115 protein-coding genes, 3 tRNA genes and 5 pseudogenes are annotated in these 108674 nt (G+C 69.7%); 65 read left to right on the top strand and 58 right to left on the bottom strand.

Going from position 1 to position 108674, the window contains the following annotated elements:
* From VET29_RS28740 to VET29_RS28730, 3 genes are all read right to left on the bottom strand, one after another.
* Positions 1-336, bottom strand: a 336-nt coding sequence (locus VET29_RS28740) for a DUF7134 domain-containing protein (protein WP_324926077.1), incomplete at its 3' end; no start/stop codon positions are given.
* 14 nt (positions 337-350) lie between these two features.
* On the bottom strand, positions 351-929 hold the full coding sequence (locus VET29_RS28735) for a hypothetical protein (protein ID WP_324926075.1): 579 nt from the start codon (positions 927-929) through the stop codon (positions 351-353).
* A gap of 83 nt (positions 930-1012) precedes the next feature.
* Positions 1013-1402, bottom strand: coding sequence for a MerR family transcriptional regulator (locus VET29_RS28730; protein WP_324926073.1), 390 nt, complete (start codon positions 1400-1402; stop codon positions 1013-1015).
* A 28-nt stretch (positions 1403-1430) separates the two neighbouring features.
* Here VET29_RS28730 and VET29_RS28725 point away from each other — a divergent pair, with 28 nt between their 5' ends.
* Positions 1431-2057, top strand: coding sequence for a siderophore-interacting protein (locus VET29_RS28725; RefSeq protein ID WP_324926071.1), 627 nt, complete (start codon positions 1431-1433; stop codon positions 2055-2057).
* Here the strand turns inward: VET29_RS28725 and VET29_RS28720 are convergent.
* Positions 2054-2644, bottom strand: coding sequence for a TetR/AcrR family transcriptional regulator (locus VET29_RS28720; RefSeq protein WP_324926069.1), 591 nt, complete (start codon positions 2642-2644; stop codon positions 2054-2056). The genes VET29_RS28725 and VET29_RS28720 overlap by 4 nt on opposite strands.
* Positions 2645-2686: 42 nt before the next feature.
* Between VET29_RS28720 and VET29_RS28715 the strand changes: the two genes are divergently transcribed.
* The 3 genes from VET29_RS28715 (at position 2687) to VET29_RS28705 (ending at position 5998) form a co-directional block, all read left to right on the top strand.
* Positions 2687-3235: a GNAT family protein gene (locus tag VET29_RS28715; RefSeq protein WP_324926067.1), complete on the top strand. Its 549-nt coding sequence runs from the start codon at positions 2687-2689 to the stop codon at positions 3233-3235.
* A gap of 110 nt (positions 3236-3345) precedes the next feature.
* Complete coding sequence (locus tag VET29_RS28710) at positions 3346-4692, top strand: GH1 family beta-glucosidase (RefSeq protein WP_324926065.1); 1347 nt, start codon at positions 3346-3348, stop codon at positions 4690-4692.
* An 85-nt stretch (positions 4693-4777) separates the two neighbouring features.
* Entirely contained in the window at positions 4778-5998 is a 1221-nt protein-coding gene (locus VET29_RS28705) for an MFS transporter (protein WP_324926063.1), read from the top strand.
* A 119-nt stretch (positions 5999-6117) separates the two neighbouring features.
* Here the strand turns inward: VET29_RS28705 and VET29_RS28700 are convergent, their stop codons facing one another.
* The gene (locus VET29_RS28700; RefSeq protein ID WP_324926061.1) at positions 6118-6606 is read right to left on the bottom strand and encodes a carbonic anhydrase; all 489 of its coding nucleotides are present in this window, start codon (positions 6604-6606) and stop codon (positions 6118-6120) included.
* 174 nt (positions 6607-6780) lie between these two features.
* Between VET29_RS28700 and VET29_RS28695 the strand changes: the two genes are divergently transcribed.
* Positions 6781-7053 (top strand): GlsB/YeaQ/YmgE family stress response membrane protein, encoded by a 273-nt coding sequence (locus tag VET29_RS28695; protein ID WP_324926059.1) that lies wholly within the window; start codon positions 6781-6783, stop codon positions 7051-7053.
* A 98-nt stretch (positions 7054-7151) separates the two neighbouring features.
* Here the strand turns inward: VET29_RS28695 and VET29_RS28690 are convergent, their stop codons facing one another.
* A complete protein-coding gene (locus tag VET29_RS28690) occupies positions 7152-7385 on the bottom strand; it encodes a hypothetical protein (protein ID WP_324926057.1) in 234 nt (77 codons plus the stop codon).
* Between the two features lie 32 nt (positions 7386-7417).
* On the opposite strand from VET29_RS28690, the gene VET29_RS28685 reads away from it, so the two are divergent.
* Together VET29_RS28685 and VET29_RS28680 are read left to right on the top strand one after the other, a co-directional pair.
* Positions 7418-7954, top strand: a complete 537-nt coding sequence (locus VET29_RS28685; protein ID WP_324926055.1) for a hypothetical protein — start codon at positions 7418-7420, stop codon at positions 7952-7954.
* Between the two features lie 85 nt (positions 7955-8039).
* Positions 8040-8552 carry a hypothetical protein gene (locus VET29_RS28680; RefSeq protein ID WP_324926053.1) on the top strand — a complete coding sequence of 171 codons (513 nt, stop codon included), beginning with the start codon at positions 8040-8042 and terminating at the stop codon, positions 8550-8552.
* A gap of 7 nt (positions 8553-8559) precedes the next feature.
* On the opposite strand, the gene VET29_RS28675 is transcribed toward VET29_RS28680, so the two are convergent.
* Positions 8560-8952, bottom strand: coding sequence for a RidA family protein (locus VET29_RS28675; RefSeq protein WP_324926051.1), 393 nt, complete (start codon positions 8950-8952; stop codon positions 8560-8562).
* Between the two features lie 87 nt (positions 8953-9039).
* Here VET29_RS28675 and VET29_RS28670 point away from each other — a divergent pair, with 87 nt between their 5' ends.
* Together VET29_RS28670 and VET29_RS28665 are read left to right on the top strand one after the other, a co-directional pair.
* The gene (locus VET29_RS28670) at positions 9040-9318 is read left to right on the top strand and encodes a helix-turn-helix domain-containing protein (protein ID WP_324926050.1); all 279 of its coding nucleotides are present in this window, start codon (positions 9040-9042) and stop codon (positions 9316-9318) included.
* The gene (locus tag VET29_RS28665; RefSeq protein WP_324926048.1) at positions 9315-9701 is read left to right on the top strand and encodes a VOC family protein; all 387 of its coding nucleotides are present in this window, start codon (positions 9315-9317) and stop codon (positions 9699-9701) included. Before VET29_RS28670 ends, VET29_RS28665 begins: the two co-directional genes overlap by 4 nt.
* A gap of 197 nt (positions 9702-9898) precedes the next feature.
* Here VET29_RS28665 and VET29_RS28660 read toward each other — a convergent pair whose 3' ends face one another.
* From VET29_RS28660 to VET29_RS28640, 5 genes are all read right to left on the bottom strand, one after another.
* Positions 9899-11038 (bottom strand): aminotransferase class I/II-fold pyridoxal phosphate-dependent enzyme, encoded by a 1140-nt coding sequence (locus tag VET29_RS28660; protein ID WP_324926047.1) that lies wholly within the window; start codon positions 11036-11038, stop codon positions 9899-9901.
* A gap of 237 nt (positions 11039-11275) precedes the next feature.
* Positions 11276-12130 (bottom strand): LLM class flavin-dependent oxidoreductase, encoded by an 855-nt coding sequence (locus tag VET29_RS28655; RefSeq protein ID WP_324926045.1) that lies wholly within the window; start codon positions 12128-12130, stop codon positions 11276-11278.
* Between the two features lie 11 nt (positions 12131-12141).
* Positions 12142-12264, bottom strand: a complete 123-nt coding sequence (locus VET29_RS28650) for a hypothetical protein (RefSeq protein ID WP_324926043.1) — start codon at positions 12262-12264, stop codon at positions 12142-12144.
* A gap of 75 nt (positions 12265-12339) precedes the next feature.
* Entirely contained in the window at positions 12340-12981 is a 642-nt protein-coding gene (locus VET29_RS28645; RefSeq protein ID WP_324926041.1) for a response regulator transcription factor, read from the bottom strand.
* Positions 12978-14012 carry a sensor histidine kinase gene (locus VET29_RS28640; protein WP_324926039.1) on the bottom strand — a complete coding sequence of 345 codons (1035 nt, stop codon included), beginning with the start codon at positions 14010-14012 and terminating at the stop codon, positions 12978-12980. The genes VET29_RS28645 and VET29_RS28640 overlap by 4 nt, the downstream gene beginning before the upstream one ends.
* Positions 14013-14123: 111 nt before the next feature.
* Here VET29_RS28640 and VET29_RS28635 point away from each other — a divergent pair, with 111 nt between their 5' ends.
* Positions 14124-15176: an alpha/beta hydrolase gene (locus tag VET29_RS28635; RefSeq protein ID WP_324926038.1), complete on the top strand. Its 1053-nt coding sequence runs from the start codon at positions 14124-14126 to the stop codon at positions 15174-15176.
* Here VET29_RS28635 and VET29_RS28630 read toward each other — a convergent pair.
* The 3 genes from VET29_RS28630 to VET29_RS28620 all read right to left on the bottom strand — a co-directional run bounded on the left by VET29_RS28630 (position 15167) and on the right by VET29_RS28620 (position 19169).
* Positions 15167-17743 carry an ABC transporter permease gene (locus VET29_RS28630; RefSeq protein ID WP_324926083.1) on the bottom strand — a complete coding sequence of 859 codons (2577 nt, stop codon included), beginning with the start codon at positions 17741-17743 and terminating at the stop codon, positions 15167-15169. The two genes, VET29_RS28635 and VET29_RS28630, sit on opposite strands and share 10 nt — an antisense overlap.
* The gene (locus VET29_RS28625) at positions 17743-18501 is read right to left on the bottom strand and encodes an ABC transporter ATP-binding protein (protein ID WP_324926036.1); all 759 of its coding nucleotides are present in this window, start codon (positions 18499-18501) and stop codon (positions 17743-17745) included. The genes VET29_RS28630 and VET29_RS28625 overlap by 1 nt, the downstream gene beginning before the upstream one ends.
* Positions 18502-18707: 206 nt before the next feature.
* Positions 18708-19169 carry a DUF1707 domain-containing protein gene (locus VET29_RS28620; protein ID WP_324926034.1) on the bottom strand — a complete coding sequence of 154 codons (462 nt, stop codon included), beginning with the start codon at positions 19167-19169 and terminating at the stop codon, positions 18708-18710.
* 164 nt (positions 19170-19333) lie between these two features.
* Between VET29_RS28620 and VET29_RS28615 the strand changes: the two genes are divergently transcribed.
* Both VET29_RS28615 and VET29_RS28610 read left to right on the top strand, forming a co-directional pair.
* A complete protein-coding gene (locus VET29_RS28615) occupies positions 19334-20503 on the top strand; it encodes a sensor histidine kinase (protein ID WP_324926032.1) in 1170 nt (389 codons plus the stop codon).
* A complete protein-coding gene (locus VET29_RS28610) occupies positions 20500-21168 on the top strand; it encodes a response regulator transcription factor (RefSeq protein WP_324926030.1) in 669 nt (222 codons plus the stop codon). Before VET29_RS28615 ends, VET29_RS28610 begins: the two co-directional genes overlap by 4 nt.
* 86 nt (positions 21169-21254) lie before the next feature.
* On the opposite strand, the gene VET29_RS28605 is transcribed toward VET29_RS28610, so the two are convergent.
* A complete protein-coding gene (locus VET29_RS28605; protein WP_324926028.1) occupies positions 21255-21494 on the bottom strand; it encodes a hypothetical protein in 240 nt (79 codons plus the stop codon).
* 217 nt (positions 21495-21711) lie between these two features.
* On the opposite strand from VET29_RS28605, the pseudogene VET29_RS28600 reads away from it, so the two are divergent.
* From VET29_RS28600 to VET29_RS28595, 3 genes and pseudogenes are all read left to right on the top strand, one after another.
* Positions 21712-22344, top strand: a pseudogene (locus VET29_RS28600) (helix-turn-helix domain-containing protein); the annotation flags it as partial.
* A 17-nt stretch (positions 22345-22361) separates the two neighbouring features.
* On the top strand, positions 22362-22574 hold the full coding sequence (locus tag VET29_RS44180; RefSeq protein WP_414636639.1) for a Scr1 family TA system antitoxin-like transcriptional regulator: 213 nt from the start codon (positions 22362-22364) through the stop codon (positions 22572-22574).
* 146 nt (positions 22575-22720) lie between these two features.
* Positions 22721-22915 carry a DUF397 domain-containing protein gene (locus tag VET29_RS28595; protein ID WP_324926024.1) on the top strand — a complete coding sequence of 65 codons (195 nt, stop codon included), beginning with the start codon at positions 22721-22723 and terminating at the stop codon, positions 22913-22915.
* 12 nt (positions 22916-22927) lie between these two features.
* Here VET29_RS28595 and VET29_RS28590 read toward each other — a convergent pair whose 3' ends face one another.
* Positions 22928-23518 carry a phosphoribosylanthranilate isomerase gene (locus VET29_RS28590; protein ID WP_324926022.1) on the bottom strand — a complete coding sequence of 197 codons (591 nt, stop codon included), beginning with the start codon at positions 23516-23518 and terminating at the stop codon, positions 22928-22930.
* 60 nt (positions 23519-23578) lie between these two features.
* On the opposite strand from VET29_RS28590, the gene VET29_RS28585 reads away from it, so the two are divergent.
* Complete coding sequence (locus VET29_RS28585; RefSeq protein ID WP_324926020.1) at positions 23579-23731, top strand: hypothetical protein; 153 nt, start codon at positions 23579-23581, stop codon at positions 23729-23731.
* 262 nt (positions 23732-23993) lie between these two features.
* Here the strand turns inward: VET29_RS28585 and VET29_RS28580 are convergent, their stop codons facing one another.
* Together VET29_RS28580 and VET29_RS28575 are read right to left on the bottom strand one after the other, a co-directional pair.
* Positions 23994-24530, bottom strand: a complete 537-nt coding sequence (locus VET29_RS28580; RefSeq protein WP_324926018.1) for a ClpX C4-type zinc finger protein — start codon at positions 24528-24530, stop codon at positions 23994-23996.
* The gene (locus tag VET29_RS28575; protein WP_324926016.1) at positions 24527-25168 is read right to left on the bottom strand and encodes a hypothetical protein; all 642 of its coding nucleotides are present in this window, start codon (positions 25166-25168) and stop codon (positions 24527-24529) included. Before VET29_RS28575 ends, VET29_RS28580 begins: the two co-directional genes overlap by 4 nt.
* Before the next feature lie 276 nt (positions 25169-25444).
* Here VET29_RS28575 and VET29_RS28570 point away from each other — a divergent pair, with 276 nt between their 5' ends.
* Both VET29_RS28570 and VET29_RS28565 read left to right on the top strand, forming a co-directional pair.
* Positions 25445-26779 (top strand): hypothetical protein, encoded by a 1335-nt coding sequence (locus VET29_RS28570; RefSeq protein WP_324926014.1) that lies wholly within the window; start codon positions 25445-25447, stop codon positions 26777-26779.
* Positions 26776-27759, top strand: coding sequence for a transporter substrate-binding domain-containing protein (locus VET29_RS28565; protein WP_324926012.1), 984 nt, complete (start codon positions 26776-26778; stop codon positions 27757-27759). Before VET29_RS28570 ends, VET29_RS28565 begins: the two co-directional genes overlap by 4 nt.
* Before the next feature lie 337 nt (positions 27760-28096).
* Here VET29_RS28565 and VET29_RS44175 read toward each other — a convergent pair.
* Positions 28097-28444: pseudogene (locus tag VET29_RS44175) on the bottom strand (pentapeptide repeat-containing protein); the annotation flags it as partial.
* Between the two features lie 732 nt (positions 28445-29176).
* On the opposite strand from VET29_RS44175, the gene VET29_RS28560 reads away from it, so the two are divergent.
* Both VET29_RS28560 and VET29_RS28555 read left to right on the top strand, forming a co-directional pair.
* A complete protein-coding gene (locus tag VET29_RS28560) occupies positions 29177-31495 on the top strand; it encodes a serine/threonine-protein kinase (protein ID WP_324926010.1) in 2319 nt (772 codons plus the stop codon).
* Between the two features lie 779 nt (positions 31496-32274).
* Positions 32275-33144: an NADP-dependent oxidoreductase gene (locus VET29_RS28555; RefSeq protein ID WP_324926008.1), complete on the top strand. Its 870-nt coding sequence runs from the start codon at positions 32275-32277 to the stop codon at positions 33142-33144.
* Here the strand turns inward: VET29_RS28555 and VET29_RS28550 are convergent.
* Entirely contained in the window at positions 33130-34332 is a 1203-nt protein-coding gene (locus VET29_RS28550; protein WP_324926006.1) for a metallophosphoesterase, read from the bottom strand. The two genes, VET29_RS28555 and VET29_RS28550, sit on opposite strands and share 15 nt — an antisense overlap.
* A complete protein-coding gene (locus tag VET29_RS28545) occupies positions 34329-34877 on the bottom strand; it encodes a PaaI family thioesterase (RefSeq protein ID WP_324926005.1) in 549 nt (182 codons plus the stop codon). The genes VET29_RS28550 and VET29_RS28545 overlap by 4 nt, the downstream gene beginning before the upstream one ends.
* Before the next feature lie 95 nt (positions 34878-34972).
* Between VET29_RS28545 and VET29_RS28540 the strand changes: the two genes are divergently transcribed.
* Genes VET29_RS28540 through VET29_RS28520 form a run of 5 tightly spaced genes read left to right on the top strand, consistent with a single transcriptional unit; the run spans position 34973 to position 38115 of the window.
* Positions 34973-35431: a hypothetical protein gene (locus VET29_RS28540; protein WP_324926003.1), complete on the top strand. Its 459-nt coding sequence runs from the start codon at positions 34973-34975 to the stop codon at positions 35429-35431.
* A complete protein-coding gene (locus VET29_RS28535; protein WP_324926001.1) occupies positions 35428-36600 on the top strand; it encodes a PPE domain-containing protein in 1173 nt (390 codons plus the stop codon). Before VET29_RS28540 ends, VET29_RS28535 begins: the two co-directional genes overlap by 4 nt.
* A complete protein-coding gene (locus VET29_RS28530) occupies positions 36597-36872 on the top strand; it encodes a hypothetical protein (protein WP_324925999.1) in 276 nt (91 codons plus the stop codon). The genes VET29_RS28535 and VET29_RS28530 overlap by 4 nt, the downstream gene beginning before the upstream one ends.
* Positions 36869-37591 (top strand): hypothetical protein, encoded by a 723-nt coding sequence (locus tag VET29_RS28525; protein ID WP_324925997.1) that lies wholly within the window; start codon positions 36869-36871, stop codon positions 37589-37591. Before VET29_RS28530 ends, VET29_RS28525 begins: the two co-directional genes overlap by 4 nt.
* A complete protein-coding gene (locus tag VET29_RS28520) occupies positions 37588-38115 on the top strand; it encodes a hypothetical protein (RefSeq protein ID WP_324925995.1) in 528 nt (175 codons plus the stop codon). The genes VET29_RS28525 and VET29_RS28520 overlap by 4 nt, the downstream gene beginning before the upstream one ends.
* Here VET29_RS28520 and VET29_RS28515 read toward each other — a convergent pair.
* Together VET29_RS28515 and VET29_RS28510 are read right to left on the bottom strand one after the other, a co-directional pair.
* Positions 38061-38834: a helix-turn-helix transcriptional regulator gene (locus tag VET29_RS28515; RefSeq protein WP_324925993.1), complete on the bottom strand. Its 774-nt coding sequence runs from the start codon at positions 38832-38834 to the stop codon at positions 38061-38063. The two genes, VET29_RS28520 and VET29_RS28515, sit on opposite strands and share 55 nt — an antisense overlap.
* Before the next feature lie 42 nt (positions 38835-38876).
* The gene (locus tag VET29_RS28510) at positions 38877-40076 is read right to left on the bottom strand and encodes a L,D-transpeptidase (RefSeq protein ID WP_324925991.1); all 1200 of its coding nucleotides are present in this window, start codon (positions 40074-40076) and stop codon (positions 38877-38879) included.
* 353 nt (positions 40077-40429) lie between these two features.
* Between VET29_RS28510 and VET29_RS28505 the strand changes: the two genes are divergently transcribed.
* Positions 40430-40633, top strand: coding sequence for a cold-shock protein (locus VET29_RS28505; RefSeq protein WP_133905397.1), 204 nt, complete (start codon positions 40430-40432; stop codon positions 40631-40633).
* An 82-nt stretch (positions 40634-40715) separates the two neighbouring features.
* Here VET29_RS28505 and VET29_RS28500 read toward each other — a convergent pair whose 3' ends face one another.
* Both VET29_RS28500 and VET29_RS28495 read right to left on the bottom strand, forming a co-directional pair.
* The gene (locus VET29_RS28500; RefSeq protein WP_324925988.1) at positions 40716-41054 is read right to left on the bottom strand and encodes a hypothetical protein; all 339 of its coding nucleotides are present in this window, start codon (positions 41052-41054) and stop codon (positions 40716-40718) included.
* A 769-nt stretch (positions 41055-41823) separates the two neighbouring features.
* Positions 41824-42027, bottom strand: a complete 204-nt coding sequence (locus VET29_RS28495) for a hypothetical protein (protein WP_324925986.1) — start codon at positions 42025-42027, stop codon at positions 41824-41826.
* A gap of 227 nt (positions 42028-42254) precedes the next feature.
* Between VET29_RS28495 and VET29_RS28490 the strand changes: the two genes are divergently transcribed.
* From VET29_RS28490 to VET29_RS28480, 3 genes are all read left to right on the top strand, one after another.
* Positions 42255-42503, top strand: a complete 249-nt coding sequence (locus VET29_RS28490) for a hypothetical protein (RefSeq protein WP_324925984.1) — start codon at positions 42255-42257, stop codon at positions 42501-42503.
* 117 nt (positions 42504-42620) lie between these two features.
* Positions 42621-42693, top strand: a tRNA-Glu gene (locus VET29_RS28485).
* A gap of 116 nt (positions 42694-42809) precedes the next feature.
* Entirely contained in the window at positions 42810-43409 is a 600-nt protein-coding gene (locus tag VET29_RS28480; protein WP_324925982.1) for a hypothetical protein, read from the top strand.
* Here the strand turns inward: VET29_RS28480 and VET29_RS28475 are convergent.
* The 6 genes and pseudogenes from VET29_RS28475 to VET29_RS28460 form a co-directional block, all read right to left on the bottom strand.
* Positions 43406-44251: a class I SAM-dependent methyltransferase gene (locus VET29_RS28475; protein WP_324925980.1), complete on the bottom strand. Its 846-nt coding sequence runs from the start codon at positions 44249-44251 to the stop codon at positions 43406-43408. The genes VET29_RS28480 and VET29_RS28475 overlap by 4 nt on opposite strands.
* A 377-nt stretch (positions 44252-44628) precedes the next feature.
* Positions 44629-44757, bottom strand: coding sequence for a LuxR C-terminal-related transcriptional regulator (locus VET29_RS44170; protein ID WP_414636637.1), 129 nt, complete (start codon positions 44755-44757; stop codon positions 44629-44631).
* Positions 44758-44785: 28 nt separating this feature from the next.
* Positions 44786-45037: pseudogene (locus VET29_RS44165) on the bottom strand (cupin domain-containing protein); the annotation flags it as partial.
* Positions 45038-45042: 5 nt separating this feature from the next.
* A complete protein-coding gene (locus VET29_RS28470; RefSeq protein ID WP_324925978.1) occupies positions 45043-45456 on the bottom strand; it encodes a TIGR03618 family F420-dependent PPOX class oxidoreductase in 414 nt (137 codons plus the stop codon).
* 26 nt (positions 45457-45482) lie between these two features.
* Positions 45483-46649, bottom strand: coding sequence for an epoxide hydrolase (locus VET29_RS28465; RefSeq protein WP_324925976.1), 1167 nt, complete (start codon positions 46647-46649; stop codon positions 45483-45485).
* A 31-nt stretch (positions 46650-46680) separates the two neighbouring features.
* Entirely contained in the window at positions 46681-47274 is a 594-nt protein-coding gene (locus VET29_RS28460; protein WP_324925974.1) for a TetR/AcrR family transcriptional regulator, read from the bottom strand.
* A gap of 280 nt (positions 47275-47554) precedes the next feature.
* On the opposite strand from VET29_RS28460, the gene VET29_RS28455 reads away from it, so the two are divergent.
* The 15 genes from VET29_RS28455 (at position 47555) to VET29_RS28385 (ending at position 61332) form a co-directional block, all read left to right on the top strand.
* Positions 47555-47628: transfer RNA gene (locus VET29_RS28455), tRNA-Asp, on the top strand.
* A gap of 160 nt (positions 47629-47788) precedes the next feature.
* Positions 47789-47862: transfer RNA gene (locus VET29_RS28450), tRNA-Phe, on the top strand.
* 85 nt (positions 47863-47947) lie between these two features.
* Positions 47948-48931: a hypothetical protein gene (locus tag VET29_RS28445; protein WP_324925972.1), complete on the top strand. Its 984-nt coding sequence runs from the start codon at positions 47948-47950 to the stop codon at positions 48929-48931.
* A gap of 54 nt (positions 48932-48985) precedes the next feature.
* Entirely contained in the window at positions 48986-49402 is a 417-nt protein-coding gene (locus VET29_RS28440) for a PPOX class F420-dependent oxidoreductase (RefSeq protein WP_324925970.1), read from the top strand.
* Positions 49403-49641: 239 nt separating this feature from the next.
* Complete coding sequence (locus VET29_RS28435; RefSeq protein WP_414636635.1) at positions 49642-51135, top strand: sugar transferase; 1494 nt, start codon at positions 49642-49644, stop codon at positions 51133-51135.
* Positions 51136-52359, top strand: coding sequence for a class I SAM-dependent methyltransferase (locus VET29_RS28430; RefSeq protein ID WP_324925966.1), 1224 nt, complete (start codon positions 51136-51138; stop codon positions 52357-52359).
* On the top strand, positions 52356-53138 hold the full coding sequence (locus tag VET29_RS28425; RefSeq protein ID WP_324925964.1) for a glucose-1-phosphate cytidylyltransferase: 783 nt from the start codon (positions 52356-52358) through the stop codon (positions 53136-53138). The genes VET29_RS28430 and VET29_RS28425 overlap by 4 nt, the downstream gene beginning before the upstream one ends.
* 26 nt (positions 53139-53164) lie before the next feature.
* Entirely contained in the window at positions 53165-53782 is a 618-nt protein-coding gene (locus tag VET29_RS28420; RefSeq protein WP_414636634.1) for a PIG-L deacetylase family protein, read from the top strand.
* The gene (locus tag VET29_RS28415; protein WP_324925960.1) at positions 53779-54807 is read left to right on the top strand and encodes an NAD(P)-dependent oxidoreductase; all 1029 of its coding nucleotides are present in this window, start codon (positions 53779-53781) and stop codon (positions 54805-54807) included. The genes VET29_RS28420 and VET29_RS28415 overlap by 4 nt, the downstream gene beginning before the upstream one ends.
* Positions 54794-56071, top strand: a complete 1278-nt coding sequence (locus VET29_RS28410) for a DUF4910 domain-containing protein (RefSeq protein ID WP_414636632.1) — start codon at positions 54794-54796, stop codon at positions 56069-56071. Before VET29_RS28415 ends, VET29_RS28410 begins: the two co-directional genes overlap by 14 nt.
* Positions 56064-57365, top strand: coding sequence for a hypothetical protein (locus VET29_RS28405; RefSeq protein WP_324925956.1), 1302 nt, complete (start codon positions 56064-56066; stop codon positions 57363-57365). Before VET29_RS28410 ends, VET29_RS28405 begins: the two co-directional genes overlap by 8 nt.
* Entirely contained in the window at positions 57362-58321 is a 960-nt protein-coding gene (locus VET29_RS28400; protein WP_324925954.1) for a glycosyltransferase family 2 protein, read from the top strand. The genes VET29_RS28405 and VET29_RS28400 overlap by 4 nt, the downstream gene beginning before the upstream one ends.
* A complete protein-coding gene (locus tag VET29_RS28395; protein ID WP_324925952.1) occupies positions 58318-59487 on the top strand; it encodes a polysaccharide pyruvyl transferase family protein in 1170 nt (389 codons plus the stop codon). Before VET29_RS28400 ends, VET29_RS28395 begins: the two co-directional genes overlap by 4 nt.
* Positions 59484-60029, top strand: coding sequence for a dTDP-4-dehydrorhamnose 3,5-epimerase family protein (locus VET29_RS28390; RefSeq protein WP_324925950.1), 546 nt, complete (start codon positions 59484-59486; stop codon positions 60027-60029). Before VET29_RS28395 ends, VET29_RS28390 begins: the two co-directional genes overlap by 4 nt.
* 49 nt (positions 60030-60078) lie before the next feature.
* Positions 60079-61332, top strand: coding sequence for a glutamate-1-semialdehyde 2,1-aminomutase (locus VET29_RS28385; protein WP_324926081.1), 1254 nt, complete (start codon positions 60079-60081; stop codon positions 61330-61332).
* Here the strand turns inward: VET29_RS28385 and VET29_RS28380 are convergent.
* On the bottom strand, positions 61304-61957 hold the full coding sequence (locus VET29_RS28380; RefSeq protein WP_324925948.1) for a phosphatase PAP2 family protein: 654 nt from the start codon (positions 61955-61957) through the stop codon (positions 61304-61306). The two genes, VET29_RS28385 and VET29_RS28380, sit on opposite strands and share 29 nt — an antisense overlap.
* 102 nt (positions 61958-62059) lie before the next feature.
* Between VET29_RS28380 and VET29_RS28375 the strand changes: the two genes are divergently transcribed.
* The 3 genes from VET29_RS28375 to VET29_RS28365 are packed head-to-tail and all read left to right on the top strand — an operon-like array spanning position 62060 to position 63635.
* On the top strand, positions 62060-62311 hold the full coding sequence (locus VET29_RS28375; RefSeq protein WP_324925946.1) for a PqqD family protein: 252 nt from the start codon (positions 62060-62062) through the stop codon (positions 62309-62311).
* An 11-nt stretch (positions 62312-62322) separates the two neighbouring features.
* On the top strand, positions 62323-62733 hold the full coding sequence (locus VET29_RS28370; RefSeq protein ID WP_324925944.1) for a lasso peptide biosynthesis B2 protein: 411 nt from the start codon (positions 62323-62325) through the stop codon (positions 62731-62733).
* Positions 62730-63635 (top strand): hypothetical protein, encoded by a 906-nt coding sequence (locus VET29_RS28365; RefSeq protein WP_324925941.1) that lies wholly within the window; start codon positions 62730-62732, stop codon positions 63633-63635. The genes VET29_RS28370 and VET29_RS28365 overlap by 4 nt, the downstream gene beginning before the upstream one ends.
* Here VET29_RS28365 and VET29_RS28360 read toward each other — a convergent pair.
* Positions 63603-63968, bottom strand: coding sequence for a hypothetical protein (locus VET29_RS28360; protein WP_324925939.1), 366 nt, complete (start codon positions 63966-63968; stop codon positions 63603-63605). The two genes, VET29_RS28365 and VET29_RS28360, sit on opposite strands and share 33 nt — an antisense overlap.
* A gap of 12 nt (positions 63969-63980) precedes the next feature.
* Complete coding sequence (locus tag VET29_RS28355) at positions 63981-65711, bottom strand: ABC transporter ATP-binding protein (protein ID WP_324925937.1); 1731 nt, start codon at positions 65709-65711, stop codon at positions 63981-63983.
* 107 nt (positions 65712-65818) lie between these two features.
* Between VET29_RS28355 and VET29_RS28350 the strand changes: the two genes are divergently transcribed.
* The gene (locus tag VET29_RS28350) at positions 65819-65959 is read left to right on the top strand and encodes a hypothetical protein (RefSeq protein WP_324925935.1); all 141 of its coding nucleotides are present in this window, start codon (positions 65819-65821) and stop codon (positions 65957-65959) included.
* 57 nt (positions 65960-66016) lie between these two features.
* Positions 66017-67147 (top strand): asparagine synthase-related protein, encoded by a 1131-nt coding sequence (locus tag VET29_RS28345; protein ID WP_324925933.1) that lies wholly within the window; start codon positions 66017-66019, stop codon positions 67145-67147.
* A gap of 34 nt (positions 67148-67181) precedes the next feature.
* Here the strand turns inward: VET29_RS28345 and VET29_RS28340 are convergent, their stop codons facing one another.
* Genes VET29_RS28340 through VET29_RS28300 form a run of 9 tightly spaced genes read right to left on the bottom strand, consistent with a single transcriptional unit; the run spans position 67182 to position 81457 of the window.
* Positions 67182-68291, bottom strand: a complete 1110-nt coding sequence (locus VET29_RS28340; protein ID WP_324925931.1) for a nucleotidyltransferase family protein — start codon at positions 68289-68291, stop codon at positions 67182-67184.
* Positions 68269-69468 carry a glycosyltransferase gene (locus tag VET29_RS28335; protein ID WP_324926079.1) on the bottom strand — a complete coding sequence of 400 codons (1200 nt, stop codon included), beginning with the start codon at positions 69466-69468 and terminating at the stop codon, positions 68269-68271. Before VET29_RS28335 ends, VET29_RS28340 begins: the two co-directional genes overlap by 23 nt.
* An 8-nt stretch (positions 69469-69476) precedes the next feature.
* The gene (locus VET29_RS28330; RefSeq protein WP_324925929.1) at positions 69477-70682 is read right to left on the bottom strand and encodes an O-antigen ligase domain-containing protein; all 1206 of its coding nucleotides are present in this window, start codon (positions 70680-70682) and stop codon (positions 69477-69479) included.
* Positions 70683-70687: 5 nt separating this feature from the next.
* Positions 70688-72214 carry a right-handed parallel beta-helix repeat-containing protein gene (locus VET29_RS28325; RefSeq protein WP_324925927.1) on the bottom strand — a complete coding sequence of 509 codons (1527 nt, stop codon included), beginning with the start codon at positions 72212-72214 and terminating at the stop codon, positions 70688-70690.
* A 14-nt stretch (positions 72215-72228) separates the two neighbouring features.
* Positions 72229-74190, bottom strand: coding sequence for an alginate lyase family protein (locus tag VET29_RS28320; protein ID WP_324925925.1), 1962 nt, complete (start codon positions 74188-74190; stop codon positions 72229-72231).
* Positions 74187-76793 carry a bi-domain-containing oxidoreductase gene (locus VET29_RS28315; protein WP_324925923.1) on the bottom strand — a complete coding sequence of 869 codons (2607 nt, stop codon included), beginning with the start codon at positions 76791-76793 and terminating at the stop codon, positions 74187-74189. Before VET29_RS28315 ends, VET29_RS28320 begins: the two co-directional genes overlap by 4 nt.
* 12 nt (positions 76794-76805) lie before the next feature.
* Positions 76806-78698 (bottom strand): asparagine synthase (glutamine-hydrolyzing), encoded by a 1893-nt coding sequence (asnB, locus tag VET29_RS28310; RefSeq protein WP_324925921.1) that lies wholly within the window; start codon positions 78696-78698, stop codon positions 76806-76808.
* Between the two features lie 3 nt (positions 78699-78701).
* On the bottom strand, positions 78702-80237 hold the full coding sequence (locus VET29_RS28305; protein ID WP_324925919.1) for a Wzz/FepE/Etk N-terminal domain-containing protein: 1536 nt from the start codon (positions 80235-80237) through the stop codon (positions 78702-78704).
* Positions 80234-81457 (bottom strand): exopolysaccharide biosynthesis protein, encoded by a 1224-nt coding sequence (locus VET29_RS28300; RefSeq protein ID WP_324925917.1) that lies wholly within the window; start codon positions 81455-81457, stop codon positions 80234-80236. The genes VET29_RS28305 and VET29_RS28300 overlap by 4 nt, the downstream gene beginning before the upstream one ends.
* A 254-nt stretch (positions 81458-81711) precedes the next feature.
* On the opposite strand from VET29_RS28300, the gene VET29_RS28295 reads away from it, so the two are divergent.
* The 5 genes from VET29_RS28295 to VET29_RS28275 all read left to right on the top strand — a co-directional run bounded on the left by VET29_RS28295 (position 81712) and on the right by VET29_RS28275 (position 84607).
* Positions 81712-81993, top strand: a complete 282-nt coding sequence (locus VET29_RS28295) for a hypothetical protein (protein ID WP_324925915.1) — start codon at positions 81712-81714, stop codon at positions 81991-81993.
* Between the two features lie 107 nt (positions 81994-82100).
* On the top strand, positions 82101-82640 hold the full coding sequence (locus VET29_RS28290) for a DUF3558 domain-containing protein (RefSeq protein WP_324925913.1): 540 nt from the start codon (positions 82101-82103) through the stop codon (positions 82638-82640).
* A 110-nt stretch (positions 82641-82750) separates the two neighbouring features.
* Positions 82751-83152, top strand: coding sequence for a PE domain-containing protein (locus tag VET29_RS28285; RefSeq protein WP_324925911.1), 402 nt, complete (start codon positions 82751-82753; stop codon positions 83150-83152).
* Between the two features lie 37 nt (positions 83153-83189).
* Complete coding sequence (locus VET29_RS28280; protein ID WP_324925909.1) at positions 83190-83795, top strand: DUF3558 domain-containing protein; 606 nt, start codon at positions 83190-83192, stop codon at positions 83793-83795.
* Positions 83796-84052: 257 nt separating this feature from the next.
* A complete protein-coding gene (locus tag VET29_RS28275) occupies positions 84053-84607 on the top strand; it encodes a DUF3558 domain-containing protein (protein ID WP_324925907.1) in 555 nt (184 codons plus the stop codon).
* Between the two features lie 541 nt (positions 84608-85148).
* Here VET29_RS28275 and VET29_RS28270 read toward each other — a convergent pair.
* The 3 genes from VET29_RS28270 to VET29_RS28260 are packed head-to-tail and all read right to left on the bottom strand — an operon-like array spanning position 85149 to position 88256.
* A complete protein-coding gene (locus VET29_RS28270) occupies positions 85149-85724 on the bottom strand; it encodes a hypothetical protein (protein ID WP_324925905.1) in 576 nt (191 codons plus the stop codon).
* A 47-nt stretch (positions 85725-85771) separates the two neighbouring features.
* Positions 85772-86950 carry a glycosyltransferase family 4 protein gene (locus VET29_RS28265; RefSeq protein ID WP_324925903.1) on the bottom strand — a complete coding sequence of 393 codons (1179 nt, stop codon included), beginning with the start codon at positions 86948-86950 and terminating at the stop codon, positions 85772-85774.
* Positions 86940-88256, bottom strand: a complete 1317-nt coding sequence (locus VET29_RS28260) for a nucleotide sugar dehydrogenase (protein WP_324925901.1) — start codon at positions 88254-88256, stop codon at positions 86940-86942. Before VET29_RS28260 ends, VET29_RS28265 begins: the two co-directional genes overlap by 11 nt.
* A gap of 192 nt (positions 88257-88448) precedes the next feature.
* Here VET29_RS28260 and VET29_RS28255 point away from each other — a divergent pair, with 192 nt between their 5' ends.
* Positions 88449-89753 carry a UDP-glucose/GDP-mannose dehydrogenase family protein gene (locus VET29_RS28255; RefSeq protein WP_324925900.1) on the top strand — a complete coding sequence of 435 codons (1305 nt, stop codon included), beginning with the start codon at positions 88449-88451 and terminating at the stop codon, positions 89751-89753.
* A 22-nt stretch (positions 89754-89775) separates the two neighbouring features.
* On the opposite strand, the gene VET29_RS28250 is transcribed toward VET29_RS28255, so the two are convergent.
* Complete coding sequence (locus VET29_RS28250) at positions 89776-90309, bottom strand: Clp protease N-terminal domain-containing protein (RefSeq protein WP_324925898.1); 534 nt, start codon at positions 90307-90309, stop codon at positions 89776-89778.
* Positions 90309-90518, bottom strand: a complete 210-nt coding sequence (locus VET29_RS28245; RefSeq protein WP_324925896.1) for a helix-turn-helix domain-containing protein — start codon at positions 90516-90518, stop codon at positions 90309-90311. Before VET29_RS28245 ends, VET29_RS28250 begins: the two co-directional genes overlap by 1 nt.
* Before the next feature lie 62 nt (positions 90519-90580).
* Between VET29_RS28245 and VET29_RS28240 the strand changes: the two genes are divergently transcribed.
* Positions 90581-91405, top strand: coding sequence for a hypothetical protein (locus VET29_RS28240; RefSeq protein ID WP_324925894.1), 825 nt, complete (start codon positions 90581-90583; stop codon positions 91403-91405).
* 26 nt (positions 91406-91431) lie between these two features.
* Here VET29_RS28240 and VET29_RS28235 read toward each other — a convergent pair whose 3' ends face one another.
* Entirely contained in the window at positions 91432-92097 is a 666-nt protein-coding gene (locus tag VET29_RS28235) for a hypothetical protein (RefSeq protein WP_324925892.1), read from the bottom strand.
* A gap of 60 nt (positions 92098-92157) precedes the next feature.
* Between VET29_RS28235 and VET29_RS28230 the strand changes: the two genes are divergently transcribed.
* Positions 92158-93564 carry a PLP-dependent aminotransferase family protein gene (locus tag VET29_RS28230; RefSeq protein WP_324925890.1) on the top strand — a complete coding sequence of 469 codons (1407 nt, stop codon included), beginning with the start codon at positions 92158-92160 and terminating at the stop codon, positions 93562-93564.
* Between the two features lie 370 nt (positions 93565-93934).
* On the opposite strand, the gene VET29_RS28225 is transcribed toward VET29_RS28230, so the two are convergent.
* Entirely contained in the window at positions 93935-94708 is a 774-nt protein-coding gene (locus tag VET29_RS28225) for a hypothetical protein (protein ID WP_324925889.1), read from the bottom strand.
* Positions 94709-94970: 262 nt separating this feature from the next.
* On the opposite strand from VET29_RS28225, the gene VET29_RS28220 reads away from it, so the two are divergent.
* On the top strand, positions 94971-95495 hold the full coding sequence (locus tag VET29_RS28220) for a sigma-70 family RNA polymerase sigma factor (RefSeq protein ID WP_324925887.1): 525 nt from the start codon (positions 94971-94973) through the stop codon (positions 95493-95495).
* Positions 95492-95668 (top strand): hypothetical protein, encoded by a 177-nt coding sequence (locus tag VET29_RS28215; RefSeq protein WP_324925885.1) that lies wholly within the window; start codon positions 95492-95494, stop codon positions 95666-95668. Before VET29_RS28220 ends, VET29_RS28215 begins: the two co-directional genes overlap by 4 nt.
* 3 nt (positions 95669-95671) lie before the next feature.
* Here VET29_RS28215 and VET29_RS28210 read toward each other — a convergent pair whose 3' ends face one another.
* Positions 95672-96832 (bottom strand): pyridoxal phosphate-dependent aminotransferase, encoded by a 1161-nt coding sequence (locus tag VET29_RS28210; protein WP_324925883.1) that lies wholly within the window; start codon positions 96830-96832, stop codon positions 95672-95674.
* 38 nt (positions 96833-96870) lie between these two features.
* Between VET29_RS28210 and VET29_RS28205 the strand changes: the two genes are divergently transcribed.
* Positions 96871-98133, top strand: coding sequence for a DUF445 domain-containing protein (locus tag VET29_RS28205; RefSeq protein WP_324925881.1), 1263 nt, complete (start codon positions 96871-96873; stop codon positions 98131-98133).
* Here the strand turns inward: VET29_RS28205 and VET29_RS28200 are convergent.
* Complete coding sequence (locus tag VET29_RS28200) at positions 98098-98571, bottom strand: CGNR zinc finger domain-containing protein (protein ID WP_324925879.1); 474 nt, start codon at positions 98569-98571, stop codon at positions 98098-98100. The genes VET29_RS28205 and VET29_RS28200 overlap by 36 nt on opposite strands.
* A 98-nt stretch (positions 98572-98669) precedes the next feature.
* Between VET29_RS28200 and VET29_RS28195 the strand changes: the two genes are divergently transcribed.
* The 3 genes from VET29_RS28195 to VET29_RS28185 are packed head-to-tail and all read left to right on the top strand — an operon-like array spanning position 98670 to position 102235.
* Complete coding sequence (locus VET29_RS28195; protein ID WP_324925877.1) at positions 98670-99194, top strand: PadR family transcriptional regulator; 525 nt, start codon at positions 98670-98672, stop codon at positions 99192-99194.
* Between the two features lie 60 nt (positions 99195-99254).
* A complete protein-coding gene (locus tag VET29_RS28190) occupies positions 99255-99932 on the top strand; it encodes an ABC transporter ATP-binding protein (RefSeq protein WP_324925875.1) in 678 nt (225 codons plus the stop codon).
* Positions 99929-102235 carry an FtsX-like permease family protein gene (locus VET29_RS28185; RefSeq protein WP_324925873.1) on the top strand — a complete coding sequence of 769 codons (2307 nt, stop codon included), beginning with the start codon at positions 99929-99931 and terminating at the stop codon, positions 102233-102235. Before VET29_RS28190 ends, VET29_RS28185 begins: the two co-directional genes overlap by 4 nt.
* Before the next feature lie 235 nt (positions 102236-102470).
* Here the strand turns inward: VET29_RS28185 and VET29_RS28180 are convergent, their stop codons facing one another.
* The gene (locus tag VET29_RS28180; RefSeq protein ID WP_324925871.1) at positions 102471-102725 is read right to left on the bottom strand and encodes an SHOCT domain-containing protein; all 255 of its coding nucleotides are present in this window, start codon (positions 102723-102725) and stop codon (positions 102471-102473) included.
* A gap of 173 nt (positions 102726-102898) precedes the next feature.
* Between VET29_RS28180 and VET29_RS28175 the strand changes: the two are divergent.
* A pseudogene (locus tag VET29_RS28175) lies at positions 102899-103680 on the top strand (transposase family protein).
* Here VET29_RS28175 and VET29_RS28170 read toward each other — a convergent pair.
* The gene (locus tag VET29_RS28170; protein WP_324925869.1) at positions 103667-103789 is read right to left on the bottom strand and encodes a hypothetical protein; all 123 of its coding nucleotides are present in this window, start codon (positions 103787-103789) and stop codon (positions 103667-103669) included. The pseudogene VET29_RS28175 and the gene VET29_RS28170 sit on opposite strands and share 14 nt — an antisense overlap.
* A 261-nt stretch (positions 103790-104050) precedes the next feature.
* The gene (locus VET29_RS28165; protein ID WP_324925867.1) at positions 104051-104944 is read right to left on the bottom strand and encodes a PHB depolymerase family esterase; all 894 of its coding nucleotides are present in this window, start codon (positions 104942-104944) and stop codon (positions 104051-104053) included.
* Positions 104945-105100: 156 nt separating this feature from the next.
* Between VET29_RS28165 and VET29_RS28160 the strand changes: the two genes are divergently transcribed.
* On the top strand, positions 105101-106459 hold the full coding sequence (locus VET29_RS28160; RefSeq protein ID WP_324925865.1) for a tannase/feruloyl esterase family alpha/beta hydrolase: 1359 nt from the start codon (positions 105101-105103) through the stop codon (positions 106457-106459).
* Between the two features lie 28 nt (positions 106460-106487).
* Here the strand turns inward: VET29_RS28160 and VET29_RS28155 are convergent.
* Together VET29_RS28155 and VET29_RS28150 are read right to left on the bottom strand one after the other, a co-directional pair.
* Positions 106488-107495: pseudogene (locus VET29_RS28155) on the bottom strand (MFS transporter); the annotation flags it as partial.
* Between the two features lie 425 nt (positions 107496-107920).
* Positions 107921-108674: PucR family transcriptional regulator (locus VET29_RS28150; protein ID WP_324925862.1), on the bottom strand; the 754-nt coding region annotated here is incomplete at its 5' end.

Here is a 108674-nt window from a genome sequence, read left to right as displayed (position 1 = left end):
GCCGATGCCGACCACCAGCAGGGTCACCTGAATCCAGCGCGGCGACTCGACGGCGACGCTGTAGGCCACGATCAGCCCGCCGTACCAGATCGGCTGCGCCGGCACCGGGTCGGCGAGGTCGTACAGCGCGGTCGCGACCAGGCTCGTCACCAGCGCGACGACCGGCGCCTGCCGGCGCCACAGCACCGGGATGGCGGACCCCGCCACGCACACGTAACCCCATGGCTCCCAGGGCAGGCCGACATCGCTCGTGCGGGTGAGGAACGGCCACAGCTGCACCGCCACCACCAGCACGACCAGACCCGCGTCGACCAGCACCTGCCTTCGAGACCGCACGGCCCCATCCTCGCTCAGACGCGTGCCGGCACGGGGTCCGCGGGGATCCGCTTGCCGATGGACACGAACGAGACCAGCAGGGCGGCGGCGCCGATCGGGATGAGGTCCTTGTCGACGAGCGGCATGAGGAGGTCGATGAGGACCAGGACCGGGGTCCAGCCGGCGATCCGCCGCGTGACGGCCAGCTGCAGGACGAGCACGAACTGGCCCGCGTAGAAGAGGTAGGGGCCGACGTCGTAGATGGCGAGTGACACGAGGTGGTTCCTGTGCACGCTCCTGCTGATCTCGGCCATGCGTGCGTGGTCGTCGGCCAGGAGCCCGGTCACGATGTCCACCCCGAACTGCCCGATCAGGGCGAGTGCGCCGAGCGTCGCGACCACTCGGGTCACCGTGGCGAGCGTGTCCCGCCCGGCCAGTCGATGCAGGTGCCGGAAGACCAGCAGGAACATCACCATGGCGAGGATGAAGGCGAGGTGCCCGACGGTCCACGCCAGGCCGGGCCCGCGCTCGCCGTCGAACCCGTCGACGATCCGGATCAGCCCGTAGGCGAACACGAGGACGGGCGCGGCGATGAAGGGAAGTCGTACGTTCATGACCAGCAATCGTGGTTTTCCGCGCCACGAATGAGATCGCCGGCGAGAGCGATTTCCGGCCTCCGCCGCTCGGGGGAGCGACCCTAATGGGCCGGCGGGATGCGGGCGGCGATCTCCGCGCGGGCGTCCGGGCACTCGTCGACCGGCAGCGGGCACGCGATGGCGTGCTCGATCAGCTCCTTCGCCGCCTGGGCCTCCCTGATCCGCTGCTCCAGGTCGGCCAGGTGGCGGTGCAGCAACGCCTTGTCACCGCCGCTGACCAGGAACTTACGCACGTCCCGCAGGCTGACCCCGGCCTCCTTGCCCATCAGGATCAGGGCGATGCGGTACAGGTCCTCCTCGCCGTACCGGCGCTGGCCGCCGGCCGCCCTGGCGGGGGCGAGGAGGCCCATGCTCTCCCAGTGCCGCAACACATGCGTGGCCAGCCCGAACCGCCGGGCCAGGTCACCGATGGTCAGCTCGCTTGACTTCATGTGCACATTAACTGTCAGTCTGCCCGCCATGAGCAAACTCTTCCTGTCCGGCACGGTCGAGGCGGTCGAGGACGTCACCGCCCGGATGCGCCGGATCCGGCTCGCCGGCGTGCCCGACCTGCGCTGGACGCCGGGCCAGCACGTCCGCGTGCGGGTCGGCACCCTCACGCTGCGGACGTACTCGATCTGGGACTACGACGGCCACCTGGACCTGTGCGTGCTCGACCACGACACGGGCGGGCCCGGCGCGCGGTGGGCGCGGGAGGCCATGCCCGGGCAGCGGGTGTCGTTCACCAGGCCGGAAGGCCGGCTCGTGCCGCGGGAGGACGCGCCGTACCACGTGTTCGTCGGCGACGCGACCGCTTCGGTGCCGTTCGGCGCCATGCTGCGAGCCCTGCCCGAGAGCGTGCCGGTCCACTGCGTCATCGAGGCCGAGGACCGCCTGCCAATGCCCCGCGAGGTCATTTGGACGGACAACCTCCTCGACACCCTCCGCGCGCTCGACCTGCCGAGCGAGCCAGGCATCGCGTACGTCGCCGGTGAGGCCCGCGCCTGCCAGTCCGCCCGCGCCCACCTCGTCCGCGACCGCGGCTGGCCCCGCCGGTCGGTCGCCATCAAGCCCTTCTGGACACCGGGAAAACGCGGCATGGACTAGTTCGGCACCCGCCGCAGGCCGGCCAGGAAGTCGTCGAGCAGCGCGAGCTGGCGCGCGGCCGGCAGCCGGTCCGGGTCGAACAGGGCCTGGACCACCAGCCCGTGCGCGAAGGCCGCCGCCGCCACCGCGACGTCCTCCGGCTCGCCGGACAGCTCCCCGCGCTCCCGAGCCTCCGCGACGCAAGCCTGCAGCCGCCCCCGCCACCACTCGTACCGGGCCCGCTGCGCCTCCCGCAGCACGTCGTCGTCCAGTGCCGCGTCCCAGAAGCTCACCCACACCCGGCTCATCGCGACGTTCTCCGGCGTCACCGGCAGCACGTTCACCAGCGCGACCCGCAACGCCGCCAGCCCGGGCTCGTCCGCCCGCAGCCGGGGGCGGCCGGCCGACCGCTCCGCCGCGATCTCGTGCGCGTACCGGACCAGCTCGCGCTTGTTCCTGAAGTAGTGCGTGAGCAGGCCGGTCGACGCGCCCAGCTCGGTCGCCACCGCACGCATGGTCAGGCCGCCGAACCCGTGCGCGGCCAGCACGCGCCACACGGCCGCGGCGACGTCCGTGCGTCGTGCGTCGTGGTCACCCTTCGCCGGCATGCTGATAGGGTACATAACAAACGTTTGGCACGGAGGTCGACCATGCTGTCACTGCGGCTCACCGACGACGCGGAGCTTCGCGCCCTCGAACCGTGGCGGGCCGACGAGCTGTCCCAGCACCTCGCGGCCGCCCAGGAGTACCTGACGCCGTGGCTGCCGTGGGTCGAGGCCGCGGCCAGCCTCGACGGCGCCGCGAAGTTCCTCCAGCGCTACGCCGACGCGCAGGCCCGCGGCGAGGGCCGCGTCCTCGGCATCTGGGTCGACGGCAAGCTGTCCGGCGGCGTGCTGTTCCGCGTGTGGGAGAACGCGAGCGGCATGTGCGAGGTCGGCGTCTGGCTCGCGCCGGAGATGACCGGCCGGGGCCTGGTCACCAGGGCCGCCACCGCGATGATCGACTGGGCGGTGCGGGTCCGCGGCATGCACCGCGTCGAGTGGCGGTGCGTGGCGGCCAACGAGCCGAGCCGGCGGGTCGCGCAACGCCTCGGCATGAGGCTCGACGGCACGCTGCGCGAGTCGTTCCCGCTCCACGGCACCCGCCACGACGTCGAGGTGTGGTCGGTGCTCGCGTCCGAGTGGCCCGCGACGCGCTGACTCGCGGCCCTCGTGGTCGCCGCCGTGCCGGCTCAGGGGTTGACCAGAAGTGTGGACGCCCAGCAAGCTGTCTCGCGCTCCACCCCTACTTCCCGGCAAAAGGACAGGCGATGCCACTCCCCAAGTTTCCCGACGGGTTCCTCTGGGGTGTGTCCAGCTCCTCCTACCAGGTCGAGGGCGCGGTGGATGAGGACGGCCGCGGACCGTCCACATGGGACACCTTCAGCGCGCTGCCCGGCAAGGTCCTCGGTGGCGACACGGGCCGGACGGCGACCGACCACTACCACCGGTACCGCGAGGACGTCGCGCTCATGCGGGACCTCGGGGTCGACGTGTACCGGTTCTCCGTCGCCTGGCCGCGGGTGCTGCCCGACGGCGCCGGCGCCGTCAACAAGGCCGGCCTCGACTTCTACGACCGGCTCGTGGACGAGCTGTGCGCGGCCGGCATCGCGCCCGCGGTCACGCTCTTCCACTGGGACACCCCGCAGAAGATCGAGGACGACGGCGGCTGGCTGAACCGGGACACCGCCCACCGGTTCGCCGACTACGCGGCCATCGTCGGTGCGAAGCTGCACGACCGGGTCCGGATGTGGATGCCGCTCAACGAGCCCATGGTGCTCACCCTCTTCGGGTACGGCATCGGCGCGCACGCGCCGGGTAGGGAGCTCCTGTTCGAGGCGCTTCCCGTGGCGCACCATCAACTTCTCGGGCACGGCCTCGCGGTGCGGGCACTTCGTGCGGCGGGCGCGACCAACATCGGCATCGCCAACAACCACGTTCCTGTCTGGCCCGCGTCCGAGAGCCCCGCCGACCGCAGCGCCGCCACCCTCTACGACCGGATCGTGAACGACCTGTTCGCGGCGCCCATCCTCACCGGGCGCTACCCCACCGAGGAGCTCGCCTTCGCGATGCCGGGGCCCGTGGCCGAGGACCTCGAGACGATCTCCACCCCGCTCGACTGGTATGGCGTCAACTACTACGCGCCCAGCAAGGTCGCCGCGCCCGACGCGAACGGCACGCCCGCGCGGATCGACGGCGCCTCGCTGCCGGAGGGGCTGCCCTTCGACTTTCCCCTCATCGAGGGGTACCCCGTCACCGACTACGGCTGGCCCGTCGTGCCCGACGGCCTGTACGAGACGCTCACGACGCTCGCCGAGCGGTACGGGGACCGGCTGCCGCCGGTCTACATCACCGAGGGCGGCTGTTCCTACCACGACAAGGAGCACGACACCCGCCGCGTCGAGTTCCTCGACGGGCACCTGCGGGCACTGCACAGGGCCGTCACGGACGGCATCGACGTTCGCGGCTACTTCGTGTGGTCCATTGTGGACAACTTCGAGTGGGCGGTCGGCTACTCACAACGGTTCGGACTGGTGCACGTGGACTTCGATACGCTCGAACGCACGCCGAAGGACTCGTACCACTGGTACCGCGACATGATCAGGGCACAGCGGTGAGCGGAGCCCACGGAGCGAACCATCAGGAGACGTGCGACCGACGGCCGCTGTCTCGGAGCCCGCGAAGAGAGAGCGAGGTGTGGTCGTGACCGCGGAGACGATCGCCGAGCCGACCGTCCCGGTGCCGGCCCGCTGGACCGCCTTCATCTCACTGGCGAGCCTCGGACTGTTCACCGCGTTCTACGGCCCCATCCAGGTCCTGCTCGCCGTGCAGGCGAAGGCCCTCGCGCCGGACAGCAAGGAGATCGTGCTCGCCGTGGTCTCCGGCCTCGGCGCGGCGTTCTCGGCGGTCGCCAACCCGCTGTTCGGCGCGATCTCCGACCGGACGACGTGGCGGGCCGGCCGCCGGCGGCCGTGGATGGTCATCGGCGGGCTCGGCGGCGTGGCCAGCCTGGCCGTGCTGGCCGGCGCGCCGAACATCGCCGTGATGATCATCGGCTGGTGCGCGGCGCAGTTCACGCTGAACGCCATGCAGGCCGCGATGTTCGCGGCGGTGCCGGACCAGGTGCCGCACCGGCAGCGCGGCATGGTCGGCGGCTGGCTCGGCGTCGGCCAGACGCTCGGCATCGTGGTCGGCTCGCTGCTCGCGGCCGAGGCCGGCGGGATAGCCGCCGGGTACCTGGTGTGCGCGGGGTTCCTGGTCATCACGTCGATTCCGTTCCTGCTGACGCGCCGGGACACGGTGCTCGAGCCCACGGAACGCCCCCGGCTGTCGATCAGGGACTTCTGGATCAGCCCGCGCCGCTACCCCGACTTCGGCTGGGCCTGGCTGACCCGCTTCCTGCTGAACCTGAGCAACTCGATCGCGATCGTGTACCTGTTGTACTTCCTGCAGGACGTGGTCGGCTACGACGACCCGGAAGGCGGCGTTTTCATCCTGACCGCGGTCTACGCGGTGACCCTGCTGTCCACTGTGGTCACGACCGGCGTCTGGTCGGACCGCGCGTCGCGGCGGAAGGTCTTCGTGTGCTGGTCGGGCATCGTGATGTCCGCGGCCGCCCTGCTGCTGGGCTTCTGGCCGACGTGGACGGGCGCGCTCGTGTCGGCGGCCGTGCTGGGCCTGGGCTTCGGCGTGTACCTGTCGGTCGACTTCGCGCTGATGACCGAGGTCCTGCCCGCGGCCGGCGACCGCGGCAAGGACCTCGGCGTGATCAACATCGCGAACTCGCTTCCCCAGGTGATCGCCCCGGTGATCGCGGCCCCGATCGTCACCTACCTGGGCGGCTACCCGGTCCTGTACACGGTGTCCGCCATAGTGGGCGTGGCCGGCTCGGTCCTGGTCTTCCGAATCCGCTCCGTCGACTAAACCGCGAGTCCCGCGTTCAAACACCGCGAGTCCCGCGTTCAAACACCGCGAGTCCCGCGTTCACGCACACCGAGTCCCGCGTTCACGCACACCGAGTCGCGGATTCGTGCACCCCGGGGTCAGGCCACCTCGGTGAGCCTGCCCGTGGCCACGTCGAAGACGAAGCCACGGACCGAGTCCTTGCGCGGGATGAACGGGCTCGCCTGGACGCGGGCGATCGACTGGCGCACGTCCGCGTCGAGGTCACCGAAGGCCTCGGCCGCCCAGGACGGTTTGATGCCCGTCTCGTCCTGAATGGACTTCCTGAACTCGTCGTCGGTGAAGGTCAGCATGCCGCAGTCGGTGTGGTGGATGAGGATGATCTCCTCGGTGCCGAGCAGGCGCTGGCTGATGGCCAGCGACCGGATCTCGTCCTCGGTGACCACGCCGCCGGCGTTGCGGATCACGTGGGCCTCGCCCTCGTGCAGCCCCAGCGCGCCGTAGACGTTCAGCCGCGCGTCCATGCAGGCCACGACGGCGACGTGCTTGGCGGGCGGCAGGGGCAGCGGGCCGGAGAAGCTCGCCGCGTACTCGGCGTTGTTGGCGATCAGTTCGTCGGTGACGCTCATGTGGTTTCCCTTTCCGGCGGGAGCGGCCGTCCTCCATTCAGCCCCACGCCCCCGTGTCACGCAACGACGCCCACACCCTGAGACGCGTCTCAGGGTCGAACCAGGGTGATCTCCTGATCCCACCGGGGCCCGCGCGCACCAGACTTCTTCCCACGGGGAGAAAGGAAGCGGGTCATGGAGATCACCGGGCTCATCACGGCCATCGTGTTCGGCGCGATCATCGGCGGGTTGGGGCGAGCGATCGTGCCCGGCCGGCACCAGATGTCACTTCTGGTGACCATTCTGGTCGGCATCATCGCCGCCGTCGCTGGAACGGGGGTCGCCGAACTGATCGGTGTCGGGGACACCGACGGCATCGACTGGACCGAGTTGGCTCTACAGGTGATCTTCGCGGGGGGAGGGGTCTCCTTGCTGAGCGGGCTACGGCAGCGCAGCGACGCGAAGTAGGCACGCAACTTGGGAGATTTCGCCCGTGAGTGCCTCCCCTGCCTGGGTATAGTCCCGCCATCGGGGACGATCCAGGTGGGGGAGGCACATGCACGACTTCATCGACGCCGCGCTTTCCTTTTCCCGCCGCGGTTTTCAGCGTTCTGCTCGTGGTGGTCGTCAGCTACTGGCTGCTCGTCCTGATCGGCACCCTCGACGTCGAGCTGGGTGACCTCGACCTGGCCGACGGGCATCGGCCTTGGCGGCGTGCCCGCCACCATCTCCTTCTCGGTACTGACGGTCGTCGGCTGGTTCGTCAGCCTTGTGGGCACCCTCCTGCTCGACACCACCACTGTCCACAAGGGACCGCGCGGACCTGGCGCTGTTGATCCGTCTGGCCCGTGGCGAGGAGGTCCGGTCGGACCAGCTGTCGCACCCCTACGCGGCGGTGGAGCTGGACCAGATCACGTCGGTACTGCGCAAGCTGTTGCGGGTGCGGGAGGTCGTGTTGGCCAACAACCAGGCCTACATCGCCTCGGCGGCGCAGGCCGACTCGTCGCGCACCGAGCCGCCGTTCCTGTTGCAGGGCTCGTACCGCAACATGAACAAGCTGGCCGAACGCGTCGTCCCGGCGATGAACGAGCAGGAGCTGGAAGCCGCGATCGACGACCACTACCTCGGTGAGGCGCAGGCACTGACGACCGGCGTGGAGGCGAACCTGCTGAAGCCGGCCGAGCTTCGCGGCCGGCTCACGCCCGAGCAGGAGGAACGCTGGACGGTCGTCAAGGCCGCCTACCTCCGGGACGAGGCACTGGGCGATAGCGAGGAAGATCCGATGGTCCGTGCGGTGGGCGCGGTCGGCCTTCTGGCGGACCGTGTGGCGGCGGTGGAAGCCGCGATTACCCGGGCGAGCCGGCGGTAAGTGGTTCAGACCCCTTCGCCGGTTGTCAGAACAACTAGGATGACGGCGGATAAGGTAGGGGGCCAGTCGGTATCCGAGGTGAGTAATGCTGGGGGCGGGATTCGCCGACATCGGTCGGCCGGTCGTCGCGGTGCTCGTCATCGTGGTGGTGCTTGTGCTCGTCATCGCCGCGGTGGTGTTTCCCGCGCGGCTGGAGCGGGTTCTCACCCGTCTGACGTGGTGGCGCACGGAAACCGAACCCGCCGCCACGGCGGCGGGCCCGGGGGTGCTGTGGGTCGACGACCGGCCGGAGCACAATGCCCGGCTGCTCAACGGGTTGCGGGAGCAGGGCGTGCCCGTCGATGTGGCGCGCAGCACATCCGAGGCGGTCGAACGGCTCGGCGAACGGGTGTACACGATCATCGTCGCCGACATGAGCCGCGCGGACCACCCCGTCGACGAGCTGCGGCCGCTGGAACAGGCCAGCGGCACGATCCCGGTCGTGGTATTCAGCCGGTACGCCTCGACCTCCGACGCCTACCGCGAACGCGACGTGGCCGTGGTCTCGTCCGAGGCCGAGATCAGGGAGTGGCTGCGCTCGGTCGACCTGCTGCCGTAGGCGCGGCTCACGCCGTCACCGCGGCCACCGCGCTCACTTCCAGCAGCGCGCCTTGCACACCCAGCCCGGCCACGCGCGCGGCGACGACCGGCGGTGTCGCACCCGCCAGCTCGGCGGCCGCGACCGGGTAAGCCGCGTTGAGGTCGACCCCGTCGACGAGCAGGATCGTCACCATCACGAGGTCATGGACGGTCGCGCCCGCCGCGGCCAGCGCGATCTTCAGGTTCGTCATGACCTGCTTGGTCTGCGCGGCGGGGTCGTCGCCGCCGACCAGCGCACCGGTGCCGTCGACGGCGTTCTGGCCGCCGACGTAGATGGTCGTGGCCCCCGGCGGCACGACCGCGACGTGGGTGAAGGCAGGGGACTGGACGAGCCCGTCCGGGCGGAGCAGCTGAGTCATGCGGTACAGCATGCCGGCAATTGCGGACCATTTCTGTCCGTTGTCCCGGGTTGACAGGCAAGTGGATACTTGCATAACGTTCCGTGTGTGGGAGACGTCTTCAAGGCCTTGGCCGATCCCACGCGCCGCGTGATCCTCGACGAGTTGACCGACCGGGACGGCCAGACGCTGTTCGAGATCTGCGCGCGCCTGGCGACCAAGCACGGCCTTGGCTCGTCGCGGCAGGCGATCTCGCAGCACCTCGACGTGCTGGAGGACGCCGGTCTGGTCGAGATCCGCCGCGAGGGCCGGTACAAGTTCCACCACATCAACACGGCGCCGCTCGAACCGATCGTCGAGCGGTGGCTCAGGAAAGGTTCGGTATGAGGGTCAACCTGGCCAGCGTGATGGTCGACGACGAGGTGAAGGCGCTGCGGTTCTACACCGAGGTGCTGGGGTTCAAGGAGAAGACCAACGTCCCGCTGGGCGAGCACCGGTGGATCACCGTCGTGTCGCCGGAGAGCCCGGACGGCACCGAGCTGCTCCTCGAGCCCGACGAGCACCCGGCGGCCAAGCCGTTCAAGAAGGCACTGGTCGACGACGGCATCCCGGTCACGTCCTTCGCGGTCGACGACGTGCGGGCGGAGCACGAGCGGCTGCGTGGGCTCGGGGTGCGGTTCACCCAGGAGCCGACGGACATGGGCCCGGTGACCACGGCCGTGTTCGACGACACCTGCGGCAACCTCATCCAGATCGCCCAGCATTCCTAGTGTCCTGAGTTGGGAGTTGGTGTGCTTGTCGGCGGATCCAGGTTCCGCTGGCAAGGCGCCGGAAGGCCCTCGTACCGGGTCGTACTCGGGCCTTCCGGCAACGCCGCCAGCGGGAAGCCGGGCCGCCGAGAAGCGCGCCGAACTTCCGACTCAGGACACCAGTCGCACGCACGAGGACGACCCGTCCGGGCGTGGCCTCAGACCTTGTCGAGCGCCTGCGCGAAGTCGGCCAGCAGGTCCCCCGCGTCCTCGATGCCCACCGACAGGCGGATCAGGTCGTCCGTGATGCCGACCGCGGCCCGGTCCTCGGCGGACATCCCCGCGTGTGACGTCACGGCGGGGCGGGTGATCAGCGTCTCCACACCGCCGAGGCTCGGTGCCACGGCCGGCAGCGTCAGGGCCGCCAGCAGCGTCTCCGCCGCCTCGACGCCGCCGGTCAGCCGGAAGCTCAGCATCCCGCCGTACCCCGCCAGCAGGTCACGCGCGTGCCCGTGATCCGGATGATCCGGCAGCCCCGCGTAGTTGACCGCCGCGATCTTCGGGGAGCTCGCCAGGAACGCCGCCACGGCCAGTGCGTTCGAGTTCTGCTGCCGCACCCGCACACCCAGTGTCTTCAGGCTCCGCGCCAGCAGGAACCCGGCATGCGGGTCCAGGCTTCCGCCGTACAGGTTCAGCGTGTGGCGGACCTGCTCGACCAACGCGGACGACCCCGCCACCGAACCCGCGACCAGGTCCGAGTGCCCGTTCAGGTACTTCGTCGCGCTGTTGAACACGAGGTCGAAACCGGCCACCGCCGGCCGGAAGTTGACCGGCGACGCGAACGTGTTGTCCACGACGCTGACGATCCCGTTCGACCTGGCGAACTCCACGACCTCCCGCAGCCGCGCCACCCGCATCAGCGGGTTCGTGATCGTCTCCACCAACACCGCGCGGGTGTTGTCCCGCACGGCCCACGACGACGGGTCCTGCGGGTCGATCGTCGAGTACTCCCAGCCCAGCCGCTCGGCGTGGGCGGTGACGAAGTCGTGCGTGCCGCCGTACAGCACGTCGCTCACCAGCAGGTGGTCGCCCTTGCCGAGCAGCGTGTGCAGGATCGTGGTCACCGCGGCCATGCCGGACGACGTGGCGACCGCCGCCTCCGCGCCCTCCAGCGCCGCCAGCTTGTCGTGCAGGTACGTCTGCGTCGGCGTCGAGTTCAGCCGGTGGTACTTGATGTCGTGGTAGGACTCACCCGGCTCGCTGGTGAACACCGTCCCCTGGAAGATCGGGAAGACGACCGAGCCAGAAGGGCCGGGCACCCGCTCGCCGCCGTGCACCGCAAGAGTGTCGAAACGCATGCCTCGAGCTTACGTGCCGAACCGGTCGAGACGGGCTCGACGTTTCCCGGCCGGCGCCGGTGGTGGCCGGGCACCGCCACGCGGGCCAGGCGGCGACCGGTCCCGAAATGCCAAATCCGGCACACACGGGAACGGTGTCGTTTCCGTGTGTGCGAAATCCCGGACAGGAACGGGAATTCGCGGTATTCGAAGCCGCCTCCGGACCGGATGCGACAGGAGCCGAATTCCGGCGCGGTCCTAGCGGTGCAGCGTCTCCCGCAGTGCCGCCAACTGCCCGATGTCGTGGCTGCACGGTGAAAGCACGAGTTCGTCGCAACCGGCCGCGGCGAAACGCTCGATCGTCTCCCGTACCGCGGCGGCCCCGGCCGGCGTCGTGTCCCGCACCATCCGCGCGTACGGCGGTGCGAACGCGTAGTACTTCAGCAGGTACTCGTCCGCCAGGTCCCCGGCCGTGGCGCCCAGCGAGAAGTACGACAGCGCAACCACCCGCGGCTCGCCCGGGCGCCCGTGGTCCCGCCACGCCGAACGGAACTTCTCCGCGCGGGCACGGAACATGTCGACCCCGCCACCACCGGCGATCCACCCGTCGCCGATCCGGGCCGCGCGGTCGACGGCCGCCGCCGAGTGCCCGCCGAGCAGCACCTGGGGGCCACCAGCCGGTCCGATCGCACCGGCGAACCCGCGACGGGCGCCGCCCCAGATCTCCCTGGCCTCCTCGACCTGCCGGGTCAGCCGGCCACCGCGACCGGCCATCGCCACGCCGCTCGCGTTGAAGTCGTCCGGCCGCGAGCCGGCCGCGACGCCCACGGTCAGGCGTCCGCCGGACAGCTTCGAGATGGTCGAGACCTGCTTGGCGAACAACGCGACGTTCTTGTGCAGCGGGCCCAGCAACACGGAGGACAGCAGTTTCGCGCGGGTGGTCACCGCGGCGGCCGCGGCCAGAGTGGTCAGACTGTCATAACTGTCGTACACCAAACGTTCCAGTGTGGCCACACCAGAGAATCCGGATTGATCTACTTCCCGTGCCCAGTCGAGTACCGAGGATTGCGGCGTGTCCGGCACGGTGCTCGGTAATCCGATGCTGATCAGCATGTCTGTCCTCTTCAGGCCGGTGTGGCTTCGATGATGGCGAACGCTGTTCCCGTCGGGACGATGCGCTGGAGTTCGTACCCGGCCTGTGTGAACACGTCGGCGTACTCGTCCCCGGTGCGCAGGAAACCGGCCATCGTCGCATACATCATTATGTCGAAATGCCGGCGGAATTACGATGCCTCACGGCTTGCGAGCCCGCTCGGCCGGCTTCAGGAAAGCGTGCCGTTCTCCCAGGCCCAGGCGGCGATCTCGACCCGGTTGCGCAGGCCGAGCTTGGACTGGACGGCGGCCACGTGCGTCTTGACCGTGCTCACCGAGATGAACAGCTCGGCCGCGACCTCCCGGTTGGTCCGGCCCCGGGCGATGGCGCGGACGACCTCGCTCTCCCGCTCCGACAGGGGCCGCCCGCCACGCGCCTTCCGCACCGGCGCCAACCGCCGCAGCAACCGCACGGTGACCGACGGTGAGACCAGCGAGTCGCCGACGCTCGCCGCCCGTACGGCCTCGGCGAGCAGCGCGGGACCGGAGTCCTTCAACAGGAACCCCACTGCCCCGCAACGCAACGCCCCGTACACGTACTCGTCGAGGTCGAACGTCGTGACCACGACCACCCGCAGCGGGTCGGCGACCTCCGGACCGGCCAGCGCACGGGTGACCTCGATCCCGTCGAGGCCGGGCATCCGGATGTCCACAAGGCACACATCGGGCCGCAGCCGCCGCGCCAGTTCGACCGCCGACACCCCGTCCGCCGCCTCCGCGACCACCTCGATGTCCGGCTCGTCGGACAGCAGCAGCCGCAGCCCGCCACGCACCATGGCCTGGTCGTCGGCCACCAACACCCGGATCGTCATCGCAGCGGCAGCCTCGCTCGCACGGCCCAGCCGGCGCCGGTACACGGCCCCGCGGACAGCGTCCCGCCGAGCGCCTCCACCCGTTCCCGCATGCCCAACAGCCCATACCCGCCCCGGTGCGCCCGCACCGCGGGCCCGTCGTCGACCACCTCCACGGTGACCGACGACCCGTCCTGACCGACGTTGACCTCGACCGACCGCGCCCGCGGCGCGTGCCGGGCGACGTTGGTCAGCGACTCCTGGACGACCCGGTACACGGTGCTGGTCACCTCCGGCGCCCACACGGGCGATCCCTCGGGCAGCCGCAGCCGCACCGCCGGCCCGTCGAAACGGGAGACCAGCTCACCGAGCCGCTCCGGCGCGAGCGAAACCGTGTCGTCGGCGTCCCGCAGCAGCCCGACGACCCGGCGCATGGCCGTCAGCGCCGCCGACCCCGCGCCCTCGATCCCGGCGAGATGCTCGTCCAGCCGGGCGGGGTCCCCGCGGCGGACGACCCGAGCGGCCTGTGTCTGCAGCACGATGCCGGTCACGTGGTGGGCGACGACGTCGTGCAGCTCCCGCGCCAACTCGAGGCGTTCGTCCCGGCGGGCCTCCTCGGCGGCCACCCGGTTCCGCTCGTCGAGCAGCCGCAGTCCCAGCCCGGTGATGACGGCGCCGCACCAGGCCAGCGCGTTCAGCGTCGCGCCCCCCGGCGTCACGAACCAGCTCCCGGCGACCACCGCCAGCCCACCGCCCGCGACCCGGACCGCGGGCCCGGCGCGGATCGCGGAGCCGACGAGCACCGCGAGTCCCAGAGCCATCGCCGGACCGGGCTCGCCGGGCAGGTGCGCGACCCCGGCCACCACCACCGCGACGGCCGCGGCCACCAGCCCGACCCACACGCGTCGCAGCAGGGCCAGCACGCAGACCACCAGCCCCGCGCCGCACCCGAACACCCAGTACGTGCCGCCCCAGCTGGACTCGATCGCGTACGCCTGGACCGCCAGCGCAGCGGCGAACCCGGCAGCGGCCAGCCGATCCCCCACGTCCACGCCGGCCAGACTACGAACCCGTACCCCGTCCCGGGGATCGGCCAAAAGTACGGTCGCGACCGTACTTCGTGCCGATGCGGCCCCCGGACGGCAGCCAACACGATGACCGGCATGAAACTCCTGCTGGTCGCGGCACTGCTCGCCATGGCGACCCCCGCGGCCGCCGACCCCGGGCCGTACCTGCCGACGCCGACCGGTCGACATCCGGTCGGCACCACGTCCCTCCACCTCACCGACGAGTCACGCCAGGACCCCTGGGTCCCCTCGGGCCCGCGCGAACTCATGGTCTCCCTGTGGTTCCCGGCGAAGCCGCGGGGCACGCACCGGGCGCCGTACATGACTCCGAGGGAGTCGGCGCTGGTGCTGGCCGGCACCGGCACGACCGGCGTGCCACCGGAGGTCCTGAGCACGACCCGGACCAACGCGTACACGGACGCGAAACCGTTGCCCGGCAAGCACCCTCTCGTCGTGCTGTCACCCGGCTTCACCTGGCCCCGCACCTCACTCACCGCGTTGTCCGAGGACCTGGCGAGCCACGGTTACGTGGTGGCCGCCATCGACCACACCTACGAGTCCTTCGCCACGACCTTCCCCGACGGCCGGGTCACCACCTGCGACGCGTGCACGCTGGACGTCGACGACTTCCCCACGCTCGACATCGAGAGCCGCGCCCACGACGTCTCCTTCGTGCTGGACGAGCTGACCCGGATGCCGCTGGTCGACCCGTCCCGCATCGGCATGGCGGGCATGTCCCTCGGCGGCGCCAGCGTCGGCGAGACCATGCTGACGGACGCCCGGGTCCATGCCGGTGTCGACCTCGACGGCACGATGTTCAAGCCACTGCCCGAAACCGGCTTCTCCCGGCCGTTCATGTTCCTGACCGAGAACGCCACCGATCCCTCGCTGGACCGCGACTGGCAGCGCCTGACCGGCTGGCGGCGCTGGCTCAAGGTCGACGGCTCGGTCCACCAGTCCTTCGCCGACTACGACATGCTGGCCCAGCAGATCGGCGTCGACCTGGGCAGCCACCTGGCCGGTACCCGTTCGGTGGAGATCATCCGCCGGTACGTCCGCGCCTTCTTCGACCTACACCTGAACGGCGAGCCGCAACCGTTGTTGGACTCGCCGTCCAGGTGCTACCCGGAGGTCGGTGTCTACTCGTAGGCGATCGCCGACAGCACGTTCACCCTCGCCGCCCTGGTCGACGGGGCCAGGGCGGCGAGCAGCCCCGCCACCACCGCGAGCCCGAGGAACACCGCGAGCGACCCCCACGGGATCTCCAGTGCGGACAGGCCGAGCACCTTCGACACCGCGACCCCGGCGGCGACGCCCGTGACCAGCCCGAGCACCGCGCCGAACAGCGACATCAGCACCGACTCGGTGACCACCATCTGCACCATGTGCGACCGCCGCATCCCAATGGCCCGCAACAGGCCCAGCTCCCGCGTCCGCTCCAGCACAGACAGTGCCATCGTGTTGACGATCCCCAGGAGCCCGATCACGACCGACAGCCCGAGCAGGACGTACAGCATGGTCTCCGCGATGCTGACCTGGTCCGCCGCCTCCGTCGCGAGCTGGGTCTGGTCCTGGACCGTCACCTCGGGGTTGTCCGCCACCAGCCCGGACACCGCCCGCGTCACCGCCGCGGCGTCGGCGCCGGCCGAGAGCTGGACGTAGCCGATGGCCGGGGCGTTCGACACGAACAGGCCGGGCACCTCTGACGGGTTGAACACCGGCCCCCGCAACAGGTAGGTGGCCTCGTACGAACCCGCGATCCGGAAGTCCCGCCACCCCGCGCGCGGCGTCGCCAGGTGGATCGTGCCGCCGACGTGCAGCCCCAGCTTCGACAGCGTGGTCGTGTCCACCACCACCGAACCCGGCGCCGGCGTCTTCGGCGAGCCCTTCAGCTTCAACACGGGCGACAGCCGCGACAGGTCGGCCGCGGCCGCGGGCGACGACCCCGTCCCCAGCCGCACCGTGTCGACGTACTGCGCCACCGCCAGTGAAACCCCCGGCACGGCACGGGCCTTGTCGATGACCGAGGCCGAGAACGTCGGCATGACCCGGCCGTCCGCCGCCGACGGAGGACCGCCGATGCCGCCGCCACCGGCACGCGCGGTCACGCCGTCGCCGCTGATCACCAGGTCCGCGCCCAGGTCACGGGTGGCGTTGCCGCTCAGGTCGGCCCTCATCGACTGCGCCGTCACGCTCACGCCGCCGACCAGGCCGAGGGTGATCACGAGCGTGGACACCGTGATCGCCGTGCGCCGCGGGTTGCGTGCCGCGTTCCGGTTGCCCAGCCTGCTCGGCATCGACCAGCCCACCAGCCGGCCGAGCGCCGGCAGCAGCGAGCGGCTCAGCACCGGCGTCAGCAACGCCATCCCGAACAGCCCCAGCACGACCCCGCCGGCCAGCGCGACCCACCGGAACGACCCGATGTCCGCCAGCGACGCCACCACGCCCGCGATCCCGGCCACCATCGGCACCGCGCCCAGCAGCGTGATCCGGGTCAGCGACCGCTGCTCGGCCGCCGACGCCCGCATGGCCGCCACCGGCGGCACCCGCGACGCCTTCACGGCCGGCAGCAGCGCGGCCACCAGCGTCACCCCGACGCCGAGCACGAACGCCAGCGCCAGCTGCGGCACCGGCACGATCAACCCGACCGGCAGCGCCGTGCCGCTGTTGGCCTCCATCACCATCTTCAGCAGCACCGACACGCCGATGCCGAGCCCGATGCCCACGACGGACGCCGCCGCGCCGACCAGCGAGGCCTCGACGAGCACCGAGCCGATGATCTGCCGCCGCCGCGCGCCGAGTGCCGACATCAGCGCCAGCTCGCCGGTCCGCTGCGCGACCAGGATGTTGAACGTGTTGAGGATCAGGAAGATCCCGACCAGCAGCGACAGCCCGGAGAACCCGAGCAGCACCATCCGCACGATCTCCAGGAACGCCTTGCCGTCCGCGGCCGTCGCCGAGGCCACCTCGTCGCCGGTGCGCACGGTGTACGTGCCGCCGAGCGCCCGCACGACCCGCTTCTTCAGCTCCGCCCTGGACACCCCCGGGTCGGCGGTGACGGTGACGGAGCTGTACACATCGGACGCGCCGAGCATCAGCTTCTGCGCCACCGGTTCGGTGAACGCGACCTGGGTGTCCCCACCCATGGACCCGCGCCCGTTGCTGTACCCGTAGATCCCGACGATCCGGAAGCTCCGCCGTGGCGCCAGCGTCAGCACGTCGATGGTCTCGCCGACCCTGAACCCGCCCCGGTCCGCGAGGCCGCCGTTGATCGCCACCTCGTCGGCCGCCGCCGGCCCGCGTCCCTCCCGGAGCCGCACCGGCCCGGTCTCGCCGTGCCAGGCGACCCCGCTGCGCGGCGGCCCCTGCACGCTGATCACCTTGCCGTCGTGCCCGACCGGCCGGGCACCGTCCACCGAGACCTGGCCCCGCGCGGACCGCACCCCCGCGACCTTCTCGATCTCGCCGACCGCCGACGCCGGCACCGGCGGGGTGAAGCCCTTGCCGCCGATCCCGGAGTCCACATCGGACCGCATGCTCACCGAGACGTCGATGTCCGCGTTGGTGCTCGCGAAGATCGAGTCGAACCCGCTGCCGATGGTGGTCGTCGTGACCATGGCGGCCGACACCGCCATCACGCCGAGCACGACCGCGAAACCGGCGAGCGTCAGGCGCATCTTGCGCGCCAGCAACCCCTTCAGCGCCGCCTTCAGCATCACGAACCCCCGTCGAGGCTCTTCATGGTGTCCAGCACCTCGTCGGCGTTCGGCTCCAGCAGGTCGTGCACCGCCTTGCCGTCCTGCAGGAACACCACGCGGTCCGCGTACGCGGCCGCGCCGGCGTCGTGCGTCACCATCACGATCGTCTGGTTGAACTCGTCGACCGACCGGCGCAGGAACCGCAGGATCTCGCCGCTGGCGCGGGTGTCCAGGTTGCCGGTCGGCTCGTCCGCGAAGATCACGTCCGGCTTCGGCAGCAGGGCCCTGGCGCACGCGACCCGTTGCTGCTGCCCGCCGGACAGCTCGCTCGGCCGGTGCGCGAGCCGGTCCGCCAGCCCGACGGCCCCGACCACCTGGTCGAACCATGCCTGGTCCGGCCTACGCTTCGCGATGGCGAGCGGCAGCAGGATGTTCTCCTCGGCCGAGAGCGTCGGCAGCAAGTTGAACTGCTGGAAGACGAACCCGACCCTGTTGCGCCGAAGGTCGGAGAGTCCCTTGTCGGACAACGTGTGCAGCGGCGTCTCGCCGATGAACACCTCGCCGGAGTCCACTGTGTCCAGTCCGGCGAGTGCGTGCATGAGCGTGGACTTGCCGGAGCCGGACGGGCCCATGATGGCCGTGAACCGGCCGCGGCGGATGTCCACGGAGATGTCGTCGAGTGCGGTCACGGCCGTGGCACCCAGGCCGAACTTCTTGGTCACGCCGGCCGCGTGGGCCGCCAGACCGGTGATCGTCTCGGGTTCGACGGTAGTCATGGGGTCTCCTGGAGAACGGGGGAACGACGCCACGTGACGCCGCTAGTGTCCCGCGCCGGAAATCAGGCAGCTAATTCGGCGGCCCAGCTTCCTGCTGGCGGCGTTGCCGGTTCGCCTAAGTACGACCCAGTACGAGGGCGAACCGGCGTCTTGCCAGCAGAAACCTGGATCCACCGACTTAATCACCGCATTTCCGGCGCGGGACACTAGCCGTCGGCACGCTGCCGTTCGGCCCACCATGGTTGGCCGGAGCGCTGGCGCGCCCACGGCGGAACACGGCCCGACCGCACGAGAAGCGCGTGCAGCAGGAACGTGCCCCACAGCACGAACATCGGGCCGGCCGGCCAGAAGAACGGCACGTCCATCGCGGCCCACCGGAGGATCAGCAGGATCGAGACGACCACGGCGACGCCCGCGTGAACCCGGAGCCGGACCGGGAACCGGCCGAGGCGTGCGGGTGCGGTACCTGCCGGCTCGGCCGGCAGGTCGGCGACGAACTCGGCGAGCTCGTGCCGGAACCTGGTGGTGTACACGCGTTCGAGGCGTTCGTCCGCCTCCGCGATGGACAGCCGTCCCTCGCCGGCGGCCTCGCCGATCATCTTCGCGATGTGCTCCCGTTCGGAGTCCGAGGCCCGCACCGCCCGCTCGATGTCCTGTCGCTCGTTCATGGGTACCAATGTCGTCTTCTCGCGGCCCGAAATCGTCGGACGGCGGGGGGCACTTGTGGTACCACCGGTGGATACGCCCGTCGTCGGCGATCTGCGCCCCAGGTAGTACGAAGTACGCTGCGGCTTGCGGGGCGACCATCGTTTCGAAGGTGAGGGGGTTTGCGATGACCGTGCAACGGCCGTTCCTGTTCGGTCAGCTGCCCCCGTTCGTGATCGTGGTGCCGATCGCGTTCGTGCAGGTCCTGTTCACGTTCGCGGCCGCGGCCGGGCAGCACATGCTGGACCGGGTGAATGCGCTTACATTCATCCTGGCGCTGGCCTCGGCCGTGACGCTCTGCTGGCGCCGAAGCCAGCCGATCCTGGTGCTGGTGGCGGTGTACGCCCTGCTGTCGGTGTACTTCGCGCTGGGGTTCCCGTTCGGTCCGGTGTTCATCAGCATCGCCGTCGCGCTGTTCAACGCGGTGGCCAACGGCCCCCGGCTGGCGGCGTGGGTGACGGGGTACGCCGGCGCGGTCGTGCTGTACAGCGCCATGATCTTCGGTCGCGACGAGGTCCGCGGGTACTGGGGTGTCACGGGTGCGGTGATCGCCTGGATCTCGCTGGTCATGGGCCTCGGCGAGGTGGCGAAGGCCCGCAGGGACCGGATGGCGCAGGCCGCCGCCGCACAGAGCGAACAGGACAGACGGCAGGCGAGCGAGGAGCGGCTGCGCATCGCCCGCGAGGTGCACGACGTGCTGGCCCACCACGTTTCGCTGATCAACGTCCAGTCCGGGGTGGCCCTGCACCTGATCGACTCGCAGCCGGAGCAGGTCCGCGAGGCGCTGACGGCGATCAAGCAGTCGTCGAAGGAGGTGCTGGTCGAGCTGCGCAACATCCTGGGCGTGCTGCGGGACGTGGACAACGGCGGAGACCGCGCGGCGCCACGGCATCCGGTGGCGAGCCTCGACCAACTGGACCGGCTGATCGAGCGCATGGGGACGGCCGGCCTGCCGGTCGAGCTGAAGATCGCCGGGGAGGAACGGCCGCTGCCGAAGGGCGTGGACGCGGCGGCACAGCGGATCGTGCAGGAGTCGCTGACGAACACCTACCGCCACGCGGGCCCGACCTCGGCGACTGTCACACTCGGCTACCTGCCCGACCAACTGCGGGTACAGGTCGACGACGACGGCCGCGGCGAAGCCGGCCCGAGCGTCGGCACGGGCAGCGGCCTGGCGGGCATGCGGCAGCGGGCCGAGGCACTGGGCGGGACGTTCGAGGCGGGGCCGAAGCCGGGCGGCGGCTTCCGCGTGGTGGCGACATTTCCGGCGAGCACTTCCGAGGGTGGGGACGCATGACGATCCGAGTGGCGCTGGCCGACGACCAGGCACTGGTCCGGGCGGGCTTCCGCGCGTTGCTGAACGCGCAGGAGGACATCGAGGTGGTCGCCGAGGCGGCGGACGGCGACGAGGCGGTACGCGTGGCCCGCGAACACCGGCCGGACGTGATCCTGATGGACATCCGCATGCCCGGCACCGACGGCCTGGAGGCCACCCGCACGATCTCGTCGGATGGTTCCCTGGCAGAGGTCCACATCCTGATCCTGACCACGTTCGAGGAGGACGAGTTCGTCTTCGAAGCCATCCGGGTGGGCGCAAGCGGCTTCCTCGTGAAGGACACCGAACCGGCCGAACTGATACATGCCGTCCGCGTGGTGGCCCGCGGCGACGCGCTGCTGTCGCCCGGGGTGACCCGCCGCCTGATCGAGGAGTTCGCCACCAAGGCGAAGAAGGTCCAGTCCCCGACCACACTGGACGTCCTGACCGAACGCGAGCGTGAGGTGGTCACCCTGGTGGGCGAGGGCCTGACCAACGACGAGATCGCCGCCCGCCTGGTGGTGAGCCCCGCAACGGCCAAGACCCACGTCTCCCGCGCGATGATCAAGCTCAACACCCGGGACCGCGCCCAACTGGTCGTCCTGGCCTACGAGTCCGGCCTGGTGCGCCCGGGCTGGGCCCAGTAAATCGCGAGTCCGGACGGCCTGAACATCCTCAAGGATATGGTCAAACACCTACCGGGTAATGGAGATAGCCGCCTCGGAATGAAATATCACACCGAGGCGGCGGTCTCCCACCCGGCCCGCTCATTGGCGGCCGCGGCATCCAACTGAGCAAGAACCGCGGCCGCTTTGGTGACAAAAGCCCGAAGCGCCGCCCTGGAAAACGTAAGCTCATGCTCATGCGGCGACTGCCCGAAGATCAGAATGCCCTCATCACTGCCGGATGCCATGGCCCGCAACGGACATCCTTCGCCAACGGTGACCCATGACCCGCCGCTGATCGTCTCCATCTCCCCGCCTCCCTAGCAGGCATGCGCATGGGTACTTTAACAGAAATAGCGATTCGTTCGACAGATTCTATGACCGAATCGTATCCAGGTATACGGGATTTCACCGTGAAATTTCACCATGCGATGTCGCTATACGGAGCGAGGTGCACGGTGTATCGTTCATGAAAGGCTCTCTCTGGCGCGCGGTCAGCAGGCGTCGTCTAGGAGTTGATCTACTGTGCCTACGCCGACGGTACTTCAACTGCAACTCGGCAAGGAACTCCGACGCCTTCGCGAGGCCCGTGGCTGGACCCTGGCGGAGGCCGTCGAGGTCCTGGGAAACCAGGCCACCAAGTTGTCGCGTCTCGAGAACGGCCAGTCAAGCGTTCGTCCTTTGGACATCCGCATCCTGTGTGAGGCGCTCGGTGCCACCGTCGAGGAGACCGCGTGGGCGGTGGAAACCGCGAAGCACTGTAACCAGCGAGGCCGCTGGTCGGGATATCGCTCCATCTATGCCAAGGTCTTCCGGATGGCCGTGGACCTGGAGAGGGACGCGAGTGAGATAAACCAGTACCAGATGGAGATGGTCCCCGGTCTGCTCCAGACCGAGGACTACATGCGGGCGGTTTTCGCCTCCATGAGTCCGTCGTTGTCGAGCGCGGATGTGGAGAACGGGGTCAGGGCCAGGCTGGAGCGGCAGCAGGTCCTGGCCAAGCCGAACGCGCCGCAGATCGGGTTGGTCATCTCCGAGTCGTCAGTTCTCCGGTTCGCTGGTGACGAGAAGATCATGCGTAGCCAACTTCGACATATCGCCGACATCGCGACGTTGCCGACCATGCACTTTCAGGTGCTGCCGTTCAGGACTCGCACCTTTCCGTCGCCAGTTCGATGCCCTTTACCATGTTCCGAATTCCGTCGCCGGGTAAATCGGGCCCGCTGGAGTATCTTTACATCGAAGAATATGACGATGGTCAGTATCGTGACGACGACGAGTCGATCAGTGTCTATCGCGATCTGTGGCAGCGACTCGTAGGGGCGGCCCTGGATCCGATCGAATCAAGGGATATGCTGCTCCGGCTCGCTGACAGCTACTGGCGGTAGTGGTAAGCGTGCCTTGCGTCAAAATTCCTTGGTCGCTCGGGAATAGTTCCAGGCCAGGTTTTGATGGAGAGATCCGCGCTGAATCGTGTAGAGTCGCCACTCTGAAGTCACATTTTCTTTGGCTAGTTTCCTCAAAGGAGTGGATCATGATTTCGAGTCGCTTCACGCAATGGCGTAAGTCCACTTTCAGCAACCTGAGTCCGGACAACTGTGTCGAGGTCGGTGTCGCACCTGGTCTTCGGGCTGTTCGTGACACCAAGACGGGTACGTCGAGCCCCATTCTTGTTTTCTCGGGCGAGAACTGGTGTGCGTTCGTGGGAGCAGCGAGGTCGGGTTCGTAGTCGACCGGCGTCCTAACCCTTGGCGGCGGCCACGAACCGGGTGATGAGCGCCGCGTCCTTGACGCCGCGGCTGGACTCGACGCCGCTGGAGACGTCCACCCCCCACGCCCCGGTTGTCCGCCACGCGCCGGCGACCGTGTCCGGGGTGAGCCCGCCGGCCAGGAGCCACGGACCGGAGAGCCCGGCGACCAGGTGGTAGTCCCAGGACTCGCCGGAACCGCCCCTTGGCGCGTCCACGAGCAGGAGGTCCTCGCCGTACGCGCCGACGCGAAGATCGGGCGCGGAGTAGGGAACGGCGCGGATCAGCTGCCAGGCGGGGTCGGCGACCTCGGTGAAGGCGTCCTTGGAGTAGTCGCCGTGAAGCTGCACGGCCCGCACGCCGGCCGCGGCGGCGACGGTCCGGACCTCCGCCGGGGGCATGTCCTTGAACACCCCGACGGTGAGCACGCCGCTGGCGGCTTCGGCCAGCTCACGGGCGGTCTCCGCGTCGACCTGACGGGGGCTTCTCGCGAAGATGAAGCCGACCGCGTCGGCCCCGGCGCCCACCGCGGTGGCCACGTCCGCGGCCGTCCGCAGACCGCAGATCTTCACGAACGGAGACATACGCGAAAGCCTACCCGCGCCCACCTTGCCATCTCCGCCACGCGGTGTAGAGTCGAACGCATGATCGAAATGGTCGCCACGTTCATCGAGAGTCTCTCCGAGGAGGAGGCTCTCGAACTCACCCATGAGTTGGATCGTCGTCGCGAGAAGATTGACTTGTTGCAGGAGCGTGCGGTGGCTCGATTAGCTGAGCTGCGTGGGTCGGCGGCGTAGACGTTTCGGGCGGCGCCGGGGGGCGGGGGTGGGCGGTTGGTCGCCTCGGGTACTGCGGGTTTGACGGGCTTTGGGTTTTCTGGTTCCTTCCCTCGGCTGGGCCGGGGGAAGGAACTTCGGTCTTGCGGCTTACGCCCACGTTGGGTCTTCCTGGGGTGCGGGGAGTCACGGTGACCTCGGCATTCGGTCTGGATGCCGCGTCTCGCCGTTCCTCCAGAAGCCAGTTGGCTCAGGGAAGGGCAGTGAACCGCTCCAACTCCGCTCAGGAGGCCTGCGCGGCGATCACCTCGGCGCAGAACTCCAGGCACTCGTCGCAGATTCGTACCCCCGGTCCCGCGACCAATCGCCGGCCGTCTGTCTTGGCGCAGAACGAGCAGCCCAGGCCGCTGTTCTCAGGTAGGGGGTCCAGGTGCGTCCTCGGCCGGTTCTGCTCGTCGGCCTCCTGGACCACCTGTCGGGCCAGCGCGACGCATGCTTCGCAGACGTAGACGCCGGGGCCGGCCACGAGGAACTTGACGTCCGATCTGGTGGCACCGCAGAAACTGCACGCGAGGCCCGTTCCGGACCGGGGCTTCCAACCCGCGGTGCCGCCGGACGTCTCGATGATCTGGTGCACCCGTTGGTGACTCAGCCCGAGCGCCTCGGCGATCTCCCGCATCGACGCCCCCGTGAGGTACAGCCGCCGGACGGTCTGGTGGTACGTGTCCTTGGCCTGTGACGCCTGTTGCTGCGCGTCGGCCCAACCGTCCGACGCGGCCCGTGCCTGGCGCAGCAACTCCTCGTCGAGTGTCACGGTCACGCCCCTGCCGCGGCGGTCAGTTCGCTGATCGCCTGGCGCAGCACGGTCTGCTCGTCCTCGGGGAGCGCGCGGTCGGCGTGCACCATCCGCAGCGCGGTCAGCAGTGTGGTCCGGTCCGCCGGGGTACCGAGATCACCGAGATAGGGCGGCAGCAGCAGGCCGAGCGCGGTGAGGTCCGTTCTGGCGCACAGCATGGACAGCAGCGCCGGCAGTGCCGGTGCCTCGTCCGCCGACCGCAGGCCGGCGGCGGCCGCGAAGCGAATGCCCTCCCGGTACGGGCCGGGTGGCGCGTCGTCGAGGCACTCGGCCGCGCGCTGGTAGTGCACGCGCGCCTCGTCCTGCTCGCCCAGCTCCGAGTGGGCCCGGGCCATGTTCAGGTGAAGCGACGGGTAGAAGCCGCGGACCCGGTCGTCGCCGACACGGTCGGCCCGGTCCAGGCACTCCTTGTTCCACCGCAGCGTGTCCTCGGGGGTGCTCTGGTGCCGGGCCAGGTAGTGCGCCGCGACGCACGCGTCGTAGTCGTCGGTCGCCGCGTACCAGGCCTGCCGGAACAGCGCGTGCGCGTCGGCGGCACGGCCCTCCGACTCGGCCTGCAAGCCCTCGCCGCAGAGCCGCACCACGGGGTTGTCGAGATCCATGCCGTCTAGAGTAGCTAGACGGATCGGGACCTGTCTATAGCTGCTAGACAGATCTGTGGCGCGGTCGGATGGCACGTCGGGCGAACGACGTGCATCACGTTCCGTGTTCGAATACTTGCTGGCATCACACGGTCGCGGCGGACGTCACCCATTCGTCATCGATTCGGTGGCAGTCCAGGTAGTCGCTGCACTAAGTTCCGAACCAAGGGTAGGGAATCGCGAGGGGGGAACCGGCAGCATGAGTGGTCGCGCGGGTCACCGATGGTGACCACTCCCGTGACCGAGGGGTCCGCGCCAGGGGCCCGCCGGGTGTTGAGCCTGCCCGCTTCCGCGGCCCGCAACATGCGCAGGTCGGCGGCGAGCACGCCCGGCCGGCTGTTCCTCGTCGGCGTCGGGCTCGTCGTGCTCGCACTGCTCACCGGCGTCGTCGGCGCGATCGCCATGCAGCAGAAGCAGGACACGATCGACAGCCTCATCGAGCACCGCGAGCCCGTGGCCGCGGCTTCCCAGCAGATCTACCGGTCGCTGTCCGACGCGGACGCGACCGCGGCAAGCGCGTTCCTCGCCGGCGGCACCATGCCCACCGAGCTGCGGGCCCGCTACGACCTGGACATCGCGACCGCCGGCTCGAACCTCGCCAAGGCGTCCGCCGACGTCGGCGGCGTCGCGGAGGCGGAGCGGCAGGTCAACGAGCTGGCCGAGCAGCTGCCCGTCTACACCGGGCTGGTCGAGACCGCGCGGGCGTACAACCGGCAGGGCTACCCGGCCGGCGCGGCGTACCTGCGTGAGGCGTCCGGACTGATGCGCGCGAAGCTGCTGCCGGCCGCGCAGGAGCTGTACGAGATCGACTCTGTGCGGCTCGCGGACGCGCAGGACGCGGCCACGTCGCCGCCGTGGTTCTCGCTCGCGCTCGCCGTGGTGCTGCTCGGCGCGCTGGTCGCCGCACAGCTGTACCTGACCCGCCGGACGAACCGGCTGCTCAACGTGGGCCTGGTCGTCGCGTCCGGCGCGGTCGTCGTGGCACTGATCTGGGGCTCGGTCGCGCTGCTGTTCGAGTCGTCCCGGGTGTCCGACGGGCGCGAGCACGGCACGGGCCAGGTCGAGGTGATCGTCCAGGCCAGGATCGTGGCGCTGAAGATGCGTGCGAACGAGACGCTGACCCTGGTCGCGCGCGGCGACGGCGGCGAGTACGAGGCCGAGTTCGAGAAGCTGGCGAGGCAGATCAGCGGGTCGGGCTCGCTGCTGGTGCGGGCCGAGGGGCTGGCGGCGACCGACGAGACCAGGAACCTGCTGGCCGCGGCGCGGAAGAACGTCGACGACTGGCTGGCCGCGCACCGGAGGATCCGCGAGCTGGACGACGGCGGCTCGTACGCCGAGGCGGTGTCACTCGCGATCAGCCCCGACGCGAAGACCAGCGCCGCGACCATGATGACCAGGCTCGACGACAACCTGGCGAAGGCCCTGCGAACCGCGCGGCAGCAGTTCGCCGAGGAGACCAGCGGCGCGAGCAACGCGATGCTCGGACTGATGCCGGGCGTCGCCGTTCTGGCGCTGGTGTCGGCGGTCGGGGTGACAATGGGGATCAGGGAACGACTGCAGGAGTACCGGTGAGGGCTGTCCGAGCGAGCCTCGTCTTCGTGGTGTTGCTGCTCGCCGTGACCGCGTGCGCGGGCGGCGGGCAGCCCGTCGACCTGGCCAACGTGACGTCCGTGACCCAGCCGTCACCGGTGAACGTCGAGGAGAACCCGGCGGCCTCGGCGACCTCCGCCAAACCGGCGCCGACGTGCGACCCGCGGGCCAGCCTGCGGCCGGACGGCCCGCTGCCGCCCGAGGGGCAGATGCGGGTGGGCTCCACGATGAAGGCCATCCAGGACCGCGGCCAGCTGATCGCGGGCGTCGACCAGAACACGTTCCTGTTCGGCTTCCGCAACCCGTCCACGGGTGCGCTGGAGGGCTTCGACATCGACCGGGTGCGGGAGATCGCGAAGGCCATCTTCGGCGACCCGAACAAGGTGCAGTACAAGGTCGTGACGTCGGCGGGCCGCCTCGACGCGCTGGAGAAGGGCGAGGTGGACGTGGTCGTGCGGACGTTCACCGCCAACTGCGAACGCTGGCAGAGGATCAACTTCTCGGCCACGTACTACGTCGCCGGCCAGCGCCTGCTGGTGGACAGCACGTCGAGCGCGACGAGCCTGGACCAGCTGGGCGGCAAGAAGGTCTGCGCCGCGAAGGGCTCGACGTCGATCACGACGATCAGGGAGAACCCGGCGAAGCTGGTCCCGGTGCAGGTCGACAACTGGACGGACTGCCTGATCATGCTGCAGCAGGGCCAGGTCTCCGCGGTGTCCACGGACGACACCATCCTCGCCGGCATGGTCGCCCAGGACCCGAACGTCAAGATGGTGGGCGACCGGTTCACCGAGGAGCCGTACGGCATCGGCATCCCGAAGAAGAACACGGACATGGTCCGGTTCGTGAACGCGGTGCTGGAGCGGTCGATCTCGAGTGGGGCCTGGCTGGACAGCTACAACAGGTGGCTGGGCAACACGGGCGGGCAGGCGACACCGCCACAACCGGTGTACCAGAACTAGGGGGTTGGTGATGGCGCTGTCGTGTCCCCGCCCCGGCTGCCCGGGCGAAGTTGTCAACGGAAACTGTCAGGAGTGCGGGATCGCGGTGGCCGAGGACCCGGAACAGGCCGCGCGCAGGTTGCGCAAGGAGGCGGAGGAGAACGTCGCCCGCCTGAACCAGCCACCGGACGAGGAGGGCTCGGGCTGGTTCGCACCACCGGACGTCCTCAACGAGGACGACCCCGCCCGGGGACGAGGTGCCCACCGCAGACCGGACGAGACACCGGCGGGCGCACAGGCCACGACACCGTCCATGCAGGCCGCGGCTCCGCCCGGTACTCAGGGCCAAGCGGGTGCCGCTCAACCGCGTGCCGCTCAACCTGGTGCGGCCCAACCGAGTGCCGCTCAACCGGGTGCGGCCCAACCGGGCGCCGCTCAACCGGGCGCCGCTCAACCGGGTGCGGCCCAACCGGGTGCCGCTCAACCGGGTGCGGTTCAGCCGGGTGCGGTTCAGCCGGGTGCCGCCCAGTCGGGGGCCGGCGTTGCCCAGCCGAACGCCGCGCAACCGGGGTCGGTTCAGTCGAGCGCCGCACAGCCGAGCAGTTCGCAACCTTCGCGACCTGGCCAGTTCCCGGCCCAACCGGGGCAGTCGACATGGTCGGGCCAGCCACAGCAGGGTTTCCCGGGGCCGCAGACCGGCTCCCACCCTGCCAACGCCCAGCCCGGCAACGCGCACCCTGGCAATGCGCAGCCTGGCAGCGCACCGCCCGGCACCGCCCAGCCCTGGGCCACACCGCCGCGCGGCAACCCGGTCGGCGCTCAACCGCCCGGTCAACCGCACGCCGGCACTCAGCCACCGGCGGGTGCGTGGCCGAACCAGCAGCAGCCAAGCGGTGCCCAGCAGGGCCCGGCATGGGCCAACCAGGCGCAACCAGGCCAGCAGTCGGCCGCAGGCCAGCAGTCGAACAACTCCCAGCCCGGGCCGGCCTGGTCGAACCAACAGCAGCCTGGCCGCCCTCCCGCGGCCCAGCCCGTCGGCGGCCAACCCACCGGTGCACAGCCGGTCGGTGGGCAGCCCGCTGGCGCTCAGCCCGGCCAGCCGGCCGCGACGCAGGCGACCAGCTCCCAGCCCCGGCAGTCGCCGGCCAACGCCGGCTACTCGCCGCCTTCTCCGCCTCGCGGGTGGGCGCCCCCGCAGGTACGGCCGTCGCAGGCTCTCCGGGATGCTCAGGTCGGCTATGCACCACCGCGGCCCGGCACCGGCGCGCGACCGGCCCCCGCACCACAGCCCAGCCAACCCGCCACGCCGCAACCCGCCACGCCGCAGTCCGTCCCGCCGCAGTCCGGCGCGCCCCAAACCGGTCCGCCGCAGTCCGGCGCGTCTCAAACCGGTCCACCGCGGTCCGACCAGGCACAGCCCAGGACGCAGCAGCCCGGGATGCAGTGGGCCCAGGGCGTCCCCGTCCCCAACGTCGCGCCCCGTCAACCCGGGGTCATGCCGCCCACCGCGCTCGCGCCCGACGAGCCGCTCCCCACCAGCGTCCTCGACGAGACCCCCATCACCCTCAGCGTCGAGCCCCCGCACGCCCCGCCCCGCCCTCCCGACTCCCCGCCACCCACCCAACCCGGCGATAACGGCAGCGGCCCCCACACCACCGGCTCCAGCTCCTTCCCCAGCACCGGCCGCCGGACCGGGTCGCGCACCACCGGGCGCGGACGGCTGGGCGCCGGCCTCGTCGACGTCCCGGTCGTGCCCGTCAAGGACCCCGCCTCCGCGGTCCTCGAAGACCCGATGGTCAGCGAGAACAAGCGGTTCTGCAGCAACTGCGGGGCCGAGGTCGGCCGCGCCAAGGACGGTCGACCCGGGCTGACCGAGGGTGAGTGCGCCAAGTGCGGCACCTACTTCAACTTCCGCCCCCGTCTGTTCCGCGGCGATCTCGTCGCCGGGCAGTACGAGGTCCTCGGCTGCCTCGCCTACGGTGGCCTCGGCTGGATCTACCTCGCCAAGGACCACAACGTCAGCGACCGGTGGGTCGTGCTCAAGGGCATGATCGACACGGGCGACCCGACCTCCATGGCCTCGGCCGTGGCCGAGCGCCGGTTCCTGGCCGAGGTCGAGCATCCGAACGTCGTCCGCATCTACAACTTCGTCCAGCACCCGGATCCGAAGACGGGCAACCTCGTCGGCTACATCGTGATGGAGTACGTCGGCGGGCAGTCGCTGCGCCAGCTCGCCCTCGAGCACCACCGCGAGACCGGCAAGGCCGAGCCCCTCCCGATCGGCCAGGTCATCGCCTACGGCCTGGAGATCCTGCCGGCCATCGGGTACCTGCACAGCATCGACATGCTCTACTGCGACCTCAAGCCGGACAACGTGATCCAGTCCGGCGAGCAGCTGAAGCTCATCGACCTCGGCGCCGTCCGCAAGATCGACGACTGGGACTCGCCGCTGTTCTTCACCCTCGGCTACTCCGCGCCGGAGCTGGCCACCGAGGGCGCGTCCGTCGCCAGTGACATCTACACCGTCGGCCGCACGCTCGCCGTCCTGTCGATCGAGTTCGGCGGCTACACCACGCGACACAAGTACACGCTGCCCGGCCCCGACGAGGAGCCCCTGTTCGCCCTCTTCAGCTCCTACCACCGGGTACTCAAGCGCGCGACGCACACCGACCCCCAGCAGCGCTTCGCCTCCGCCGAGGACATGGCCGACCAGCTGACGGGCGTGCTCCGCGAGGTCATGGCCCTCGGTACCGGCCGGCCGCGCCCCGGCGCCTCGAACGTCTTCGCGCTGGAGACCAGGACGTTCGGCTCCGGCATGGTCGTCGGCGAGCGCGGCTCACTGCCGTCGCCCGATCCGATCGAGGTCGCCTCGATCCTGCCGCTGCCGATGGTCGACACGCACGACCACGCCGCCAGCACCCTCGCCAGCATCACCGCGACCGAGCCCGCCGAGATGCTGGCCGCACTCCAGTCCGCGCCGCAGGACTCGATCGAGGTGCGGCTGCGCATGGTCCGTGCCCGCCTCGAGCTCGGCGAGCTGCGCCAGGCGCAGGGTGAGCTGGAGGCGGCGCGCCGCGTCGCGACCGACCCCGCCGACTGGCGCCCGGACTGGTACCAGGGCCTCATCGCGATCGCGACCCGCAAGCCGGCCGAGGCCGTGGCCGCCTTCGAGCGGGTGTACGACGCGGTGCCCGGCGAGATCCCGCCCAAGCTGGCGCTGGCGGTCGCGGCCGAGTACGCGGGCAACTACTTCCAGGCCGCCAGGTACTACGAGCTGGTCTGGCGGACCGACCGTGCCTGGGTGAGCGCGGCGTTCGGCCTGGCCCGCGTGTACCTGGCACAGGGCGCGCGAAGCGGCGCGATCGAGGTACTGGAGGCCGTGCCGGACACGTCCAGCCACCACGTCGCCGCGCAGGTCGCCGCCGTCAAGATCAAGACCCGCTCGGACGACGCCTCCCGGGTGACCGAGCAGGACCTGCATGACGCGTCCCGCAAGCTGGAGCGCCTGTCCCTGGACGCCGAACGCCGAACCATCCTCTCGGCGGAGGTCCTGGAGGCCGCGCACGAGTGGGTTCGCGCGGCCGGCACCCCGGACGCGGCGAACCGGACGGTCCTCGGCTGCCGGCTCACCGAACGCGAGCTGCGTTTCGGCCTGGAACGCTGCTACCGCGCACTCGCCCGCCTGGCCAGCACCCCGGAACGACGCCACGAACTGGTCGACAAGGCGAACGCGATCCGGCCACGGACGCTGACCTAGGACGGCCGCCGGCCCCCGAAACCAAGTCTCGGCAAGCCCTCATTTGTGACATAGCTGTGACTCGGAAGGTGTTGCTCACGGCTGACTAGCGCGTGACACGGGTCAACACATGCCGCGACAGGTCATTTCCGTAACCTAAGGGACGCCCAATTTCGACCAGTTTATGTCACGGGTAGTTAACGAACACCGGACTTTTTTTTGAGGCTGCACCAGCGCGTTGCGCAGTCTGTGGCTCCGCGCTTGATGCGGCTATGACACCAGCGGTCGCGGCGGTGGATGAAGCAACTAGAAGCCAGATCATCTGCCATTTAGTGGGACTCGATACCATCCCAGCGGCGATCGACGCCGCCGCGGACATGCCCACGACTACCCCCGTAGCGAGGGAGAGTGGGCGACACTGCACGTTCTCATTCTCTCATAATCCCCAACCCCTGGCGGGTGAAGTGTAGGGCGCTTGCGATACGAACCCACCCGACTCTTCGGCAACCGGGCATACGAGTCTTACACCGGCATAACTCGCGGAACTGGCGGTGTTCCCGTCCTCTGACCTGCCGTAACGTCCTCATGTATCCCCGTAGACCGACTCTATGTTGGCAATGGGAGTTCGCCTACCGAGGGGCACCGACAGAACCGCGCGGCCGCGAACGACCACTGTGGACAACCGCTGCGACTGTGGACAGCGCGCCGAAATTGTCGGTGCCCGCCACTATGCTGGATACCGGGGGCCGGCGGCCGCGTCACTTGACCTCCACCATGCTGGAGGTTCGATGATGACCGGCATGAGAGCCGCCGCCTTCACCGAGCCCGGACCGCCAGACGTGCTTCGCCTGCTGGAGATGCCCACCCCCACCGCCGGGCCCGGCGAGGTGCGGGTCCGGGTGAGGACCGCCGGCGTACAACCCTTCGACGCGGCGCTGCGTGCCGGGTGGACGCCGCCCTACCTGTCGGCGGACCGGTGGCCACGCATTCCCGGCAACGAGTTCGCCGGCGTCACCGACGACGGCCGGGAGGTCCTCGGCTTCTCGACCCTCAACGCCTACGCCGAGTACATCGTCGTCCCGGCGGACCAGGTCACGGCCAAGCCCGCCGCCATGCCGTGGGACGTCGCGGGCGGGTTCACGGCCGGGGCCCAGACCGCGCACATCGCGCTCGAGGAGCTGCGGGTCGGGCCGGGCGACACCCTCCTCGTCCACGGCGCCGCCGGGTCGGTCGGCACCGTCGCGGTCCAGCTCGCCGGGCTGGCCGGCGCCACCGTCATCGGCACCGCGAGCGCCGCCAACCAGGACTACCTGCGCTCGCTCGGCGCCATCCCCGTGGTCTACGGCGACGGGCTCGCCGACCGCGTCCGCGACCTCGCGCCCACCGCCGTGGTGGACTGCGCCGGGGCCCTCGACGTCTCGCTCGAGCTCGTCAAGGACCGGGACCGCATCCTCACCCTCGTCGACCACGAACGCGCCGCCGCCGAGGGCATCAGGGTCACCCCGCCGGCGCGCTCCGGCGCCCGGCTCGCCGGCCTGGCCGACCTCTACGCGCAGGGCAGGCTCAGCTTCCACATCCGCCGCACGTACGCCCTCGAACACGCGGCCGACGCGCACCGGGAGATCGAGACCCGGCACGGCCGCGGCAAGCTGGTCCTAGCTCTGGAGTGACAGCACGGTGATGTCCGGGGGCGCGCCGACCCGCACCGGTGGGCCCCAGAAACCCGCGCCACGCGTCACGTACAGCTGCGTGTGGTCCACGGTGGACAAACCGGCCAGTGTGCCCTGCTGGAGCCCGACGACGTAGTGGAACGGCCACAGCTGACCACCGTGCGTGTGCCCGGACAGCTGCAGGTCCACCCCGCGCGCGGCGGCCTCCGAGACCTGAACCGGTTGGTGCGCAAGCAGAATCGTCGGGCGGGACGACGAGACCCCGGACAGCGCGCGGTCGAAGTCCGGCCCGCCGTCGGTCGAGCGGCCGGCGAGGTCGTTGACGCCGGCCAGGTCGAACGCGGTCCCGATGGCCGTGTTCTCGTTGCGGAGTGGTTGCACGCCAAGGCGTTCCAGCTCCCGCAGCCACGCGGCCGGGTCGCCGCTGAAGTACTCGTGGTTGCCCGTCACGAAGAACGTGCCGTCGCGGGAGACCAGGTCCCGCAACGGTGCCGCGGCCGGGCCCAGCTCGTCGACCGTGCCGTCGACGAGGTCGCCGACGATCGTGACCAGGTCGGGTGACGTCTCGTTGATCATGCGGACGATGCGCTCGGTGTGGCTTCGGCCCGTGATCGGTCCGAGGTGGATGTCCGACACCACCGCGATCCGGTAGCCGTCGAACGCCGGGTCCAGCCCGCGCAGCCGGATCGGCACCCGCAGCAGGTCCGGTGGGCCGAGAGCGTTCACCATCCCGACCCCGACCGTGCCGGCCGACACCGCGCCCGCGACCACCGCGCTCGTGCGGGCCAGGAACACCCGCCTGCTGACCCCCGGCGTGGCCGGCTCCTCGGGCGCCGGCGGGTCCTCGACCGCGGGCGCGCCGGTCGTCGCCGTCGCCTCCAGCGGCCTGCGCCTGACCCAGCCACGCAGCGCGAGCCGCGGCAGCTCCAGCACGGCCAGCGTCAGGAAGAGGTAGATGAGCAGCGCGAACCAGACGTACCCGGGCCACGCGAACCACGTGGACCTCGTCGGGCCGATCACGCGCGGCAGCACCAGGGTCGCGACCAGCAGCACCGTGAGCCCGACGAGCACCCAGGTGAGCAGCCGGCGCAGGCGCCCCGGCGACGTCGTGTCCTTGACCAGCCGTTTCCACAGGTAGAGGTGCAGCAGCGTGACGAGCACGCTCAGCAACAAACCAAAGATGATCAAGGGTTCACATCCGGGTGCACGTCCCGCGGGTCCGCGGTGCCGTGCGTGGTGAAGTGGCTGAAGTCGACGATCACGAACAGTGCCCGCGCCCGCAGGGCCAGCTGCCCGTCCGGTGCGTTCAGCCGTCCGTCCGCGCTGGCGTACACCTTGCGCCCGGCGACCCCGTCGAGCCTGCCGACGATGTGCAGCGTCGAGCCGATCGGCACCGGCCGCAGGAAGTCCGTCTCCAGCCGGCCGGTCACCGCGGGCCTGCGCAGCATCTGCCCGACCGTGCTGCCCAGCGCCTCGTCGAACGCGCAGGCCAGCAGCCCACCGTGCGCGAGCCCCGGCGCGCCCTGGTGCGCCTCGGTGACGGTGAACTGGGCCATGATCGTCGAGTCGGGACCGGCCTCGGTGCGCAGTCGCAGGCCGCCCTCGATCTCGTCGCCGCAGCCGAAGCACTGGGCGTAGTGCGGGCCGAGTTTGGTGCCGGCCGCTGGGGCGTCCGGGTTCGGCGGCGGGGTGACGACCTCGACCGGTGGCCACCTCGGAGATACACGACTCACTCGATCAGCGTAGAGCTTGTCCAGCTGAGCCAAGGTCATGTCCCACCGTGCAGCGTTCGGGGGTGACGGTACGCACACTGTGCTGGAATGACCGCATGGCGCGCGAGCGGATCGACAACCTGACCGAGGCGAGGCGGCTGCGGCACGAGTACCGGGAGCAGGACGTCGCCTACCTGCTGCCGGAGATCGACCGGATCCGGAGCCGGCACGCCGTCACCGGCGTCGGCATGGACGGCATCGAGGTCGACCTCACCGCGCTGCGGCAGGCCGAGCGCGACCTGGCCACCCTGCACGACGACCTGGCCGGCCACCTGGCCGAGGCCGCCGACCTGACCGGCCCGCTCGGCGACGGGCGAAGCCCGGTGGCCGGGCCCATGCGGCTGGCGTTCGGGACCAGGGCCGGCGACGAGGGCGGCGTGCGGACCGCGCTGCGGCAGTACATGACGGAGCTGGTCGCCGTGCGCGTCGCGATACTGAAGACGCTCGCCGCCTACCACGGCGTCGAGGAGGAGACGGTCAGCAGGCTGCGGCGGCAGGCGGAGGAGATCGCGTGAAGGGCTACCACCACGACCGTCGCGACGAGACCTGGCGCGAGGCCCACGGCTGGTCCGAGGACGCGAAAGACGACCGCGAGAAGCGGACCGCCGAACGCGTGCGCAACCGCGAGCCGGGCCGCTTCGGCAAGGTCAACTGGCACGCCTACCAGCACGACCAGCTGTACGACATGATCATGAGCGCGGACCCCGCCGTGATGTCCGCGCGGGCCGGCCAGTGGCAGTCGCTGGCGGCCAGGATCGACGCCACCACCGGCGAGGTGCGCGAGGCCATGGCGCGGGTGCTCGATGCGTGGAAGGGGCAGGCGGCGGTCAGCTCGGCGGAGTCCAACTCGCGGCTCATGCGCTGGGCGGGCGACGCGAGCGAGACCGCGAGCACGGTCGCGCAGAGCATGGCGACGTACACGGAGGCGGTCGAGCGGGCGCGGAAGTACATGCCGGAACCGGCCTTCGCGACCGCGGAACGCAACTTCCGCGACGGCTACACGGTGGTCGGCACTGGTGGCCCGAGCACCGCGATCCTGCTGAAGCAGCTCCTCTCCGACGGCATGGTCAGCCACGAGCAGGCCCGTGCCCGCAAGGCGGAGGCCGTGGCGGTGATGGAGGCGTACGAGGCGCAGAGCAAGGACGTCCACGACGCCATGCCGCACTTCACCGACGCGACCCCGACGACGAACGACGTCGCGGACCGGACACCCGCACCGGATGACGACACCGGCCACCGTTCCCCCCACGACGTGCCGACGCGCAACGGCGCCGGCGGCCAGGACACCGGGCCCGGTGGGCCCGGCCCGGGCTCGGCGACCGGCGCGGCCGGCTTCGTCGAACCACTCGTCGGCGGCGGCACGGGTACCGGTTACGGCAGTGGTCCCGGCAATGGCCTCGGCGGCTACGGCGGCGGGCTGGGCAGCCTCGGCTCGGGTGGGTCGGACGTCATCCGCAACTCGCCCGGCTTCGGTGCGCTCGCCGGCGCCGGCGGGATGCCCGGTCGCGGCGCGGCCGGCGGGGTGACCGGTGGCCGTGCCGGTGGCGCCGGCGGCGCGTTCGGCGGGATGCCGTTCGGGCACGCGCCGGACGAGGAGGACAAGGAGCACCGCAACAAGTACGACGTGGGCATCGACTTCCTGGACGACCTGCCGCCCGCCTACCCGCCGGTGTTCGGCGCATGACCGGCTTCGAGGCGGACCTGCCCGCGATGGGCTCGGCCGCGACGGCGTTGCGGGCGGCGGCGGACGCGCTGACCGTCCAGCTGGCACCACCGGGCGACGTCGGTCCCGGCCGGCTGGTCGCGGCGGTCGCGGCCCTGCTGCGGTCCACGGAGGACGACCTGTTGGCCGTCCGCACGGCGGTGACCGGCCTGTCGGAAGACGTGACGAAGGTCCGCGACACGTACGCGGACCTGGACACGAACGCGGCGACCCGCTTCGATCTGGGCCCGTGACGTATCGCGGGCTCGGCTTCGACCCCACGCCGGGCAGCGTGGACGCGGTCGGCGCGGTCGTCGCCCAGCTCCGTGCCGCGGTGGCCGCACTGTCCACCGTGGAGTCCTCGATCGACGCCGCGACCAGGCACGCCGCGACCTGGCAGGGCCCGGCGGCGGACGCGTTCCGGGCACGAGCCGTCCCGCCGGCCGACCCGGGCCGGGCGCGGGCGGCGATCCCGGTGCTGGAGGGGTGGGCGGAGACACTGGCCGCCAACCGCCGCCACACGGAGGAGCTGGACGCACGGGCGCTGCGCCTGCGCCAGGCACTGGACGACGCCCGGGACGCGTTGCAGGACAGGCAGAACGAGCGTGACCTGGCGGCCACCCCGGCCGCCACGGCGACCGCGAACACGGCGGTGACGGTGGCGACGGAACGGGTGACGGCGGTGGCGGCCGAGCTGGAGGCGGTGCTGTCGGAAGCCCGCACCCTGGCCGGCGAGCACCTCCGCGCGGCGGACGAGGCCGCGGCCGCGCTGGGCGCCGAGCCTGCCGCGCCGGCGCCGGAGGTCGAGGCGGTGGCCGGCGTGCTGCGCCGCTCGTCCCGCACGGCCGCGACCCTGGGCGCGCTGGTCGCCCCGGGAGGGTTCACCGCACCGGCAGGGGGCGCGGTCGCGGCGGTGCTGGCGCAGCGGTCGCCGGTCGCCGGCGAGACGATCGAACTCGAGACGCCCCGGTGAAGCTGGCGACCGTGCCGGGGCTGACCCCGGTGCCGACGAAGTCCGTCGAGGCGACGGCGGCGGCGTTGACCGAGTTGATCGTCAAGGCGCGCGGCCCGGAGTCCGCACACGACCCCGGCGTGGCGCTGGCCGCCCGGGACGCCGCCGAGCTGGCCCACGAGGACGGCCCGGGCCTGGTGGCGGTGCTCACCCACGCGGCGGCCGACCCCGCGATCCTGGTGGCCAACGTGGTGACGGCGGACGTGCCGGTGGCGGACCTGCACCGCCACCTGGTCGACGAGGACGACATCCACGAGGTCACCACGTCCGAGACGACCCGCGGCTACCCGGTGGTCATCGCGGAGCGCCTGCTGATGTCCGGCGCGCAGCTACAGACCGTGGTCGTCGCCCCGGCCGGCAACCGCATGGCCGTGTTCACGCTGCACTCACCGACCGGTCGCGGCTGGCTGGAACTGGCCGCGACCCTGGGTCAGCTGGTGTCCTCGGTGGATTTCACCCAACCGTTCAGCAGCGAATCCCGATAGTCGCTCGGCGACTTCCCGGTCGCCTTTCGAAAGGTGCGGGAGAAATGCGCGGCATTGGCAAAGCCGCACTGCCGGGAAATCTCACCGACGCCGCGGGAGGCGTGCGCCGGGTCGGAAAGCAGCTCCCTCGCCCGGTCTATTCGCAACTGTCGAATTCGACCGGACACGCCGTCACCGTCGTCGAACAACTGGTACAGGCGGCGGCGTGAGATGAACAGCGCGTCGGCGATCCGCTCGGCCGTCAGCGCCGGGTCGGCCAGGTGGACGCGGATGTACTCGACCGCCTCGCGCCGGCGGGTGGCGAGCGCGTCCGCCCGGTCCAGCTCGGTGCGCAACGCGCTGCGCAGCACGAGCTCCGCCAGTCCGGTCAGGTACGGCCGGACGCCGTGCGGGTCCAGGTCCTCGGCGGCGCCGAGCAGGTGCGACACCGCCGAGGCGAAGAGCGCCTGCAGCGGCGGATCCACCGGCACCGGACGGAACATCAGCGGCCGCAGCTCGGCGAACCCGAGCGACAGCCGCGCCGTCGCGACCGTCAGCAACACGGTCCCGCCGCGACTCGCCCGCAGGGAGCACTCCGGAAACGACAGGACCCCCGGCACCGGCCGGGGGACCCGCATCAACAGCTGTACCTGCGCCGGCGTGCGTGGCGGCTCGTCCGGCGCGCCGATCGCCGTCCGGACCGCGCTCGCCCCGGACGCACGAACGACCAGCTCAGTCATGTTGCCCCAATGCTTCGGCACTGGGGCAACACCCTAGGAAAATCAGGCCGACTTGGCCAACCACTGGTCCCAGGTCAGGGCCCAGTCGTAGTAGTCGCCGTCCTTCGGGCCGAGCTGGTTGGTGCTGCCGGTGATCTCCACCGGGTCACCGGTCATCGCGGTGTCGAAGTAGGCCTTGGCGTTCGCCGGGGACAGGTTCGCGCAGCCGTGCGAGACGTTCTTCTTGCCCTGGTTCGGGATCGACGGCGCGTACCCATGGATGAACTCGCCGTTGTTGGAGATCCGGACCGCCCACGGCACGACCACGTTCTCGTAGTGGTACTTCGGGTTCGACATCGAGTACGTGTCGCTCTTCGACATCACGACGTGCGTGCCGCTGTTCGTGACGCGGCCGGGGTCGGAGTCCAGCCCGTAGCTCGCCGGGTAGTCGGCCACCTGCGCGCCGTCCCGGATGATCACCAGGCGGTGGGTCTGCGTGTTCCCCTGCACGATCTGGGACCGCCCGATCGTGAAGTTCGCCGTCCGGTCCTCCGCGCCGTACTTGCCGTCGCCGAACGACGTGCCGTACAGGTGCGCCACCAGGTTCACCTGCGTGCCCGGCTGCCAGTAGGTCTTGGGCCGCCAGTGCACCTGGCGGTCGGACAGCCACGCCCACGCGCCCTCGGTCGGCACGGAGGTGTTGACCGTCAACGCCTTCTGCACGGCCGCCTTGTCGGTGACGTCCCGGTCGAAGGTGATCGCGATCGGCATGCCGACGCCGTAGGTCTTGCCGTCACCCACGTTCAGCGACGCGTCGACCTGCCTCGCGGGCGTCACGGTGGTGAACGAGCCGGTGATCGGCGCCGTCTTGCCGTCGGTGCCCTTCGCGGTGCCCGCCCACGTGTAGGTCTTGCCGTAGCCGAGCGGCTCACCAATCGTCCAGCTCGTGCCGTCCGGCGACAGCGCGCCGACCACCTGCTTGCCGGTCGGGTTGGTCAACGTCAGCGTCTCGATCTTGCCGTCGGCGACGGTGACCTTCGCGGGCACGGCCGGTGAGACGTCCGCGGCCCCGGACGCCGGATCGAGCGTGATCTTCGCCGGCGGCTTCGGCGCCGCCTGGCCCGAGGGACTCCCGGTGGAGTCCTTGCCCTTCGCGGCACCGCCGTCGCCGCCGCCGGAGGTACACGCCGTCAAGCCGAGGACGGCCGCGACACCGACCGCCAGCAGGGCCTTTGACAGCCGTCGTGCCCTGGTTCCACCCATCAGTTCCCCCTACTAGACCCGCCGCGCCGTTCTCACATGTGTTTCGACGCCTTTGAGTGGATCCACGTTGGCTTGATCGTATGTGAGGCAGATCACATTCGAGTGTCGGCCTCCGGCCTGCGGAGATCGAACCACGGCTGTAATCAACCGTGTGCAAGTAGTAGTGCTCGGAGTGCTCTACGCGCTACGCTCTGCCGCGCAGGCCGTAGTTTCTGTGTTCGTGCCTTACACGCTCGCGGAACGAAAACGCGGGCGTGCCGCACTTCCGTTGCAGGTCGGCGGAGGCAACGCCCGAGGGGCTGCCGGGGTTGCACGGTGTAACCCCATGCTGATCCTGCGATGGAGGCAGGCGGATGGCACAGGGCACTGTGAAGTGGTTCAACTCCGAGAAGGGCTTCGGCTTCATCGCCGTTGACGAAGGCGGCGACGACGTCTTCGTGCACTACTCGGAGATCCAGGGCAAGGGCTTCCGAACCCTGGAAGAGAACCAGCGCGTCGAGTTCGAGGTCGGGCAGGGCACAAAAGGCCCCCAGGCGACGAACGTGCGCGCACTGTAGGTAGCTCACTGCGGAGGGCCCCGGTCGGGTGCGACCGGGGCCCTTTGCTTGTCAGTACGGGTGTTGTGGGGGCTCTGGGGCCTCAGCGGCGGGGAAGCTGCTGCGCCTCCCACTCGAGCCGCTGCATGACCCACTCCTGGGCAAGCGCGAGCGGCGAGGTCTGGTTGTAAGCCGCGATCTCCCGCAGCTGCTCGTTCGCCATCAGCGAGAGGCGCAGCTGGTAGACCTGCGACCCCCCGAACCGCCGGCCGGAACCGGTCGTCTCCGGGTCGCCCTCGGGTGAAAGGGCGGCCAGGTACGACTCGAGGTCGTGGTCGGGAAGACCCTCCTCGGCCGGCGCGGCTTCGGTGCGATGGCGTCCTGGGTCCCCGGCCTCAACAGCCGGCTTACCACTGGGTCGACTACGTCCGGTGAAAAGCACCAGAGGAGGATAACGAACCGGTTGCGGTCTGACCAGCAAGGCAACCACATTTACCGGTGAGCGCCACAACACCCTCCGTATTTCCCCAGCAAGCGAACCCCGCCAGCCCCCCGTCCGGCCAACAAGTAACAAGAAGCCCCAAGGCCAAGTACCCACCCAAGGCAACCCGACCACACCCAACGACCGTCTGACAGATGAGAAGAAAGCCCAAGCCCCACGACGAACACGAGCGACACAGGGCCCAAGGCCCCCAGGCCCAAGAGCGAAGCACGAAGCGCCGGCACACTATGAGGAACGAAGCGCCGGGACGAGGAACGAAGCGCCGGGACAGGGCGAAGAACGCAGCGCCGGGGGTCCGGGGGGCGAAGCCCCGCCGGGCGGGGTTTTGGGGGTTGCACCCCCAAAACAACGAAGAAGCGACCCGGTGAGCGCGCCCCGCGAACACAGTTCGCCGGAGCGTATGGAGAGGCCCCCGCGCCAGGGGGAGGAACGCGGGGGCCGGAGGGGATCTCCACAGGCGCTGACCGGGGGTGTGTCAGCGAGTCGATTGTTGCACGCGCACGCGCCTCTTGCGAGGGGGCAAAGGTGAAAACTTATAGAGAACTATTCACCGAGTGCCCATGATCGAGCGCAACTCTCCACCTGCTATGCCGCTGAACTGCAAAGATGTCCAGTTGGGCAACCGCCGTTCCGGTCGGGGCCGGTCCTGCCGTGCTGCCTTTGTGGACATCTCGGTCGTACCTCCAGCAGCTCCCCGGCCGCGACTCACTCAGCTCCCAGCGCTCATGATTGTGAAGCCGCTGGTCTTGAGGCTCACGGCCACGTCCGCGGCGAGCGCCGACCCGACCGGCTCCGCGTTCACCGCGGCGGCGTGGTGGCCACAGGTCATGCCAGTGCCCCGGTGGACGTCGAAGATCGTCGACGTGTCCGATTCGCCGTTACCGCAGGTCGCGGCGACTCCTAATGGGTGCATCTCGATCAGGGAACCCTCCGAGGGAGGCCGCGGCATGTCCACAGTGGTCTGATGCGGCCATTCGGGTGACCCACCTATGGCGCCATCGGCGCTGAGACTGTCCGCCGGCTGGTCGCATGATCGGCCCCGACTACTATCCGTGCGCCCAGGATTCACTCCTCGGGGGGCTGTGGCGGGCCCCCTCCGTCTCATAGCCTTCCCCGAAACCTGATGGTCGGGGAGGCGACATGAGCGGCCCAGTCGAAGTTCGCGACTTCCTCTTGCAACATGAATCGCGGGACACCGCCCTCAATTTCGGCACTGGCGGTGTGCCGGCCCAACGCACCGGTGAGACCTCACGCGTGTCCGACGAGCAGGTAAGGCGAGCCCAGCTCGCCGTGGCTGCCGGCGCACAGAGCGTCGAGGACTGCCGCGAGCTGCTGGACATGCTGGGCCTCGTGCCCAGCGAGGACGGAGTGCCACCCGTCCGCCGCTAGCGACGAGCCAGTCGATGGTGGACCCGGGTTCGCCGAGGTAGACAGCTTCCGGATACCCGCTTGGCGGGCCCAGGGGCACATGTCTTATGCTTTCGGTGCTCCAAGCGGGCAACCCGGGCTCCCATCGTCTAGCGGCCTAGGACTCCGCCCTTTCAAGGCGGCAGCGCGGGTTCGAATCCCGTTGGGAGCACGTCCCGCCGCTGACGTGGTGCGAGGTCAGAAAACCGCAGGTAGACGGCGGTTTCTAGGCCCGAGAGGTGCGACCGAGAGGCTTGCAGCCAGCGATCTTGGAAAGGATCGCATGGCATGGCCCATGACAAGACCACCATTCCGCTGAGCCGCAGGATCCTTCCGGCCAGGCGGGGTGCCCGAGGCTCGATCAGCCGCCTGCCCAGTGGTTCGTTGCGGGTGCGGGTTTACGCCGACGTCCATCCCGTCACCGGCCACCAGCGCTACCTCAGCCGCACCGTCCCCGGCGGTCCGGCCGCGCTCGCCGACGCCGAAGTGGCCTGCCGCCGTCTCGTCGACCAGGTCCGCGACCGCCGCCACCCCCGCACCGACGTCACCGTCACCGAGCTGCTGGACCGCCACGTCGACCTGGTGCACGCCACCGACACCACCCGCCGCTCCTACCGCCACACGGTGACCAGACACCTCCAACCCCGGCTCGGACACCTTCGCCTTTCCGCGGTCACGCCCGAAGTCCTCGACTACCTGTATGCCGCGCTGCGCCGCTGCCGCGACCACTGCGACAACCGCCAACCCGAGGACGGACACCGCTGCCGGCCGCTGCAGCCCGGCACCATCCGCAAGATCCACTACCTGATCAGCGGCGCCTACCGGCGGGCCGTGCGCTGGGGCTGGATCGACCGCAGCGCCGACGCCGCCCCACGACGTGCAGCCTAACCCTCCCTGGTCAGGAAGTAGTAGGCGTACCGCTCGTCGAGCTCATTCTTTGGAACCAGATAAACCATCTCTGGCACGAATCCGCATTTCTCGGCCAACTGCCAGAAGGATGGGATTGAGTAAGTCGTCATGTCGGCGAGCGCGGTGACATAGGACCGACGGCGGGGCCTGGTCAGCAACCGGCCGTCGTCGTACTTGATCTGTATAAGCGCGAGTGAGCCTGGGGCTAGAAGCTCGCGAGCGATACGGAGAATCCGTTCCCCATATTCTGGCGTGGGAATCAGTTCGAATACATAAAAACAAAGGAAAATGTCACACTGTCCAACATTCAACCGTGTCACCCGTTCGGGATGGGCGACGTCGATGTGCACGGAACGGAACGGTGTGTCACATAGGGACGCAACTTGTTTGGCACACTCGTCGAGCGTCTCTTTCGAGATATCGATGCCGATGAACTCCCGCGCGCGCGGCGCGAAGTGCACAGCGTTCGCGCCGCCACCACATCCCCACTCAACGACCCGATGCCACGGTCGCGTGAACCCGACCATACGCACGCCGCGTTCGAACAAGTCCAGGTGCTCGCGACCAATCCGCGACCACAGGTCACTGCCGTCAAAAACCGGCGCGTCACGCAAGTGTGAATCCGCAGCCCACCGCTTCCCGTCGGTCCGGGTCCAGTACCGTTGCGAATCGGCGGAGATTCTCGACTCCGATTGCCGGAACCCCAGACTCACTAGAACCCTCAACCAATACTCTCGCACCCGGACCGCAAACAATTTCCCTCGGTCAACCACGAAGCGCAGGCCTTGCACGGACAGGCGGTTCACGCTGTTTGTAGGCATGCTCGCATCCTTGGCAACAGAGTCCTTAGTTCACCCACGAACGACAGGATCCTCTGCGCAGGAGAGGACCCCCGGCTCAGCGAGGGTCAATGCTCGAATTGAACCTTCAGCGTGCGTCCTCCTCCACGCCATGCATGCAATCGCAGCCCTGTACAGACTGTCAGGGCATAACATCCATCCCTACGTTAGATCGCTCGACCCTAGAGTAACTCGCCACCACGGGCGAAGAAGCATTCCTGCGGCGATATTCGCTCGATCGGGCGAGCGAGTTCGCAAACTGTGAGTAGACTTGCCAGCGAAGACTTGGCCCGCGCAAGGCTAACTTTTATGGATCTGACGAGGCTTTCCTGAACGGCGCGGATCTGACACACGCGGCGTCAACCCCCGCAAAGGGTCGCACCGGGCGTTTCCGTCTTCAGCGTCAGGTCCAGCCGTTGTGCGATGGCCGAGTTCGTGCGGCCCTGCGCGATCAGCGCGAGGACTTCTCGTTGACGTGTGCCCAGCATGTGGAGGTCGTGGGTTGCCGGGGCCGGCGGGTATCTCGTCCTGGTCCACGGTGAACACGAAGTCGCCTTCGAGGACGAAGAACGCTTCCTCCTCGTCATCGTGGACATGGGGTGGGGCGACAAGCCCGTGGGGGCACAGTTCGTCGAACGTGCAGGAGCGCCCGTCGGTCTGCGTTCCGTCGGCGAGTACTCGCCAATAGGTGCCGACGTTCCAGTAGGCGGGTGCGTCAGCGGGCGACAGGACGAAGGACGTAGCCCTGGCTGATGGTGTGACGCTCATGGCCGCTACGCGAAGGGCGCGTGGGCGATGGAGTCCACCGCGATGGTGAGCAGCAACCGGGTCTCGGGTTTGCCGCTGAAGTTGGGGTGGGGTGTGCCGAGGTACTTGTGGGAGAGCTTCTCGATGTTCTCGGCCGCGCCGTCGGTGGTGTAGTCGATGACGTGCCCACGGAGCGCGTAGTAACGCGAAGTGTCGTCGGGGTCGGTCACGCTGATGGCCACACGGGGGTCGCGGGCGATGTTCTTGGCCTTGCGGTAGCCCACCACGGTGTTGATCAGGATGTGGTGGCCGTCGGTATCGACCCAGGTCTGGGTCATCTGGGGTGATCCGTCGGGCATCACGGTGGAGAGGAAGCACGGGCTGGGCCGGCGGAGCAGGTCGATCAGGTCGTCGGGCAGGACGGTTGGGGTGTCGGACATGAGAGGTCTCCTGGGGATGGTGGGGCTCAGCGCAGCGTGGCGAAGGTCGCGCGGATACTGGCGGTGAGCGCCTCGGGGTTCTCGAGCGCGGCGAAGTGGCCGCCGGGGCTCTCGGCGAAATGGACGAGGTCGGTGTAGCGGCGCTCGATCCAGCGCCGGCTCTTGCGGACATGCTCGCCGGCGAGCTGGATGAACCCGGTCGGCACGGCGATCGGCGAGGCGGTCGTGACAGGCGTGGGTGCGCCGCCGTTGAGCATGTCCCAGTAGATGCGCGCGGATGACGCACCGGCGTTGGGCAGCCAGTACATCATGATCGCGTCGAGCAGTTCGTCGTAGGTGAACGACGCCGGCGCGTCACCGGGGGTGGCGCAGGTGTCCTGGAACATCGCGTAGATCCAGGCGGCAAGACCGACCGGCGAGTCGGCGAGGGAATAGCCGATGGTCTGCGGGCGGGTGCCCTGTTCCTTCGCGTAGCCCGAGAGCTTGTCCCAGAAATGGCCGGCACTCGCGAGCATGGCCTGCTCCTCGGGGGTCGCGTCGGCGATCTCGTCGGGATCGGGGCCGAACATGCCCATGCTGAGGTGAATACCGGCCAGCTGCGGGATGCCCTTCGCGGCGATGGTGTTGGTCACTGCGGTGCCCAGGTCACCGCCGTGGGCGCCCCAGCGGTCGTAGCCGAGCCGGTCCATCAGGGTGATCCAGGCGTCGGCGATCCGAGGGAAGCCCCAGCCGGTGGTGTCGGGCTGGGCGGAGAACCCGAAGCCCGGCAGGGACGGGATCACCAGGTGGAACGCCTGCCGGGGGTCGCCACCATGAGCGGCGGGGTCGGTGAGCGGTCCGACCGTCTTGGCGAAGTCGAGCACGGAACTGGGCCAGCCGTGGGTCATCAGCAGCGGCAGCGCGTCGGCCTCGGGTGAACGCACGTGCAGGAAGTGGATGTCCAGGCCGTCGATGGTGATGCGGTAGGAGCCCATGCCGTTGAGCAGGGCCTCGGCGCGGCGCCAGTCGTAGGTCTCGGCCCAGTAGCTGGTCAGCGCCCGGATCGCCCCGGTGGTGGGGCCCTGGCTGGTGTCGGTGACGGTCTCGATGCCCGGCCACCGGGTGAGAGTGAGCCGGGTGCGCAGGTCGTCGAGGTCGCCCTGGGGGACGTGGATCGGGAACTGCTCGATGTCGGTGGTGAGGGTGCTGTGCATGACGATTCTCTTTCAGACGCCAGCGTGGGGATCAGTGCGTGAGGCCGAGGAGCGGGAGGAGGACCTCGTCGACGAGGTCCCGCTGCGCGGCCTCATCGAGCGGCACGCCGCGCAGCAGGGTGAGCAGGAGGACCCTGGCGATGGCCACGTCCAACGCCAGCACGACCCGCTCAGTCGCGACATCCTCGCCACGGGTGCGCGCGCGGGCGGAGATCATCTCGGCTTCGACGCGGCCGCGTCGGCTGATCTGGTCGGCGATGAGCTCGCGCAGGGCCGGGTCGGAGCGGATGCCCTCGACCAGTCCCAACAGCGCCGGCCCGCCCGTGCCGGTCACGGCCTGGGTGATGCCGGCCACGGCGTCGAGAAGATCGCCACGCACCGTTCCGGTGTCCGGCGGCGTCGTGTCCGCGCCCTCGGCCGACCGCCGCAACGCCTCGGCGACCAGCTCGGCCTTGCCCGCCCAACGCCGGTACATCGTGGCCTTCGACGACCTGGCGCGGGCCGCGATCGCATCGACGGTCACACGCTCGTAGCCGATCTCGGTGACCAGCTCCGCCGCCGCCGCCAGAATGGCGTCCTCCCGCCCGACTCCCCGAGACGACGGTGCAGGTCGCTCGACATCCATGGGTCCCTCCCGCTGATAAACGAAACGGTACCGTACACATGTCGGAGATGACGTGTGACCTCGGCTACGTGTTGATCTTCGCTGCGTAGATTGGCTTCACATCGGGGGTCTCGCACCACGATCCGTAGCACGAGACCCCCGAAAATCATGGGGTCGGGGTCTGCTAGAGTCTCAACCACTGCTCCGAACGGTGCTGGCAGTAAGCCTTGAGAAGAACGCTGACAATTGTTCAAGGCGGCAGCGCGGGTTCGAGTCCCGTTGAGAGCATGTAGTACAGCATGGCCCTGTGGCGCAGTTGGTTAGCGCGTCGCCCTGTCACGGCGAAGGTCGCGGGTTCGAGTCCCGTCAGGGTCGCGAGAGCGGTGGATGGTTTGTGTCTGCGGAAGGCGCAGACCTTGGCCGCTCTCTTATTTCGTTGGGGGCCGAGCCCCCACACCCCCACGGTGCGGTTGGTGTTGACCCAGCGTGGTGGCCTCGCCTTCGGCGGACGCGTGGTTTGCGCCCGTTTCGGTTTGGCCAGGTAGCTCAGTTGGTATGAGCGACCGCCTGAAAAGCGGTAGGTCGGCGGTTCGATCCCGCCCCTGGCCACAGGTGCCCCGGTCCGGGTTCGGGCTGGGGCCTTTTGTGTTTCTTGTTGCCACGGGGTGTTCGCGGGCCGCTAGGGTGCGGGACTGTGCGCACCACAATCGGCACCATCCTTGTTGTTCTTGGGTTTCTTCTCGCCGCGCCTGCCGTGGCGGCCTATGCGCTGGTCGGCGAGGTCACCAATGAGCAGACCTACCTCGCCGCGGTGACGCCCCTGGCCGATGATCCCGCCATCCAGCAGGAGGTGGCCGGGCAGATCACCCAGGCGTTGGCGGACAAGGGGCTGCCCGAGTCGGCTCAGCCGCTGGTGCAGAAGAGTGTGGACTCCTTCGTCACCAGCCCCGACTTCAAGGAGCTGTGGGTCTCCGTCAACCAGGAGGCGCATCCCGAGGTGCTCGCCATGTTGCGGGGGGAGCAGGGCGGCAGCCTCGGTGTCAAAGGGGACGCGATCGTTCTCGACCTCGGGGACGTCGCGGCGAAGCTGAAACAGCGGATGGTGGCCGAGGGGGTGCCGCTCGCCAACCAGATCCCGGCCATCGACGCTTCGGTGCAGTTGATCTCGCGGCCGGCGGTTCGGCAGTTGGTGCCCGCTTTCGACCTGCTCGAGAAGATGAGCGTGTTGCTGCCCGTGCTGGCTGCCCTGTTCCTTCTGGGCGGAGTCGTCCTCTCCGCCCGTCGTGGGCGGACGATGGTCGTCGGCGGCATTGGGCTCGTCGTGATGATGATCTTGCTGGTGCTCTTCCTGTTCCTCGCGCGTAGCCAGGTGACCGCACGAAGTGGTCAGCCCGAGCTGGCCGGGGCCTTCTACGACGCGCTCACCAACCGGGCCACGATCATCTCCTGGATCGTGTGCGCGGTCGGCGGGGTGGCCGTGATCGCCGGTGGGTTTCTCGCCGCCGCCCAGTCGCGCCGGTTGGCGTCGGAGGCCCGGGCGCAGCGGCGGGCCGAACGGGTGGCCGCCCGGCCCCGGACGCCGAAGGCCTACGGCGGCTACGGCGAGCGGGGCGGCTACAGCGGCCGCGGTGGCTACGGCGGCCAGGACGACTCCTACGACGACCGTGGCGGCTACTGACCTGTCGATCTCCGGCCGTGCCGTTCGTGTAGGCCGCGGACGGAAGGAGACGTCATGTTCAGCGCCGAGGAGATCGCCTACCTGAACACCCAGCCGCTGGCCCGGCTCGCCACGCTGGGCGACGGCGGGCAGCCGGATGTGGTGCCCGTCGCGTTCGAGTTCTACGGGGTGGGGTTCTGGGTCGGGGGCGGCCCTACCGTGGTCGGCACCCGCAAGATTCGCAACATCCTCGCCGGACGCCACCTGGTCTCGTTGGTTGTCGACGACCTCGTGTCGCTTCGACCGTTCGTCGCGCGTGGGGTTCGGGTGTACGGGCGAGCGAGTGAGCCCGTCCAGCGGGTCGGCATGGTCGGGCCGGGGACCTTCACCCGAATCACTCCAACCACCACCTGGAGTTGGAACCTGGCGGGTGAGCCTGCGACAGACGAGTGGTACCCGATGACACGAACGGAGCATTCGATCACTGAGTGATCACGGACAATTGTAGAACTTAGCTGGTAACGCCCGTTACCGGTCCGATGACCACCTGTGACCTCGAACGTCACGCAACGGAGTGACTCACTGTCCGTGTAACGGCGGCGCATCGCCAAACGAATCAGTGAACGCGACCACGGACCGGCAGGGGCAATCCGACTCGTTGGGTCGCAACGAATTTCGTCCATTTCTGGGCTTCGGGGACGCCCAACAACCCGTTATGCGTGCATGCGCATATGCGTGGGGGGACCACGATGCGTTACCAGCAGCTACGTGCTCCGCGGCGAAGATCGGTCATCTTGCGGGGCCTCAACCGACCCACACAACCCCCTGTCAACAGCTGGGAACCCCAGTACCGGCGCTACGTGATCACCAGCGATGTGCTGGTCACGATCCTCGTGAGCGTCGGTATCGGCGGGATCCTCAGCATCGGTGGCGCGGAGCTCTTCAAGGACATCACGATCGGCTTCCTGTCGGTCGTCACCGTGATCTGCTCGCTCGCCATGAACCGGGCGTGGCACCCGACGGTCCTCGGCCAGGGCGCGGAGGAGTACGTCCGCCTCGGCCGCGGCATGTTCTCGGGCGCCGTCGCGCTCGGGCTCGCGGGGCTCGCGACGGGCGTCGTCTCGACGCGGTCGTGGGTGTTCATTGTCATACCGGCGACCGCGGTCGTCGCGCTCGGCTTCCGCTACCTGTTACGCCAGGTGCTCCACCGTGCACGCTACGACGGTGAGTGCCTGCTGCCGGTCATGGCGGCCGGTGGCATCGACACCGTCCGTGACCTCATCAAACGCACGAAGGAAGCGCCACACGTGGGATGGCGTGTGGACGCGATCTGCACCGTGGACGGTGAGGGCGAGATCGGCATGGAGGTCGAAGGCGTGCCGGTGATCGGCACCCTCGGCGAGCTGGCGGACCACGTCCGCCGCGGCGGCTACCGCATCGTCGCGGTCACGGCCGACTCCTACTGGACCCCGCGCCGACTGCAGCGGCTCGCATGGCAGCTCGAGGGCAGCGGCGCCGAGATGGTCGTCGCCCCCACCCTCATGGAGGTCGCGGGACCGCGCCTGCACGTCACCGGTGTGCTCGGCATGCCGCTGCTGCGGGTCAGCGCCCCGGTCTTCACCGGCATGCGCCGCGTGGTCAAGGGCGTGATGGACCGGGTCGGCGCGGTGACACTGATCACCCTCAGCCTGCCGTTCCTGCTGTTCGCGGCCGTCGCGATCGCGGTGGACAGCCGTGGGCCGGTGTTCTACACGCAACGCCGCGTGGGCAAGGACGGCAGGGAGTTCAAGATCTGGAAGTTCCGCACCATGGTGCGCAACGCCGACCAGGTCAAGCAGCGGCTCGCCGCCGTCAACGAGGGTGCCGGCGTGCTGTTCAAGATGCGCAAGGACCCGCGGGTCACCCGCGTCGGCTCCGTTCTGCGGCGCTACTCGGTCGACGAGCTGCCGCAGCTGTTCAACGTGCTCACCGGCTCGATGTCGCTCGTCGGGCCTCGGCCGCCGCTGCCGGAGGAGAGCGCGCGGTACGAGCCGGACGTGCGGCGCCGGCTGCTCGTCAAGCCCGGTCTGACCGGGTTGTGGCAGGTCAGCGGACGTAGCGACCTGTCATGGGAAGAAGCGGTCCGCCTGGACCTGCGATACGTGGAGGACTGGTCACTCGCGATGGACGCGATGATCCTGTGGAAGACCTTCCGGGCAGTGCTCGGTGGTCAGGGGGCCTACTAGATGAACTGCCGACTTTGTGGCTCGACGAACCTCGCCAGCGTTGTCGATCTCGGCGCCACTCCACCGTGTGAGCTGTTCCTGTCGGCCGAGCAGGTCGACGAGCCGGAGATGACCTATCCCCTGCACCTTCGCCTGTGCACGGAATGCCTCCTGGCCCAGCTGCCGCCGTTGATCACGCCGGAGGAGACCTTCACCGAGTACGCGTACTTCTCGTCGTACTCCACCTCGTGGGTGCAGCACGCGAAGGACTTCGTCGAGGCACAGGTCGCGCGGATCGAGCCGGGGTTCGTGGTCGAGGTGGCGTCCAACGACGGCTACCTGCTGCAACACGTGGTCGAGAAGGGCATCCGGTGCCTCGGCATCGAGCCGTCGGTGAACGTGGGCGCGGCGGCGCGTGAGAAGGGTGTGCCGACCGTCACCGAGTTCCTGTCGCCGGAGACCGGCGCGGCCGTCCGTGCCGAGCACGGGCCGGCGGACCTGGTCGTCGCCAACAACGTCTACGCGCACATCCCGGACGTCGTCGGCTTCACGAAGGGCCTGCGGGCGCTGGTCGCCGACGACGGCTGGGTGTCGATCGAGGTGCAGCACCTGCTGACCCTGATCGAGCTCAACCAGTACGACACGATCTACCACGAGCACTTCCAGTACTACACGGTCGCCTCCGCCCAGAAGGCGCTGGCGAGCGGCGGACTGTCCCTTGTGGACGTCGAGCTGGTCCCGACGCACGGCGGCTCGATCCGCCTGCTGGCCCAGCCCGCCGGGAACGCGGGCGAGCCGACCCAGCGGGTGACCGACGTGCTGGCCAGGGAGAAGGCCGCGGGACTGCACGAGCTGGCCGGGTACACCGAGTTCGCCCGCCGGGTCGCCGGCGTGCGGCGCGACCTGCTGAGATTCCTGGTCGACGCGGCCGCCCGCGGCCGCACCGTCGTCGGCTACGGCGCGCCGGGCAAGGGCAACACGCTGCTCAACCACTGCGGCATCCGGCCGGACCTGCTCTCGTACACGGTGGACCGCAACCCGTACAAGCACGGCCGGTACACGCCAGGCACCCGGATCCCGATCCTGCCGCCGGAACAGATCGCCGTCGACAAACCGGACTACGTCCTGGTCCTGCCGTGGAACCTGCGCGCGGAGCTGACCGCGCAACTGTCCTATGTGGGCGAATGGGGCGGAAAGCTCGTGTTCCCCATCCCGCATCTCGAGATCGTCGAGGTCAAGTCATGAAGGTAGTCCTCTTCTGCGGCGGCTACGGCATGCGGATGCGAAACGGCGCCGCCGACGACGTGCCCAAGCCGATGGCCATGGTCGGGCCGCGCCCGCTCATCTGGCACGTGATGCGCTACTACGCCCACTTCGGGCACACGGAGTTCATCCTGTGCCTTGGCTATGGCGCCCACCACATCAAGAAGTTCTTCCTCGAGTACGAGGAGACCACGTCCAACGACTTCGTGCTCGAGAACGGCAGGCCGGAGCTGCTGTCGACGGACATCGCCGACTGGAGGATCACGTTCGTGCAGACCGGCATCGAGTCGGCCATCGGCGAGCGGCTGCGGCGCGTCCGCCCGTACCTCGACGGCGACGAGATGTTCCTGGCCAACTACGCGGACGTGCTGACCGACGCGCCGCTGCCGGAGATGATTGACCGCTTCAAGAACGCCGAGGCCGGCGCGTCGATGATGGTCGTGCCGCCGCAGTCCTCCTTCCACTGCGTCGAGATGGGCCAGGACAACCGGGTCGACTCGATCACCGCGGTCAGTGAGATGCCGATGTGGGAGAACGGCGGCTACTTCGTGCTGCGCGACGAGATCTTCGACCACATCCCCGACGGCGGCGACCTCGTCGGCGACGGCTGTGTCGAGCTCGCCAAGCGCAACCGCCTGCTCGCCTACCCGTACCGCGGGTTCTGGCAGCCGACCGACACGGTGAAGGAACGCACCATGCTCGACGACGGCTACACGCGTGGCGTGCGGCCGTGGGCGCTGTGGGAAAGGGTGCCCGCGTGATTCGTCTCACCGGTTCCGTAGGGTCGGTGGTCGTTCTCGGTGCGCACTGCGACGATGTCGCGATCGGCGCGGGCGGCACGCTGCTCGCGCTCTGCCGGGCGAACCCGGGGGTACGGGTCGACGCGCTCGTGCTGTCGGGCGGCGGCACCGACCGCGAGGACGAGGAACGTGCCGCGCTGCGGGCGTTCTGCCCCGGCGCCGAGCTCGACGTGACCGTCCACAAGCTACCGGACGGCCGGCTGCCGGCGCACTGGGACGAGGCCAAGAACGCGGTCGAGGAGCTGCGCGGGCGGTCGGACCCGGACATGATCCTGGCGCCCCGCGCCGATGACGCGCACCAGGACCACCGTGGCCTCGCGCGGCTGGTGCCGACCGCTTTCCGGGACCACCTCGTGCTGGGTTACGAGATCGTCAAGTGGGACGGCGACCTGGCCAGGCCCAACGCCTACCAGCCGCTGTCCGCGGAACTCGCCGAGAAAAAGGTCTCACTGCTGCAACAGCACTACGCCTCGCAGCGACACCGTCCTTGGTATGACAAGGAGGCCTTCCTGGGTTTGGCGCGGATCCGCGGGATCGAGTGCCAGGAACGATATGCCGAGGCCTTCTTCGTCACCAAGCTGACTCTTGGTTTGGAGGGCTCATGAGGGTCTTGCTCACTGGCCACAAAGGATACCTGGGCACGGTCATGGCACCGGTGCTCGCCGAGGCCGGGCACGAGGTGGTCGGGCTCGACTCCGAGCTGTTCGGCGAGTGCCTGCTCGGCCCGGCGCCGAACGACCCGCCCGGTGTGAACGTCGACCTGCGTGACGTACAGCTCGACCAGGTCCAGGGGTTCGACGCGGTCATCCACCTGGCCGCGCTGTCGAACGACCCGCTCGGCGCGCTGGCCCCGGACCTGACCTACGACATCAACCACCGCGCCTCCAGCCGGCTCGCCCGGCTGGCGCGGGACGCCGGCGTCGGACGGTTCCTGTACGCCTCGACGTGTTCGGTGTACGGCGCGTCCGGCGGCGACGGCCTGGTCGACGAGGACGCCCCGTTGCGCCCGGTCACCCCGTACGCGGAGTCGAAGGTCCGCGTCGAGGGCGACCTGCACGAGCTGGCCGACGACAACTTCACGCCCATCTACCTGCGCAACGCCACGGCGTTCGGCTTCTCACCGCGGCTGCGGGCGGACATCGTGCTGAACAACCTGGTCGGCCACGCGTACCTGTCCGGCGAGGTGCTGGTGCTGTCCGACGGCACGCCGTGGCGGCCGCTCGTGCATGCCGGCGACATCGCGCGGGCGTTCGCCGCCGCGCTGGTGGCGCCGCGGGAGGCCGTGCACGACAAGGCGTTCAACATCGGCACCGAGCGGAACAACGTGACGGTCGCGGAGATCGCGAACGAGGTCGTCGAGGCCGTGCCGGGCTCGACGTTGCGGATCACCGGCGAGGCAGGCGCGGACCCGCGTTCCTACCGGGTCGACTTCTCCCGCTTCCGCGCGGCGATCCCCGGCTTCGACTGCGAGTGGTCGATCAAGGACGGCGCGCTGGAGCTGGCCGAGGCCTACCAGAAGCACGGCCTGACCCGCGAGACGTTCGACCGCCGGTTCACCCGCCTCGCGTGGCTGAAGAACGAGACGGCCCGCGGCTCGGTCGACGAGACGCTGCGTCATGTTCCCCGGTGAGGACATGCATGCTCTGGTGCGGCGGCTCTACCCGCTGTGCCGGAGCATCACCGGCGACGGCGTGCGCGAGACGCTCGCCGTCGTCGGCGAGCACCTGGACCTGACCGTGCACGAGGTGCCGACGGGGACCCAGGTGCTCGACTGGACCGTGCCGCAGGAGTGGAACATCCGCGACGCCTACATCGCCCGCGACGGCGAGCGGGTCGTTGACTTCCAGGAGCTGAACCTGCACGTGGTCGGCTACAGCGTGCCGGTCGACGAGACCATGCCGCTGGCCGAGCTGCGCGAGCACCTGCACACGCTGCCCGACCAGCCCGCGCTCGTGCCGTACCGGACGTCCTACTACGCGCCGACCTGGGGCTTCTGTCTCGCTCAGTCCACTTTGGACCGGCTGCCGGAGGGTGACTACGAGGTCCGGATCGACTCGACCCTGGCCGACGGCTCGCTGACCTACGCCGAGCACGTCGTGCCCGGCCAGGTCGAGGACGAGGTGATCGTCTCCTGTCACGTCTGCCACCCGTCGCTCGCCAACGACAACATGGCCGGCGTGGCGGTCGCCGTCGAGCTCGCTCGCTGGTTGGCGCTGACGCCGGGAAACCCTTACTACACGTACCGGTTCATCTTCGCGCCCGGCACGATCGGCGCGATCACCTGGCTGGCCCGCAACCGGGAGCGGGTCGACCGCGTGAAGCACGGTGTCGTGCTGGCCTGCGCGGGCGACCGGGGTTCGCTGACCTACAAGCAGAGCCGCCGCGGCGACGCCGAGATCGACCGCGTTCTCGCGCACGTCCTGCGCGACCGTCCACATGAGATCCGCGAGTTCTCCCCGTACGGCTACGACGAGCGCCAGTACTGCTCGCCCGGCTTCGACCTGGGTGTCGGCTCGCTGACGAGGACCCCCTACGCCGGCTACCCGGAGTACCACACCTCGGGCGACGACCCGGACTTCGTCACGCCGGAGTCCCTTGTGGACACACTGGAGGCCTGTCAGGAGGCGGTCGGGATCCTCGAGCGCAACCGCACGTACGTCAACCTCAGCCCGTACGGCGAGCCGCAGCTGGGCAGGCGCGGCCTGTACTCCTCGCTCGGCGGCCGCAGCGACGCGAAGGACGCACAGCTCGCCATGCTGTGGGTGCTGAACCTGTCCGACGGGACCAACGACCTGCTCGCCATCGCCGACCGCGCGCGGCTGCCGTTCTCCGCCGTCGTCGCGGCCGCGGACGCCCTGCACGCCGCCGGACTACTGAAGGACGACTGTGTCTGACGGGTCGCCCCGTGCGGGAACCGGCTCCCGGGCCGGGATCCGGGGGATCGCGAGGCGTCTGTCCTGGGGACTCGGCGACCAGGCGGTGTCCAGCATCTCGAACTTCCTGGTCGGCCTCGTGGTCGCCCGCGAGCTGGGGGTGGCCGCGTTCGGCGTGTTCGGCCTCGCGTGGGTGACCTACGGCGTGATCCTCAACATCTCCCGCGGCCTCGCCACCGACCCGCTCGTGGTCCGGTTCTCCGGAGTGTCCACAGAGGAATGGCGGGCCGCCACCGCCCGCGCGGCCGGCACCGCCATCGCCGTCGGCATTGTGTTCGGCGCGCTGTCCGCCCTGGCCGGGCTGGCCATCGGCGGCAGCCTCGGCGGCGCCTTCCTCGCGCTCGCGGTCGTGACGCCGGGCCTGCTGCTGCAGGACGCCTGGCGGTTCGCGTTCTTCGCGGCCGGCCAGGGGCACAAGGCGTTCGTCAACGACACGGTGTGGACCGTCGTCATGATCCCGTTGCTGCTCCTCGCGGCGATCCACAGCACGGTCTGGGGCTTCGTACTCGCGTGGGGCGGCGCCGCCCTGGTCGCGGCCGGCTTCGGCCTGCTGCAGAGCGGGGTCGCGCCGCACTTCAACGGCGTGCGCGACTGGTTGGCGCGGCACCGGGACCTCGGCGCGCGCTACATGGTCGAGAACGTCAGCAACAGCGGCGCGTCGCAGCTGCGCATGTACGGTCTCGGCGCCATCGCGGGGCTGGCGGACGTCGGCGCGATCCGCGGCGCCGAGCTGCTGCTCGGCCCGTTCCTCGCGCTGCTCATGGGCGTGAGCCTGGTCGCGGTGCCGGAGGCGGCGCGGGTCCTGCGCCGCGCGCCGCACCGGCTCGTGAAGTTCTGCGTCCTCATCGGCGGCGCGCAGGCGGCCGCGGCGGCCTTGTGGGGTGCCGCGTTGCTGCTCGTCGTACCGGACGCGCTCGGCCGGTTCCTGCTCAACGAGGTGTGGGCGCCAGCATCGCACCTGATCCTCCCCGTCTCCCTGTCGGTCACGGCCGCCGGCATCGTCGCCGGGGCGACGGCCGGCCTCCGTGCGCTGGGTGCGGCACGGAGAAGCCTGCGGGTCCAGCTGGTCGCGTCCGCCGGCTATCTCGGCTTCGGCCTCGCCGGCGCGGCGCTCGGCGGCGCGGTCGGCATGAGCTGGGGATCCACGACGGCCATGTGGCTGGGGGCCGGTCTGTGGTGGTGGCAGCTTCGCGCGGCGGCGCGCGACCACACCCCGGTCTCCGAACCTGAACTGGTGGAAGTGAGTGCACCATGACAACCCGACGGACAACCCGAAGGACACCCCGACTCACCATCGGCCTGCCGGTCTACAACGGTGAGGAGTACCTGGCGGAGTCCCTCGACGCGCTGCTCGGCCAGTCCTACGAGGACTACGAGCTGATCATCACCGACAACGCGTCGACCGACGGCACGCCGGCGATCTGCCGGAAGTACGTGGCCATGGACGCACGGGTGAGCTACCACCGCCTGCCCGAGAACATCGGCGCGGCCGGCAACCACAACCACGTGTTCACGCTGGCCAGCGGTGAGCTGTTCAAGTGGGCGTCCCACGACGACCTCTACGGCCGCACGCTGCTCGAACGCTGCGTCGAGGCACTGGACGAGCACCCGGACCTCGTCCTCGCGCACTCCTACAACGCCACGATCGACAGCGCCGGGCGGATCATCGAGCCGTACGACTACCGCATCCCGACCGACTCGCCGTCCGCGGCGGAGCGCTTCCGCGGCCTGCTGTACGCGTCCGGCGGCGACGACTTCTACGGCGTCATCCGGTCGGCGGCACTGCGGAACGTCAAGCCGCACGACAGCTACCACCACGCCGACCGGACGTTCGTGATGGACCTGGCCATGCAGGGCCGTTTCCACCAGGTGCCGGAGCTGCTGTACTTCCGCCGCGACCACGAGACCCGCGCCGAGCGCGCGAACCCGAGCGTGCGCAGCCGCTGCGCGAACCTGGACCCGAAGCGTGGCAAGGGCTTCAACCCGACCGTCCGGCTGCTCGCCGAGTATGCCTGGGGATACGTCGACCTGATCAACCGCGCACCGGTCAGCCGCGCCGAGAAGGCGAAGTGCTACCGGCACCTCGCCGAGTACCTGTCCAGCCGGGTGACCCGCCGCGTGGTCAGCGCCGACAGCCGCCCGGCCGTCGCGCCGACCGAGCAGGTCCTGTCGATCGACGGGATCGTCCCGGGCCGGCCGGTGCGGTCATGAGGGTCGGGCTGTTCGGCCTGCTCGGCACCGGCAACCTCGGCAACGACGGTTCGCTGGCCGCCGTGCTCGGCCATCTGCGGGACGAGCACCCCGCGGCGCGGATCGAGGTGTTCTGCTCCGGCCCCGAGGACGTCATGGCCCGCCACGGCGTCGCGGCCGTGCCCATGAACTGGAACCGCGCGGAGTACACGACCGCGTCCCGGCTGACCTCGATCGTCCGAAAAGGACTCGGCAAGGTCGTCGACGCCTTCCGCACGGCGAACTGGGTCCGCAGGCAGGACGTGGTGATCGTGCCGGGCATGGGTGTGCTGGAGACCACGCTGCCGCTGCGGCCGTGGGGCTGGCCGTACTCGCTGTTCCTGCTGTCGCTGTCCGGCAAGCTGGTCCGCACCAAGGTCGTGTTCCTCGCGGTCGGCGCGGCCGTGGTCGCCGACCGGGCCAACCGCACGCTGCTGGTCGGTGCGGCCCGGCTCGCCCACTACCGCTCCTACCGCGACGAGGTCTCGCGGGAGGCGTTGAGCGCCATGGGCGTCGACACGTCCGGCGACCCGGTGCACACCGACCTCGCGTTCGCCCTGCCGAACCCCAACCCACCGGTGGACAAGGGTGTGGTGGGCGTCGGCGTGATGGACTACCACGGCAGCAACGACGACCGTGCCAGGGCGGCGCGGATCCACCGCGACTACGTGTCCGGCATGACCGACTTCGTGCGCCGGCTCACCGAGGACGGCCGCGTGGTCCGGCTCTTCGTCGGCGACCAGGTCGACGAGCGGGTGGCCGAGCGGATCATCGACGCGGTCGGCTCCCGCGGGGTCTCGGTCGTCCACACGTCCACTTTGGACGAGCTGCTGTTCGAGATGGCCCGCGTGGAATCGGTGGTCGCGTCCCGGTACCACAACGTGCTGGCCGCGGTGAAGCTCGGCAAGCCGACGGTCGGCGTCGGCTACGCGGCCAAGAGCGACGCGTTGATGGCCGAGATGGGCCTCGGTGACTTCTGCCACTCCATGCGCGACCTCGACGTCGACCGGCTGGTCAAGCAGTTCACCGTGCTGGAGGAGAGCGGGCCCGAGGTGCGGGCCGTGCTCACGCGGCGCAACGCCGAGATGTCCGGACGTGTCGAGCGGCAGCTGGCCGAGCTGTCCGCGATTCTCCGAGGTGAGCGATGAAAGCCGTGCCGGTGCCCGAGATCGAGGGCGCCTACCTGTTCGAACCGACCCCGCATGCCGACGACCGGGGTTTCTTCAGCCGCACGTTCGACGCCGACGTCGTGCGGTCCGTCGGGATCGACCCGGACGGGTTCGTGCAGGACAGCCTGTCACGCTCCCGCTTCGCCGTGTTGCGGGGCATGCACCTGCGGTCCGGCCTCGGCGAGGCCAAGATGGTGCGCTGCTCGTACGGCCGGGTGTTCGACGTCATAGTCGACCTACGGCCCAGCTCGTCCACCTACCTGCAGCAGAAACATTTGGAGCTTTCGGGCGATTCACAAGTGACGCTGTATGTGCCGGCAGGTTGTGCGCATGGTTTCCAGGCGCTGACCGACCCGGCAGACGTGTCGTACCGGATCGACCGGGCGCACGACCCGGCCGAGGACGTGACGATCGCGTTCGACGACCCGGAGCTGGCCATCCCGTGGCCGTTCCCGCCGCTGCGAATGTCCGAGAGGGACAGGGCGGCACCGTCGCTCGCGGTGGCGCTGGGAAGGACCTAGGACTTTGGATTTCACCGCCTCCAACGAGGCGAACAAGCGACTGCACGACATGGTGCCCGGTGGGGCGCATACCTACGCCAAGGGTGAGGACCAGTACCCGGCCGGCATGGCGCCGGTGATCGAGCGCGGCCACGGCGCTCGGGTCTGGGACGTGGACGGCAACTCCTACGTCGAGTACGGCTCCGGTCTGCGGTCGGTGAGCCTCGGGCACGCGCACCCTCGGGTCGTCGAGGCCGCGAGCAGACAGCTGGACCTGGGCAGCAACTTCGTGCGCCCCAGCGCGATCGAGGCGGACGCGGCGGCGAAGTTCCTCGCCACCGTGCCGACCGCCGAGATGGTCAAGTTCGCCAAGAACGGCTCGGACGTGACCACGGCCGCGATCCGGCTGGCCAGGGCGGCCACCGGCCGGCAGACCGTCGCGCTGTGCCGTGACCAGCCGTTCTTCTCGACGGACGACTGGTTCATCGGCACCACCGCGATGAACGCCGGGATCCCGCGGCAGGAGCTGGTGGTCACGTTCCCGTACGGGGACCTCGACGCGGTCTCGACGCTGTTCGAGGCGCGGGAGATCGCGTGTGTGGTGCTGGAGGCGGCCACCTACGGCGACCCGCCGGAGGGCTACCTGCAGGGACTGCGCGACCTGTGCACGTTCCACGGCGTGGTGCTGATCTTCGACGAGATGATCACCGGTTTCCGCTGGTCGGAGGCTGGTGCGCAGGGTCTCTACGGCGTGACCCCGGACCTGTCGGCCTTCGGCAAGGCACTGGGCAACGGCTTCGCGGTGTCGGCACTGGCCGGCCGCCGTGAGCTGATGGAACTGGGCGGCCTGCGTGACTCGCGGGAGCGGGTGTTCCTGCTGTCGACGACGCACGGCGCGGAGACCCACTCGCTGGCGGCGGCCATGGCCGTGATGGACGTCTACGTCGAGGAGGGCATCACCGAGCGGCTGCACATCCTGGGTGCGCGGCTGGCGGCGGGGGTGCGCGAGGTCGCGACGTACGAGGGGGTCGGCGAGCACGTGCTGGTGCGTGGCCGGCCGAGCAACCTGGTGTTCGCGACCCTCGACGCCGAGGGCACACCGTCACAGGAGTACCGGACGCTGTTCATGCGCCAGCTCATCTCGGCCGGCGTGCTCGGCCCGTCGTTCGTGGTGAGCAGCGCACTGACGGACGCCGACATCGAGCAGACGCTGAAGGCCGTCCGGCAGGCCTGCGTGGTCTACCGCCAGGCCCTCGACGCCGGCGACCCGGCCGAATGGCTCGGTGGCCGTCCCGTCAAGCCCGTGTTCCGCCGCTTCGCCTAGCCTCGAAGCGATCCACCGCCTTGTCCACCGCCCACGCCACGGCCGGCACGATCGCCAGCGCGGCACAGAAGCCGCCGAACGTGTCGGTCGGGTAGTGGGCGTTGAGGAGGACCTGTGCCCAGGCCATCGTCGCGGCGGCCAGCACGGTGACGACCGCGGTCAGCCACAGGCGGCCGGCCGCGAGGGTGGCGACGAGGGCGAAGGCCGTGGCGGTCGCGGTATGACCGCTCGGAAACGACAGGAAGCCGTCGTTGATCGTGCGGCCCACCAACGGTTTGAGCCCGCTGGTGACGGCGACCGCGGCCGCGGTGCCGGCGACGGCGAGAATCGCGGCCCGCCGGTTTCCCTTGCTCAGGAACACGATCACGAACGTGACCAACACCACCGTGTACCCGACGGGCTCACCGGTCCAGTCGACGACGAGCGCGATCGAATGCCACGGCTGGTCGAGTGACCGGAGAAAGGCGCGGATCCCGGCGTCGACCGGTGCGCCGCTGGACTCCCCGGCGAACAGAAAACCAAGCACCACAAGGGTGACGGCCGCCAGTACGGACACGACGGCGAGCGGTGCCCGGGAGGAAGCCGGCAACGCACGCACCTGGTTCACACCCGGTTCGACCCGCACAACAAGAGAATCGTCCGCCGAGTCACGATTGTTTCGCGGTCCGTCATCACGGTAACGGGCAGGCGGCCCCGCCCGAATCCACAGTGGATGAAGGGACAAACCATGCGCCTCCGCACCGCGGACATCTCCGCCCGTACGATCGGCGGCGAAACGATCGTCCTGGACCTGCCGAGCTCCCAGTACTTCGCCATCACCGGCATCGGCAGCCGGGTCTTCGAGCTCTTGTCCGAGGAACGGTCCGTCGACGACCTCGTCGTGGCCATCCTCGCTGAGTACGACGTCGACGAGGCCACCGCCCGCCAGGACGTCGAGGCGTTCGTCGACCGCCTGCACCAGGCCCGGCTGCTGGCGTGAAGGGGCCACCCATGCCGTTCCGCCGCCGCGTGCGTTTCGTGTTCGAGCAGGCCCGCGCCCTGTTCTGGCTGACGAGGATCGAGATCGGCCTGCGCCGGCACCCGCTGCCGGTCATGTGCCGCAAGCTCGGCATCGACTGTGACCTGCGCAGTGCCGCCGCACCCGCCGCCGTCCCGGTCGTGCTGCCGAGGCGTACCCGCACGGCCGTCCTGGCCTGCGCGTACGCGGTCGCGAGGTGGCCGATGGGCGGCACGTGCCTGCGCAGCTGCCTGGTGCTCGGCCACCGGCTGCGCACCCTGGACCCGGTGCTGCGCATCGGGGTCCGGCGCGAGGGCGAGCTGGTCGTGCACTCATGGCTGGAGATCGGCGGCCGGACACTGGACCCCACGTCCACGCAGTACGCGACCCTGGGGACCATGTGAGGTACCGAGCCCACGGCCTGCTGGTCGACAGCGACGTGCCGCTGCCGCTGCCGCCGGGGCCGCCCGGGCCCGCCGACCTGGTGCTGAGCCTGGCCGAGGACCGTGAGGTGCCCCACGAACGGCCACCCGGCGAACGCCTGGCCGAGATCGGCCGGCCGAACCAGACGATCTTCTACACGCTGGCGAGGGCCGACGGCGTGGTGCTGCGGTACCCCGGCCTGTGCGACTTCGTGGGCGATGCCCGGTTCGCACGGGTCGCCGTACACCCGCACCCGGGTGCCGACGAGGGCCTGCTGCCGGTGCTGATCGCGGGCGCGCTGCTGGCCATGCACCTGATGCTGCGTGCCGAGCTGGTGCTGCATGCGAGCGCGGTCCAGGCGGGGGAACGCGCGGTGGCGTTCGTGGGCCGGTCGGGCATGGGGAAGTCGACGCTGGCGACGGTGCTGTCCTCGCGTGGCTACCCGCTGGTCTCGGACGACCTCCTGCGCGTGGACACCGACCTGCGGGTGTACCCGGGCGCCACGGAGACCCGGCTACGCCCCGGCGCGCGGTCGCTGGCGGGTGGCGGTGGCTACGAGACCGCGGACGGCCGGCTCGCACACCGCCCGTGCGACCTGGTGGACGGCCCGCTGCCGCTGGCGGCGTGCGTGATCCCCCAGCCGAGCCGGGAGGTGACCGAGGTCTCGACACGCCGGCTTCGTCCGGTGGAGGCGCTGGTGCGGCTGAGCAGCTACCCGCGCGTGCTGGGCTGGACCGACCCGGCGACCATGTCGGCGGCGTTCCAGGCGCTGGGTGCCCTGGTGGAACGGGTCCCGGTCCTCGAGGCGACCATCCCGTGGGGACCGCCGTTCGGCGCGGGGATCGACCGGCTAGTCGACGAGGCCGCCTGTCACGCCGGGTAAGTCCCGCTCCTCGATCCGTTCGATCTTGTCCGCCACGGCGCGCCCGAGGTCGACGCCGTGCGAGACGGCGAGGATCGCCGTGCAGATGAGCACGTCGGCCAGCTCGCCCGCCATGCCCTCGGGGGTGAACCCGCCCTTGGCGCGTCGCTGGTAGCCGGCCTGGCCGAGCACCTCGGCCTGCAGCTCACCGACCTCCTCGGCGAGCTTCGCCGCCTGTGCGAGCACGAACGCCGGGTACCCACCGGCCTCTTCGGACAGTCCGCGCCGCAGCCGCTCGGCCTGCCCGCCCGCCCACTCGCACAGCTCCCGCACCGACAGCTCGGATGTCACCACCCGGGCATCATGTCAGTGGTAGGCCGCCGACTGCAGTTGGTACAGCTCGGCGTACTGGCCCGCCGCGGCCATCAGCTCGTCGTGTGTGCCGCACTCCACGACCCGGCCGGCGTCCATCACGTAGATCCGGTCCGCCATGCGGGTGCTCGAGAACCGGTGCGAGATGAGCAGGGCCGCCCGGCCCCCCAGCGTCGCCCGTACGTTCGTGAACAGCTCGTGCTCGGCCCTGGGGTCCAGCGCCGCCGCCGGCTCGTCCAGCACGATCAGGGGCGTGTCCCGGTACAGGGCCCGTGCCAGCGCGACCCGCTGCCACTGCCCGCCGGACAGGTCCACGCCCTCGTCCAGGTCCCGTCCCAGCATCGTGTCCAGGCCGTCCGGCAGCTCGCGCACGGTCCGGTCCAGGCCGGCCGACGAGCTGGCGCGCACGGCATCACCGGCCGGGGCGCTGATGGTTATGTTCTCCCGCAACGTCATCTGGTACCGCACGAAGTCCTGGAAGATCACCGTCACCGACGCACGCACGTCCGCGGCCGGCACGGCGACGCCGTCCCAGTGCCGCGACCCGTCCGCCGGGTCGTACAACCCGGCCACCACCTTCGCCAGCGTGGTCTTGCCGGACCCGTTCTCGCCCACCAGCGCGACGACCTCGCCCGCGCCGATCTCCAGCGACACCCCGTCGACCGCCGCCCGCTCCTGGCCCGGGTAGCTGAACCGCACGTCCCGCAGCGACACCCCGGAGCTGAGCGGGTGCTTGTCGCCGGCGGCAACCTGAGCAGGTCCACTTGCGACGAACCGGGCGAGATCCGCCAGGAACGGCGCGGACTCCAGCAACCCGCCGATCGAGCCGAACAGCACCCCCAGCTGCCCGCTCAGCAACCGCACGGCGATGGCCGCGGCGCCGGCGTCCGCGAGCCCCAGCCGGCCGTCCCGCACCAGCGTCACGATCGCCAGCAACGCGAGGGTCAGCGCCGCGGCGACGCCGGCGGTGGTCAGGCCGGCGATCACCTGCCGGCGCCGAACCTGTTGCCGCAGCGCGGTGTTCACGCCGGCGTTGAGCTCGTCGTGCCGGGACCGCAACGGTTCGAACGCGTCGAACGCGCGCACCTCCGCGGCGTAGGGCCGCAGCGTCAGCAGCTCCCGGAGGTAGTGCCGCCGGCGGAACAGCGCCGTGAGCCTGTGCGCGAACGCGAACTCGGTGCGGCTCGCCCACCGCGACAGCAGGATCGCCGGCACCCCCGCGGCGAGCAGCAGCGGCAGCAGCAGCGGCTCGACCGCCACCAGCACGACGGACATCGCGCCGACGCCGACCAGGCTCCCCGTCATCCCGAACAGTGCGGCCGTGACCGCGAACGGGTGCTCCAACGCGTGCTGCCGCACCCGTTCCAGCGCGGTCGCGAACCCGGTCGACTCGTAGGTGACGAGATCGGCACGCGCGGTCGTGTCCAGCAATCGGTCCCACACCCGCTGTGACACCCGCTCGCCGAGGATCCGGTTCTGCTGTGTCTGGAGTGGACCGACCGAACCGGACACCGCGGTCGCCAGCGCCAGCAACAGAAGCGAGACGGTGAGCCCGGCGTGATCGGTCGAGAGCAGCGCGTCGAACACGAACTTGCCGGCCGCGACCACCCCGAGAGCCGCCACCGCGCCGAGAAGTTGGTACACCGCGGCGAGAATCGTGCCGGCACGGTCCGCGCGCCACACTTCCCGCGCCGCGGCCGCGACCAACCGGGGCGTTCTGGTCAACCGTCGCATGTGTAGTACGTCCGGCTACGGACAGCATTTGTTACAGCCATTTGGTAATGATGCTGACCTTCACACGACGTAGCAGGTATACCGGGAGGAGGTGACACATGCGCCAGCCCTACGAAACTCCGGAGATCATCGAGCTCGGGACCCTGCTGGACCTGACCCAGGCCAACCTTTTCGGCAAGTCCAGCGACCAGTTGACGTGGATTCTGCCGATCCTCGGCGACAACAACCGCTACTCGTGACCCGTGTGGACGGTGGCGAACACTGAGTCTCGTCGTCGTCGGCACAAGGGAGTCCGTGTGGGACTGTATACAATGGACCCGCTGGAGATCGCCGGCGGTTGGGTGAACGGCTACGACCCGGTCCCGTTGCCCCCGGGGCCACACGAGTCGCCACGCCGTGTGCTCGACCGACTGCTGCTGGCACACCTCGGTACCGCGCCGTGCCTGGTGGCGTTCTCCGGCGGTCGTGACTCTTCGGTCCTGCTGGCCGCCGCGGTGAACGTGGCGCGCCAGCAGGGCCTGCCCTTGCCGGTGCCGATCACACTGTCCTATCCGGAGGCTCCCGACGCGGCGGAGTCCGACTGGCAGGACGCCGTGCTGAGACATCTCGGCATCAAGGAACGCATCGTCCTCACCGTCCACGACGAGCACGACCCACTGGGTCCGGTCGCGACCCCCGTGCTGCGTCGCCACGGACTGGTCTGGCCGCCGAACTTCGCCCCGACGGTCCGCCTGATGAAGATGGCCCGCGGCGGCACCCTGCTGACCGGCGAGGGCGGCGACGAGGCGTTCGGCCTCAAACGCATCACCCCGCTGACGAAACTGTTGAAGCGCAAGGGTGTCGTGTCCCCCGGCGTCTACGCCGACACCGTGCGTGCCCTGGCTCCCGCCGCCCTCCGGCGCCGCGGCGCACTGCGCGGCCGTTACCGGAGACCGTGGCTGCACCCGGAAGTGGAGGACGACCTGGCCCGCCGCGACGCGGCGGACGTGGCGGCGTTCGCACTGCGCGCCGGCCACAACACCTGGCAGTTCGCGACCCGCCGCTGCGCCCGGCTCTCCTACGAGACGGTGCGAGTGCTGGGCGCGGAGCTGGATGTCACGTACGTACAGGCATTCGCCGAACCGGCGCTGGTGGCCTCGGTGGCCGCGACGGGAGGTTCCTTCGGCTGGACCGGCCGGGCCGCCACGATGCGCGGCCTGTTCGGCGACCTGCTCCCACGCGAGGTACTGGAACGCCGCACGAAGGCACTGTTCGCGAACGCCGTCTTCGCCCGCTACACGAAGGAGTTCGCCCGCACCTGGAACGGGTCCGGAGTGGACGAGGACCTGGTGGACCCGGAGATCCTCCGCGAGATCTGGCTGTCCGAGGACCCACACGCCCCGTCCATGACACTGCTCCAGCAGGCCTGGCTGGCCAGATACGGCTAGGCCGAGCGGGTTCGCAAAGCGAGCCGACGACCTCTTAGCGGCCGAGCCCGCGGAACGCCTCGCGTACGCCGAAGCTCCAGCGGGACAACGCCGACATGTGCCGGCCGGCAGTGTACTGCTTGTCCGGCAACACCAGCGCCCGCAGGTACGCCGCCTTGTTCCGCAACCCAGGCAGAACCGGCAGTGTCGCCAGCGCCTGCGCCGCGAACGTCTTGCCCTCCCGGGTGTGCAGCCCCAGCCAGCGTTCCTCGCGCCGGCTGGGCACGTACGCCGCGGCCCACTCCCGCAGCTCCCCGGTGACCGGCAACCCCAGCAGCCGCGTCGAGTCCGCCACCGCCGCGGCCACCACCGCCTGCACACCCCACTCGGTCGCCAACGCGACGAACCCCGGCTCGTCCGCGGGATGCAGCTCCGCCACGTCCCGCAGCGAACCCAGCCGCAGCGGCCAGTCGCCCAGCGCCGCGTGGTAGCAGGCGTGCAGGAACCGGTGCGGTCCCGACAGCGCGGTCAGCTCGTGGTCGCCGATCATGAACGGTTCACCGCCGGACCACAGCGCGTCCAGCGGTACCTGGAAACCCCACGGCCCCAGCACGAACGTCCGGTGCAGGTCGATCTCGAAGTCCTTGCCGCGCAACGTCGTGCCCTTGTCGAAGCGACGGTCGAACCCCGGCCGCGGTTCCGCCAGCGTCCGGCCGAACCCCGCGCCGGCCAGCACCGTCACCGCGCGCTCGATGTCCGACGGGCGGAACATCAGGTCCAGGTCGATGAACATCCGCAGCGCCGGGTCGGGGTAGTCCAGGTGCGCGTAGGCGCTGCCCTTCAACACCCGCGTCTCCACCCCGGCGGACGTGAGCAGTGACGTCACCGACACCAGCTGCCGCTCCAGCGAGAGCACCCGCAGCAACGCCAGCCGGTGCGCGGTCCGCACCTCCGCACGCTGCGCGGCGGTCGCCGGCAGCGCGCCGGAGTCCACGGCGGACCGCAGCAACCCGAGCACCCGGTTCGACTCGGCGGCCTTCAGCAGCGAGGACCACGAGGACGGCGGCGACGCGGGAAACGGCCGGGAGGCACCCGGCAACCCGTGTCCGGCCACCGCGAGCAGCGCGGCGGGATAGGCGGACTCACCGCACAGTCTGCGCGCCACGCCTCGCCTCCTCGATGACCTGCCGGTAGTTCGTCAGGAGGTTCGACAGCCCCACGGAACGCGTGAACTCGCTCTCGTAGCGTTCCCGTGCCGCCCGCCCCAGCGAGCTCGGCGCCCGCACGACCCGCCCCAGCGCGTCGGCGAGCGACGCCACGTCACCCGGCGCGTGCGTCAACCCGGTCACCCCGTCGGTCACCAGCTCCGCGAGCGAACTGTGCCCCGCCACAACGGAAGGCACGCCGGCCGACATGGCCTCCACCACCACGAGCCCGAACGTCTCCAGCCACTCCGACGGCACCACCACCGCCACCGACCGGGCCACCATCGCCCGGCTCGCCTCGTTGTCCAGCCGGCCGACGAACCGCACGTCACGCCGCGACGCGGCCCAGGAGGCCACCTCGTCCGACAGCGGCCCGGCGCCCGCGATCACCAGCGGCACCCCGAGCCCGCCGCCGGCCGCGAGCCGGTCCCACGCGGTCATCAGCAGCCGCACGCCCTTCTCCTCGGCCAGCCGGCCCAGGTACAGCAGGTGCTCGCCCGTGCCGGTCCGGCGATGCTCGGTGTCCGCCACGAAGTTGTACTTCACCGTCAGGTTCTCGGCCGGCATGCCGTTCGCGATCAGGGTCTGCCGCTGCGCGTCGGAGATGCACAGGAACCGCGACACCGACCTCCACCACCGCCGCCGGTTCACCTGCAGGTTCAACGCCACCGGCACGCTCGCCACCGACGAACCGCGGTAGCACCCGTGCCGCACCGCGGGCAGCGGAGCCCTGCCCACGCAGGACGTGCACACCGCGCCGTCCCGGTACAGCGTCCCGGTGGGACAGATCTGCGTGTAGTTGTGCAGGGTCGCCACGACCGGCACGGCCGCGTCCCGGCAGGCGTCCAGAATGGACGGTGACAGCAGCGGGAACGTGTTGTGCACGTGCACCACGTCCGGCCGCTCCCGCCGCAACCGGTTGGCGAACGCCCGCCGCGCGGCCGGGTTCCACGGCACCGCGACCGGCACCAACGCCTTGCGCGGCAGGGAGAAGTCGGAGATCTCGTCGCTGCGCCGCTCGAACATGTCCACCCGGTGGCCGGCCTCACGCAGCAGCGCCACCTCCGCCGCGACGACGTTGTTCTCGCCGCTCGGCTGCTCGGTGCGGTACCAGTTGTGCGCCACCAGCACACGCAGGCTCTCGGTCATGGCGACGCTCCAGGCTTGACGTTCCCGACCAGCACCGCGGCGATGGTCAGGTTCAGCAGGTACGGGGACGCGTCGCCGAGCCCGGCCTCGGTGTAGGACGCGATGACGCTGTAGACGACCAGGAACAGGGTGGCGGCGCGGGTCAGCGACGGCGGGCGCAGCACCGCGACGCACAGCAGCGTCAGCAGGTACGCGACCACGATCGCCAGCCCGAGGTAGCCCTCCTCGTGGTACACCGCGAGCCAGCTCGAGTCGATCGGCAGGCCGCCGAACGACTTGTTGGACAGCCCCACGCCGAAGATCTGCTCGCTGATCGTGCGCGGCCAGTCGAGCAGGGCCTTCCACACCTTCTCCCGGCCGGTCAGCTCGGTCAGGTCGGACTGCCCGCGCCGGAACCAGGTCTGGATCGCGGCGCCGGCCAGCACCCCGCAGATCCCGCCGACGATCATGGTCCAGGTGAACACCTTCCTGGCCCGCGTCGACGAGGTCGCGAGCGCCAGCATCGCCACGGCGAGCCCGCCGACCAGTCCCAGCAGCGCGGTGCGGGTGTGGCTGAGCAGAAGCAGTGCCAGCGCCGGGATGACGATGACGAGCACGCTGGCGCGGGTCGTGTGATGGCCGAGCCACAGCAGGATCGTGAGCCCGATGACCGTCGCCGCGTACTGCCCGACCTGCGGCGGGGTCAGCGGCCAGACCGCGCCGAGCAGGCGGCCGCCGTACGCCTCGTTCAGCGCGGTGCCCGGCGCGATGACCAGACCGACCGCGACCGTGAACAGCACGGCGCACAGGGCCCTGATGTGCATGCGGACGAACCGGAGCCAGTCGTGCCACCACGGGGTGAGCAGCCAGAGCGTCAGCACGAAGACCGCGAAGCGGAAGCAGCGGAACAGCGCGCCGTACCCGGACTCCAGCCGCAGGCTGGACACGGTGGCGCCGACCACCATGAACGTGAGCAGCAGCAGGTACGCGCTCGGCCGCAGCCGCACGCGTGGGTTCAGCATCAGCGCGAGCAGGAACGCCGCGAAGACCGCGCCCATGGTGACGAGCTGCAGCACGGACCGGGGCAGCGGGATGACGGTGTTCGAGTGCTGCGTTCCCAGCGTGTCGATGACCAGCAGCGCCCACACCAGCCCGAGCAGGCGGGGAGGGGTCGGCTGCTGGAGGAAGTCCGGGACCGCCGGGCGGCTCGGCGCGATGCTCATGGCCGTCAACCCCCCTGCACGAAGCTCGAGTCGCGGTCCTGCGAGTACGGCGCCGACTGCCACTGCGAGGGGTGGATGACGTGGCTGGTGTCCTTCGACATGAAGGACCACGGCCCGGTGTAGTGGTTGTCGCGCCACGTGTTGTGCTGGGTGAACGTGATGGCCTGCTGCACCGCGTCCCCCATGTACGGCGACCACTTCGGGAACGTGCCGTAGTTCGAGAGCACCGCCATCCGCGCACACAGGGCGCTGCAGCCGATGGACCTCGGGTCCACGGAGAACGTGTTGTCGTGGATGTCGACGTTCTGGGTCTTCCACCGGCAGTCGTCGTACAGCGGTTTGCTCGCGATGGCCGGTTGCCCGCAGCGCTCCTGGTCGTGCACCAGCCGGGTACAGCTGCCGCCGGAGGTGTTGGCCGGGCTGTTGCAGAACCGGTCGGCGTTCTCCCACAGCGTGACGCCGGACCAGTTGTCCGTCATCACGTTGCCGTAGAAGTCGATCTTCGTCGTGCGGGCCGGGACCCTCGGCTCCCCGCCGGACTCGGACAGGTAGACCGCCGAGGACGGGAAGCTGTCGCCGTTCGCGGCGAACTTGCGGCCCTCGACGAGGTTGTTGCGGCGCATGGTGTTCGCGCGGATCACCGCGTTGTAGCTGATCTCGTAGGTGATCGCCGGGCCGTCGTTGTTCTCGATGAGGTTGCCCTCGATGAGGAAGTCGTTGTTGTTCGTGTCCGCCCACAGTCCGGTGCCACGGTTGTCGTGCACCCAGTTGTTCCGCACGTCGGCCTTGTCGACGGCCCAGAACTTCACGCCGCCGGTGCAGCCGCAACCCTCGACCTTCGACTCCCAGTCGCTGGTGTTGTTGCCGGTGATCTCGTTGCCCTCCAGCACGAGGTCGGTCAGGTCGCCGTCCTTGTAGGCGTTGAGGCCGTACTGTCCGTTGTCCTTCAGGCAGTTCCCGCGCACCTGCTGCCGAGAGCCGGCCATCAGCGCCGCGCCCTCGTTGTTCTCGATGGTGTTGTCCTCGATCAGCCAGCCGTCCCCGGAGTCGTGGTTGACCACGCCCTCGTCCTGCGGCGGCACGAAACCGCGGACCGTCAGGCCGCGGATCGTCACGTCGGTCGACTCGGAGGTGAACGCGTACTTGTTGAGCCGCCTGCCGTCCAGGATCGCGCCGGGCGCGCCGAGGTAGGCGTCGCCGTCCTTGACCTGCACCGAGTCGAACTCGCCGTCGCCGAGCGTGTGGGTGCCCGGCGCCAGCCAGAACGTCGTGCCCGCCGGGTACTGCTTGGTCTTCGCGGACAGCGCGCCCGGGACGTCCGGGTCCACCTCGACCGCGCCCGCCGGCGCCTTCCCGGGCCCGGGTTTCGTGTGCCCGCACACGGCCGCGACGGTGCCGGTCGGTGCCCTGGGCACCCCGGTGTCGCTGTCGGCCGTCGGACTGGCCGTGCATGCCGTCGTCCCGAGCGCCACCACCACGGCCAGGACACCTGCCCTGACCGACCGCCTCGGGGCACTGAAAGGGTTCTTCATGGCACGCCGCGTCGTCATGAGTCGTGGAACCGGATGACCGTGACCAGCGGGTTCTGGCGCGGCCCACCGGCGCGGCCGGTGCCCACGAGCGTCGTGGCCGGCTCGCGGCGGCCGAACTCGCCGGAGTACCAGCCGAGCGGCGGGTTCTCCTCGCCGCGGTGCGCGGTCCAGGTCAGCGCGTCCGGCAGCGTCAGCGACGCCGTGCGGTCACCCCAGGACAGCACCGCGGAGCTCCCGTCGAGCACCGCGGTGACCTTCGGCCCCAGGTGGAACGCGAGCCGGCAGTCCCGCGCGTTCGGTGCCCGTACCTCGTCCTGCAACCGCACCTCGCGGCGGTCCTGGTCCAGGTGCACGGTCCTGCGGTGCGCCGCGGGCTCCCGGCCACGCGAGTACCCGTCGTGCTCGGCCGTCCACCTGGCGCCGTTGGCCACCAGCACGTTCGTTCGCGCGTGCCGCGTCCACATGAACGGGCCGCCGGACTGGGACTGGTTGCGGCCGTCGAGCTCCAGCGTGTTGTGCGCGAGCGTGGACCGGAAGTAGCTGCGCCACTGGGGTTGCCCGTGGTAGCAGTAGGTTCCGGGGTCCGCGAGGATGTCGACGCCCTCGTGCCGGATCTCCACCGACAGCGCGTCGGCGTGCGCGTGCGCGGCGATCGACAGGAACCCGTGCGGGCCGCCGTCGCAGCGGCACCAGATCTCGCCGAGCGTGTCGGTGGTGCGCATGATCGTCATGCCGGCGTCGGCGAGGTGCGTCGGCCGCTCGGCCGGGCGCACGGCGTCGGCCTGCACGCCGCCGCACAGCGCGGCGATGAGCGGCGTCCGGATGTCGTCGGCGGACAGCCGGGGCCACCACTGCTGCCGGCCGAACAGCACGTCGCCGGTGTGCAGCAGGCTGGACCACCGGTGCGAGCCCGCGCCGTCGACGATCAGGCCGTGCCCGTCGTCCGCGTCGCCCTGCCGGGGCGGGTTCGCCTTCGTGTCGACGATCGCGGCGAGCGCGTCACACATCCGCATGAGCACGAGCCAGGTCGTGTCCGGCACGGTGATCCCGGCGGCGTCCGCCTCGACGGCCCCCGCGACGCCGAGCTCGAGGACGAGCCCGTGGTACTCCGTCGCCAGCTCCCGGTTGAGCCCGGACGCGAACGTGTTGCGGTGCAGCTGCTCGTCGAGCAGCCGCAGCGCGCTCTCCCGCCACGTCGGCGTCTCCGGGAACCAGTCGAACGCGCTCGCGGCGACGAGCTGCCCGGCGGCCTCGGCGATCACGTGGTTGTTGGCCGACGAGCCGTGGCTGCCGAGCGCCGCGAGCCAGCGCTGGTGGTGCCAGATCTGGTGCAGCGCGTCGGGGTTCTCCTCGAAGAGGGCGGTGGCCCCGGACCAGCGGTCGAGCAGCCGGCGTGTCCAGACCCAGGAGATGAGCCGGACGCCCAGCTCGATGCCGCTGACCCAGTGCACCCCCCGCAGCGGCGGGTTCGCGGCCCACCAGGAGCGGAGGTGTTCGGCGACGCGTTCGGCGTACCGTTCCTCGCCGGTCAGCGCGTAGGCCGTGGCGAGGACCGTGAGGTGCTGGTGGCGCGAGAGCTCCCAGAGCTGCTTGATGTCCCCGACGGCATGCTCGTCGCGGTAGGGGATGTCGAAGGCGTAGCGGTCGGTCGGCGCGCGCCGGCCGGTCCTGGGGTCCCACGACCAGTCCGGGTCGACCATGTCGTCGCGGCCGACGCCGAAGTACTCCGCGTGGCCGGACATCAGCTCGTCGGCGGTGCTGACGAGCCGGTCCTTCGCCTTCTGCGGCACGGCGGCGAGCGCCTGGTCGGGCAGCACGGGCCGGAACCGCCGGTTGGGCAGCCAGACGGCGGTCATCGAACCCGCCTCGTCGAGCACCCGCCGCCACCGGTGGATGCGGGCGGCGACGACCGCACGGCCGGCCATCTCACGCGGGCCCATGCGGGAGAGCCGGCGCAGGTACCAGGTGGGTCTCATGGGGTGGACTCGGCTTCTATACGGACCGGCGCACCGGTGTTGAGGCTGGCTTCGACGGCGAGGGTGGCGCGCGTGGTGGCCACGAGGGACTCGAGCGGGACGGGCATGGGGGCGCCGGTCGTGATCGCCTTCAGGAACTCGCGCACCTCGGTCGCCTGGCCCTTGTCGCGGCCCTTGGGGATGCGTGAGCTGGCCCACTTCTTGCGACCGAACACGGCGGCGCGGGCGAAGTCGTCGAACCTGAGCACCTTGCCGTCGGCCGTGAGATCGACGGTCTCCTTCTGGAACTGCGAGGAGCCGCTGGTGGCGTAGGTGATCGTGGCGGTCGAGCCGTCCGGGTAGTGCAGGACCGTCTGGAGGTCCTTCTGGCCGGGGGTGGCGGCCGCGTAGACGGTGGTGGGGTCGTCCCCGACCAGCCAGGAGACGGTGTCGATGAAGTGGCCGCCCTCCCCGGCGAAGCGGGTGCCCTCGGCGTCGTGGGTGTACCAGCTGTTGCCGTCGAGCCGGCCCGCGTTGACGAGGTAGCGGATGGACGCCGGCCCGATCCGGCGGCCGAAGCGGATCCTGGCCTCGTTGAGCAGGGGCGCGAACCGGCGGTTGAAGCCGACCTGGAGCCGGTCGTTGCCGGTCTTCTCGACGGTGGCCAGGATGCGGGCCAGCTCGTCGTTGGTCAGGGCGAGCGGCTTCTCGACGAAGACGGCCTTGCCGGCCTCGAGGGCACGGATCGTCAGGTCCGCGTGCGTGCTGTGGCGGGTGACGACGAAGATCGCGTCGATGGCGTCGTCGTCGATGAGCGCGTCGAGGTCGGTACTGGCGTCGGCGAACCCGAACTTCCGCTTGGCGTTGGCCGCGGAGAGCGCGGAGGTCGTGACGACCCGGTCGAGCTTGACGGCGTCGTTGTCCACCAGATGGGGCAACAGCATCGACGTCGCGTAGTTACCAGCCCCGATGAACCCAACCCGAACAGTGGATTTCGGCACCCTGACCGGCTGCACCCCACGCGAAAGTCCCTTTCGCACGTGCGGGGGCCCCCCGTTTTCAACGCTACCAGCGGGGACCGACAATTCCGTTTCCTGAACGCCGCTCGCCGCCAAACCAGCGGTCTTGTCGTCGAGCGAAAGTTCCGTCAGCGAGTCATCGGTCTCGACATCCCGCTCACCGACGAAGGAACGACCGTCCCCGACCGTGGCCCCATCGCCGTGCCCATCGCCGTGCCCATCGCCGTGCCCATCGCCATCGTCGAGAACACCGCTGACCGACTCTTTCGAGTCAACCTCAAGCGAAAGTCCCATTGGTGCGCCGCCCGGGGGTCCCCCGTTTTCAACATTACCGGAGTGGTCCGACAATTCCGGATCCTGCGCGTCCGAGCCCGGCGCAATCTCGACAATCTCGACAGTCTCGTGCGAAAGTCCCTTTCGCGCGTGCGGGGGCCCCCCGTTTTCAACGCTACCAGCGGGCACCGACAATTCCGGGGCGGACGGTTGCGGGTAGCCGAACAGGACGGCCACTGCCTTCAGTTCGCCCTCGTTCAGTGCGCGGTACGTCTCCACCGCGTCGTCGAACGACGCCACGTGCGAGATCAGCGGCGCCACGTCGATCTTGTCGCGTGCCGCGAGGTCCAGGAAGCACTCCAGGTTCCGCTGCTCGGTCCACCGCACGTACCCGATCGGGTAGTCGCGCCCCTCCAGCTCGTACGACGCGTCGTACCGTCCCGGCCCGTACGACCGGGAGAACCGGACGCTCAGCTCCTTCTCGTAGTACGCGTTCCACGGCAGGTCGAGACTGCACTTCCCGATGTCCACCACGGTCCCGCGGTCCCGCGCCAGCTTCGCCGCCAGCTCGACCGGCTGGTTCGTCGAACCGCCCGCCGCCAGGTAGACCTGGTCGACGCCGAACCCGTTGGTCAGCTCGGCCACCGCCATGTCCACGACATCCGACCCCGGCGCCGCGCACACCGCCGCCCCGACCGACTCCGCCAGCGCGCACCGCGACGGGTCCGGGTCCACCCCGACCACCTTCACGCCGGACGCCACCAGCAACTGCACCACCAGCTGGCCGATCAGCCCCAGACCGATCACCAGCGCGACGTCGCCCAGTGCCGGCTCGCCCCGCCGCACCCCCTGCATCGCGATCGCCCCGACGGTCCCGAACGCCGCGTGCCGCGGATCGAGGCGCGCGGGCACCCGCGCGTACAGGTTCTTCGGCACCCAGTTGACCTCGGCGTGCAGCGCGTGCTCGTTGCCCGCGCACGACACCAGGTCACCGACCGTCACGTCGTCGATGCCCGAGCCGACCGCCGTCACCATACCGCAGAGTGAGTAACCCAGCGGGGTGTACGAGTCGAGCTTGTTGGTCACCTTCCGGTACGTGGCCGCCAGCCCGTTCGTCGCGACGCTCTGCATCACCTTCGCGACCTGGTCGGGGCGGGCCTTCGCCTTGCCCAGCAACGACTTGCTGGCCTCGCTGACCTTCATCAGCTCGGTGCCGGTCGAGATCAGCGAGTACAGGGTACGCACCAGCACCCCACCGGGCTTGCGCGCCGGCTCGGGCACGTCGAGGAGCGCCAACTCGCCACTCTTGTAGTTCTGCACAACCTGCTTCAAGGCCAATTCCTTCTACTTGTTGGTAGCCCCGCGGTACCAGTGCTCGAGCGTCAACACGTGCCAGAGATGCTTCGACCGGTCCTGCTGCCCGGCGGCGTCCTCGGCCACCATCCGCTGCAGGGCCTCCCGGCGCAGGAACCCGTTGCGCACCAGGAGTCCGTCGTTCACGACCTCGCGCACCAGCGGCGCCAGGTCACGGCTCATCCACGCCCGCAGCGGCGCGGAGAACAAACCCTTGGGGCGGTACACGATCTCCTTCGGCAGGATCGACTCGGCCGCCTTCTTCAGCGCGACCTTTCCCTGCCGGCGCACGATCTTCTCCCGGCCCGGGATCGAGAACGCCGCCTTCACGACCTCGACGTCCACGAACGGCACCCGGACCTCCGTGGACGCCGCCATCGACGACCGGTCCGTGTACGCGAGGTTCAGGCCCGGCAGGAACATCCGCGAGTCCGCGAGGCACATCCGGTTCACGAAGTCCGAAAGCGAGTTGTCGTGGTAGGTGTCCGCGTGCTCGGTCAGCACGTCGTCGACCGTCGCACGCAGGTCCGGGTTCAGCAGCCCGGTCAGCTCCGCGTGGTCGTACATCGTGTAGCTGCGCCGGAACGCGGTCTCCTCGGGCAGTTCCGCGAACGACAGGAACCGCTTGGCGAACCGCACGGACCGGTAGCCGCGGTTCGCCGTCGCCACCGGCAGCCTGTCCACCACGGACCTGAGCGGCGAACGCAACGCGGCCGGCACCTTCTGGTACCGCAGCGCGAGCGTGTTCGCGAGATGCTTGCGGTAACCGGCGAACAGCTCGTCCGCGCCCATCCCCGACAGCATCACCTTCACGCCGGCCTCGCGGGCCGCCGAGCAGATCAGGAACGTGTTGATGGCGGCGGGATCGCCGATCGGCTCGTCCAGGTGGTAGGTCATCTTCGGCAGCAGGTCCAGCACCTGCGGCGCGATCTCGATCTCGTGCAGGTCGACGCCGAACTTCTCGGCCACGACCCGCGCGTACTTCAGGTCGTCCGGCATGGCCTCGAACTTCGCGTCCTCGGCACGGAAACCGATGGTGTACGCGGAGATTCCCGGGCTGTGCCGGGCCGCCAGCGCGGTCAGGTAGCTGGAGTCGAGCCCGCCGGACAGGAAGGTCGCGACCGGCACGTCCGACAGCAGGTGCGCCCTGGTCGACTCCTCGACGACCGCGCCCAGGTCGACCGGCCCGGAGTCCTGGGCCTCGGCCGCGACGTCCCGGAGCGAATAGTACGTGCCCTGGTCCACCGAGCCGTTCGGCCTGATCCGCAACCAGCTCCCCGGCGGCAGCTTCGAGGCCTCCCGGTACGCGCAGCGGCTGTCCGGCACCCAGTAGTACAGCAGCGACGCGACCAGCGCGGCGTCGTTGACCGTCAGGTCGCCCAGCTCGTTGGCCAGCGCCTTCAGCTCGGACGCGAACACGAGCCCGCCGCCGCGCCGGACGTAGAACAGTGGCTTGATGCCGAGCTGGTCGCGGGCGAGGGTCAGCTCGCCGGTCCGCTCGTCGAACACGCCGAACGCGAACATCCCACGCAGCCGCGGCAGGCAGTCCACGCCCCAGTGCCGCCACGCCTCCAGCAGCACCTCGGTGTCGGACGTGCCGCGGAAGCGGACGCCGAACGACTCGAGCTCCCGTCGCAGCGCAGGCGCGTTGTACAGCTCGCCGTTGTAGGTGAGCGTCAGGCCGTCGACGACCATCGGCTGCGCACCGGTCTCGGTGAGGTCGATGATCGACAGCCGGCGGTGGCCGAGATGGACGTCACCCGTGCCGGCGGCGTGGCTGTAGCGCCCGGACCCGTCCGGGCCCCGGTGCGCGAGCGTCTTGGTGAGCCGGTCGGTGACCGGCCCGCCGTCGGGCCACAGGTAGGCGCCTGCGATGCCGCACATGTCTCAGCCTTCCTTCTTGGCGGACCGAACCGGTGCGAACCGTTTGGTGGGGAGGTCGTGCACGTTCGTGCCGTTCACGGTCTTGGCGGGCTTGTGCTTGGCCCGGCCGCGCAGCGCGGTGTGCAACCCGTCCCACAACGTGCCGTCGGACTTGTCCCGCCGGTCCGGATCGGCGAGCACGACCCCGATGATCGGGACGCCGGCGTCGGCGAGCTGGCGGGCGACGGTGTGCAGCCAGGTCGTGTTGGTGTACCCGGCCCGCACGACCAGCAGGGTCTCGTCACCGAGGTGCGACAGGTCGGTCCAGGCCGTGCCCGGCGCGACGGACCCGAGCCCGATGCGTGCCTCCCCGGACCGCAGTGGTGCGGTGTCCTCGGCACCGACGACCCGCACACCCTCCGGCACGTCCGTGAGCCGCTCCGGCGGGTCGGCGACGAGCACCACCGACCGGCTGCTCACGAGCTCCGCCGCCACGTCGGTGGCAAGGCCCGCGGCGAGTGGCGCGGCCCCCAGCTCCAGCACCGAGACCGACCCGGACCCGTCCCGCACGAGGCGGACCAGCGTGGCCGCGACCCGCTTCCGCGTCTGCGCGGCCTTCTTGCCCGGCAGGATCCGGCGCCGGCGCCGGGGCAGCTCCGCGATGACCGAGGCACCGAGATGCTCGGCGATGTCCTTGCGCAGCACCGGCTTGTCCCGCACGACCCCGCCGACCGCGGCGGCCGCGAGCCCGACGACGAGCCCGAGCACGAGCCCGATGCCCCCGTTCGTGGCCGCGGTGACCTTGCGCGAGACCTTGGCGGGCCGCGGCGAGTCGACGATCTGGGTGCCGGCGGCGACGCGGGGGGCGCCGAGGCCGGCCTGCTGGGCCTGCTGGGTGAGCTGCGAGACCTGGCTGGTCAGCTCGGCCCGGCGGGCGTAGAGCGAGTCGATGTTGGCGGCGTTGGGCAGCGGGGCGTTCTCCTCGTTCTGGGTCTCCGTCTGCGCCGCCTCCGCGCCGGTGATCTGGGTGTTGACCTGGTCGAGCTCGGCCTGCACCTGGCCCCGCTGGTCGGTGATGGCCTTGGCGTCCGCCTTGGCGGCCGACTGGATCCGTCCGACGTGGTCGGCGATGAAGGCCTCGGCGAGGGCCTTGGCGCGCCGGACGGCGTCGCCGGTGCTCACCCCTTCGACGGTGACCTCGAGGATGTTGTTGGTGAGCCCGACGACCTGGAACTCCTTGAGGAAGTCCTCCGGCCGCTCGTCGCGCACGCCGAGCTTGTCCAGCGCCGCGGCGGCGATCCGCGTGGTCGTCATGATCGCGACGTCGGTGCGGATGAGGCTGCCGCCGTCGGACGCGCTGTCCTCCTCGTGCACGACGAGGATGCGCGTGGTGGCGGACGGCGCGGGCGGCATGAGCACCGAGACCGCTCCGCCGCCGATCAACCCGACCAGGGCCAACGTGAGCCACAACCGCCGCCCACGACGGATGGCGACCCACAACCGGGCGAAGTCGAGCAGATGTTGGGGTTGGGGCTGGGGCGTTTCAGGGTTGGTGCTCATCCGGCACCTGCCAGCGCCGGCTCCCGCGCCGACCGGGGCGCGTCGGCCGCCCGTCTCGTCAGGTGCGTGACGACCACGCCCAGCACCTCGTGTCCGGCGTCCGCGCATGCCTCCGCGATTCCGATCAACTCCCATCCCGTCCGCGAGCCCGCGGTGACCACCGCCACCACACCTGGCACCGCTTCGTCCGGCACGACCGGCCGAGAGGGGTCGACCTCCCACACGATCAACGTGAGCCGCTCATGCTCGGCGAACTCGTCAAGCCGCTCCGCGGCGACCCGCGCACCGGGATCGTCGGCGGCGATCACCACGAGGATGCGTCCCGGCCCCGAGGGCAGCTGCTCACGCAACCGGGAGAGCACCCGCCGGTACCGGATCCGCAGACTGGCCTCGTCCGCCACGGGCGGCAGGGCGGCGACGTGCCAGGGCCGGTCACCGAGGAAGAACCGCCGCACCCGCGGGACGAAGCCGGTGACCCTGTCCGGCGATGAGACCTCGGGCACATCGAGCCCCCCGAGCACGTGAGCGCCGAGGGCGGAGGTGATCTCCGCCTCCTCCCGCATCCGCTTGTCGGCCCGCGCGGCGAAGAGATGCCCGAACAGTCCAATGAGGAAGAAGAGGAGAGCGCCACCGCCGACGAGGTCCGTCATCGTGGGGGAGGCGGCCCCGAACGGCCGCTCGGCCGGCCCCATCACGACCATCTTGGCCTGGCCGGAGGCGGTGTCGAGATCGTCGAGCTTCGCGACCGCCTGGGAGAGCGAGGTCCGCAGCTGCTCGAGCTCGGTACGCACCCCGACGCTGTCGATGGTCTGCCCCTGGCCCGCGGAGTTGTGCAGGTCGGAGATCTTCTGGTTGGTCTCGATGATCTGCTGGCGCAACGTCTGCTGCTGCTCCTGGGACACCTGGGCCGAGGCGTCGGCCGTGGTGGAGAGCAGTTGGGTGGAGAAGGTGACGTACTCCTGGGCAACCCGGTCCGCGAGCTGCTGGGCACGCTCGGGTGTGCCGGCGGTCGCCGAGATGTCGATGATGTTGCCGTCGGCCACCGTGGCGCTGACCTGCGAGGCGAGGTCACCCCCGGAAACACCCCACTTGAGCGCACCGGCCGCCCGGTCGAGCACGACGGAGCTCTGGGCCACCTGGGCCTCGGTGAGCAACTCGTCCGGATCACGGGGCCCCTGGAGCACGACACTGGTGGACGTCTCGTAACCGGGAGAGAACACCAACGAGGCACCCGCACCAACAAGAGCCCCCAACACGGTGATCACGACGAGTAACCGCCACCGCAGTCGCAAAACCTGCCATATGACGGACAGCCGAGCCTGGTCATCGTTCACCGCGAGAGGCCCCCTTTCAAGCTACGCGTCGCACGAAACCCGGATTTGGTTACAGTCTCGCTTCGCTCGAACCCCACACGGACGCGCCACCCGTGCCATATGCTTGGTTACAGAGAGTTCACATTGGGTTGGGGGAGTGCATGGATAGTCACCGCGACTTGATAGTCGCCGAACTCGGCGGCATCGGGAGCGCCACGGCCGTCAGTGGGGGCGGCTACGCGTTCGATCCCGACACGATCCGCCGCGTCAGCGACAGCTTCGCGACGAAGGCCAACACGCCCGGTGCGTCGTACGTCGCGTACGGTCAGCGCAACATGGCCATTTGTCCGCGGGAGGCGCAGCGTTGTCAGGACGCCTTGGACACCTATCTCGGGGTGGAGGACCGTACGGTCATCGATATCGGCTCAACGCCGGCGCTGTAAGGCCATGTGTGTGAGACGCGTCTCGGGGATCGTTGGTGTGCTGGCCGCAATTGTCGTCGCCGGCTGCACTACCCCCCAGTGAAGGAGAGCCGGTTCCGGCCACCACGGTGGAAACCACCACTTCTTCTGATTCCGGCCCGACCTCGACCAGCAGCGGGCGGGAACTGCCCTTCGCGGGAGCGCCGAAGGTGGCCGATCCCTTGGACACCAAACGTTTCCAGCAGGATCCCTGCCTGGCGCTCACTGCCGATCAGGCCCAGTCGCTGACCCTCCCAGCCACTGGGAAGCCGAGGACCATGCCACTCGGCAAGGCCTGCGAATGGAACAACCCGAATGACACCGGTAGCGCGACCGTTCATTTCCTGGACCAGAACCCGTACGGGCTGAGCGCCGAGTACCAGGCTCACAACGACGGTAAGACCGCGTTCTTCGAGCCATTGTTGCCGTTCGCGGGCTACCCCGCCGTCGTCACCGGCAACGTCGACGCGCGGGACCAGGGGCTGTGCACCGTAGTGGTCGGAGTTTCGGACAAGATCGCTTTTGAGGTTCCGATCACGTTGTCGCTGGCGAACATCGGGCAGAAGGACCCGTGTGCGTCAGCGGCCATGGTCGCGGGACTGGCGTTGGAGACGATGAAGAAGGGCTGAGCCCCCGGATCAGTCGTCCTCTTCGCCCTTGCCGCGGCCGGCTCTCAAAGGACACATCACCCGTGTCGTATGCTCGGTTACCGAGAGTTCACTTAGGGGGCGGGGAGTGTATGTCCGACCAGCGTGACCGGATCGCCGTGGAGCTGACCAACTTCGCCAGCGGCACCACCCAGAGCACCAACACCGGCAGCGGCTTCACCTTCGACCCGGACACCATCCGCGAGGTCATCAACAACTACAAGGACCTCGCCGACAGCTACGCTGAGTCCGTGCGAGACGCGCGCCCCATGGCGATGTTGACACCGTCGGCCGACGAGTTCGTCAGCGAGAGTTTCGCGGCGAAGGCCAATACCTCTGGCACGTCGTATATCGCCTACTGCCACCATTACGCGGACTTCTATCTGCGGGAGGCGCAGAAGTGCCAGGATGCGTTGGATGCCTACCTAGGTGTTGAGGCGCACACGGTTATCGAGCTTGGCAATGCCGGTAGCGACTCCCGGCCACCGGTGTAGATCCGTGGGTGTCCGACGCGTCTCAGCAGCCCTAGGCGTGCTTGCGGTGTTCGTCGTCACCGGATGTACCACGACGAGCCCTGGCGGGCCGCTCCCGGCGTCCAACGGGGAAACCTTCTCTTCGGACTCGACGCCCTCGTCCAACGGCGGCGGTCAGGAGTTGCCGTTCGCCGGGGCGCCGAAGGTGGACGATCCCCTGGACTCGAAACGTTTCCAACAGGACCCCTGCCAGGCGCTCACCCCGGACCAGGCTCAGTCGCTGGGGTTCCCGACCGAGGGAAAGCCGAGGACGGCGCCCCTCGGGAAGGCCTGCACATGGGAGAACACCGAGTCGCGGGGCTTGGTGGAGATCCATTTCCTGGATGGAAATCCAAGTGGTCTCAGTGGGGAGTACCAAGCCAACACGGACGGAAAGTACGCCTACTTCGACCCATTGCCACCAATCGAGGGATATCCGGCGGTCGCCACCGACATCGTCGACGACCGCGATGCTGGCAAATGCACGGTCGTCGTCGGTGTTTCCGACGAGGTCACCTTCGAGGTTCCGATCCGGCTGTCGACGGTGAACGTCGGGCACAAGGATCCTTGTCAGATAGCCGCCATGGTCGCTGGGAAGGCGTTGCAGACGATGAAGAAGGACTGACTCAGTCGTCCTAGTCGCCCTTGCCGCGTGAGCCGAGGGGGTGGCGCCCATCCTTCGTCGAGTACTGTCGTCATTACGCAGCTTTCTACCTGCGGGAGGCGCAGAAGTGCCAGGACGCGTTGGACACCTATCTCGGTGTTGAGGGACGCACAATCATCGACCTCGGCGTTGACGATTCCCGGCCGGCGGTATAGCGCGATGGCTGTCCGGCGGTTATCGATGGTGGTTGGTGTATTCGCCGTGGCGGCCGTCGCCGGTTGTACCCACCTGAGTCAGGGCGAGCCGATGCCGGCCACGTCCGTGAAGAGACGGCCTCCTCGTTGCCCGGCACCGACCAGGAGTTGCCGTTCGCCGGGGCGCCGAAGGTGGACGACACCAAACGCTTCCAGAGCGATCCCTGTCAGGCTCTCACCGGCGACCTAGTCCGATGCCTCGCGAAGGCGCCCACCGGCAAGCTGAGGAAGGATGCGCCGCTCGGCAGAGCCTGCACATGGACCAACCCCGACACGGGGGCTGAAGTCGAGATCCATTTCCTGGACAAGGATCCGCGCGGGCTCAGCGCCCAGTACCAGACCAAGGATCGGTATGCCTACTTCGACGAGTTGCCGCCGATCGAAGGCTATCCAGCCATTGCCGCCGCTGTCGCGGACGATCGGAGCATTGGATTGTGCATGGTGTCCGTCGGAGCGTCCGATGAAACCACCTTCATCGTTCCGATCCGGTTGTCGCAGGTGAACATCGGTACGAAAGATCCGTGTGACGTGGCCGCCATGGTCGCTGGGAAGGCGTTGCAGACGATGAAGAAGAACTGACTCAGTCGTCCTCGTACTCGTCGTCGCCGATGACCTGGGGGCCGTGAGCACGTCGCTGCCGAACAGGCTCTCGGCGTCGGACTCGATGAGGATCTTGCGCACGTGCTCCTCGTCGCCCTTGCCGCGCGAGCCGACGGGGGTGGCGCCCATCACCCCGGAACCACCGCGACTCGCGGCCGCCGCCCGTTGTGTGGCGGCCTCCTCGGCGGCGAGAGCACCGGGCAGGCCGCCCCGCATCGCCGGTCCCCGCCCACCGCTACCGGGGACACCAGTCTCGGGGCCGACTCGGTAGGAACCCCCCGAGACACCACCGACCGGAAAGCCAGACACATACCCACCAGCCGACGGCCCGCCTCCAGGCGCCTGCCCAGGAGGCTGCCCCGGAAACGGCCCCGACGACCGCGGGACGAAGTCGCTCGGGCTCGTCTGCTGAGGCTGCTGGGACCCCACCTCCGGTCCGCCGACCGGCGCACCACCAGGACCGCCGCCGGGCCCACTGCCAGGATCGTGGCGCTCGCCGAACGGCCCGGACCGGTCACCGTCACGCAGCGGCTGCTGCCCGCCGTCCGGGACCTCGATGTAGTCGCCCGTGTCCGTCACGGTCACCGTGCCGCCGGAGTCGTCGACGACCGTGTACGGCTTCATGCCGCTTTCGTGGTCCTCGCTGGCGTTGTCGTAACCGCGGGAACACCTCGATGTTGTGCTGTGCGTCGGCCTGGTAACCCGTGACCTGCTTCTCGTAGTCGACGAACGGCCAGTTCATGTCCGTGAAGTCCGGCTTGGGCGGCTCCGCGGGCACCGGCCGCACGCTGTTGGCCGCATGGTGGAACGACCCGCTCTGCTGGTCCATCAGCCTCTGCGCGACGACCAGCTGATCGGTGCCCACCTGCGCGTTGTCGACCAGCGACTTGACCACCCCGGCAGCCCCGTCGCTCGCCGCGCCCTCCCAACCGGTCTGGAGCAGGGCAGCCTGCCGGCCGAGCAGGGTGGACCGCACGCCTTCGGTCATCGCCTGCGTCTGGGCAGCCGTCCGCCCCTCCTCGAGCAGGCGGGTGTCCCCGGCCCGGAGCTTCTCGTAGATCTCGTGCGGTGTCAGCGGTTTGATCAGCTTGCCCACGGTAGTCGAGCGTAAGCGATCCGCGTTCACCCCGTGGGGTGTTCCGGTCAGCCCGCCATTGCCGCCTCGTAGGCCGCGAGCAGGGCCTGCTGGGAGTTCGACCAGGCAAGCGGGCCCTCGACGCGTTCCTTGCCGAGCTTGCCCATCCGCTCCCGCTCCGACGGGTCGTCGAGCAGGCGCGACGTCAGCCGGGCGAACTCGGGCTCGTCGTTGGCCGGGGCGTAGACCGCGGCCTCGCCGGCCGACACGCGGGCCTCCCGCAGGTCGAACGACACGATCGGCCGGCTCATGGCCATGTACTCCATGACCTTGTTCATCGTCGACACGTCGTTCAGCGGGTTGTACGGGTCGGGCGAGAGACACACGTCCGCTGTGGACAGATACCTGACCAGGTCCTCGTCGGGAATCCGGCCGGTGAACTCGACCACGTCCGACAGGCCGAGCGACCGCGACAGCGCCACCATCTCGTCGAACGTGTCGCCGGAGCCGACGAACACCGCGTGCCAGTCGTCGCGTTCCGCACGTAGCAGGGCGAGCGACCGCAACGCGTAGTCCACGCCGTCCTGCGGGCCCATCACCCCGAGGTAGCACAACAGATGCGGCTTGCCCTTCTTGAGCGAAGGCTCCGCCGGCACCTGCCGGAACCGCTCGATCACGGGCGCGCTGCGGACCACGAACACCTTGTCCGCCGGCATGTTCCCGCGTGACAGGGCCGCCGAGCGGTAGCTCTCGTTGGTCGCGATCACCACGTCCGCGGCCCGGTACGTCGCCTGCTCCAGCCGGCACACCACGCGGTAGAGGAAGTCCTCGCCCCGCCCCGAGAACCGCGACAGGTACAGCTCGGGACACAGGTCGTGCTGGTCGAAGACGAACCTGGCGCCGCGCCGCTTCAACCGCTTCGCGACCAGGTACAGCAGGTCCGGCGGGTTGCACGCGTGCACGACGTCGACCGGGCCGATGCGCCTGGCCAGCCGGAGCGTGTGCCACAGCGCGGCGCCGTACTCCTTCACGTACCCGCGCGGACCGCCGGTCGCCGCCGTCAGCGGGTACCGGTGGATCTTCACACCGTCCAGCTCCACATAGGACTCGCGATCCCGCTTCGTCCCCTGTGGACAGATGACGTGCACGTCCCAGCCCGCGTCCCGCAACGTCGTCGACTCCTGCCACACACGGCGGTCGAACGGCACGGACAGGTTCTCGACGAGGATGAGCGCTCTACCAGGCAAGGCCCACGTACCCCTTGTCGTTTCGGCGGATCTCGGCGTCGGGCAGGCGGATCAGGTCGATGACCGACCGGTCGCCACCCGGCGGCAGGGCGGCCAGCACGGCCGGATCGGCCGACGCGACCAGGCAGACCTCCGCGTGGTCCAGCACTTCCTCGACGGATCCGGCGAGCAGCGAACCGAGATGCGGCAGCCGCTGCTCGATGTACTCGCGGTTCGCGCCGAGCAGCCGCGACATGCTCACGTTCGCGTCGTAGATGCGCAGGTCGTAACCCTTGCCGAGCAGTCGCTCGGCCAGCTCGACCATCGGGCTCTCGCGCAGGTCGTCCGTGCCGGGCTTGAACGACAGCCCGAACAGCCCGACCTTGCGGTGACCGGTGCGCACCACGAGGTCGAACGCCCGCTTGAGGTGCTCCTCGTTGGACGGCAGCACGTGCGCGAGGATCGGCACGCTCACGTCCGCGCGGTGCGCCGCGTGCACGAGCCCGCGCAGGTCCTTCGGCAGGCACGAGCCACCGAACGCGAACCCCGGCTTCAGGTAGGCGGGGCTGATGTTGAGCTTGCGGTCCGCGAGGAACACGTCCATCACGCGGTGGGAGTCCAGGCCGAGCGCGCCGCAGATCGCACCGAGCTCGTTCGCGAAGCCGATCTTCAATGCGTGGAAGGAGTTGTCCGCGTACTTCGTGATCTCCGCCACCGGGATCGGCACCCGGAACACGTCCCCGGGCAGCCCGTCGTACAGCGCCGCGACCACGTCGCCGCTCGCCGCGTCCAGTTCGCCGATCACGGTCTTCGGCGGGTCGAAGAAGTCGCGGACGCTCGTGCCCTCCCGCAGGAACTCGGGGTTCACCGCCACGCCGAAGTCCACGCCCGCCGTGCGACCGGACGCCTTCTCCAGGATCGGGACCAGCAGGTTCAGGCAGGTCCCGGGCAACATGGTGCTGCGGAACACGACCGTGTGCCGGCGCTCGCCGACCGCGATGGCCTCGCCGATCTGCTCGGCGACACGCTCCAGGTACGCGGTCGACAGGCTGCCGTTCGGCGCCGACGGCGTGCCGACGCAGACCAGCGACACGTCGGAGTTCGCCACGGCGTAGGCGACGTCCGTGGTCGCGCGCAGCCTGCCGGCGTCCACGACCTCGCGGGTCAGCTCACCGATCCGCTCCTCGACGACCGGCGCGTTGCCGCCCATGATCAGGTCGACCTTGGTGGGGTTGACGTCGACGCCGATGACCTCGTTGTCCCGGGAGGCGAGGCACGCGGCGGACACACAGCCGACATAGCCGAGGCCGAATACGCTGATCCTCATCGCGTGACCTGCCTCAGGGCAGCACGAAAGAAGCGTGCCATTACCACGCCTTTCCTCAACCGGGATTACACGCGCGGAGCCCCCGAAATCCGCACCTCGTTCAGTCTCTGAGTCGGCCGTCGGGGTGCGGCCGTTACGACGCATGTAGGTTCAGTTCCATACGTGTCCTGTGTCAGAAGGGGAGTCCGGCCTGTGTTCGTACGGCGGATTGCGGTAGTGGGAACCGGATATGTCGGGCTCACCACGGGCGCGTGTCTTGCGTCACTCGGGCACCACGTGGTGTGCGCGGACGTCGACGCGGAGAAGGTGAAGCGCCTGTCCGCCGGCGAGGTGGACATCCTGGAGCCGGGCCTGCAGGACCTGGTCCAGGGCGGGCTCGCGGCAGGCCGCCTGTCGTTCGTCCTCGGCGCGGCCGCGGCCGTCGAGGGCTGCGAGGTCGTGTTCCTGTGCGTGCCGACACCCATGGGTGTCGGCGGCGTCGCCGACCTGTCGGTGGTCGAGTCGGTGCTGGAGGAGATCGGCCCGCTGCTGCCGCCGGGGTCGGTCGTGGTGAACAAGTCGACCGTGCCCGTCGGCACCGCGCAGCGCACCGCCGAGCTGCTGGAGCGCGAGGACATCGCGGTCGTGAGCAACCCCGAGTTCCTGCGCGAGGGCTCGGCGGTACACGACTTCCTGAACCCGGACCGCATCGTCGTCGGCTGCGACATGCAGGACGCGGCCGAGCGTGTGGCGGCCCTGTACGCCCGCCTCGGCGCCCCGACCGTGCTGACCGACGCCGCGTCGGCCGAGCTGGTCAAGTACGCCGCGAACTGCTACCTGGCGATGAAGCTCTCCTACGTGAACGCCATGGCCGAGCTGTGCGACCGCCTGGGCGCGGACATCTCCGACGTGACGGAGGGCATGGGCTTCGACAAGCGCATCGGCCAGTCGTACCTGCAGGCGGGCCCCGGCTGGGGCGGCTCGTGCCTGCCAAAGGACACGTCCGCGATGCTGCAACTGGCGGACGCGGCGGACTTCGAGTTCCGCCTGATCCGCGCCACGATCGACACGAACAACCGCCAGCGCCAGCGCATGGTGGAGAAGGTCCGCCTCGCGGTGACCGGCAAGCGCGGCGGCTCGCTGTCGAAGGTGCGCCTCGGCATCCTCGGCCTCACGTTCAAGGCCGGCACGGACGACCTGCGTGACTCGCCGGCCCTGGCCGTGTCGGCGCTGTTGCGCCAGGCCGGCGCGAAGCTCGTGGCCTACGACCCGGCCCTGCGCTCCGGCGACACCCGCGCCGAGCTGGACGGCATCACCGTCGCCGACGACCCGTACCGCGCGGCGGAGGAGGTCGAGGCACTGGTCGTGCTGACCGAGTGGCCGGAGTTCCGCGCCCTCGACTGGGCCAAGCTGGCCGGCGTCGTGGCCAACCCGGTCGTGGTCGACACCCGAAACCTGCTGGACCCGGACGTCCTCCGCCGCGCGGGCTTCGCCTGGAACGGCCTCGGCCGCCGCTGAGAGCGGTCCGAGCCGGCCGGCCTCACCCGGCCAACCGGGCCCGCACGTCCAGGTAACCCAGCCCGTGCGCCGCCAGCAGCTGCCCGGCCACCCCGTCGTGCGCGGCGAGCGCCAGCAGGAGGTGCTCGCTCCGCAGCTCACCCTTGTGCCGCATCGAGCGCGCCTGATCCAGGGCCCCCCGGATGATGTCCTTCGCGACCGGCGCGAACGGCGGCCGGTTCCGGCGCGGGCGGGCCACGCCGACCAGTGCGTTCTCCCCGAGTGACCGCTCGACGTGCGCCACGACCTCGTCCAGGTCGATGCCCAGCTCGGCCAGCAGCATCGAGGCCTCCGCGTCGGACAGCCCGGCCTTGCGTTCCGCCGTCCGGAACGCCTCGTCGACCTTCTCCGACGTCACCCCGGCCGCGCGCAGCAGTCGCGCCGGCGCGGTGCGTGGCTGGTTGAGCAGCGCGAGCAGCAGGTGCTCGTCGGTCACCTCGTTCGCGGCCCGGTGCTGTGCGTCGCGGGCCGTCTCGAGCACCGCGAGTCGGGCGGCACGCACGAACTGGTTGAGCATCAGGCCCTCCCGTGCTTCTTGTGCACCGCTTGGCGGGAGACCCCCAGCTCGGCGGCGATGTCCTGCCAGGACCAACCCTTGGCCCGCGCGTTGCGCACCTGCACCGCCTCGAGCCGTTCGAGGAGCTTGCGCAGGGCGGCGACCGCGCGGAGCCCGACGCGTGGGTCCTGGTCCCCGGCGGCGGCGGCAAGCTGTGTCGCTTCTGACATAGTGTCAACATAGGTTGACATTTCGTCGATGTCAACCCAGATTGACAGTTATGCTCATGATCATGTCCCCCCGCATCGAGGTGGCCGAGCGTCCCGGGGTCGGTCTGGACGGTGCCGTCCGGCCGAGCGAGGACGTGGTCGTGGTGCTGCCCCGTGCGGTCGTGCTGCTGGACGGCGCCACGTCGTTCGACCCCGACCTGCCGAGCGGCGGCTGGTACGCGGCGCGCCTGGCCGGGGAGCTGGCCGGCCGCCTCGCGGGCTACCCGGACACCGACCTGGCCGACCTGCTGGCGGCGGCGATCAAGACGGTCGCCCGCGGCCACGACCTGGTCCCCGGCCGGTCCCCGTCGAGCACGGTGGCGTTGCTGCGCTGGACCGACACCGAGGTCGAGGGCCTGGTCCTGGCGGACAGCCCGATCGTGGTGTTCACCGCGGCGGGCCCGTCGGTCCTGGCGGACACCCGCATCGCGACCCTGCCGCGGGGCGCCGGTTACCGCGACCGTCTGTCCACCGGCGCGGGCTACGGCGAGAACCACCTGGTGGCGCTGCGCAAGGCGGTCCGGACCACGTCGCGCCGCCGCAACGTGGAGGGCGGGTTCTGGGTGGCGGAGGCCGACCCGGACGCCGCCCATCAGGCCGTCCGCGCGACCTGGCCCCGCGCCGAGGTGCGCACGGTGCTCATGGCCAGCGACGGCGTCACCTGCGGCGTGGACACGTACGGCGTCTTCCCGGACTGGCCGGCCGTCCACGACCTTGTCACGAGCAAGGGTCCGGAGGCGGTGCTGGACGTGGTCCGCGCGGCCGAGCAGTCCGACCCGGACGGCAAACGCTGGCCCCGCCCCAAGCCCCACGACGACCAGGCACTCGTCGTGTTGAAGTTCGGCTAGGCCGTTCGGGAAGGCGGCCCGGTCACTCAGGTGGCAACGGGTCCGCCTCGGTCAGCCAGGACCGCATCGTGCCCCTTCATTCTCCACACCACGTGCGGCAGGAACGCCTGCGTCAGGGGCCCGATCGCCAGCGCGTACACGACCGTCCCCACGCCGACCGTCCCACCGAGCAGCCAGCCGGTCCCCAGCGCGGTCAGCTCGATCCCGGTCCGAACCACCCGGATCGACAGCTTCGTGCGCTCGCTGAACCCCGTCATCAGCCCGTCCCGCGGCCCCGCCCCGAGTCGCACCCCGATGTATGCCGCGGTCGCCAGGCCGTTCCCCACCACGCCGGCCACTAGCAACAGGATCCGCACCCACAGCGCCGACGGCGCCGGAAGGAGCGCCAGCGTCACGTCCACCGCCGCCGCGACCACCACGATGTTCGCCACCGTCCCGATGCCCGGCCGCTGCCGGATCGGGATCCAGCACAGCAGCACAAGCACACCCACGATCGCCGTGACCGTGCCGAACGTGAGGCCCGTCCGCAGCGACAGCGCCTGGTGCAGGACGTCCCACGGGTCCAGCCCCAGCCCGGACCTGATCATCAGCCCCATGCTCACCCCGTACAGCGTGAGCCCACCCAGCAACTGGGGCAGCCGGCGAACCGGAGACGTCGTCACCGGCACGGGACGCAGATCAAGAACAGCCATGTGGCCATCTCAAGGCCTGATTGGCTCTCTATCAATAGCCAATCTGCAAGAATTGGTCTTATGAACGCGAGACGTGTGGCACAACTGCTCGGCAACTGGCGCCGCCGCGGCACCCGGCAGGGTGCCGCCGACCTCGCCGCCGGCATCCGGCTGCTCATCCTCGACGGCCGCATCCCCGCCGGCGACGCACTCCCGCCCGAACGCGAGCTCGCCACCGCCCTCGACGTCAGCCGCACGATGGTCGCCGCGGCCTGGGATCGGCTCAAGGCCGACGGTCTCGTGGTCAGCCGCCGCGGCGCCGGGTCGTGGGCGGCCGTCCCCGCCGGCATCAGCACCCAGGAACCACCGGAGGACCCGGCCACCATCGACCTCGCGCGGGCCGCGTGCCCCGCCCTCCCCGGCGTCGCCGCCGCGGCCGAGGCCGCCCTGCCCCGCCTCGCCGCCCACCTCGCCACCCACGGCTACCACGACCAGGGTCTTTTCGAACTGCGTGAGCTGCTCGCCGACCGGTACACCGAGCGCGGCCTGCCCACCACGCCGGACCAGATCCTCGTCACCGGAGGCGGTCACTTCGCCTTCGTCATGGCACTGCGCCTGTTCGTCGGCCCCGGCGACCGGGTGCTGGTCGAGCATCCGACGTACCCGAACGCGCTCGAGGCGATCCGCGGCGCCAGCGCCCTCCCGGTGCCGGTCGCGATGACCGACGACGGCTGGGACATCGAGGGCATGGAGGCCGCGCTCCGCCAGTCCGCGCCCCGGCTCGCCTACCTGATCGTCGACTTCCAGAACCCGACCGGCCACCGCCTCGACGCGCCCGGTCGCCGGCGGCTCGCCGCCGCGCTACGCCGCGCCCGCACCCCGGTCGTGGTCGACGAGACGCACGTCGACCTGGACTTCGACGTCGCGAACGCGCCCCCGCCGTTCAGTGGTGACGCCGTCCTGCTGGCCGGTTCGGCCAGCAAGTCGCACTGGGGCGGCCTGCGGCTCGGCTGGGTCCGGGCGTCCACGGACATCATCGCCCGGCTCCTGGCCAGCCGCCGTGGCCTCGACCTCGGCACCCCCGTGTTCGAGCAGCTCGTCCTCGCCGAGCTGCTCGCCGGGTCACGCGAGCCGCTGCTCGAACGCCGCGCGCAACTGGCCGCCCAACGGGACGCCCTGGTGACGGCCGTGCGCGAGCTCCGCCCGGACTGGACGTTCCGGGTGCCGGACGGCGGGACGACCCTGTGGTGCCAGCTCCCGCAGCCGGTCAGCACCCGCATCGCGGCCGTCGCCCAGAACTTCGGCGTGCGGGTCGTGCCGGGGTCGTTCTTCACCCCACACGGGGGACTGGAACGCTGGCTCCGCGTGCCGTACACCCAACCGGTTGACATTCTGCGTGAAGCGGTGCGGCGGCTGGCCGCCGCTGCCGCCTCGGTAGCTGAATGTGGTGCCCCGATCGCGGCCAACGGGCTCATTCCGGTCACATGACTGGACCAGAAGACGGTATACAGGGTAGAAAACAGTGCGCTGGATGGCCTAGTCTCCGTCGGCCGATTGGCCGGAGACTCCGCCATCCAGCGCACTGTTCGCCTCTGGTGTGCTCGGCAGGGGCCGCCGACACAGCCCCTCGTTGTGTCGATCGGACGAGCCGCCAGAGGGGGAGCCCCGGCGCCGCGGGGGCATCGCGGCGCCGGGGCCAGGTCCCGACCTGACCGGGCGCGGTCGGCAGGTCGGGTAGCTGTGTGGTGTTCGGGGGACGCCGGGTGGAACGTTCGGGCCAGCGGGTTGCGCCGGTTGGGCCACATCAGATGTCGGTCGAGCCGGCTGTGGACACACGTATCCGGAGGTGCGGGGCCGTTCAGTCGGGCGAGGACGCCGGTAAACCGGCGACGCGGCCGGCGCCGTCAACGGCTCGGCTGCGGGTGGTGAACCCGGCGTCGGCCGGGTGGAGGGGAGCCTGCGCCGCCAGTACGCCATGCGTGCCGCGTGCGCCGCCGGTGTTGTCGTGAGCGGTGGACACGGTGGTGCCGGAGCCGGCGGGCGCGGTGGGCGCCTTGGTCGGTTCCGGGTCGGGCTCGCCGCGGCCGGCGTGCTCGGTGGCGGCACTGTCGGCGTCCTGAGCGGCGGGTGCCGCGACCGGCGCGGCGGGGACCGTCACGACCGGCTTCCTGGCCGGTGCCGGTGCGATCGGGGCCACCGGCGGGGGGACCACCGGCGCGGGCGGTGTGACGACCGACGCGGGCGGGAGGGTGATCTCCGTTCGGGGCAGCGCGGCGCCACGGTCCGCGTTCGCACTGCCCGACGAGGTGGCGGGCGGTGTCTCGGTGACGGGTTCCTGCGTTTCGGGCGAGGAGGACGGCGGCAGCACGTCGCCGGAGGTGTCGATCAGCGACCCGCCGATGTCGGCGACCCGGTTCGTGACGCCGCCGACCACGTCCGTGACTCCGCCGACCAGGTCGGTCAACCCGCCGAGCAGCCCGTCCAGCGCGTTGTCGGACTGGTACACCTGGGTGTCGTCGACGGGCAGTTCGTCCGCGCCGGCGACACTGGCGAAGACGGCGCTGAGCACCCAGCCGGCCACGGCTACGGCGGCGACGAGCAGCGCGCGGCGCAGCAGGCGGGAGGGCTCCACCGCGACCACCACCGTCCGTCAACGCAGTAAGGGCCGGCACGAACGCCCCGTGCCGACATGCACCTGCACACTATCCAGCACACCACTGACAATGGCACCCTAGCGGCGGCGATTCCACCCGGAAAGACGGCAAAAGCGCACGATATCGGCCGGATGGGTCAATGTTGATCACCGCTGGTGACGCATTCCGGCGAGCGTCGGCGGTCCTACTCATTTCGGGCGTCCGCCGGGTCCGATCGCACCCGCGCGCCGTCACAGTCGCATGCTGACGACCGAGCTGATCACCCGCGCCAGCACCGGCGACGAGGCGGCCTGGCAGGAGCTGGTGCACCGCCATGCGGCCATCGTGTGGGCGGTGGTCAGGGCCCACCGCCTGCACGGCGCCGACGCCGCCGACGTCTCGCAGCAGACCTGGGCGGCGCTGGCCGAGCACCTGCCCCGACTGCGCAGACCCGACCGGCTGCCGGGCTGGCTCGCGACGACCGCGCGCCGCGAGTGCCTGCGTGTCCTGTACCAGCACCGCCGCGAGGTCCCGACGGACGTCCTGGAGATCCCGGCCGACCCCGTCTGCCACACGGACGAGGAGGAGCTGCTGTGGACGGCGTTCCGCCGGCTCTCCCAGCGCTGCCGGAGCCTGCTCGGCCTGCTCATGTACAGCCCGGAGCTGACCTACGTGCAGGTCAGCAGGGCCCTCGGGCTCAAGGTGACCAGCCTCGGCCGTACCCGGGCCCGCTGTCTCGACCGACTACGCCGCAAGCTGGCCATCCTGGGAGGCGACGCCGAATGAAGTACACCGCGGACGACCTGCGACTGCTGAAGGCACTGGCCTGCCTGATGCGCCGCGCCGACCCGGTCCCGCCGGAGGTGCTGGCGGACGCGGCGGCGGCCGGCCTGCGCCTGACCCGTCGCGAGCCCCGCCTACCGACCCGCGCCCTGGACGTCGCCTGGCTCCTCCCCTGAGGCTCAGGCGAGCTTGTGCAGCCGCTCGATGGCCTCGTCCAGCACCGCGTCCTTCTTGCAGAACGCGAACCGGACGATGTGCCGCCACTGGTCCGGGCTGTCCGTGAACACCTGCACGGGCACCGCGGCGACCCCGATCCTCTCCGGGAGCTGCCAGCACAGCTCGGCACCGTCGGCGAACCCGAGCGGCCGCACGTCCGCGCACACGAAGTACGTCCCGTGGCTGGGCCGCACCCCGAACCCGGCCTCGGCGAGCCCCGCCGACAGCCGGTCCCGCTTCACCTGGAGGTCGTCGCGCAGCCCGGTCACCCACGCCGACTCGTTGGCCAGCGCGTACGCCACGGCCGGCTGGAACGGCGCGCCTCCCACGAAGGTCAGGAACTGCTTCGCCGCGCGCACGGCCGCCACCAGCGGCGCCGGCGCGCACACCCAGCCGATCTTCCAGCCCGTGCAGTTGAACATCTTCCCGGCGCTGGAGATGGTGACCGTCCGCTCGGCCATCCCGGGGAACGTGCACAGCGGCACGTGCGGCAGCCCGTCGTAGGTCAGCGACTCGTACACCTCGTCGGTGATGGCGATCAGGTCGTGCTCGACGCACAGCGCGGCGATGCCGGCCAGCTCCTCGCGCGTGAACACCGTCCCGGTCGGGTTGTGCGGGGAGTTCACCAGGATGGCCCGCGTCCGGGGCGTGATCGCCGCCCGCACCGCGTCCAGGTCGACGGAGAACCGCTCGCCGTCCACCAGCGAGACGACCTTCCGCGTGGCCCCGGCCAGGGCCACCGACGCCGCGTAGGAGTCGTAGTACGGCTCGAACAGGATCACCTCGTCACCGGCGTCGACCAGCGCGAGCAGGGCGGCCGCGATGGCCTCGGTCGCGCCGACGGTCACCAGGACCTCGGTGTCCGGGTCGAACCGGACGCCGTAAGCGGCCCGCTGCGCGGCGATGGCCTCCCGCAGCTCCTGCCGTCCCGGGCCGGGCGGGTACTGGTTCACGCCCTCCGCGATCGCCCGCTGCGCGGCCGCCAGCATGCCGGCGGGCCCGTCGGTGTCCGGGAAGCCCTGGCCGAGGTTCACCGCCCCGGTCCTGGTCGCGAGCGCGGTCATCTCCGCGAAGATCGTCGAGGTGAACGGGGTCAGGCGAGACACGAGAGGAGGACGACGCACGGTTCGTCATCCTCACGGACAATGGTGTGGTGCGGCAAATGAGTGAGGTCAGTGCTCCCATTCCCCGGGAGGCCGAGAAGAGGCGTGCCCTGCGCAGGATGAAGCTGGTGGCGCTGTCGTTCCTGCTGGGCGCCGCGGCGGTCTTCCTGGTCATGTCCCTGTGGCCGGGCGAGCCCGGCTGGACCGGGTACGTGAAGGCCGCCGCCGAGGCCGGCATGGTCGGCGCGCTGGCCGACTGGTTCGCGGTCACCGCCCTGTTCCGGCATCCGCTGGGCATCCCGATCCCCCACACCGCGATCATCCCCACCCGCAAGGACGCCCTCGGCGACAGCCTCGGCGAGTTCGTCGGCGCGAACTTCCTGTCCGAGCAGGTCGTGCGGGAGCGGCTGCGGCGGGTCGGCGTCGCCTCCCGGCTGGGCGGCTGGGTGGCCGAACCGGCCAACGCCGAGCGGGTGACCGCCGAACTGGCGACGGTCGTGCGTGGCGTGGTCGCCGTCCTGCGGGACGAGGACGTCCAGGCGGTCATGGAGCAGGCCCTCGTCAAGCGGGTCGTGTCGGTGCCGTGGGGGCCGCCGCTGGGCAAGCTGATGGCCGGCGTGGTCGAGGACGGCACGCACCACAAGCTCGTCGACCTCATGTGCGACCGCGCCTACGAGTGGGTGAAGGACAACCACTCGACGGTGCTCCGCGTGGTGTCGAACCGGGCGCCGACCTGGTCGCCGAAGTTCGTCGACTCGATGGTCGCCGACAAGGTGTACGGGGAGGTGCTGTCGTTCGCCTGGATGGTCAAGACCGACCCGAACCACCCGATGCGGCTCGCGATCGACAAGTTCCTGGTCGAGTTCGCGTCCGACATGCAGACCGACCCGGCGACCATGGCCCGTGCTGAGGTCGTGAAGGAGCAGGTCCTCCAGCACCCCGAGGTCCAGAACGTGATCGGCTCTGCCTGGTCGACGGCCAAGCGGCTGCTGCTGGACGCGGCTGAGGACCCGTCCAGTGAGCTGCGGAAACGTGTCCGCGAGGGCCTCATCTCGCTGGGCCACCGCCTTTCCGACGACGACGCCTTGCGGGAGAAGGTGGAGAGCTGGGTCGAGGGCGCGGCCGCGTACGTGGTGCTCAACTACCGCGACGAGATCACGACGCTGATCACCGACACGGTGCAGCGCTGGGACGCGGAGGAGACGTCCCGCAAGATCGAGCTGCAGGTGGGCCGCGACCTGCAGTTCATCCGGATCAACGGCACGGTCGTCGGCTCGCTGGCCGGTCTACTGATCTACACGGTCGCGCAGCTGCTCCTCTGAGCGGCGGCGCCAGGCCCGCGCCTTCTCCCGGTTGCCGCACACCTGCATCGAGCACCAGGTGCGCGAGTGGTTGCGGGACCGGTCGTAGAAGGCCCAGCGGCAGTCGTCGGCCGGGCAGATCTTCACGCGCTCCCACCCACCCCTGACGGCGAGCCGGCTGGCCGCCGCGAGCACCGCCCCGGCCACGTCCGCCGCGACCAGCCGTGGCGGCCCTCCCGCCAACCGGACGGTGACCGGCACCGAGACGGCGGCCGGTGACGACACCGGGTCCCCGGCCGCGGCACGCAGCGCGCCACGCACCGCCCGCACGTCCGCGCTGTCGGTCAGCTCGTGCGCGGCCAGCCACGCCAGCCAGGCCTCGGGATCGTCCAGGACATCGGTGTGCGCCGCGTGGTCGACGGTGTTCAGGAAGTCGACCACCAAGTCCACGTCACTCACGCGACCACTGTAGGCCCGACAGCGGTACCTGCGCAGCTCAGCGAGCTATTCACCGGGTGTATAGACGACCTCTATACCTCGTGTGTATAGTCGCCGCCATGTCAATCGGACACACCCTGCTGGGCCTTCTGGAGCGAGGGCCGCGACACGGCTACGACCTCAAGCGGGAGTACGACGAGCATTTCGGACAGGACCGGCCACTGCACTACGGCCAGGTCTACGCGACGCTGTCGCGCCTGCTGAAGAACGGCCTCATCGAGGAGACGGGCGTCGAGCAGGGTGGCGGCCCGGACCGCAAGCGCTACGCGGTCACCGCGGAGGGCGTCACCGACGTGCAGACGTGGCTGAGCACGCCGGAGAAGCCCGAGCTGTACATGCAGAGCACGCTGTACACCAAGGTCATCATCGCGCTCATGTCCGAGCGGGATGCCGAGGACGTGCTCGACACCCAGCGCCACGCGCACCTGCGTGCCATGCGTGAGCTGACGGCCCGCAAGCTCGACGGCGACCTGGCCGACCAGCTGATCTGCGACCACGCGCTGTTCCATCTGGAAGCCGACCTGCGCTGGCTGGAGCTGACCGCCGCGCGCCTGACGGACTTACGCAAACGGGTAACTCACTGAGCTCGCCCAAACCAACCTGCGAGGAACAACCATGACTTCCCCCCGCACCTGGTGGTCCGCATGACCGAGCCGCTTCTGGTCGCGACCGACCTCGTCAAGTCCTTCGGCCCCACGAAGGCGCTCGACGGCGCGAGCATGTCCGTCCGCGCCGGCGAGGTCGTCGCCGTGATGGGCCCGTCCGGGTCCGGCAAGTCGACGCTGCTGCACTGCCTGGCCGGCATCATCCAGCCCGACGAGGGCACGGTCACCTACGCCGGCAACGAGCTGTCCGCCATGCCGGACGGTCCGCGCAGCGCGCTGCGCCGCACCGACTTCGGCTTCGTCTTCCAGTTCGGCCAGCTCGTGCCGGAGCTGAGCTGTCTCGAGAACGTCGCACTGCCGCTGCGGCTCGGCGGCCTGGGCAGGCGCGCGGCCGAGACCAGGGCACGCGAGTGGCTCGACCGTCTCGAGGTCGCCGACGTGGCCGGCAAGCGGCCCGGCGAGGCCTCCGGCGGGCAGGGCCAGCGGGTGGCGGTCGCCCGTGCCCTGGTCATGGGTCCGAAGGCCGTGTTCGCCGACGAGCCGACGGGCGCGCTCGACTCGCTGAACGGCGAGCACGTCATGCGCCTGCTCACAAGTGCGGCGAGGGACTCGGGCGCCGCCGTGATCCTGGTGACGCACGAGGCACGGGTGGCCGCGTACTCGGACCGCGAGGTCATCGTCCGCGACGGCCACGCGAGGCAGGTGGCGTTCGCGTGAGCGCTGTTCGAGGGTGGATGGGTGACCTCGCCGTGGGGATCCGGCTGGCCGTCGGGGGTGGCCGGACCTCCGTGGCGAGGCTCGCGCTCAGCGCGTTGGGGATCGCGATCGCGTTCGCCGTACTGCTGATCGCCGCGTCGATCGGCTCGATGGCCGAAGGCCGCGGGCAGCGAGAGGCGGCAACCATCCCACGCGCCGAGCCGGTGGCAGGCGTGGCGCCGACCTACTACTCGCCGATCCCGATGGAGTTCCGCGACGACTTCGTGATGGTCACGTACGTGTGGCCGTCCGGTCCGAACTCGCCGAAGCCGGACGCGCTGCCGAGACTGCCGAGGCCGGGCGAGATGTACGCCTCACCGGCGCTTGCGGAGCTGCTGCGGTCGGACGAGGGCAAGCTGCTGCGCCCGAGGTTCCCGGACAGGATCGTCGGCACGCTCGACAAGATGATGGTGCTCCGCCCGGGTTACCTGGTCGCCTGGGTCGGCGCGGACAGCACCCTGGCCGACTCGGAGTTCTCGAGGCCGGCGTACGGCTTCAACGAGTCACCGGCGAAGCACGACCTCCACCCGAGCATGCTGGTGCTGATCCTGATCGGCGGGGTCGTGCTGCTGCTGCCGGTGTTCACGTTCGTCAGCACGGCGAGCCGCATCGCCGGCGCGGAAAGGGACCGGAGGCTGTCCGCGCTGCGCCTGGTCGGCGCGGGTTCCTGGCAGGTCCGCCGCATAGCGGCCGCCGAGTCACTCGTGAGCGCGGTCATCGGCATGGCGGCGGGCGCGACGATCTTCGCGGTCGGGCGGCAGTACACGGACGACATAGAGCTGTTCGGCGAGCGGGCGTACGCGTCGGACGTGGTGCCCAACCCCTGGCTGGTGCTGGTCGTCGCCCTGCTGATCCCGGCACTGTCGGTGCTGACCGCGTTGTTCGCCCTGCGCCGCACGCTCATCGAGCCACTGGGCGTGGTCCGGCAGAGCAAACCGGTCCGCCGGCGCACGTGGTGGCGCTTCACGATCCTGGCCGTGGGCGTCGCTTTGATGGCCACCCAGCTGGGCGCGGCAGAGGGAACCAGCGTCTGGACCGCCGCGATAACGACCGGCGCGACGGCGATGCTGGTCGGCATGCTGGCACTGCTGCCGTGGCTACTGGAACGCGTGGCGAACCGCATCAGCGGCGGCCCACCGTCCTGGATGCTGGCCATCCGGCGGCTGCAACTGGACAGCGGCACGTCCGCCCGCGTGGTCAGCGGCGTGGCGGTCGTGGTGGCAGGCATGATCACCGTGCAGACCATCCTGCTGACCATGGACGACTCCCACGATGTCGCCGCGACTCCCACCACCCGTCCAGGAGTGGTGGAGGTGACGACGCGGCCAGCAGTCGCGAACGAGGCCCAAAGCCGACTCCTCGACACGGACGGCGTGCGTGCGGCGTCGATAGTCCAGAACGCCGCGGCCTTCATCGCGGACGACGAGGTGTTGGGGCTGACCGTCCTGGACTGCGCCGCCCTACGAAGCCTCGGCGGCGTGACGACCTGCAAGGACGGCGACGTGTTCACCACGGACGCGTACGGTTCGACCCCCACACCCGGCACTTCCCTGGAGTTCCGCAAGTACTCCGAAACCAACGGCGAGGACGGCGAAGCCGCCTACAGGGTAACCGGCCACTGGACACTTCCCGAAGGCGCCAAGAAGGCGAAGATCCGCGCCGACTCAATGCTCTACAGCTCGATCTACGCGACCCCGGCCGCCATCAAAGGCGTCGACATTCCCAACCCGGTAGCCGTAGTGGTACTGGCAAACAGCAGGATAACAAGCGACCAACTGGAACAGATCCGCAACGCGGTAGCCGACCTCCGCTGGGAGACCACCGTGTACTCCTACGACACGGCCCCGGACCGCCTGGCGAACCGAAGCACTTTCGAGTCCATCAGAACGGGACTGTACGCAGGCTCGGTCCTCACACTGATGCTGGCAGGCGTGAGCCTCCTGGTACTGGCACTGGAACACATCCGAGAACGCCGCCGTCCCCTGGCAATCCTGGCGGCAAGCGGCGTCCCGAAAGCAGTACTGGCCAGATCCCTCCTGTGGCAGGTAGCACTCCCAATCGCCCTGGGCGTGGCGATGGCCCTGGTCACCGGCATAGGCATGGCAGCACTGATCGTCCGCCTGACAGGCGAACCACTGTCCATCGACTGGCCAGGCGTCTCAGTCCTGTGCGGAGGCGCAATAGCCCTCAGCCTGGCAATCAGCGCCCTAACCCTCCCGTTCCTGAACAGCGCAACCCGCCTAACAACAATCCGCACCGAATAGCACGCCATCGCCCAGCCGCAGAGCACTATGAGCCGTGAGATTCGGCACCCCAGATTCGGAGCGTCACCAAGAGCACTGCCCAGATAGGATTTTCGTAGAGCAACAGCTCCACCTGACGCGGATCGTCTTCCTTGCACAGAATACGATCCAGCAAAGCGGGGCTGTTGCTCTACGAGCCAACGAAGATTACACCAACACGCCGGTCTTGATCGACCAGACAGCAGACCCTGGGAGTTCAATCTCTGTAGTCCAGCAGTTTCGCCTTCGCTTGAGCGAACTCGTCGGGTGACAACACGCCAGAGTCACGAAGTTGCGCGAGCTTCACAAGTTCATCCGCGATGCTGACGGGTGGCGCGGCCCCTGCCGAATTCTGGGGGATGTTCCCGAGAAAAGACGGATGCGCTCGAATCCACGCCTCGATCTTCTCCGCAGTTCCGTGGTTGACCGGGCAGGTCGCAAGCTCTGTACCGCTGCCCTGCAAGATCAGCATCTGCTGAACGGTTTTCATCCTGGTCTGGATGTGTTGGTGGGTAAGGGTTGTAGGTCCGGGGTTGCTGGACAGGCCAGGTGGTCGTTGGTGTGTCGGTGTTGGGAACGTAGTGAAGCCCTTGGTAGGACAGCGATCGACCAAGATCCATGTCCACACGACACCAGGGGCTTCGTATGCTGTTCTACCGTGCCGCGTTGCCGTTGTCACGTCAGACCCTGACCTTCGTGTCCGGGCTGGTCGGTGTCCGCCGTCGGGCGATCGGCTCGCCATGGCGGGCGCTCAACCCCGGGGCAGCAGGCTCTGCTGGTGTTGGTGCATCTGTGTAAGGGCGAGCCGTTCGCTCAGGTCGGGGCCGGGTTCGTGGTCTCGACCACGACGTGCTGGCGGTACGTGAACGAAGCCGTGGAACTGCTGGCCGCGCGGGCTCCCCAAGCTGCGGGCTGCGCTGGCGAAGGCCAAACGCGAGTAGATGGCCTACGTGATCATCGACGGCACGTTGATCCTGATCGACAGGATCGCCGTCGACCGGCCGTTTTACTCGGGCAAGCACAAGCGCCATGGGGTGAACTTGCAGGTGATCGCCTCCCCGGATGGGACGATCCTGTGGGTGTCCGGCGAGTTGCCGCCCAGCACACACGACACCGCCGCCGCCCGCATCTGGCAGATCTTGGCCGCACTCGACCAGGCCGGGCTGATCGCGTTGGGTGACAAGGGCTACCACGGCTACGACCAGACTCGCCGACGGGTGATCACCCCGTACAAAGGTAAGAACAAACCCCCATCACAGACCGACGCCAACCGGGCCCACGCCCGGCTCCGCGGCCCGCGCGAACGCGCGAACGCCCAACTCAAACAGCGGCGCATCCTGCACAAAGTCCGCGTCAGCCCACGCCGTATCGGCCGACTCGCCAAAGCCATCCACGTACTACAGAACTACAAGATCACGGCAGGATGAAAAAGCCTCGCTGTAACGCGCCCGCACCGTTCTTCTTGTCCTGCCGCGTCACCTTGCGAACCGAGAACCCGGTCACGTCGGCGACGTTGACCTTGAAGGCCGAAAGCAACTTGCCGGTCTGCCGGTACTCGATGATGCCGTCGCCGTAGTCGATGATGCTGCCGCTCCCGACGCCAGCCCGTGGCTCTGCCCTCTCGCCATTGCGAGTCTCCGTCCTGATCAGCTCGACTCCGATGGTTGAACATCGCGGAGAACCACGAATCGGTTACCGCCCCAACCGACCGCGTCCGGAACATAAACCGGCCTCTCCGCGAGTTCCAGGACTCGCGGAGAGGCGAAGCCAAGGTGCGCAAAATGCCGCACCAGCCCGTCAGCCAGCCAGATGCCAAGCGGCTCCCATGTACCACGCCGCGCAGATGTTCACGTCCAGCACATACGCGCCCGCATGACCACACTGCGTCGCACCCGTCCCGGGATCGACCGGCTGCCCATGCCCCATCCCGGTGATCGAGTACGTCTCCACCGCCACGCGACCGCCCGACTCGTACACGGCGTGCGGGTGCCCGGCCACCGTGTCCCTCCGTGTCGGCGTCGCGGGGATGCCGTGCACGTTCGTCCACTGTTCGACCAGTTCGGTCGCATTCGACGGCGCGACCGTGAAGTCCGCGCTGCCCTGCCACACACTGACCGTCGGCCACGGTCCTGTGTACGACGTGGCGGACCGAACCGCGTCACCAAGCGCGGACGGTGACAGGTTCCGTCCCGGGTACATGCACGAGAACGCGTCGATCATGCTCGCCGCGCAGCGGTACGCGATGCCCGCCACGACCCCGCCGCCCGCGAACAGGTCCGGGTAGGTCGCCAGCATCACCGCCGTCATCGCGCCCCCGGCAGACAACCCGGTGACATAGACCCGCGACGGGTCCGCACCCGTGTCGGCGACCGTCTGCCGCATCATCTGCGCGATCGACTCCGCCTCGCCCTGCCCACGGGTCGTGTCCCCGCGCTCGAACCAGTTGAAGCACCGGCTGATGTTGTTGGCCGCCCGCTGCTCCGGCAACAACACCGTGAATCTCAGCCGGTCGGCCAACTCGATCCACCCGGACCCCGTCCCATACGCGGAGGCGGTCTGCGTGCATCCGTGCAACGCCACGACCACCGGGCGTCCCGCCGGCAACCCGTCCGGCACATGACGCACCATCGCGAGGTTGCCCGGGTTGTCGGCGACAGGACCGACAAGTGTCAACATAACTGCGAGAGCCATTCGAAACATGCCGCACCTCATCGTGCTCGCTGTAGTGCCCTCGACGTTAAGCGGGACCACACACGGACATGAGGGTGCGAGCCACCACATTCACCCGTCGAACTGTGGTGAACGAACGCATGGCCAACGCCCGGGCGTGCTCCTACCGTCGGCGCCATGTTCGCAAGGGCCACCATCCTCGCCCTGGTCACCACACTCGCCCCGGCGGTGGCAACCGCGGAACCAGGCTGCGCATCCCTTCGAGTCCCGATGGCCGAACACCAGGAGGTGTCGTGCCTGGACGGGCTGACCACCGCCGGCACGGTCGCGTCGGGCCACACGGTCCCGGCCGACTGGACAGGCCTGACCCAGTCAAGCCTGCCGCAACCACGAGGCGTGCCGGGCATCCAGATCGACGGCTACTTCCCGGACGCCTCCACGACGAACACGAACCACAGCTGGAACCACGACGCCCAGTTCGTCATCCGCCTGCCTGACCACTGGAACGGTGGCCTGGTCGTGTCAGGCACTCCAGGCAACCGCCGCCAGTACGCGAACGACCGCGCGATCGCCGACTTCGTACTGTCCAAGGGCTACGCCTTCGCGGCAACGGACAAAGGCAACACAGGCACACAGTTCTACCGGGACGGCCGCCACCCCGGCGACGCGATGGCCGAATGGCACCGGCGCCTCACCCAGCTGGCGATCGCCACCAAGGCCGTTGTGGCACAGCGCTATGGCCGTCTCCCGCGACGCACGACAGCCGCCGGCATCTCCAACGGCGGCTACCTGGTGCGCTGGCAACTGGAGAACCACCCGTGGCTGTTCGACGGCGGCATCGACTGGGAAGGCACCCTGTGGCGACCGGAGGGTCCCAACCTCTTCACGTTCCTACCGGAGGCAATGCGTGACTACCCGGCCTACAAAGCAGGAGACGAACAAGCACACCAACGAATCCTGGCGGCAGGCTACGCCCCCGGCTCCGAGTTCCTGTGGCAGTACCACAACGACGTCTACTGGGACCTGACCCAACGCATCTACCGAGAAGAACTGGACCCAACGTTCGACGGCGCGTTGGAAGCCGGCCTCCCGTACTGCACATCAGGCACCCCGAACTGCGACGCCGACTACGACTACGAATCCCGCCCACGAGAAGTAGGAAGAGCGGTAAACCAGATAGCCCTAACAGGCCGCATTGGCAAACCACTGATCACCCTGCAAGGAACCCTGGACACCCTGCTCCCCATAACCCGGAGCGGTGGCGTCTACCGTCAAATGGTCCGCGCCAAAGGTCGCGCAAACCTACAGCATTATCACCGAATAAGAAACGGCAACCACGCGGATGGTCTGGTAGACGTCTACTCGGACCGCCTGGTCCCACTGGCGCCGGAGTTCCAGAAAGCAGTCACCGAACTGGAACACTGGCTGGACCAACCGCGTCAGCGGGCAACCGCGCCCCGAACGCCCGAAAAGCAACCGCCCCGCACCCCGCACACAGGGCGACAACCACCCAGGGCGCCCAGGCCCCAAGCGTGAACAAGGCCACCACGGCCGGCGCCAACACCCCGGGAACGGTGAAGGCGTACTGAAAAGCCGCAAGATGCCGCCCACGCGTGGCAGCAGGAGCAAGCGCGACGGCAAGCGCGTTGACCCGAGCCCCAAACAGCGTTCCGCCCGCCGCCAACACGAGCGCGGAGCCGAGCAACCAGGCGGGCCGCCACTCAGGAGGTAAGGCGGGGGTGACGAGACACAACCCGCACCACAACACCAGCAGCCAACCGGCAAACGCAAGAGTGGTGGTCCGCGACAAACGACCGGTAGCTCGAACGGCGAGGGTGCTACAGGCGCTGGTCACAGCGGTGTGCAGCGCGAGCAGGACACCGGGCAACCAAGTGGGCGAGCCAAGGTCAAGAACACAGACGGGCATTCCGACAAGAAAGAAGTCGACCCCGAGCGCGACCAGTCCGGTGACGAGAATCAAGAGAAGAAACCGCCGGGACACCCGGCTGCCGCCACCTGTCGCCGTCACCCGAACATGCGAAACCCGAACAAGGGCCACCAGGACAATCGCGCAGACAACGAAACTGGCGGCATCCATCAAAACAGCGACCCGCAAATCGCCAACCGTAAGCAACCAGGCGGCACAGAGTCCTCCGACGCCGAAACAAGCACCCCGAACCATCCCGACCACGGCAAAGGGATGATCCTTCTCCCGCTCCCCAACAACATCAGAGATCAAGGCGAAGACCGAACTGTAGAAGAGCTGCTGCCCCGCAGCAAGAAAACAAACCGCCACGGCAACGGTGACAACCCCGCCAGCACCGACGAACACCAAGGCGCCGAGCGCCTGCAGAACCTGCGAGGCAACGACCACCGGCCGCGGCCCGACCCGATCGACAAGACGTCCGGCAACCGGCGGCACAAGCAATCCGACCAAGGTACCAGCGGTAACCGTCACCCCGGCCACAGCCAGCGGCAACCCGACAACCCGCGTCGCGTAGACGAGAGTGAGCGGCAGAAAGAGCCCCGACCCAAAGTTGTCAATCCCAAGCGCGACGAGCAACGGACCCATGCGGCCGACTGTGCCACCCAGAGCCCAACATGGTCGACACAGTTCCAAGCGCCCCAAGACCGCCCCGGGCCTGAGGTTCACCCCGAACGGTGGACAGGGGCTTACACAGTTAGGCAGCCAGTGTCAGTGATCGCTCGTAGGCGTCGGGACTGAGCATCCCGATCGCGGAGTGCCTTCGCGCACTGTTTGTAGAACGTGACCCACTTGTCAATCGCTGCAACGAGTTCCGTCTTCGTGGCGTACACGTGCCGGTAGTACTTCTGGTGTTTGAACGTCGTCCAGAACGACTCCGCCGGGCTGTTGTCCCAGCAGATCCCGGTCGCGCCATCGATCGGCGCAGCCCGTGACTGAAGCACGCTCGCGCCGTCAGGTGCGCTGTGAACTCCCCGCCACGGTCGGAATGCAGAACCGTGCCACGACGCAGCTCAGTGGAGTTGTTGTAGTCGCAGTGCTATCTGGATCTCCAGTGCGCGGTTGGGGGTCTGCCAGTCCGCGCCCAGCAGTGACGCGATTCGGTCCAGTCGCTGTACCACGGTGTTGACGTGAACGTGCAGCACCTCCTTCGCGCGGGTCAGGTTGGTGCCGCACTCGAAGTACGCCCGCAACGTTGCCACCAGGTCCGTGCCTCGGCGTTCGTCGTACTCCAGGACCGGGCCGAGGGTCGCCCTCACATATCCGGCCAGGTCGGTTCTGTCGCCGATCAGCTGGCCTACGAACCCCAGGTCCGACAGCGCCGCGCCATGGCCGGCCCGGCCCAACGCCAGCAGTGAACGCACGCACCGCCGTGCCTCGTCGAACGCTGTCGCCACCGCGGATGGCCCCGCGGCCGGGCCGGACGCGCCCACGGTTACCGGCGCCTCCACCGCGGCGGTCAACGTCGTCGCCAGCCTCGGGGCCAGCTCCGCCGGGTCCGCGTTCGCCAGCAGCACCACCTGCTCCGCGTGGAGGCCCACCAGCGTCGCGTACCGGGCGCACGCCATCGCCAGGCGTCGTCTCGACACTCCGTCCACATGGGCGATCAGCACCGCGTGTGGCGCCGTCAGGTCTATGCCCAGCCGCCTTCCGCGCGCCAGCAACGCCGCCGGGTTGCGGGTCGGTGCCGTCAGCAGATCGGTCAGCAGCTCGCCCCGGACCTCGTCCTCGGCCTTCGCCACTGACCGGCGCAGCAGCAACAGTAGG

The sequence above is a fragment of the Actinophytocola sp. genome, from assembly GCF_035634895.1.
Classification (GTDB): domain Bacteria; phylum Actinomycetota; class Actinomycetes; order Mycobacteriales; family Pseudonocardiaceae; genus Actinophytocola.
Note: the sequence above shows the minus strand (reverse complement) of the source record. Positions and strands in the feature narration are given on the sequence as shown.

Bases quoted from the DNA above. Each gene is read 5' to 3' on its own strand.
- VET29_RS28735 (WP_324926075.1), bottom strand. From the start codon at position 929: ATGAACGTACGACTTCCCTTCATCGCCGCGCCCGTCCTCGTGTTCGCC.
- VET29_RS28730 (WP_324926073.1), bottom strand. From the start codon at position 1,402: ATGAAGTCAAGCGAGCTGACCATCGGTGACCTGGCCCGGCGGTTCGGG.
- VET29_RS28725 (WP_324926071.1), top strand. From the start codon at position 1,431: ATGAGCAAACTCTTCCTGTCCGGCACGGTCGAGGCGGTCGAGGACGTC.
- VET29_RS28720 (WP_324926069.1), bottom strand. From the start codon at position 2,644: ATGCCGGCGAAGGGTGACCACGACGCACGACGCACGGACGTCGCCGCG.
- VET29_RS28715 (WP_324926067.1), top strand. From the start codon at position 2,687: ATGCTGTCACTGCGGCTCACCGACGACGCGGAGCTTCGCGCCCTCGAA.
- VET29_RS28710 (WP_324926065.1), top strand. From the start codon at position 3,346: ATGCCACTCCCCAAGTTTCCCGACGGGTTCCTCTGGGGTGTGTCCAGC.
- VET29_RS28700 (WP_324926061.1), bottom strand. From the start codon at position 6,606: ATGAGCGTCACCGACGAACTGATCGCCAACAACGCCGAGTACGCGGCG.
- VET29_RS28695 (WP_324926059.1), top strand. From the start codon at position 6,781: ATGGAGATCACCGGGCTCATCACGGCCATCGTGTTCGGCGCGATCATC.
- VET29_RS28680 (WP_324926053.1), top strand. From the start codon at position 8,040: ATGCTGGGGGCGGGATTCGCCGACATCGGTCGGCCGGTCGTCGCGGTG.
- VET29_RS28675 (WP_324926051.1), bottom strand. From the start codon at position 8,952: ATGACTCAGCTGCTCCGCCCGGACGGGCTCGTCCAGTCCCCTGCCTTC.
- VET29_RS28665 (WP_324926048.1), top strand. From the start codon at position 9,315: ATGAGGGTCAACCTGGCCAGCGTGATGGTCGACGACGAGGTGAAGGCG.
- VET29_RS28660 (WP_324926047.1), bottom strand. From the start codon at position 11,038: ATGCGTTTCGACACTCTTGCGGTGCACGGCGGCGAGCGGGTGCCCGGC.
- VET29_RS28655 (WP_324926045.1), bottom strand. From the start codon at position 12,130: ATGCTGATCAGCATCGGATTACCGAGCACCGTGCCGGACACGCCGCAA.
- VET29_RS28650 (WP_324926043.1), bottom strand. From the start codon at position 12,264: ATGGCCGGTTTCCTGCGCACCGGGGACGAGTACGCCGACGTGTTCACA.
- VET29_RS28645 (WP_324926041.1), bottom strand. From the start codon at position 12,981: ATGACGATCCGGGTGTTGGTGGCCGACGACCAGGCCATGGTGCGTGGC.
- VET29_RS28635 (WP_324926038.1), top strand. From the start codon at position 14,124: ATGAAACTCCTGCTGGTCGCGGCACTGCTCGCCATGGCGACCCCCGCG.
- VET29_RS28630 (WP_324926083.1), bottom strand. From the start codon at position 17,743: ATGCTGAAGGCGGCGCTGAAGGGGTTGCTGGCGCGCAAGATGCGCCTG.
- VET29_RS28625 (WP_324926036.1), bottom strand. From the start codon at position 18,501: ATGACTACCGTCGAACCCGAGACGATCACCGGTCTGGCGGCCCACGCG.
- VET29_RS28620 (WP_324926034.1), bottom strand. From the start codon at position 19,169: ATGAACGAGCGACAGGACATCGAGCGGGCGGTGCGGGCCTCGGACTCC.
- VET29_RS28615 (WP_324926032.1), top strand. From the start codon at position 19,334: ATGACCGTGCAACGGCCGTTCCTGTTCGGTCAGCTGCCCCCGTTCGTG.
- VET29_RS28610 (WP_324926030.1), top strand. From the start codon at position 20,500: ATGACGATCCGAGTGGCGCTGGCCGACGACCAGGCACTGGTCCGGGCG.
- VET29_RS28605 (WP_324926028.1), bottom strand. From the start codon at position 21,494: ATGGAGACGATCAGCGGCGGGTCATGGGTCACCGTTGGCGAAGGATGT.
- VET29_RS44180 (WP_414636639.1), top strand. From the start codon at position 22,362: ATGCCCTTTACCATGTTCCGAATTCCGTCGCCGGGTAAATCGGGCCCG.
- VET29_RS28595 (WP_324926024.1), top strand. From the start codon at position 22,721: ATGATTTCGAGTCGCTTCACGCAATGGCGTAAGTCCACTTTCAGCAAC.
- VET29_RS28590 (WP_324926022.1), bottom strand. From the start codon at position 23,518: ATGTCTCCGTTCGTGAAGATCTGCGGTCTGCGGACGGCCGCGGACGTG.
- VET29_RS28585 (WP_324926020.1), top strand. From the start codon at position 23,579: ATGATCGAAATGGTCGCCACGTTCATCGAGAGTCTCTCCGAGGAGGAG.
- VET29_RS28575 (WP_324926016.1), bottom strand. From the start codon at position 25,168: ATGGATCTCGACAACCCCGTGGTGCGGCTCTGCGGCGAGGGCTTGCAG.
- VET29_RS28560 (WP_324926010.1), top strand. From the start codon at position 29,177: ATGCAGTGGGCCCAGGGCGTCCCCGTCCCCAACGTCGCGCCCCGTCAA.
- VET29_RS28555 (WP_324926008.1), top strand. From the start codon at position 32,275: ATGAGAGCCGCCGCCTTCACCGAGCCCGGACCGCCAGACGTGCTTCGC.
- VET29_RS28540 (WP_324926003.1), top strand. From the start codon at position 34,973: ATGGCGCGCGAGCGGATCGACAACCTGACCGAGGCGAGGCGGCTGCGG.
- VET29_RS28530 (WP_324925999.1), top strand. From the start codon at position 36,597: ATGACCGGCTTCGAGGCGGACCTGCCCGCGATGGGCTCGGCCGCGACG.
- VET29_RS28515 (WP_324925993.1), bottom strand. From the start codon at position 38,834: ATGACTGAGCTGGTCGTTCGTGCGTCCGGGGCGAGCGCGGTCCGGACG.
- VET29_RS28510 (WP_324925991.1), bottom strand. From the start codon at position 40,076: ATGGGTGGAACCAGGGCACGACGGCTGTCAAAGGCCCTGCTGGCGGTC.
- VET29_RS28505 (WP_133905397.1), top strand. From the start codon at position 40,430: ATGGCACAGGGCACTGTGAAGTGGTTCAACTCCGAGAAGGGCTTCGGC.
- VET29_RS28495 (WP_324925986.1), bottom strand. From the start codon at position 42,027: ATGCACCCATTAGGAGTCGCCGCGACCTGCGGTAACGGCGAATCGGAC.
- VET29_RS28490 (WP_324925984.1), top strand. From the start codon at position 42,255: ATGAGCGGCCCAGTCGAAGTTCGCGACTTCCTCTTGCAACATGAATCG.
- VET29_RS28480 (WP_324925982.1), top strand. From the start codon at position 42,810: ATGGCCCATGACAAGACCACCATTCCGCTGAGCCGCAGGATCCTTCCG.
- VET29_RS28475 (WP_324925980.1), bottom strand. From the start codon at position 44,251: ATGCCTACAAACAGCGTGAACCGCCTGTCCGTGCAAGGCCTGCGCTTC.
- VET29_RS44170 (WP_414636637.1), bottom strand. From the start codon at position 44,757: ATGCTGGGCACACGTCAACGAGAAGTCCTCGCGCTGATCGCGCAGGGC.
- VET29_RS28470 (WP_324925978.1), bottom strand. From the start codon at position 45,456: ATGTCCGACACCCCAACCGTCCTGCCCGACGACCTGATCGACCTGCTC.
- VET29_RS28465 (WP_324925976.1), bottom strand. From the start codon at position 46,649: ATGCACAGCACCCTCACCACCGACATCGAGCAGTTCCCGATCCACGTC.
- VET29_RS28460 (WP_324925974.1), bottom strand. From the start codon at position 47,274: ATGGATGTCGAGCGACCTGCACCGTCGTCTCGGGGAGTCGGGCGGGAG.
- VET29_RS28440 (WP_324925970.1), top strand. From the start codon at position 48,986: ATGTTCAGCGCCGAGGAGATCGCCTACCTGAACACCCAGCCGCTGGCC.
- VET29_RS28435 (WP_414636635.1), top strand. From the start codon at position 49,642: ATGCGTGGGGGGACCACGATGCGTTACCAGCAGCTACGTGCTCCGCGG.
- VET29_RS28430 (WP_324925966.1), top strand. From the start codon at position 51,136: ATGAACTGCCGACTTTGTGGCTCGACGAACCTCGCCAGCGTTGTCGAT.
- VET29_RS28425 (WP_324925964.1), top strand. From the start codon at position 52,356: ATGAAGGTAGTCCTCTTCTGCGGCGGCTACGGCATGCGGATGCGAAAC.
- VET29_RS28415 (WP_324925960.1), top strand. From the start codon at position 53,779: ATGAGGGTCTTGCTCACTGGCCACAAAGGATACCTGGGCACGGTCATG.
- VET29_RS28410 (WP_414636632.1), top strand. From the start codon at position 54,794: ATGTTCCCCGGTGAGGACATGCATGCTCTGGTGCGGCGGCTCTACCCG.
- VET29_RS28400 (WP_324925954.1), top strand. From the start codon at position 57,362: ATGACAACCCGACGGACAACCCGAAGGACACCCCGACTCACCATCGGC.
- VET29_RS28395 (WP_324925952.1), top strand. From the start codon at position 58,318: ATGAGGGTCGGGCTGTTCGGCCTGCTCGGCACCGGCAACCTCGGCAAC.
- VET29_RS28390 (WP_324925950.1), top strand. From the start codon at position 59,484: ATGAAAGCCGTGCCGGTGCCCGAGATCGAGGGCGCCTACCTGTTCGAA.
- VET29_RS28385 (WP_324926081.1), top strand. From the start codon at position 60,079: ATGGTGCCCGGTGGGGCGCATACCTACGCCAAGGGTGAGGACCAGTAC.
- VET29_RS28375 (WP_324925946.1), top strand. From the start codon at position 62,060: ATGCGCCTCCGCACCGCGGACATCTCCGCCCGTACGATCGGCGGCGAA.
- VET29_RS28370 (WP_324925944.1), top strand. From the start codon at position 62,323: ATGCCGTTCCGCCGCCGCGTGCGTTTCGTGTTCGAGCAGGCCCGCGCC.
- VET29_RS28350 (WP_324925935.1), top strand. From the start codon at position 65,819: ATGCGCCAGCCCTACGAAACTCCGGAGATCATCGAGCTCGGGACCCTG.
- VET29_RS28330 (WP_324925929.1), bottom strand. From the start codon at position 70,682: ATGAGCATCGCGCCGAGCCGCCCGGCGGTCCCGGACTTCCTCCAGCAG.
- VET29_RS28325 (WP_324925927.1), bottom strand. From the start codon at position 72,214: ATGAAGAACCCTTTCAGTGCCCCGAGGCGGTCGGTCAGGGCAGGTGTC.
- VET29_RS28320 (WP_324925925.1), bottom strand. From the start codon at position 74,190: ATGAGACCCACCTGGTACCTGCGCCGGCTCTCCCGCATGGGCCCGCGT.
- asnB (WP_324925921.1), bottom strand. From the start codon at position 78,698: ATGTGCGGCATCGCAGGCGCCTACCTGTGGCCCGACGGCGGGCCGGTC.
- VET29_RS28305 (WP_324925919.1), bottom strand. From the start codon at position 80,237: ATGAGCACCAACCCTGAAACGCCCCAGCCCCAACCCCAACATCTGCTC.
- VET29_RS28295 (WP_324925915.1), top strand. From the start codon at position 81,712: ATGGATAGTCACCGCGACTTGATAGTCGCCGAACTCGGCGGCATCGGG.
- VET29_RS28285 (WP_324925911.1), top strand. From the start codon at position 82,751: ATGTCCGACCAGCGTGACCGGATCGCCGTGGAGCTGACCAACTTCGCC.
- VET29_RS28260 (WP_324925901.1), bottom strand. From the start codon at position 88,256: ATGAGGATCAGCGTATTCGGCCTCGGCTATGTCGGCTGTGTGTCCGCC.
- VET29_RS28250 (WP_324925898.1), bottom strand. From the start codon at position 90,309: ATGCTCAACCAGTTCGTGCGTGCCGCCCGACTCGCGGTGCTCGAGACG.
- VET29_RS28245 (WP_324925896.1), bottom strand. From the start codon at position 90,518: ATGTCAGAAGCGACACAGCTTGCCGCCGCCGCCGGGGACCAGGACCCA.
- VET29_RS28240 (WP_324925894.1), top strand. From the start codon at position 90,581: ATGTCCCCCCGCATCGAGGTGGCCGAGCGTCCCGGGGTCGGTCTGGAC.
- VET29_RS28235 (WP_324925892.1), bottom strand. From the start codon at position 92,097: ATGGCTGTTCTTGATCTGCGTCCCGTGCCGGTGACGACGTCTCCGGTT.
- VET29_RS28230 (WP_324925890.1), top strand. From the start codon at position 92,158: ATGAACGCGAGACGTGTGGCACAACTGCTCGGCAACTGGCGCCGCCGC.
- VET29_RS28220 (WP_324925887.1), top strand. From the start codon at position 94,971: ATGCTGACGACCGAGCTGATCACCCGCGCCAGCACCGGCGACGAGGCG.
- VET29_RS28215 (WP_324925885.1), top strand. From the start codon at position 95,492: ATGAAGTACACCGCGGACGACCTGCGACTGCTGAAGGCACTGGCCTGC.
- VET29_RS28205 (WP_324925881.1), top strand. From the start codon at position 96,871: ATGAGTGAGGTCAGTGCTCCCATTCCCCGGGAGGCCGAGAAGAGGCGT.
- VET29_RS28195 (WP_324925877.1), top strand. From the start codon at position 98,670: ATGTCAATCGGACACACCCTGCTGGGCCTTCTGGAGCGAGGGCCGCGA.
- VET29_RS28190 (WP_324925875.1), top strand. From the start codon at position 99,255: ATGACCGAGCCGCTTCTGGTCGCGACCGACCTCGTCAAGTCCTTCGGC.
- VET29_RS28180 (WP_324925871.1), bottom strand. From the start codon at position 102,725: ATGCTGATCTTGCAGGGCAGCGGTACAGAGCTTGCGACCTGCCCGGTC.
- VET29_RS28165 (WP_324925867.1), bottom strand. From the start codon at position 104,944: ATGGCTCTCGCAGTTATGTTGACACTTGTCGGTCCTGTCGCCGACAAC.
- VET29_RS28160 (WP_324925865.1), top strand. From the start codon at position 105,101: ATGTTCGCAAGGGCCACCATCCTCGCCCTGGTCACCACACTCGCCCCG.